This is a genomic window from Shewanella sp. N2AIL (assembly GCF_022690845.1).
Classification (GTDB): domain Bacteria; phylum Pseudomonadota; class Gammaproteobacteria; order Enterobacterales; family Shewanellaceae; genus Shewanella; species Shewanella baltica.
The window spans coordinates 1-95518 of sequence record NZ_JALBYT010000018.1 but is presented as its reverse complement, the minus strand read 5'-3'; the positions used below and the strand labels follow the sequence as shown (position 1 = coordinate 95518).

Sequence of the window (95518 nt, the reverse complement as noted above, 5' to 3'; positions counted from 1 at the left end):
ATGCTTTTCGTCTCCTCTTACTTGTGGTGAATAAGAAGTCTCTTTTAGCATGGGCGTAATTCAGGCTATAGCCTCAAGGAACAATCACCACCGCCAGAGGCGGTGGTTTTGGGATGACAATAAAAATTATCCCGTTCCGCCACGGGTGACAGTGGGGTATCAGATTTTAACGGGCATAGAAAAACTACAAAAATAGCATCTTGCTAGTCGCGACTATTAAAGGAGATAAGCCGATTCGCTATCTCCTTTTTTATTTGTTCCTTATCTATATTTTTAGCATGATTTTTTTAGGGTGGCTTGTATTAGGCATCTTATCCACTTGCTTACCTCCAATCTCTTAATAGCCACTATTTTTAAGCAAACTCCCATGTAAGAAAATAGGCAGTGCGGGGTTAATCTGAGTATTAATTCATTTGCAATTACTCGACCTAGTTAACAGATGAATAACCCTACGTAAGTTTAGCTTTACAGCTAAAAATGAAGAGAAAAACTTATGCATCGCATTAAAATTTATTTCGTTAAATCAATATGATTGATACTTGAAGTTACGCTTTTAGGGAGTAAGATGCGCGCAAATACCTTAAGTGACCTTTTTCGGAACTATCATGTCAGGCATGCCACACTCTCCTATTCATCACGATATCGCTCCAGCGGCGAGTCAGTCTAGTTTACTGTTAATGATTGTCTTTATGGTCGCCTGCGGCCAAATGGCGCAGACGATTTTTGTGCCTGCCCTTCCGCAAATTGCACTCGGGCTCAATGTAGACGCTAGTCAGCTACAAGCAGTGATGGCTTGTTACTTACTCTCCTACGGAATTTTTCAATTTGTATATGGCCCAGTGTCAGACCGCGTTGGCCGTAAAATGCCACTCGTCGTGGGTATCGCAATTTTTATTATAGGTGCAGTGTTTGCGGCTAACGCCACAAGCTTTAACCAACTGATTGTCGCGAGCCTTATTCAAGGACTAGGCACAGCCAGCGCGGGCGCATTGTGCCGAAGTATTCCCCGCGATCATTACTTTGGCGACCGACTGGTGAAATTTAATAGCTATGTATCAATGGCCGTAGTGTTTTTACCTTTACTGGCACCATTTATCGGTAGCGCCAGTGCAGCTTATTTTGGCTGGCAAGCCGTGTACTGGGTGTTAGCAGGATTCGGTGCCGTGGTCTGGCTGTTATTGATATTCGCCTTTAAAGAGTCATTACCTAAGGCGCAGCGGGAACATCAAGCCGTTATCGCATCCTATCGGCATGTCCTGCGCCATAGAGCATTTCGAGCTTACTTGTTTTCTTTGATCGCGACCTTTGCGGGTATTGCGGCGTTTGAAGCCATTGCCGGCGTTCTCTATGGCCAATATCTTGGACTGACGCCCTTCATGGTCAGTTGTTATTTTGTGGCGCCTATTCCAGGCTATTTATTGGGCGCGCTGATTGCAGGTCGACAAAATAAGCCACGAAGAGTTATTTATCAAGGTGTTGCGCTGCTCGGTGCTGGCGCCTTATTCATGTTGATCCCGGGGCTTTTCAATTTAGTCGTCGGTTGGAGTTTACTGGTTGGATCGATTTTATTCTTCAGTGGCGCCGGTATGCTGTTCCCTACCCTGACCTCGGCGGCTTTAGAGCCATTTCCACGTCAAGCAGGAATTGCGGGGGCATTACTGGGAGGATTACAAAATTTTGGTGCCGGACTTGCCGCATTGACTATGTCTTTAGTGCCTATGGGCGGCCAGTTGAGCATAGGTTTATTAAGCGCTGTCATGGTGGTGTTAGTGATTTTGTCTTTGTATTACGCCAGAGATCAAAATGACACTCACCACAATTTGATGCCACAGATTTAATACCCTAAATTTAAGATCCTAGATTTAAAACCATAGATTTAGAACCATAGATTTAATGCCGAAAAATTGAAGTCATAGCATTCTTAGCTTAAGCAACATCTATTGTCGCAATTTAGCAAAAAAGCCCACATTGATGTGGGCTTTTTTAATCGGTAACAAACTGTACTTAAACAGAAATGTTGGCAAATTCGTTGTGTTATAGAACCCAGCGTTACAGAATACGGCGCAGTAAAAAGTCGGCTTTAAGGCGACGAATTCGGGTCATGATCTTCTTCACTGGCGCAGGATAACTCTGCAAGGTATCCACTTGGCTGTAGTGATATAACCGCTGCGTATGCTCAAGAATATGCGTCTGCTCGGCTTCAAACTGGGCTTTCCAGCAGCCAATTTGATCTTGGATCAACAAACCATTCTCAAGATCCAGCGCCCAAGCTCTTGGATTCAGGTTAGAGCCTGTGATCAAATGCTTATTGCCGTCGGCACTGATACCCTTGAGGTGATAACTGTTGATGCCGTGTTTCCACAGGTGGATATTCAGCTGTCCATTATCAATCGCCCACTGTTGGCGTTTAGCAAACTTACGCAATGATTGCTCATACATATAGGGCAAGGCACCTATGGTGGAGAAATCCTGCTCAGGCGGAATATAAAAATCGTTAGCCGTCTTGTCGCCCACAACGATGTCGATGCGTTTGCCATTGCGTAAATGCTTAGCTAAGGCGCGCACTAAAATATACGGCGGATTAAAATAGGGCGTGCAGATAAACAGCGAGTCTTTTGACTCTTCCACCAAGGCGACAACCACTTTATTGAGCAAGTTTTTCTTGCGGCCTAGCCCAAGTAACGGCGTGATGCGATTGCCATCACGGGTTTCCTTAAACTGATATTCAGCGTCAGACAATCTCAGCTTAAAGCTGCGCATGTCCGTCTTAGGCGGCAGTACTTCTTGTTCAGCGTCTTGGGTTAACGAACACACTGCAGGATCAGCAATGATGTTTTTCTGGATCATCGCGCGCATACTGCGGGCTAATTCGGCCGACTCAATCAAGTGATAACGGTCGAAACGGTACTTATCATTTTGTTGTAAATAGATATTATTGAGACTGGCACCGCTATAGATCACCGCATCATCGATAATAAAGCCCTTAAGATGCAGTACGCCCATAAATTCACGGGACTTAACGGGGACACCTAAGATATCGATGGGATGTTCGGCTTCAGCCATCACTCTGCGGTACATCAAATAGTTACCGCTATCGCCTTTATGGCCAATCAAGCCGCGTCTTGCGCGGTGAAAGTCCACTAATACTTTGACATCAAGCGCTGGATTTGCCGCTTTGGCATCCATCAACGCTTGTAATACTTCACGGCCAGCTTCGTCATCTTCTAAATACAGCGCCGCAATATAAATACTGTGCTTGGCGCTCGCGATACGAGCGAGTAATTCTGCCTTGAAACGGCATGGCGTGAGCAACCACGTTAAAGCCTCGGGTTGAACGGCTATTCCACCAAGCTTATCTAGCAAGGCATCCTCCTTTAATCATGCTGACCACCCCGATAGGAAGCACTGGGGTTCAATGATAAAAACATCACAGCAATATGTGTTAACTCTGGATAGGCCTCTGTCACTGCCTGCCTGATCGTTTGTTCTACTTTAAGATGGATATCAGGGTCCTTAGGGAACCAGAGTAACTCAACTTGGACGAAGCGTTGATCAATTTTTCCATTTCGAAAACTGATGCTTGGGATCCAATCTAACGTGAAACTCTCTGCATTACCTTTACATATATCCGCCAATGACTGCAGTAATGTTTGGCTGAACGCTGCAACGACCGCTTGTGGTAAGCCGCGCATACTAATATGTGGCATGGTTTAGTTGTTACCTAAGAACCTAAAATCGTAAGGGGTAGAAATTACCGACTTCACCTCGTCTCGGCAAGACTTTTCTCCCAAAAGCCTCCTTAAACCTCGCGGTTTTGCTGGTAATTTGACCTCACGCGATGTAATCCCGCCGTAGCGCCACTATTTAGCTAAAAATCACATCTTTTAGGCTAGGATTACAACCACATTTAAGGGCTGTTTTTTCGGCACACATATCATGTTAAGGGCAATGTAAAAGTGTGAATATTAACGGTTCTATATTAATCGGACAGTTCCTGAATTAAGTGATGTTTAACGCGACGAGCCCATACCAACCATCGCAGGTTTTACTGAAGATCCGCTAAAATGTCGGCCAAATCACAAAATAATCTTCAAACCTATTTCGTTTACCCCGAACCCAGTGATTTAGCGTAAACTAAAACGCCTATTTGCGATTAAACCAACACGATAAAAGACGAAGACCATGAACAAAAAAATTCTGCTGACGTTAGCGCTGACACTGCTGTTTGCTTGGGGTATTTTCCATTTTAAAGCTCAGTTGGGATTACTGATCCTGCCACTGTTTATCGGACTGGTATTGTTTGTTACCCTACGTTTATATCGCTTGATGGAAAAGGATGACGGCAGCAGTGAGGATTAGCCCCACATTGTATCGAACTTAACCTGCAGGCCCATGATGTTCTTAATAAAAATGGCCAATCGCTAACATGGAAACGTTACTGAAAACCACTCTGTATGCCAGCCTACTCCTAGCGACGAGCCACAATATCGCCCGCGCTGAGCAAATCGACGCTGGAGCGATAGAGACCCAAACCACTTCGCTCAGCCAAGCGGTCAGCAAAATCAGCCCTCGGCACTCGCAAATTGCACTGCTGGCGATGGACATGTCGAGCAATCAAGTGATCTTTAGCCAACAGGCCGAGACGCTGTTTATTCCCGCCAGCACGCAAAAGCTACTCACCGCTGTGAGCGCCATGGCTCAGCTTGGGCCTGATTTTCGTTATGTCACTGAATTATGGACGAACGCACCAATACGCAAGGGCCATATCGCCGGCAGCGCTTATTTACGTTTTAGTGGCGATCCGACGTTCACTCAAGCCGATCTCAAGGCCATTTTTGCCAGTCTCGTGAAACAAGGCATTAATCGCATTGATGGACATCTGTATTTGCTCGGCGATAAACAAGAGCAAATGCAAGCCCCTGGTTGGGTTTGGGATGACTTAGGCATTTGTTTTGCCGCGCCTGTGTCGAGTTACATTATCAATCAGAACTGCGTCTATGGTCAGTTCAACCCCAGCACGGCCAATAAACCATCGCAGGTGAGCCTGCGCACGGGGAGTTATGGGGTAAAAGTCAGCAGCGATGCGGTATTTGATCCCAAGGCGAGTCGTGAATTTTGCCAGCTCGATTTGGTGCGACTAGGCCAAAACAACTATCATCTGCGTGGTTGTTATCCGGGCGGTGAAGCGATTGGACTGGCAATTGCAGTCAGCGATCCGTTCAAATTTGCCCAAGATAACCTCATCTCGCTGCTCAAAGGCGAGATGTCACTGGCGGGTAAAGTTAAGCTCGGCACTAGCTTGCCCAAAAAGGCGAAACTGATTGCCAGCCATAGCTCGGCGCCTCTGCCTGAATTGCTCGATACTATGCTGCTCAAGTCGGATAATTTGATTGCTGATAGCCTGTTTAAACAGCTTGGCAAAAGTTATTTCAATGCCCAAGGTAGCTTTACTAATGGCGCGGCAGCCATGCAGCGGATTTTAACGGAGTTAGGCGTCGATCTGAGTAACGCTAACATTGTCGATGGTTCAGGGCTGTCACGCTATAACTTGCTCAATGCCCAGCAGTTAGCGGCGGTATTGGCACTCATCCATAAGGACAGCCGCTTTAGCCCGTTAATAACCAGTCTGCCGCAAGCAGGAATAAGCGGCACCTTAAGGTATCGCATGGGTTACAACAAGCCGCCGCTGAAACAGCAAATTTTTGCTAAAACAGGCTCGATGCAAGGCGTGTCTAACTTAGCGGGGTTTATCCGTTTGCCTGAGCACAGTGACACCCTGTTTGTGGTGCTTGAGAATGGCATGAGTCCCGAGCTTAAACATCAGCATAAACCATCGTTTAATGCCGAGTTTCTCAAGCAATTGATTTCAGTGCTGCAAGTGCCATCCCCCACCACAGCAGCGCTTAGTACCGCAGCTCACTAGGTCCAAGATTAAATACTGCCAAGTAGAAATAGCATGATATAAAACAAAAAAGCACTGAGTCATCAGTGCTTTTCTCGTTTTTATTTCGTTTTTATTTAAACGAATCCATCACAGCCTTGTTAAAACAACTCTGCAGGCATCGCCATAGTGGTCGCATCACCGGTTCTGACTTGAGCGATATGGTAATCCGCTTTAGGCAGTAACTTATCAAAATAGAACTTAGCTAAATAGGCTTTCTGCTCGGCGAACGCTTTATCTTCATGATCAGCGACTTTATCGACCATAGCCAACCAGTAGAAACCATACAGGGTGTAACCAAAGGCATCTAAGAAGTCGACCGCGCAGGCATTGATAAGCGCAGGTTGAGCGACTTTGTGCTCATTGATCGACTCAGCGACTATGACTAATGCATCTAAACGTGCACATACTGCCGCCACTTTCACCGCATCAACGTGAGTAAATGCACGCATTTGTGCTTTCAAGTCAGCGACAAATTCATTTAATGCAGCAAGATTATCGCCCGTGACTTTACGGCCGAGGAAATCGATGGCTTGAATGCCATTGGTGCCTTCATAAATCTGTGCGATACGGGTGTCACGGACTAATTGCTCAATACCCGTTTCACGAATATAACCATGTCCACCAAAAACTTGCTGCGCCATGATCGTCGCATCAAGACCGCGATCGGTTAAAAAGGCTTTAGCGACCGGCGTTAATAAACCCACATAACGCGCTGCTTTGGCTTTAACTTCATCTTGGGCATATTTGGCCAAATCTAGCTGTTGTCCAGTAAACACAGACAAAGCACGGCCCGCTTCTGTCATCGCTCGAATGGTCAACAACATACGGCGCACATCGCCGTGGACGATAATAGGATCAGATTCACTGCCCGTCGGCGAGCCGCCAGCGGCTACGCCTTGATTACGCTCTTTAGCATAATCGGCTGCCATCTGATACGCCGCCTGAGCACTGCCCAGCCCTTGAATACCAATCGCTAAACGCTCGTAGTTCATCATAGTGAACATGCACACGAGACCGCGATTGGGTTCACCAATCAAGAAACCTTGAGCATTATCAAAGTTCATCACACACGTTGCTGAACCTTTAAGGCCCATCTTGTGCTCGATAGAACCCACAGATACGCCATTCGCATTCGCTAAGCTGCCATCGGTATTTACCGATATTTTAGGCACTAGGAAGAGTGAAATCCCTTTGCTATCCGGTAGCTTGGCAAGCACTAAGTGGATGACGTTTTCAGTTAAATCGTGATCGCCACCCGTGATAAAAATCTTGCTGCCCGTGATGGCATAACTACCATCATCCTGCGGTAAAGCTCGAGTACGAATATTACGCAGATCAGAACCCGCTTGCGGCTCTGTCATATCCATAGCACCCGCCCATTCGCCGGAATATAACTTAGGCAAATAAGCTTGCTTTAAATCTTCACTGCCGTGGGCATTGATACATAAAGCTGCACCCGCAGTTAACGAGCCATAAAGCGTAAACGCATTACAGGCACTGTAAGCCATTTCGTCGACTAAGATCCCCAGCATCTTTGGCATGCCCATGCCACCAAACTCAGGATCGCCACACAAGCCAATCCAACCGCCCTGCGAATACTGTTCATAAACGGCTTTGTAGCCATCAGGAGTAATCACTTGATTATCTTGATGTAACACGCCCTGCTCATCGCCCGTCCGGTTCAGCGGATGGATCAACTCACTGCTGATCTTGGCTGCTTCTTCAAGAATGGCATTGGCCGTGTCGATATCGACCATTTCAGCAATCTCAGGCAATTGTGCCCAAGTGTTTGGGGCATCAAATACCTGTTCCAGTAGGAAACGCATATCCGTTAACGGGGCTTGATAAGGGTTCATTGGTAGACTCTTAAACGTAGGATTAAAACAGTTGTTTTAATTTATACCAGTTCACTGTAGAAAACAATCTCATTACAAATACAGCCGCGAATAATATGGAGGTACGTGAGCAAAGTATAAATTCAACCCATAAAAAAACCCTTAAGCTTGAACTTAAGGGTCTCTATTTTATAAGCTTTACCACAGGATTGTCGCAGCGTTAGCTCACAGGCTTGTGCTTATTACCACATTAAATCATCTGGGATCGCATAATCAGCATAGGGATCATCTTCAACCACCACAGCTTTAGATTCATCCTGTTGCCACAGATAACCACACCACTGCGGCACCAGCAGTTTCACTCGCTCGGCTAACTTATGTGGTACTAAGTAACTCTTATCTTCGTAGCGCACTATGCCTAACTGCCCTTTGAGCAATTCTGCCTGTAGTTTTTCATCTATGTATAAAGAATAGATTTTATTATCAAGGGTATAGTTAAACTTCACTTCGGCATAAGTTGGGATCTTAATCGCAGACTTAGTGAACTCAGTGATTAAACCACGCACCTGCCCACGCTCTGATGCCTCTGCAAAACGTTGCTCATTTAGCGCTTTATCTTTTTCCGCCTGCAGCCGTTTTTGCTCGGCCACTTCTTGCTTAAAAGCACTGGAGCCATCATCAATTCGGGATTTTTTGTCACGGCGTTTTTGGGTCTTAACGTCGCGAACCTTTTGTTTACTGGCAAGCCCTGCTTTGAGTAGCTGCTCTTGTAATGCATTAGCCATGGATCATTACCTACTTAATCTATATAAAATCAAAGTTCTCGATTTTGAATATCAAACATCTAAAACCAAACTACATTTTTGCGGCCAATTCGCCAAGCTCTGTCATCGCAATACTGGCGCCGCCAAGTGACCAACCTCCATCAACTGGCAGCACAACTCCCGTAATATAAGACGCCAATTCGGAGCCTAAGAATAACGCTGCATTGGCGATATCCTGACCTGCGCCGTTGCGTTTTAATGGAACGGATTGGGCAACCTTCTGCTGTAATGCGGCGCTGGGTGCAAGGCGATTAAAGCCTTCAGTGTTTGCTATGGGGCCTGGCATAATCGAATTAATTCTCAGCCCCTCACAGCCCCACTCTAACGCTAAGGTTCGCGTCAGCATATCCACGCCCGCTTTAGCGGCACACACATGTACTTGCATGGGCATAGCAATCGAAGCCTGCGGCGCCGAAATCTGAATAATATTGCCATTGGGGCGACGTAGCAAAGGATAAGCCTGCTTTAGCACTTGAAAACTGCCGAGCAAATCAATGTCCATCACCGACTTAAAACCATTGGCCGAAAGCTTTGCGGCGCTGGCGGGGAAATTCCCCGCCGCGCCGCTGACTAGCACATCGATAAAACCAAACTCAGAAGCGATTTTATCAAAACCGACTTCAAGGGCGCTAAGATCGCGCACATCAAAACTCACACCTAAATGAATACCATCAGGATTGGCCTGCTGCAACTGCAATACCGCGGCATCAACTTTATCTTGGCTGCGACTCGCGACTGCGACATTGGCGCCAGCCTGCGCGAACGCAATTGCAATGGCGAGATTTATCCCACTGGTGCCACCGACAACGACAACATTCTTACCTTGATAGTTAAACATCGTAGCATTAAACATGGGCGTTCTCCGTGAACTGTGAGATATGCACTCAGGGTGTGATTAATTATTTTATGTTGCCATTCAAGATACTATTTCAATTTTTATTAATCATATCAAGGATACCAACGAGCGATTCCAAGCTTTTTTTTTAAACAACGATCAAACCGCGATTGAGACGGCTATTGAAACGTCTATGCCAATGATTGGTGAATCGCTTGCAATGCCGCTAACGGATCGGCGGCTTTGGTGATTGGACGGCCAATCACTAGGTAATCTGAACCCGCTGCAATCGCTTGAGGCGGCGTCATCACCCGGTGTTGATCGCCAGCATCACTACCAACTGGGCGGATCCCCGGCGTCACGAGTTTGAAATCCTGACCTAACAGTGATTTTAACGCTGTTGCTTCTTGGGCTGAACACACCACGCCGTCGAGTCCTGCTTGCTGCGTCAGTTTAGCTAAACGCTGCACATGCTCAAATGCAGGCACATTGATGCCGAGTAATTTAAGATCATCATCACTCATGGAGGTTAATACCGTCACAGCGATTAGCATAGGCGCTTTGTCGCCGTATGGCAGCAAGGCCTTTTTGGCCGCTTCCATCATGGCTAAACCACCACTGGCATGCACGTTCGTCATCCATACACCCAGCTCTGCGGCAGCGGCCACGGCTTTGGCGACAGTATTGGGAATATCGTGAAATTTCAAATCGAGGAACAAATCAAAGCCACGATCATGGATATCTTTCACCAGTTGCGGGCCAAACAGGGTAAACATTTCTTTGCCGACTTTAAGGCGGCACATGTTGGGATCGAGTTTTTCTATCAGTTGTAAAGCGTGGTTTTTGTTATCGTAATCAAGCGCTACGAGGATAGGTTTAGTCGTCATCATCTCTCCAACAGAGTTACACTAACTATAGATATTATCTTATTTACTCGCCGTCTAAGCCTCTGATCCGCTTGATACTGCCCCAGTTTTTACAGGAAGGACAATGCCAGTAAAGTGCATGGGAAGGGAAACCACACTCTTTACAACGGTAGCTTGGACGGAATTTAATTTGTTGCTCAACGAGCTGCTCTAGCATAGTTAAACTTTGCTTGGCTTGCCCTTCCTCTGCTTGACGCAAATGCATTTGCATCAAGTGCTGAAAACCTTTCATGGTCGGATGGCGATATAGGGCATCGAGCACCATGGTCTCTGCCGCTTTAATCTCATCCAGACTTATCATGTGCTGCGCTAAGGCGACAACCACAGAAGCACCCGCGCCATCGGCCATGGCGCCCGCCAGTAACTCTTGGAAGCCTTCTTTGTCTTGTGTGTCGCGATAAACTTGTTTGGCCGTGGGGATTGCATCGGCAAAAAGCTCGATATCGGCTTTTTTCAGTTGCAGCAGCATTTGCTTGCACTGGGCATAATCTTGAATATCGAGGAATTTTTTCGCTAAGGTCAATAACGCTCGGCCGCATTGGGGATCTTGCTTCAGCGCCTGTTGCAGCAGTTTAATCTTCTGTGCATCGTCGCTGGCTTCATCGGCTAACTGGCAATAGAAATGCGCCGTTAACGGCTTTAAGACTTGCTGACGTTTACGACTTAGACGCTTAGTGATATCAATGGCTTTTTGCCACTCTTTAATCACTTGATAGATAGCAATCAGCTGAGTTTCAGATTCTTCGCTGTGATCATCTTGGCTAACCAAGTTGATAAAGATTTCTTCGGCCCTGTCGTAAAAACCCGCGGCCAGATAATCTTTACCCAGCTCCATCATAGCGATGTCGCGCTGCTCATTGGCTAGGTTTGGACGGGCAATTAAATTCTGATGGATACGGATGGAGCGGTCGACCTCGCCTCGCTTACGAAACAGCGAACCGAGTGACAGATGGGTATCTATGGTTTCATCGTCAACATCTAGCATACTGATAAACAAATCAACGGCTTTATCCGATTCGTTCGACAGTAAGAAATTGAGGCCAGTAAAGTAGTCCCGGCTCAATTGTTTACGTTGATTGCTTTGATTCTGCCTTATGCTCCGTCGCCCCATATACCAACCGTAGGCGGCAGCAATGGGAAGCAACAGAAAGAGTATCTCAAGCATATTAGGCGTCTACATCCTGAGGGGCTTTAGCCATCACTTGGTTTAGTTTCTTTCTCGTTGTCGCTAAGCTCAATTTCAAGCGCACGATATAATAGCTTGCAACTAACCAGCTCAAGATGAAACCAGCAAAAAAGACGATCGCTAGCACAACAGGTAAACGATATTCACCCTGTGCGACAAAATAGCTGATGGTCACCACTTGTTCGTTACGCGCGCCAAAAATCAACGCCAGAATAAATAACAGTGCCACTAGCACAGTTGCTACAAATGATTTCACGCTGCACTCCCTAAACGCGTTTCAATTTAATGATTATCCAAGAAATTCACTGAGCTGACCAGCATTGCCTTGCAATAGATACAAAAAAGCCTCCTAACGGAGGCTTTTTACTATGCGGTCAATCACACATTAACGGCGTCAACACGCTCGCGCAGTTCTTTGCCTGGCTTAAAGTGCGGGACGTATTTACCTTCCAAATCGACTGATGAACCAGTCTTTGGATTACGGCCAGTCCGCGGTGCACGATAGTGAAGCGAGAAACTACCAAAGCCACGGATCTCAATACGATCACCGCTTTCTAATGTTGTTGCCATTTGCTCCAACATTTCTTTGATTGCGCCTTCAACCTCTTTCGCCGACAGCTGCGACTGCCTGGTGGCGAGTTTTTCGATAAGTTCAGATTTCGTCATCCTAGCTATCCCCTATTATCAAGCCAAACACAGTCGCCTAATGGGGAGAGAAGTCTCCCCAAACAACAGGCGATTATTTACGAGCTGCTTTAAACGCTTCAGCCATTGCATTGCTAATAACAGCGTCATCTTGTTTGTTCAGAGTCGCCATTACTTCTTTCTCTTCAGCTTCGTCTTTCGCTTTGATTGACAGGCTGATAGAGCGGTTCTTACGGTCAACACCCATGAACTTAGCTTCGATTGCATCACCTACATTATAGACAGTAGATGCATCTTCGATACGCTCACGTGAAATGTCAGCTACACGGATGTAACCTTCAACAGTGTCAGCCAGTTCAACAGTTACACCTTTAGCATCAACAGCAGAAACAGTACCGTTTACGATAGTACCTTTCTTCTTGTCAGCCAAGTATGCGTTGAATGGATCATCTTCAGTTTGCTTAACACCTAAGCTGATGCGCTCACGCTCTGGATCTACAGACAGAACCACTGCATGGATTTCATCGCCTTTCTTGTATTCAGAAACTGCGTCTTCGCCAGTACCGTTCCAAGAAATGTCAGACAGGTGAACTAGACCATCGATACCGCCGTCAAGACCGATAAAGATACCGAAGTCAGTGATTGACTTGATCTTACCAGAAACCTTGTCGCCTTTGTTGTAACGAGTTGCGAAGTCATCCCATGGATTGGTCTTACATTGTTTCAGACCAAGAGAAATACGACGACGCTCTTCATCGATGTCCAGAACCAGAACTTCAACTTCATCACCTAAGTTAACAACTTTAGATGGGTGAATGTTCTTGTTAGTCCAATCCATTTCAGAAACGTGAACCAGACCTTCAACGCCTTCTTCGATTTCTACGAAGCAACCGTAGTCAGTTAGGTTAGTAACGCGACCAGTTAAACGTGTGTTTTCTGGGTAGCGTTTGCTGATTTCTAACCATGGATCTTCGCCAAGTTGTTTCAGACCTAGAGACACACGAGTGCGCTCACGATCGTACTTCAGTACTTTAACGTTGATTTCATCGCCAACATTGACGATTTCTGATGGATGTTTAACACGTTTCCACGCCATATCTGTGATATGTAGCAGACCGTCAACACCACCTAAATCTACGAATGCACCGTAGTCAGTCAGGTTCTTAACGATACCCTTAACTGCTTGACCTTCTTGCAGGTTTTCTAACAGTGCATCACGCTCAGCGCTGCTTTCTGATTCGATAACTGCACGACGAGAAACAACAACGTTGTTACGCTTCTGGTCTAGCTTGATAACTTTGAATTCTAATTCTTTGTACTCTAAGTGAGCGGTGTCGCGAACTGGGCGCACGTCAACTAGAGAACCTGGTAAGAAGGCACGGATACCGTTTAATTCAACAGTGAAACCGCCTTTAACTTTACCATTGATGATACCGATTACAGTTTCAGCATCTTCATAAGCTTTTTCCAGAACGATCCAAGCTTCATGACGTTTCGCTTTTTCGCGAGACAGTTGAGTCTCACCGAAGCCGTCTTCAACAGAGTCAAGAGCTACGTCAACTTCATCACCAACAGCGATTTCTAAAACACCTTGAGCGTTTTTGAATTGTTCAGCTGGGATTGGGCTTTCAGACTTCAGACCCGCGTCAACCAGTACCATACCGTTTTTGATTGATACAACAGTACCACGAACGATAGAACCTGGACGGAATTCCAGAGTTTGAAGGGATTGTTCAAATAGATCAGCAAAAGATTCAGTCATGTTTAGGTTACTTTCTTTATTAAACCACTGTCCGTCCTAGACGTGGAGTCAGTCAAATTATCCGTATCATCCTTAATACGAATACCTATCCGGTGGGCTAACTTAGTTAGTGTCGGATAATTTTTGGTTGATAAAGTTAAGCGCAAGCGCTAACACTTCATCAATACCCTTTCCGCTTGTATCGATAATGAGCGCGTCCTCGGCGGGGACTAAAGGAGCCACCGGACGATTCATATCGCGGTCATCACGTTCGATAATTTCACTTAAAAGGCGCTCGATATTAACATCGAAGCCCTTGTCCTGCAACTGATTATAGCGTCTTTGGGCACGCTCTTCAGCTGAGGCGGTTAAATATAATTTTGCCGGCGCACTTGGGAAAACCACAGTTCCCATGTCGCGACCATCGGCAATTAATCCTGGCGCCGTTTTAAAGGCCCGTTGACGACGTAATAACGCTTCTCTCACCCGTGGAAACGCGGCGACTTTTGAAGCGGCATTTGAGCACTCTTGAGTGCGAATGTCGGTGGTGACGTCTTCACCTTCCAATATCACTTGAACCGGATCGGTATCATTGCCTGTTAAAAACTTCACATCGAGATGTGCCGCTAACAGCGTGATCGATTCTTCATTTTCCAGTTCAACGTTATGATGAATTGCTGCGAGCGCAAGAACTCGGTAAATAGCACCACTATCAAGTAGTTGCCAACCTAGATGCTGAGCCAATAATTGACTAATTGTACCTTTGCCAGCACCACTTGGGCCGTCGATTGTGACTACAGGAGCCCGTTCAGACATACATTCCTCCGCAAAAAATAACCATCATCCGTGAGTTCATCAAGTGAGCCCCCGAAAATGAGCGCGCAGCATTGTACAACAAAAGACAAACAAAATCCGTGGATTTTTTATGAAGATTAGCAGCCGCGCAAATACGGCTGACTATTCTTGACATCGAAAGTTGTAACAATGACGAAGCAGATTGGCTTAGCCTTGCAGACTCGCAAACTGCTTAAAGTAGTCTGGGAATGTTTTAGAAGTGCAATCAGGATCATTGATGGTAATACCGCAATCGGCAAATGCCAGCATAGAAAAACACATGGCCATACGGTGATCATTGTAGGTATCGATTTCTGCGGTATTAATTACCACAGGCGGGGTGATTTTAATGTAATCGTTGCCCTCTTCAACCTCGGCGCCGACTTTACGTAATTCCGTCGCCATGGCCGCTAAGCGGTCGGTCTCTTTAATACGCCAGTTATAGATATTGCGAATAACCGTCGTGCCTTTAGCAAATAAGGCTGCGGTTGCGATGGTCATGGCCGCATCGGGAATGTGGTTCATGTCTAAATCAACGGCCGTTAATTGAGATCCTCGCGCGATAATATAGTCATCGCCCCACTCGATATCTGCGCCCATTTTTTCAAGCACATCGGCAAATTTTACATCGCCTTGAATACTTAAACGGCCCACACCGGTGACTTTGACTTCACCGCCCTTAATCGCCCCTGCGGCGAGGAAATACGATGCCGATGACGCATCACCTTCGACCAGCACTTTACCCGGTGATACATAACGCTGGCCTGCAACAATCTCAAAACGGGCATAGTCATGGTTGATGACAGTTACGCCAAAGTGAGCCATCAGGGCCAGTGTAATATCAATATACGGCTTAGAAACTAACTCGCCTTTGACATGGATATTCACGCTGCCCTTTGCAAGCGGCGCCACCATCAATAGGGCGGTTAAAAATTGGCTTGATAAGTCACCCGCAATCTCAACATCGCCGCCATTAAGACCCGTCGCATTAATCGTCAGCGGCGGGAAACCGTCACTTTTAAGATAAACGACATTGGCACCGAGTTGCCTTAAGGCATCGACTAAGTCGCCAATCGGGCGCTCTTCCATACGCGGTTCGCCCGTGAGGGTAAATTCGCCTTGGCCAAGAGTTAAGGCGGCGCACAAGGGGCGCATTGCTGTGCCCGCATTGCCTAAAAACAATTCCTGCGCAGAATCAGAGGAAATCACGCCGCCTAAGCCATCAAGTTCACACACAGTATTGTTTTGCGATAAACGGTAGTTCACCCCTAACTGCTTGAGGGAGGCCAGCATGTGGCGAATATCATCTGAGTCGAGCAGATTGGTGAGCGTGGTCGTGCCTTGGGCTAAGGTGGCCAATAATAAGGCACGATTTGAAATACTTTTTGAGCCCGGAATATTGATCTCACCGCGGACTTGCACAACAGGTTCAAGACGTAATTGCTTCATGAATAAATCTTCTTTCTCTATAGGGCGTCATCATCACGATCACGCGGACTGAATACGCAAAATGGCAACTTCACGCTACACAGCGTCAAGTTAAGATTACAAATAAAAGGAGATTGGGGCCTTGTTGGTGCTTCGTCGTTATAAAATTACCGATTGTCGCTAAGGATTCAACCGTTTTTTCGAGAAAAATGGCATTTTGGTCAGATTATTTACTGAGTTCAGTGTAAAAATAACAAAAACGCAAAATTTAAGCGGTTAATTTATGATTTAACCGTATTTTTGGCAGGCTTTTTTGCCAAGATAACTGGCGTGTAATCACAGTTTTCACTTTAAATACTTTACCTTTCCGCGCTATTCTAAGCCCCAAACGATAAATAACGCATATCTGATACAAACAATCACGTTTGCACTATAACCAGAAAGGTAGATGGAGCTATGTTTAACTCACTCATCGCAATGCCAGCAGATCCCATCCTTGGCTTGTTGACTCAGTACCGCGAAGACACCCACCCACAAAAAGTTGATTTAGGTGTGGGCGTTTATAAAGACCCTACAGGCGTGACCCCGATCCTTAGCTGCGTGAAAAAAGCCGAGAAATTCCGTCTCGATACCGAAACCACCAAAGTGTATATCGGTCCAACCGGCTCGCCACAATTCAACACTTTAATGACAGAATTAGCCTTTGGTGCAAATCACAGTGCTATTCTCGCCAATCGTATCCGTACCGTTTCTACACCCGGTGGTACTGGCGCACTGCGCGTGGCCGGCGACTTTATCAAACGCTGCAACCCGAATGCGGTGTTATGGGTAAGCGACCCAACTTGGGCTAACCACATCGGTTTGTTCGAAGCGGCTGGCATTACCGTTAAAACCTATCCGTATTATGACTACGATAGCAAATCATTGAAATTTGATGAGATGCTTGCTGCCCTATCGCAGGTGAGTCCTGATGATGTGGTGTTATTCCACGCCTGTTGCCATAACCCGAGCGGAATGGATTTAACTACAGAACAATGGGATAAAGTGGTTGCCCTGACAAAAGAGCAAGGCTTTACCCCACTGATTGACATGGCATACCAAGGCTTTGGTGATGGCGTTGATATTGATGCCTACGGCGTGCGCAAAATGGCGGCAGCGGTCGATAATATGATCCTTTGCAGCTCATGCTCGAAAAACTTCGGTTTGTACCGTGAGCGTATCGGTTCGTGTTCTGTGATTGCCAAAGATGCCAATACCGCCAATGTCGCGCAATCTGTGCTGCTTTATGTGGTTCGCTGCCTCTACTCTATGCCGCCTGCCCACGGCGCCGCGATTGTTGAAACGATTTTAGGATCGGCAGAATTGACCCAAGAATGGCTAGATGAACTGAAAGTAATGCGCGATCGCATTAACGGCAACCGCGCCATTTTAGTGGATAAACTTAAAGCCAATGGCGTAGACCGTGAGTTTAGCTTTATCGCCCGCCAAAAAGGCATGTTCTCCTTCCTCGGGGTGAATCCAGAGCAAGTGGCGCGCCTGCAAAAAGAATTCAGCATTTATATGGTGGGTTCAAGCCGCATCAGTATTGCTGGGATCAGTGAAGATAACGTCGATTACTTAGCCCAATCGATCGCCAAAGTGCTTTAAGCACGACTGAGTTTATCTGCACAGTTCACTCTGCTGTATTGCTACAATTCAGGATGCAGCAGAGTTTATTTACCCCTTACAAGCTTAAAGCTTTGCAATCATGCCACTGCATCAGAGCTAACAAACCTTCCCTTCGGTTCTAAATCCCCAAAACCTTATCAAGCAACGCCAAATCTCACTGTTCAAGCTTTTATTTTCAATGGTAAAAACTACTTTCTCGCGTTTAAAAAAAACAGTCGTTTAATGCAATAAATCGCAAGTTGTGACCTCGGTCGGCGGATTTCCATTTCATCAATCAGGGCTGCGGCTATTTTCACTTTTTAAAGCCAGACCTGCCCAGTAGATTAGTGGTCATCATAGAACTTGTGGATATTCCGCCATGTTATTACAAGATAAATTAGTGCAAATCGTCACCAACCCGCAGCTTTCACCTAAGCAAAAATCCAACTATTTGGCGTTGGAGGCAGAGGCGAGCTTGCCCTACATGCCGATATCGACTGAGGTAAAAGCCGCGATGAATGACGGCATTATCTGCGATATGTTTGAAGGCCATGCGCCTTTTAAACCGCGCTATGTGTTGCCAGATTATGCCCGCTATCTAAAGCAAGGTTCAGAATATTTAGAGCTTTCACCGGCGCAGGATTTAGATGAAGCCATCAATGCCTTAACGATTCTGTATCATCATGTGCCATCGGTGACCAATATCCCCGTGTATTTAGGTCAGCTGGATGAAATATTAATGCCTTTCACCGAAGGAATGGATGCGGAAGTCCTTTATCGTAAACTTAAACTGTTCTGGATCATGCTCGACAGAACCCTGCCTGACGCCTTTATGCACGTAAATATTGGCCCGACAGACAACATTGTTTGTCGCACCCTACTGCGCATTGATGCCGAGTTAAAACAAGTTGCCCCCAATTTGACCTTTATGTACGACCCCGCCGTCACGCCGGATGATTTGTTGCTGCTTGCGACCACCAATATTTGTCACTGCAGTAAGCCGCATATCGCCAATTATCCTCTGCATGCCAGTGCGTTTGATGAGCGCGGCTTTGGGATTGTCAGTTGCTACAATGCCTTGCCGTTAGCGGGCGGCGCCAATACCTTAGTGCGGCTCAATCTTAAAGAAGTTGCTTCAAAGGCAAATTCTATAAACGATTTTTTTGATACTGCATTGCCAAATTACTGCTCACTCACCTTTGAACTTATCGAGGCGCGCTCGGCATTTTTGCATCAAGAATCACACTTTTTTGACAGTTTTTTAGTTAAAGAACAATTGATTGATGAGTCGCGTTTTGCGCCTATGTTTGGCATTTACGGCATGGCGGAAGCGGTGAATATTCTGCAATCATTCACGGCCAGTGGAGAAGTTAAATCAGCTAAACACTCGAAATATGGCCATGAAACGGATGCAAATCAGCTGGGCTATCGTATTTCTGCTGCGCTCGATACCATAGTGAAATCCACACCCGTCGCGCATGGCTACCATGGACGAGCACTGCTGCATTCACAGGGCGGCATCAGTATCGACAAAGACGTTACTCCAGGCGTTCGCATTCCCTATGGTACTGAACCTAATCCCATCGCTCACATTCAAGCCTTAGCGCAACATCATCAGTATTATACGGCGGGGATTAGCGATATTTTGACTATCGATGAAACTGTAAAATCCAATCCACAAGCTATGTTCCAACTGTGTAAAGCGGCGCTTGAGTTAGGTTTTAGGGAATTTACCGCCAATGTCGCCTCTAACGATTTAATGCGCGTGACCGGCTATATGGTAAAACGCTCGGACATTGAAGCATTTAAGCAATGTGGCTCACGCCTCAATACCACAGGCTTAGCCGCAGAAGCTGCGGTTAATACGGGGATATTACAACGCCAAGCAAGAGTCATAGCCCATGAACACTCCCCTTGTGTCTCTGAATAGGCAAGTAATGGTCAGTCAGCTATTGCCCTTTTCCTGCGTTGACGGGCCTGGCAGCAGGCTCGTGTTATTCCTGCAGGGCTGCAACTACCAATGCAAAAACTGTCACAACCCACATACCATAGGCTTTTGCGATGCCTGTGGCGATTGTGTCGCTACCTGCCCTGACAATGCGCTGACATTGATAAACCTCAATAACAAGCCTCGTATTCGCTGGGATAGTGAGCGTTGTAGCCAATGCGATACCTGTCTTGCCGTATGCCCGAAACAAGCGAGCCCTAAGGTCACGCATTACACAGTTGAAGAAATACTAGGGATTCTGCACAGTCAGCGTCACTTTATTAATGGCATTACGGTGAGCGGCGGCGAAGCGAGCCTGCAACTACCGTTTATTATTGAGTTGTTTCAAGGGATTAAGGCCTCTGAATCTTTATCACACTTGAGTTGTATGCTCGATACCAATGGCAGTTTGAGTCTAACTGGTTGGCATAAACTGCTGCCCTTTTTAGATGGCGCTATGGTGGATCTCAAAGCGTGGCAGCAAGATACCCATAGATACATTACTGGTCGCGACAACCATGCCGTGTTCAAATCCATTCAGCTATTGGCGCAGCAGCAAAAACTGTATGAAGTGAGATTACTGCACATTCCGAGCATCACGGATTATGAACAGGAGATAGAAGCGCTGGCGACCTATTTGCTTCAGCTTCAGCTAGGTGCGGATGCACGAGTTAAATTAAACGCCTTTCATCACCATGGTGTTGTCGACGACGCGTTAACGTGGCCAAGCTGCACACAAACCGATATTGAACGCTTGGCCGCAAAGCTTGCAAAGCGAGGCGTTACCAATCTTATCTTGCCCTCTTGCTATATTTAACGACTGCAAAGCAAAATTTGCTCGTAAAGCCAGCGCAGCGCGGGGTCCTTCATACTTTGTCTATGCCAAACGAGACTGTAAGCCACTTTGCCATATTCTATCGGTAAGAACTTGACGGTTAAGCCTTTAGCTTGGCTGGCAATGGATGCCCAGCGGCGCGAGCAGGTGAAAAGCAGTTCACTGTGGTGACACATTAACGCTGCGCTGCCAAAATCAGGGACTGAAATGGGTACAGCACGTTTTTTAGATTGCTGGGCGAGCAAAATATCAAAAAATGGCGTACTCAGATCCGTATCGGTAATGCCAATATGGCGGTAACTTAGGTAATTATCGAAGCTGATCTGCGGCTGTTTAGCCAAGGGATGGGACGAATTCATCAGACAGACCATTTCATCGCTGAACAAGGTTTCCCACACCAGATCGTCTTGAAGAGGATTAGGTTGACTCAGATCATGGGGTAACAGCACAAAATCTAACGAGCCTTTAATAAGACCATCGAAACCGATATTGTCTTTGCTATAAATATCGAGATGGATATGGGGGGCCAAATTGAGAATATGGGCACTTAATTTGGCGGCCAGCAGTTCAAAGGTGCTTTCGCGCATCGCAAGTGAAAAACGCCCCTCAAAATGTGTTGGATTAAACGCATCTTGACTCATGATCTGATTCATATCATTGATCATTTGCTGCACGCTTGGGCCTAATCGTCTTGCCAAAGGTGTGGCAACCAGTGAGTTGCCGTTACGGTAGAACAGTTCATCGTTCAAACTGTCCCTGAGCTGGCTTAAGGTTTTACTGACGGATGAGGGGCTAAGACATAATCGTTCGGCGCTGGCGGTTACGCTCAGAGTATCGAGCATCACATGCAAAGTGATCAAATGCTTCATACTAATGCGCGAAAGCTTGGCCAAATCCATCTGTGACATCCTATTGGTTTATCTTCTATGCACACTCAAACGCGTACTTTTAAGCATGATAAACAATAGCATGCAACCAACCAAACATATTGCTGAGAATATTCCCCAGTAATGCGCGCCAGCTCACAGGCTTGCACACCGCCCTCTCTAATCCCAGCCATCTCTAATCCAAGTTATCTTTAATATAAGGTTCTTCCGAAGTTCATCTTGCTTAACGCCAAACGCCAATAATCGATAAATTACAGCCAACAAAAAAGCGAATGCATTTGAGCATTCGCTTTTGGGATGTCTAACTTTGGATAGCTAACTTGGAATGGCTAGCTGATGATAAACATTCGATAAGCATAACGTTTATCTGCAGGCAGCAAAGCCTAGGCGCTAAACGCCGCAAGCTAGTGAGTGACTAAATAGATAGCTAAGCCTAGCTATGTTTCGCCGCAAACTCGTTCATAAACTTGACCAAGGCAACTATGCCATCGAGCGGCATCGCATTGTAAAGGCTAGCACGCATGCCGCCTACGATACGATGACCTTTGAGGGCCACGAGTCCGGCAATTTGTGCTTGCTTTAAGAACTCACTATCGAGCGCTTCGTTGACTAATTGGAAAGTCACGTTCATTTGTGAGCGATTCGCTGCAACAACACCATTACGGTAGAAAGCATTACCATCAATGCATTGATACAACATCTGCGCTTTTTGTTGATTAATTTTCGCAATACTCGAAATACCGCCAGTCGATTTCAGCCAAGCAAAGACTTCAGCGGCAAGGTACCAAGCAAAGGTTGGTGGCGTGTTGAACATAGAATCATGCTCGACGGCTAGACGATAGTCCATGATGGACGACTGCGGTAAACTCGGCAGTTTTAACATGTCATCGCGTACTATCACTATCGACAGACCCGATGGACCTATGTTCTTTTGCGCACCGGCGTAAATCAAGCCGTAGCGGCTGACATCGATTTCACGGGACATGATTGTTGATGATAAATCGGCAACAATTGGCCATGGTGAGTCTAATTCGTCAAAAATTTCGATACCATCTACTGTCTCATTTGGACAGTAGTGAACATAGCGGTAATCGGCATCGATTTTATGTAAGTCAGGTAGGACAACGGCATTGAGTCCATTGTGTTTTTCAACAATATTCAGACTATCAATTTGTGCTTCACCCGCCAGTTTCTGCGCTTCTACTAACGCGGCAGATGACCATTGGCCACTGACTAAATACAGGGCTTTACCCTGCTCGCCGAGAAAATTATTCACGACAGCAGAGAACTGGCCGCGACCACCGCCGTGCATAAATAGCACATGGTAATTTGCAGGGATCTGCATCAGTTCACGTAAATCGGACTCGGCTTGCTCGGTCAGCGCGATGAACTCTTTACTTCGGTGGCTGATTTCCATCACGGAAACGCCTTGGCCATTCCAATCAAGTAATTCCTGTTGTGCTTTTTTCATTACCGCTGCGGGTAACATTGCAGGTCCAGCACAGAAATTATAAATCGCGCTCACTGACACTCTCCTTAATCCCAACCATGATGTATGTATTGATAAATACGAAACCATTCTAAAACGAACAATGCTACCAACAATCAATGCCATTAAAAAAACGAGCGTCCAATTGGACGCTCGTTAATATGACACTTAATTACTCTTCGTCTTGCTCATCATCAGCAAGCTCGTCTTCATCTTCGTCCAACTCTTCTTCGTCATCCAGCTCTTCATCAAGAGCCTCGTCGGCTAATTCGCCTTCGATAATGACAGGAACAATCGGTAAACCGTTTTCATCCAGCTCGACTTCATCTTCATCACTTTGGATTTCGTCGATACGTTGCAGGCCAACCACTTTCTCGTCGCCCGCGGTGCGGATAATCGTCACACCTTGCGTGTTACGGCCAATGATAGACACGCCGCCCGCTGGTGTACGCACTAAGGTGCCTTTATCACTGATGAGCATCAGTTCGTCGTTAAGACCCACTTGCACTGCGCCAACAACTGCGCCGTTACGTTCGCTCACCTTGATAGAAACCACACCTTTAGTCGCACGGCTCTTCGCTGGGTATTCAGACAGTTGAGTCCGTTTACCGTAACCGTTTTCAGTTACAGTCAGAATCGCGCCATCGCCTTTGGGTACGATTAGCGACACGACTTTTTGACCTTCTTCTAAACGGATACCACGAACGCCTGTTGCAGTACGGCCCATAGGACGTAACGACAGAACTTCTTCACCAGTTTCAGGATCGGTTTTCACTTCGCCGGTTTCAGAATCACGGACTTTCTCACCAAAGCGAACCACTTTACCTTCGTTCGAGAACAACATGATTTCGTCATCACCGTTAGTGATATCGACACCGATCAGTTGGTCACCGTCTTTCAGGTTAACGGCGATAATGCCGTTTGCACGTGGGTTGCTATAAGCTGTTAGTGCGGTTTTCTTCACAGTACCGTGTGAGGTCGCCATGATGATGTACTTGTCAGCCGCGTATTCACGTACTGGCAGAATCGCAGTAATGCGCTCGCCATCGGATAACGGCAGCAAGTTAACAATTGGACGACCGCGTGCCGTACGGCTCGCTAATGGCAATTGATACACTTTGAGCCAGTACATCTTACCAAAGTCAGAGAAGCACAAAATGGTGTCATGGGTATTGGCAACTAACAGTTTTTCAACGAAATCTTCGTCTTTTACTTTAGTTGCCGCTTTACCTTTACCACCACGGCGCTGGGCTTGGTAATCGGTCAATGGTTGATACTTGGCATAACCTAAGTGCGACAGTGTCACCACAACGTCTTCTTCGTTGATCAAGTCTTCAAGACTCATATCGACTTCGTTAGCATTGATCACGGTACGGCGAGCATCACCGTATTCTTCAAGGATTTGAACTAACTCTTCCTTGATGACTTCCATCAAACGCTCAGGACTGCGCAGAATAAACAGCAGACCCGCGATAAATTCGAGCAGCTCTTCGTATTCAGCAATGATCTTATCGTGTTCAAGACCGGTTAAACGGTGTAAACGCAGTTCCAGAATCGCCTGAGCTTGTTGCTCAGTCAGGAAATATTGACCGTCACGGATACCGTATTGTGGCTCTAACCACTCAGGACGCGCGGCGTCATCGCCCGCTTTTTCCAGCATGCCTTGAACGTGGCCTAATTCCCAACCTTGCTCCACCAATTTAACTTTGGCATCTGCAGGCGTTGGCGAGGCTTTGATCAGTGCAATAATCGGGTCGATGTTAGCCAGTGCAACCGCCAGCGCTTCCAAAATATGGGCACGCTCACGAGCTTTACGCAATTCGAATACGGTACGGCGCGTCACGACTTCACGGCGATGCAGAATAAAGCATTCGAGCATTTCTTTCAGGTTAAACAGTTTAGGCTGACCATTGGTCAGGGCCACCATGTTAATCCCGAAAGAACACTGCATTTGCGTTTGAGCATACAAGTTGTTTAATACCACCTCGCCCACTTCGCCGCGCTTAATTTCGATAACGATACGCATACCGTCTTTATCAGACTCGTCGCGTAGACCGCTGATCCCTTCAAGCTTTTTATCTTTAACCAGCTCGGCAATCTTCTCGATTAAACGGGCTTTGTTCACTTGATAAGGGATTTCAGTGACGATAATGCGTTCACGGCCATTATCTTCGGTTTCCACATCCGCCAGTGCACGCATGATCGCGCGGCCACGGCCGGTTTTATAGGCATCAATAATGCCTTTACGGCCATTGATAATTGCCGCAGTTGGGAAATCCGGACCAGGAATGTATTCCATCAACTGTTCAATTGACAGTGAAGGTTCTTCAATCAGTGCCAAACAGCCTTTCACGACTTCCGTTAGGTTGTGTGGTGGGATGTTGGTCGCCATACCAACCGCAATACCCGATGAACCGTTAATTAACAGGTTAGGTACGCGTGTGGGGAGTACAGCTGGAATGAGTTCTGTGCCGTCGTAGTTAGGGACGAAATCCACTGTCTCTTTTTCAAGATCGGCCAGTAATTGGTGCGCTAACTTATCCATACGGATTTCGGTATAACGCATTGCCGCCGCTGAGTCACCGTCGACCGAACCGAAGTTACCTTGGCCGTCTACTAAGGTGTAACGCAGTGAGAATGGCTGGGCCATACGGACGATAGTGTCATAAACAGCAGAGTCACCATGAGGGTGATATTTACCGATGACGTCACCGACCACACGGGCAGATTTTTTGTAAGGCTTGTTCCAATCGTTCTTCAATTCACTCATGGCAAACAGAACGCGGCGATGAACCGGCTTTAAGCCGTCGCGCACGTCTGGTAATGCACGTCCCACGATAACGCTCATGGCGTAATCAAGGTACGAATTCTTTAGTTCGTCTTCGATATTAATTGGCGAAATAGATGATGCCAGATCAGTCATAAACTGCTCGTTCCCCTGAAAAATAGCCGACAACGTATAATCCGTATCATTGCCTAGCCCAAAAACGTGATTTGGCATTCTAACACAGTTATTTAATGTCGCCAGACCTATCCTTATCGAATTGAGAGTCTGGTGGCTTAATAGATGAAAACACTGTCAATTTGGTCGTTTGAGCGATAAACCAGCGTTGAAATTCGTGGCTTAGGATGAGAAAAAATCGTCAAAGGGATGAAGTAAAAGGTCGATACGGAGCACAACAATTAACATAAAAGCAGAAAACTGCTGAAAATTCACTCAACCACAAGGGCTTAGCTCTGTCGAACACTTTGTTTATCAAACATAGTCGTTATAATAGCCGCACAATACAGCTACTTCAGGTAATAGCATGCATCAGAATACCAATGTGGACCCACAGGAAATCGCAAAGTTTGAACGTATGGCCGAAACGTGGTGGGATCTCAACGGTGAATTTAAGCCGCTGCATCTATTAAACCCGCTGCGCTTAAATTATATCGATCAAACTGCTGGCGGCATTTTCGGTAAGAAAGTGCTCGACGTTGGTTGCGGCGGCGGGATTTTATCTGAAAGCATGGCCCGTATCGGTGCCGAGGTTGATGGTCTCGACATGGGTGATGAGCCCTTAGAAGTCGCCCGCCTACATGCCCTCGAAACGGGCGTAAGCATTAATTATGTAAAAAATACCGCCGAGACCCACAGCCAAGATCATCAAGCCTATTACGATGTGGTGACGTGTATGGAAATGCTGGAGCATGTGCCCGATCCACAATCTGTGATCAAGGCTTGCTGTGACATGGTCAAACCCGGTGGCTTTGTGTTTTTCTCCACCATCAACCGCAACATTAAATCCTATGTGCACACGATTCTCGGCGCAGAATATTTGCTGAAGATGCTGCCGGTTGGCACCCATGAGCATAAAAAATTCATTAAGCCTTCGGAATTGATTGAGCTTGTGGACAATACCGACCTTATCTGTACCGATGCATTAGGCATCAGCTACAACCCGCTGACGGGCATTTTTAAATACACGCCTAAAGTTGATGTCAATTACATGATAGCGACGCGTAAGGTTGATTAATATGAGTCTGGCACAGATCCAAGGCGTACTGTTCGATCTCGACGGCACCTTAGCCGATACCGCGCCGGATCTGGTGCAAGCCCTCAATTTAAGTCTTCAGGACGTCGGCATCGCCGCGCAGCCGTTAGCGGCCATGCGCTACGCCGCATCCCACGGCAGTTTTGCCTTAGTCGATGCGGCGATACCCAATGCGGCGGATGATCTTCGTACTCAAGTTCAACAAGGGCTGCTCGCCCACTATCAGCGCATTAATGGCGATCACTGTGCGCTATTCACGGGCATTGCAGCATTACTCGACTGGCTCGAATTAACTCACCTGCCGTTTGGGGTGATCACCAACAAGCCAGCCCGCTTTACCCGTCCCTTATTGCGAAAACTGAATTTACACTTACGTATGCCCGTTATCATTAGTGGCGATTCGACCAAACACCCAAAACCCCACACAGCACCTATGTTGTTAGGGGCTCAGCAACTGAACTGCGCTCCAGAGCACATTTTGTATCTTGGGGATGCCGAGCGGGATTTGTTAGCAGCTAAGGCGGCGGGCATGTTAGGCGGCGTTGCCCTATGGGGTTATCTGGGTGTCAACGACAAGCCATCGCAGTGGCCAGCTCACGCACACTTTGTCAGCCCAACTGAGTTACATCAGGCATTAGTCGAAGCATTTGCCTAGAAAAACTCGCCAATAAAACGGCTAAAAAACTTCACAATGACACTCAAAGATAAACCTTTTGCTAAAGCCACTATGCAGATGCACATAAGTGTGTTTGCCTAATTTTTACCTGCGAATAAAATCAGGCGGCGAAAGGTCGGCGGATAAAAGATCGGCACTTGTGCGCGATCGCGATCTAAAGAAAAGATCGCCTAAAAATCCCCCATGAGTGCGACACACTAACCTGAAATTGAGCTTCAAGGTTAGTCGTTACTAACGCGAAAGCTTATCCTCAACTTATCCACAAGATGTCCCCTGAATTCAGACTTGCAAATAGGGGCAAACCTCACTATCTTGTATCCCAGATAATTTAAAACACCATATCTTGTGTATAGGTAGCAATCAGACACACTAAAAGCTCGCCGCTTAATTGACTCGTTTTCAACCAGTCAGCAGTATTTAAGGGACGGTTATTGATTGTTTTACAAGGATACGTACGGTGAACTTGCTCACCTAAATAGATATAAGAACCAAGGCCTATCTCCAAATGAATAGCACTATGACAGTCACAAAACGCTGTGGCGATCGTGAGAATATCGATCTCGAAAAAATACACCGCGTAATTACTTGGGCAGCCAAGGGATTAAAAAACGTTTCTGTTTCTGAAGTTGAACTTCGCTCGCACCTACAGTTTTTCGATGGCATCCCAACCGAAGCCATCCATGAAACCATTATCAAAGCGGCGGCGGATTTAATTTCTCCAGAATCACCGGACTATCAGTTCCTCGCCGCCCGTTTAGCGGTGTTTCATTTGCGTAAGAAGGCCTTCGGTCAATTCGAGCCGCCAGCACTGTATACTCACGTGACTAAGTTAGTTGAGCTTGGCAAGTATGACATGCACATTCTGCAGGATTACAGCCGCGAAGAACTCGACGTGATGGATACCTATATCGACCATTGGCGCGATATGGACTTCTCTTACGCAGCGGTAAAGCAGCTTGAAGGCAAATATTTAGTTCAAAACCGTGTGACACACGAAATCTACGAGAGCGCGCAGTTCCTCTACATTTTGGTCGCGGCATGTTTGTTTGCCCGTTATCCAAAAGAGACGCGCCTGAAATACGTTAAAGATTTCTATGACGCGGTATCAACTTTTAAACTGTCGCTGCCAACGCCAATTATGGCCGGTGTGCGCACCCCAACGCGTCAGTTTAGCTCTTGCGTACTGATCGAATGTGGTGACAGCTTAGATTCCATCAACGCGACCGCTTCGTCTATCGTGAAATACGTCAGCCAACGTGCGGGTATCGGTATTAACGCCGGTCGTATTCGCGCCTTAGGTAGCCCAATCCGTGGTGGTGAAGCCTTCCACACAGGTTGTTTACCTTTCTATAAGTATTTCCAAACCGCAGTGAAGTCGTGTTCTCAAGGCGGCGTGCGTGGCGGTGCTGCGACCCTGTTCTACCCTATTTGGCACTTAGAAGTCGAATCTCTGCTGGTATTGAAAAATAACCGCGGCGTCGAAGACAACCGTATCCGTCATTTAGACTACGGTGTGCAGCTGAACAAAGTCATGTATCAACGTCTGATCAAAGGCGAAAACATCAGCCTGTTTAGCCCATCTGACGTACCTGGCTTATATGATGCTTTCTTTGAAGATCAAAACGAATTCGAACGTTTATATGTGCAATATGAGCAAGACAGCAGCATTCGTAAGAAAACCATAAAGGCAGTTGAGCTGTTTTCACTGATGATGCAAGAACGCGCTTCAACCGGCCGTATCTACATTCAGAACGTGGATCACTGCAACACCCATAGCCCGTTCGATTCTAAAGTCGCGCCGATCAGACAATCTAACCTGTGTCTTGAAATCGCCCTGCCGACAAAACCATTGAACAACATCGATGATCCTAATGGTGAAATCGCGCTTTGTACGCTGTCAGCACTCAACTTAGGTTCAATCAAAGAATTATCTGATATTGAGCCATTAGCCGACCTCGCGGTACGCGCACTGGATAATCTGCTGGATTATCAAGATTATCCTATCAAGGCAGCACAACTTGCCTCGATGAATCGCCGTACCTTAGGTATAGGCGTAATTAACTTCGCTAACTACTTAGCGAAAAATGGCATGAAGTATTCCGATGGCAGCGCGAACGATCTGACCCACAGAACCTTTGAAGCCATTCAGTTTTATTTACTGAAAGCCTCGATGAACTTAGCCAAAGAGCAAGGTGCGTGTCCGTTATTCCACGAGACCACGTATGCTCAAGGTATTTTGCCAATCGATACTTATAAACGTGACCTAGATAAAATTTGTGCCGAACCATTGCACTTAGACTGGGAATCACTGCGTAGCGATATCAAGCAATATGGCCTGCGTAACTCGACGCTGTCGGCATTAATGCCATCAGAAACCTCGTCGCAAATCTCCAATGCGACCAATGGTATCGAGCCACCACGTGGTCTTATCAGCGTGAAATCGAGCAAAGACGGTCAGCTAAAACAAGTTGTACCAGATTTCGATACGCTGAAAGATAGCTATGAATTGCTATGGAAAATGCCAAGTAATGACGGTTACTTACAGCTAGTGGGTATCATGCAGAAGTTCGTTGACCAAGCGATTTCGGCCAACACTAACTACGATCCTTCTCGTTTTGAAGGCCGTAAAGTACCGATGCAAACCCTGCTGAAAGATTTGCTCAATGCTTACAAGTTAGGTGTGAAAACGCTTTACTACCATAACACTCGCGATGGTGCGTCGGATTCACACGATGACATCACCAATTTAGAGAAAGAAGACGATGGTTGCGCCGGCGGCGCGTGTAAAATCTAGTCTTTAACGTTAACGCGGCTCTTACAAATAAAAAGTATAGGGATCCCGATTGAGTGGATCCCTATCCATTGGAAAATAGCACCATGGCCTACTCTACCTTCTGTCAGACACCCAACGATGCCACCCGTGAACCTATGTTTTTAGGTCAATCGGTCAACGTGGCTCGTTACGATCAACAAAAATATGAAGTGTTCGAAAAACTGATAGAAAAGCAGTTATCTTTCTTTTGGCGACCGGAAGAAGTAGACGTCAGTCGCGATAAGATTGACTACGGTGCATTGCCCGATCATGAAAAACACATCTTTATTTCTAACCTGAAATACCAAACCTTACTCGACTCGATTCAAGGTCGCTCACCCAATGTGGCCTTTTTGCCACTGGTGTCGCTGCCTGAACTAGAGACTTGGATTGAGACTTGGTCTTTCTCTGAGACGATTCACTCGCGCTCATACACCCATATCATTCGCAATATCGTTAACGATCCTTCAGTGATCTTCGACGATATCGTCGTGAACAAAGAAATATTAAGCCGTGCGACCGATATCGCCGCTTACTACGATCACTTGATCCAACTGACTCAAGTGTTCCATTTACTCGGCGCGGGTACCCATGTTATCGATGGCAAAGAAGTCATAGTCAACACCCGCACCCTGAAAAAAGCCTTGTACCTGTGCATGATGTCAGTCAACGCCCTAGAAGCGATTCGTTTCTATGTTAGCTTTGCCTGCTCATTTGCCTTTGCTGAACGTAAGCTAATGGAAGGTAACGCGAAAATTATTCGCTTAATCGCCCGTGATGAAGCCTTACACTTAAACAGCACTCAGCATATTTTAAGCATAATGCAAGGCGGTAAAGACGATCCAGAAATGGGTGAAATTGCCGCAGAATGCCAACAGGAAGCTTTCGATTTATTCTTCAAGGCCGCTGAGCAAGAAAAAGAATGGGCAAAATACCTGTTCAAAGACGGCTCTATGATAGGTTTGAATGAACAGATCCTCTGCCAATACGTTGAGTTTATTACTAACCAACGGATGAAGTCGGTGAACCTGCCACAACCTTATCCTGAAATAACCAATCCATTACCTTGGATGAAAAACTGGTTAGAAAGCGATGCGGTGCAAGTCGCACCACAGGAAGTTGAAGTCTCTTCATACCTTGTCGGCCAAATCGACTCAGCGGTTGATGGTGATGAGTTCCTCGACTTCGATCTATAAGACACTTAAAAGTGACGTTACAAAATGGCATTAAAACAGTGACATCGAAAAAACGGCCACAAAACCTGTTTGCGAAGGCGCCAATCGTGCGCCTTCAAGGTCAGCCTGTATTGCTCTTTACCGAGCAACAAGGCACTTTGCTGCAAGCACTTGAAGCCAAAAAAGTCAAAATCTTCTCAGAATGTCGTAACGGTTTCTGCGGTGCCTGCAAAACACGCGTCATAAGCGGAAAAGTCAGCTACTTAAACGAACCCTTAGCCGAACTCAAACATGATGAATGTTTGCCCTGCTGCTGTGTACCAACCGAAGATTTAGAGCTGGATCTATCACCTGAAGGTGCAGCTGTCGTCACCTATGCAGCCAAAGGGTCACAACACATGGGCCGCAAAGGCCATTCACCAACACAGAACGCTATATCCCACGGTTCAAAGCCGCAAGTCTCGCCAACATTCGTCGAAGTGTGCGAAAAATAACCTCTGAGTCTGATAGGGGCTAATTGAGCCTAGCGGTTTAAATGTCTTTTTTCGCCATCACCCTATGCAGCTCATTGACCTCTGTCAGCGCCGCACTGCCATACCAAGGTAATAATTCCAGCACTAGACTGCCCGCTTGAATTGCAGGATCGGTTTCCGTTAAGGCTTTTGCCTCTTCAACCGTAGTAACGTTAAAGACATAAATACCGCGTAATTCGCCATCGTGTAAAAAGGGCCCCGCCAGCACTAATTTGCCCTCATTGGCAAGGCGAGTGATATTGTCCAAATGCGCCCTTTGCAATTGTTCGGCCTGTGCCTGTGTTCTATCCCGATTAGGGCCCCGCTTTAAAAAAGCCATTACATAGTGCTTCATACCGTATTCATCGGCACCGGCATTTTTAGCACGCTGCTCGTCAAACGGTGGAGTACTGTGGGCCGAAAAACTCACCATTAATCCACATAATAGGCAAGTGATAAGGCTGATGGTGATCTTAGCGTTAAAGACAGTGTTAAGCTGCATAGTGGTTCCCTCTGCGTGGGTTATGGGCGAGTTATGTTGCTTAATTTAAGCATTTAAACCTTAGCGTATTTGCGGCAACTATGTTGAAAAGGCAATAAAAAAGCCTGATTAAGACTCAGGCTTTAGATGCTATATGGGCTTTTGAAAATGACTATAAACGCATCGCCAGTTCGGCGCCTTGGCGAATCGCCCGTTTAGCATCAAGTTCTGCGGCGACATCGACACCGCCAATTAAATGCACTGGCATGCCTGTCGCTCTCATCTCATCCACCAAAGTGCGATTCGATTCTTGGCCAGCGCAGAGGATAACATTATCCACTGGCAATACTTCTGCTTGTTCGCCAACGCGAATATGTAAACCCGCGTCATCAAACTTGTCGTAACTCACGCCTGTTTTCATCTTCACATCATGTTGCTTAAGCACAAGACGGTGGATCCAGCCGGTGGTTTTACCTAAGCCCTTGCCCATCTTCGACGTTTTACGTTGCAGTAAATAGACCTTACGATGATCGGTATTGTCGGATTGAGGTTCTGTTAGGCCGCCCGCATGCTGGTAAGTTTTATCTATGCCCCACTGTTGCAGCCATTTATCTGGGTCCAAGGTGCTAGATTGGCGCTCACATAAGTAATGCGCCATATCAAATCCGATACCGCCAGCACCAATCAAGGCTACTGTATTACCGACAGTCACTTCACCCGAGAGCACTTTTTGATAATCGACCACCCGTGGGTCATCAAAGCCGGGTAAGACTAAATCACGCGGCACAACACCTGACGCTATCACTACTTCATCAAATTTTTCGGTCGCCAATACGCTGGCATCGAGGCGAGTGTTTAATCTCAGCTCCACCTTATGCAGCTTAATTTGATTGATGAAGTAACGGATAGTCTCGTTAAACTCTTCCTTTCCTGGGATTTTACGGGCGAGATTAAACTGTCCACCCACCTCGGATTTCGTTTCAAACAAGACAACATCATGGCCACGCATGGCGGCATAAACAGAAAATGCCATGCCCGCAGGACCTGCGCCCATCACAGCGATACGTTTTTTATTTGCTGTGGGTAAGAAGTTGATTTCAGTCTCATAACAGGCGCGAGGATTCACTAAGCAGGTCGCGCGCTTGAGTGAAAAAGTATGGTCAAGACATGCTTGGTTACAGCCAATACAAGTGTTAATCAGCTCTGGTGTGTTCGCCGCGGCTTTATTGACAAACTCAGGATCGGCGAGAAAAGGCCTTGCCATCGACACCATGTCAGCTTGACCAGAGGCAATGATCTGCTCGCCGATTTCAGGGGTATTAATGCGGTTAGTGGCAATTAAGGGCACAGAGACAGATTGTTTGAGCTTTTCAGTTACCCACGCAAAGGCACCGCGAGGCACACTCGTCGCAATGGTCGGTACGCGCGCTTCATGCCAGCCAATACCGGTATTTAGAATGGACACGCCAGCTTGCTCTAACCACTGGGCGAGCTGCACCACTTCATCCCAAGTTGAGCCGTTATCCACTAGATCGAGCATAGATAAACGGAAGATAATGATGAAGTCTTTACCGACCTTTGCCCGTATCGCGTTAACAATCTCAATTGGGAATTGCGCCCGCTTTTCAAACGCACCGCCCCATTCATCGGTGCGGGTGTTGGTGCGCGCACTGACAAACTGATTGATCAAATAACCTTCTGAGCCCATGACCTCGACGCCATCGTAACCAGCTTTCTTGGCAAGGGCGGCTGAGCTGGCATAATCCTTAATGGTCGAGCGTACTTGGCGACTAGACATAGCAGACGGCGTAAAAGGTGTAATGGGTGATTTAATCTTGCTCGGTGCTTGGGAAAAAGGATGATAACCGTAGCGGCCCGCATGCAAAATTTGCATACAGATCTTACCGCCCGCCCCATGCACAGCCTGCGTGACCACGCGATGCTTACCGACTTGCCAAGGAAAACTCAGCTGACAAGCGTGGGGCGTAAGGCGGCCACGAAGATTAGGGGAAATACCTCCCGTCACAATCAAACCTACACCGCCCAGAGCACGTTCTTTGTAGAACGCTGCCAGTTTCTCAAATCCGCCCTTTTCTTCTTCCAAACCTGTGTGCATTGAGCCCATAAGCACGCGGTTTTTGAGCTGGGTAAATCCCAGATCTAAGGGTTCTAATAAATGGGGAAACGACATTCAAACATCCTTTTAAAACAAGTGATTTAAATCAGCATACCTTGAGTCAAATCTAAGCTCAACCGTTGGATCGAGGCCATCAGTCAAAATCCTTTACAATTGTGTTTAGCCTGTAGCGCCATTTTCAGTTAGCATTGGCAGATTGGACTTATAAAGGAGTGGCAGATGTCCGCTAACCCATCGTTTTTCAAGAGAATATGTTTGTTTATTTGGCACACCCTCAACGGGACGCGTAAACTGATCCTCAATCTGATCTTTTTTGGCATCTTAGCCGCCATCATTATTTCTATTGGCAGCAGCGAAGATATTCAAGTTGAAGATAATTCAGCACTAGTGCTTAATCTGGCTGGCTCGATTGTCGATCAGAAACAACAGGTCGATCCCTTAGAAGCCGCATTCAAGCAAGGCCAAAATGCCAACGCCGATGGGGAAATCCTGCTCTCCGATGTGCTGTATGTGATTGACAATGCCGCGCAAGATCAAAGGATTAGTACCCTAGTACTTGATCTCGCCGATTTGAAACGTGCCGGGATCAGCAAGCTGCAATCTATCGGAGATGCACTTAACCGCTTTAAAGAAAGCGGCAAAAAAGTGGTCGCCATCGGTAATTACTACGAGCAAAATCAATATTTCCTCGCCAGTTTTGCCGACACTATTTACCTCAATCCCCAAGGCGGCGTGTCGCTTGATGGCCTGAGTATGTACAACCAGTACTTCAAATCGGCCTTAGATAAACTCAAAGTTAAAGCGCATATTTTCCGCGTAGGGACCTTTAAATCCGCGGTTGAACCCTACATGCGTGACGATATGTCCGACGCCGCTCGCGAAGCCAGCAGTGCGCTTTTAGCGGATGTATGGCAAAGCTACACCCAGACTGTCGCAGGCAATCGCAATATTGAGCCTAACTCGCTGGTGCCCGATGCAACCACTTATTTGGCCGAGCTCGATAAAGCCAATGGTGACTCTGCGGCGATGGCCATCAACATGAAATGGGTTGATAGCTTAGCGACCACGGAAGATTTTCGTCAAACCATGTTAGAAACCGTGGGCAAGGCCAGCAGCGGTGACAGTTTCAAGCAAGTGAGTTTTTATGATTATTTAACCTTAGTGACGCCATTGCCAAGCTTTGTTGAGCAAGACAGTGTCGGCATTATTGTCGCAAGCGGTACGATTCTGAACGGCACTCAACCTGCGGGCCAAATTGGCGGCGAAAGCACTGCCGAGCTGCTACGTAAGGCACGTTTCGATAAACACGTTAAAGCCTTAGTGCTGCGCGTCGATAGCCCTGGCGGTAGCGCCTTTGCCTCGGAGCAAATTCGTCAAGAATTACTGGCACTTAAAGCAGCGGGCAAACCTGTTGTCGTCAGTATGGGCAGTTTAGCCGCATCGGGTGGTTATTGGATTTCGGCCAGTGCCGACTACATCTTCGCAACGCCTACCACGCTTACGGGCTCAATTGGGATCTTCGGCATGATCACCACCTTCGAAGATTCTCTGGCCAGTATAGGCGTGCATACTGATGGCGTATCGACGTCGGAATGGGCGGGATTGTCTGTGACGCGCACGCTGTCACCGCAAGTTGAAGCGATTATCCAACGTCATATTGAACGTGGCTATTTAGACTTTATCTCGCTGGTCGCCAAAGAACGCAAAATGACCATAGAACAAGTCGATAAGATTGCCCAAGGCCGTGTTTGGAGTGGTAAAAAAGCCCTTGAGCTTGGCTTAGTCGATGAACTAGGTGATTTAGATGAGGCGATAGCTAAAGCCGCTAAACTCGCGGATATGACGCTATTTGACACCCGCGTTATCGAACAAGAGCTGACACCCGAGCAACGCTTTATGCAACAGATGTTTGCCTCAGTATCGAGCTACCTGCCCGCCTCACTGAGCCAATCATCGATGTTAGAGCAAATGCTAGCGCAATTGACCAGCAGCTTGAAAACGTTAACCTCTTTTGATGATCCAAATAACGTCTACATCTACTGCGATACTTGCAACATGATGAACTAAATCTGCCAGCGTCTAGGTTGCTGCTCGCAACTTCAAGATGATGACAAAGACAAAGCCCGGATCTCCGGGCTTTTTTATTGGGTTTATGCCAGTTAAATCGTATAATTCGACCACTTGAAGCTAAGAAAACGACAAGAATGACTAAACGCTCCATTTATGTTGCTTATACAGGCGGCACCATCGGTATGCAAAAGACCGATAACGGCTTCGTCCCTGTGGCGGGATTCCTGACTCAGTGCGTGCAATCTATGCCTGAGTTTTACCATGAAGAAATGCCGACATTCGTGATCCACGAATACTGCCCGCTTATCGACTCTTCCAATATGGCACCGACCGATTGGCAGATGATCGCCGACGATATACAAGCTAATTACGATAAATACGATGGCTTTGTGATACTCCATGGCACTGACACTATGGCGTACACGGCTTCGGCGCTGTCGTTTATGCTGCAAGGCTTGTCAAAACCTGTGATAGTGACAGGTTCGCAAATTCCCCTCGCCCAGCTGCGCTCAGACGGTCAAACCAATTTATTAAACTCACTCTATATTGCGGCCAATTATCCGGTCGCAGAAGTGTGTTTATTCTTCAATAACAAACTCTTTCGGGGCAATCGATCGACAAAGGCCCACGCCGACGGTTTCGATGCTTTTGCTTCGCCTAACTTCCCGCTACTGCTTGAAGCTGGGATCAAAATCAATCTGCGCGCTGGCAAAATCACCGTTGCCAACGATACCCCATTGGAAGTGGCGCATATTAGCCCGCAGCCTGTCGGTGTGGTGACCTTGTATCCAGGGATCTCGACCCAGATTTTTGAGAACATTCTGCAGCAGCCGGTTAAAGCCCTCATACTACTGACATTTGGTGTGGGTAACGCGCCGCAGGATGCTGCCTTACTCAAAACCTTAAGGCAAGCGGATGAACGTGGCATAGTGCTGGTGAATCTTACCCAGTGTTTCCAAGGTAAGGTGAATATGGGCGGCTACGCCACGGGCAATGCACTCGCTAAAGCGGGCGTGATCAGTGGCGCCGATATGACCATAGAAGCGGCCTTGGCAAAACTGCATTATTTACTATCGAAAAATTTGCAGCCAGCGGAGATAAAAGCGGCCATGTTACAAAACTTGGTCGGTGAATTGAGCATAGATTAAAGATAGTGTCTTTTAATCTATTCGTAGTACTCAATCACTAGCAACAAAAAAGCCCATATTTAATGGGCTTTTTTATGTTAACTCAGATTAAACGACGTCAAATGAGTGCATGTGTCGGTGCTTTTACAGAGAGCTTTTTACAGAGGCTATTTGCATTGAAATTAGTTGATACTAAATCAATATTAGCGTCACATAAACAGCTAGTCCTAGATCCACGCCTAACATCTTAGCAAACACAAACCACCTTGAAGTCAGTGAGTAATTTATAAATCCTGCACTTTAAACTCAGCAATCGGCTCACCGCGGAATTGCTTTTTCAGCTCGGCTTTAGACAATTCATTGATTTTACCGTCAGGCGCAATAGTGAAATGCTCAGTTTGCTCAAGCTTACGGGCTTGATACAACATCACGACCTGCAGAGTCGATTCACGCTGAGTCTCACTCAACACAGTACCATCCTCCCACTTACCCAGCTCTGCTGCACTACGAAGCCTTTCATAGACTTCAATGGGCATTTGATCGATCACTTGATTAATATCTGTCATACACTTTTCCGCTTATGTAACACGATTCTGACTCGTGTGATGAGATAACCCACAAAACCAAACACAAAGCATATTCCAGCGATATTCGCCCGCATACCTTCGGCAGGTTCACCACCCCAAAACCAAATCACCACACCAGCAATAAACAAGGTCATAGCTACAAAACTCTGATTCATTAAGCTGCTGGACTTTTGAATATGACTAATGCGCGATAAAGACTCATTGTCACCATTGGTGCTCGCTTGACAATGGGGACATACAGGCGCCTTACTCGACATCCGCTTGCGACACACTGGACATTCAATTAATGCCATATCAGCCTCGCCCTAACGTAATTTATCAACAACGGCGAGCATGGCGATAAGCGATGCTTCACCTAAATAAATACTGCGCTCTGGCGACCAACCCACAAAAGGATCGGCCAAATTGTTATTGTCTTTAAACGGCATTTCGAGGGTATTGGATAAACACTCGAAGGTCTGAGCGACCCAATTAGACGCTACGGTCAGATTCGCTTGACCAGGCTCGTCTTTGTCATAGCCAAACTGAGTTTGGAAATCGGCACTGGCTAAGGTTAATGCTTGACTGAAGTCCACTTGCAGCTGCGCCAGCTTATCATTGTAGGCAGGCACGCCCTCACAACCTGCGAGAAACACATAAGGTAAGCCTTCATCACCATGGACATCATAGAACAAGTCGACACCCGTTTGCTGCATCTTGTTGACGACGTGGTACACCTCAGGGCTCTTTTCTAAACTTGGCGTTTGCCACTCGCGGTTAAGATTGATCCCAATCGCATTGGTGCGCAGATGGCCTCTGACACTGCCATCGGGATTCATGTTCGGCACTATATAGAAATTGGCTTTATCGAGCAGCGCTTTCGCCGTGGGGCAGTCATTATCGAGTAAACGATTAACGAGACCTTCGACTAACCATTCAGCCATGGTTTCACCCGGATGTTGTCTGGCGGTGATCCAAATATTGCGTTTAGAAGGATCGCCATTCCCTACTTTCATCAGGGTAATGTCGCGGCCATCTAAGGTCAGGCCTAAATGCTCTAAATTGACATCTGGGTGTAACTGGGCGCCGCTGAGTAAATCTAAGTGACGCTCATAGCTGTATGGCGCAAAGTAAGCGATTTGAATTGCATCGCAGTCCAGCTCTAAGCTAATGCTCAGTTTACCGTCTTTATATTGAGTCGGAATACGGAACCAATGCTGACGGTCGTAACTGGCTACTGCCTGATAGTTTTCCCATCCCTTGGTATAGGAAGCCGTCCCCGCGTTGATGATATTTAAGGTGTAATGGTTACCCACCTCACCTTCGAATCGAAAATTGAACCATTGATAAAACTCGCCGCCCGCATCGGGACGAATAGCAAGTTGAATATCGTCTTTATTATCAAGATTGACGACTTGGATATTTCCGCCATCAAAGTTGGCACTGATCCGCATAATGATTCCTAATAGGTTGTTAAAGCTAAGGGCAGTTAATGGCACGCGACTGATAGCACACGGCACATTTTATTATATGGCCGATAGGATAAACCAAAACATCCCAAGGGGAAAACGAAAGCCAGTAAAATCAGTCAAGGCAGTTGCAGTCGACCTTTTATTGACCAAGTTTCACGCCAAACATCCGTCAAACTTAGCCGTTAACGAGGTGGTAAACGATGGTGTTAAGCCATAAAACTATAACCTTGGCCTCGCACTGTATTGATTAAGTTACGCGGCAAGCTGATGTTGGCTAATTTACGGCGAGTGTTACTAATGTGCATATCAAGATTGCGGTCAAATCGGCCCAGATCTTTTTGTAATACTGAGCGTTGCAACTCTTGTTTCGTGATGACTTGGCCTTTCCTTTCAAACAGATATTTAAATAATTTAAATTCGGTTTGAGTCAAATCGACATAACGCGTGCCAATGGTGATCCTATAACTCATATCATCAAAGTTAATCACTTTCGCTGCTACAGTCGCTATTTGCGGCGAGTGAGATTGACTGACACAAAGACGCCGCTCTAAGGCACGTAAGCGAACAAATAGCTCTTTGATACTAAATGGTTTACTCAAAAAATCATCGGCCCCCAATTCATAACCTGTGATGCGATCGTCTTCATTATCCCGTGCTGAGATCATCAATACCGGCGTTGAGCATTCCCGCGCTTTTAACAGTTCAAAACCATTCATTTGTGGCATGACTAAATCAAGCACTATGATGTCGGGTGAAAAGCTTTCAATGCATGCCAAACCATCAACACCATTTACTGCACATGCAACTTCATGCCCTTGTGTGCCCAAGGCATCGGCCAACCACACACTAAACAAGGGATCATCATCGACTAAGAGTATTTTACTCATCCTTAAAACCCAAACGAGAATCTATATCATTTATATTACCATGCGAATCGAGATGACTCTAGACCTATTACATTCGTTAAGAAGTGTGATGTTGAAAACTGTGAACAAAATACGAGATGAAGCGAAAATTAAACGAAAATTAGCTATTTAAAAGTGACGAGTTAAATGATGGTTAGCCACTCAAAAATCGGTGTCTAGTTCCATTTCACAATAAAAAAGCGCCCTAAGGCGCTTTTTAAACACTAAGAGTATTAACTTAGCTTAGAACTTAACCGTTACACCACCGTATATAGTACGGCCAATGGTGTCGTACACTTCTGGAACTGTACCACCATCGCTACCGTTAGATACAGTAACTGGTTTTTCATCAGTGAAGTTCTTAACACCTAAACTGACAGTCGTCATATCATTGATGTGATAAGTACCAGAAATGTTGTGGTAAATGATTGAGTCAACATTAGCTACAGCCGTAAAAGCATCAAGATTTGCATCATAGTCAGTGTAGTAATCCTTCATTGAGCCAATATAACGGTTGAAGTACATTACGCTCCAATCACCTTGGCCGGCAGAGATGCTGAAGTTGTTACGAACACGAGCATAAGCACCAAAGTTACCATCGATAGTCCCAGTATATTTTTCACCATCTTGCTCAAATTGAACTAGGTAAGTCATATCATTGTTGATTTTCCAATCTAAACCTAGCAACTCGAAGTTGTAAGCTAAGTTGAAATCAACACCGCTAGTGTCTTGTGAGCCAACATTAGTTAACGCACTTGAAAGATCCGTTAAATCACCATTTGAACCAATGTTAAATGTTTCGCAAGCCGAAGTATCGCCAGCAAAGCAAGCGTCAAGGCCTGTTTGCACATCCATACGTGCAATAGCATCGGTCAACTTGAAGCGCCAGTAGTCTAATGTTACTGACATACCATCAATATAATTTGGTGAGTATACTAATCCTAATGTGTAAGATTCTGATTCTTCGGGTTTTAATTTTTTATCCGAGGTCCGATTCACTAAAATCTGAGGGTCTAACTCATTACCCCATGGATCTGTCAAGTAATCGAATGAACCAGAGTTACCACCGTACAATTCTGCAACGCTTGGTGCACGGAAACCTGTAGCTGCCACACCACGGATCATTAAATCGTCAGTTGCTGTGTATGTTAAACCTATTTTCCAGGTAGTCGCTTTACCGAAGGTTGAATAATCGTCTAAACGTAGGGCAAACTCACCTGTTAATTTTTCAGTAAAAGGTATGCTAATCTCCTGAAAAATAGAGATAACATTGTAGTTCCCATTTGTTGGGTCCTGTTGTGCAGAAGTACTTTCACCAGCAATCACTACTTCGTCTGGCGTGTAGAAACCGCTTTCGCGACGGTATTCTGCACCGATAGCGAAACCTACAGCACCCGCTTTCAGATCGAATAACTCACCATTTAAACCGGCTGATAATGTTTGCTGCTCGTTACCACCTTTAGTATCTTCAACAAAACTAATATCTTTTATGATATCTGCAGTTAATGGGGCCCCAGATAACCAAGCATCTGAGTTAGCATAAATAGAAGCTTCTGTAGCAGCGGCATTAATCGAGTTTACAACTGTAGTCTTAGCTTGGTTTTTGCCATAGGTATAGGTTACATCCCAGTTCATACCAGTATGCACATCTAAACTACCCGCTAATCCGCCAGATAAGCGCCAAGTGTCAGTATCTTGGGAATAAATACGAGGGCCAATATCTGTTGTACGACGACGGTAATTCACTTTACCTCTATCATCGGCCTCAATTCCTCCAGCAAGCATTGCTGAATCTAGCACTAAACATGGTTCAGAAACATCAACTTCACCACAGACATTTAGCATAATATCTGCAGGTTGTGCAGCAAGTTGCTGGCTTGAACGACGATTAGTGTAAATGGCATCTGCAGTTAAAACGACATCGTTACCCAATTCTTGGGTCATATTTGCAAATAAACTACGACGCTCACTAGGAGTTTGATAGAAACTGTCTTTTGTAAAATCATAGCCCTGAGAAAGCGGTTTCCATTCACCATTTTGAAAAGTTTTAACTTGTTGTTTAACATTACCTTTTACATCATATATCGGATTTCCATCCGCATCTAATTTGTTGCCAACAATACCGCCACTCGATACGAACGAACTTGCTCCGGGCTCTGTCCAGTCACGGTCAGATTGGACAACACCGCGACGATCTGCGTAAGCAGCACCAAAGGTATAGTTACCACCATCGGTGTTGAAACCATATAAAGCACTTATATCACCATTTTCACCGTCACCTTTGTCAGTGCCGCTACCGTTCATGTCAAACTGGAAGCCTTCAAAGTCTTTCTTAGTGATAATGTTTACTACACCGGCAATCGCATCTGAACCGTAAACGGCTGATGCGCCATCTTTCAGAATTTCAACACGGGCAATCATAGCCACAGGAATCGAGTTTAAATCGACTGAACTATTGGCACCAGAACCTGAGTTCACCATGCGGCGACCGTTCAGTAACACCAGCGTGCGCTGTGAGCCCATACCACGCAAATCAACCTGTGCAACACCATCTGCACCGTTGTTTGTGGTTGAGCCCACTGCGGCACCAGCCATTGAAGTTTGTACTTGTAGCATTTGGTCAACAGAAGTGAAACCTTCTGCTTTAATCGCAGCAGCATCGATAACGGTTACAGGAGAAGCTGTTTCCATATCTTGGCGCTGAATGCGTGAACCCGTGACTTCAATACGTTCAACTTTTGCTTTTTCTTCCGCAGCAAATGCGCTTGACGTTACAAATGCACCTGAAGTGATAGATGCAACAATAGCTAAGTTAATAGCCGACGCTACTTTGGTTCTTTTGATCATGTATGAATGCTCCCTAGATCTTACTATTATTTTTATGCTTACAGCTTGTACAACTATTGATGTACTAGTGTTGCACTCGATACTGAGGATTCACTTTAACTCCGTCAACACTCAAAATATTAACCAATCAAAAATTGATGTTAATAAATGTGAGTTAACTTGTTTTATTTGATGGTTTTTATTTTCGATAAAACTTAATCGATATAATTTATCAGAAGCTAAGTCTTAATGATGATAATTAATAAGTGATTAACACTGTTAACGAGTTACTTTTATGAAACATGTTCGGCATCAAAAAGTGTGATAAGGATCACATTTAATTATTCAAGCGAGAGCCGCAAACTGGAATGAGATACTGATTAAGCACCACTTAAATTGCATAGTCATGAACATTAGTAACTTATATGCAGCCATAATTATGGAGATAACCTTGCTAAATCAGTGCATAGCAGAAGATACAAACAGTATCAATTGTGCTATTTATGCACACAAAGAAAATCACCTTCGAAATTTCAACAATATTGCTACAAATTATCCCTATACCAAACCCTAGCAAAAGATAACTGTAGTGAGTATTTGTGTTGAGGATTTAGTAACCTAAGGCAAATTATTAAATTAAGTTAATCTCAGAATAAAAATCAATTTTGATAGTGGATAGTTCATATTTCTGCTCAATAAACAAACTAAATAGATACATTTGTTAATTAATTTAGGTTCGCGTCAATTAACTATAAATATACAATTTTCTGTATAAAATCTATTGTAATCGTCTAAATACTGAGCTAAAAAAGACGAGGCGCCCTGGAATGCTGATACAACTTAATGATGAGAAACTCATAGCTATCAAGTTTTAAAAAGTCTTATATTTAACGCCATTTCAAACGCTATTCGATTTGCCAAAATCTCACTCCTATTGTAACCAAAGTTAAATTTCACCCATTAAAAAGCGACCACTTAGGTCGCCTTTCATTATAGGTATTATCAAGCAGATGGCTATTCAGGTTTGATCAACTCAAAATGCTGGTATGCCCGTGCGGTTGCAATGCGGCCGCGGGGCGTGCGTTGGATAAACCCTTGCTGGATCAAGAAAGGTTCTAACACATCTTCAATGGTTTCACGCTCTTCGCCGATGGCTGCGGCTAAGTTGTCTAGTCCTACTGGTCCACCCATAAATTTATCGATAATAGCCAGTAACAATTTGCGATCCATATAATCGAAGCCTTCGCTATCCACATCTAGCAAGTCTAAAGCGTGTTCTGCCACAAACTTGGTGACTGCGCCGTCATGCTTCACCTGCGCGTAATCCCGCACACGGCGCAGCAATCGGTTAGCTATTCGCGGCGTACCGCGGGAACGGCGTGCGATTTCAAATGCGCCTTCGGCATCAATATCCAGCTCCATTACCTGCGCCGAACGCGTGACTATGGTGCTTAAATCTTTGATGTTATAGAACTCAAGCCGCAGCGGGATCCCAAAACGCGCCCGCAGTGGTGAGGTTAATGCCCCTGCCCGTGTTGTCGCGCCCACTAGAGTGAACGGCGGTAAATCAAGCTTGATGGAACGCGCTGCTGGCCCTTCACCTATCATGATATCCAGCTGATAATCTTCCATCGCAGGATACAAAATCTCTTCTACCACAGGGCTTAATCGGTGGATTTCATCGATGAATAGCACATCACCGGATTCAAGATTAGTCAGGAGAGCTGCGAGATCCCCCGCTTTTTCAAGCACCGGCCCCGAGGTAGATTTAATGTTTACCCCCATCTCGTTCGCCACAATCATAGCCAAGGTAGTTTTTCCCAATCCTGGCGGGCCATAGATCAACATATGGTCTAAGGCTTCGTTGCGATTCTTCGCCGCTTGAATAAACACCTTGAGCTGTGCCCGAGTGTCATCTTGGCCCGTGTATTCATCGAGCATTTTAGGGCGCATTGCCCTGTCGATGGATTCATCTTGAGCTTGGATCTGCGGCTGGATGAGTCTGTCTGCCTCAATCATTGTTCTTCCTTCTCGCAGCTTTCATCTTAATTATCATCATGATTCAATTAAAGCATCGACTTAAGGGCAGCTTTGATCAGAGTTTCTGAATCCATGCCCTCTTTATAAGCGGCAGAAACTGATTTACTCGCCTGCGGTGGTTTATAACCCAGCGAAATCAAAGCTGAAATAGCATCTTCTTCGGCACTATTGACTGTCGGCGCAGGAGAGTAATTAGATTGCAGCACAAACTCACGCTCTGAACCTGCTGAGGCTTCCATCAAGCTCTTGAGCTTATCGCGCATTTCTACCAGTAACCGCTCGGCGGTCTTCTTACCCACACCGGGTAATTTCACTAAGGTCACTATGTCATCACGCTCAACACAGCCCACAAACTCTCCGGCAGTCATACCTGATAAAATGGTCAGTGCGAGCTTGGGACCGACACCGTTGGTCTTGATCAGTAAGCGAAATAACGCCCTTTCCTGTTTAGTGATAAAACCATAGAGTAACTGTGCATCTTCACGCACCACAAAGTGGGTGTAGACCATAGTTTCATGGTTAACTTCAGGCAACTCATAAAAGCTGGTGAGCGGCATCTGCAACTCGTAACCCACACCATTAACATCGATCAAAATTTCTGGCGCTTGTTTCTCAACTAACACGCCCCGTAAACGACCTATCATCTGTACCGTCCGTATGTTCTTGCCGTTGCCCGGCCACTCAATGCAATTAAACTCTGGCTGGTGTGATAATGACACACAGCAACACCGAGTGCATCTGCGGCGTCAGCTTGTGGAGCTGCGGGTAGTTTAAGTAGTTGTTGGATCATGTGTTGTACTTGAGCTTTCTGTGCTCGCCCCGTGCCAACGACTGCGCTTTTAATTTGAGTCGCACTGTATTCAGCCACAGGTAAATTGGCGACCGTGGCGGCGACAATGGCCGCGCCGCGTGCTTGACCAAGCTTGAGCGCAGAATCGGCATTTTTTGCCATAAATACTCGCTCAATTGCAAATTCGTCCGGTTGATACTGACGAATAATTTCAGTGATCCCATCAAAAATTTGCTTGAGCCTACCAGGAAGCTCTTCAGACGAAGTACGAATACAGCCACTGCCGAGGTAAATCTGATGCCGTCCCTGACATTGGATCACGCCGTAGCCTGTGATCCGTGAACCTGGGTCAACACCTAAAATAATTGCCATTTAATGCCTTATATGGGATCTGAATGTTCGTCTCAGTTCCTGGATTAGCGAGTGTCCTACGTTAGCGTGTGCGAGCTGAAATTGGTCTAGATTGACGCCCAAATCCAGCTCACAGTCAATCTAACCTAGGCTTGCCATCACGTCATCGGAGATTTCTGCATTATGATACACTTCTTGCACATCGTCATGATCTTCAAGGGTATCAATAAGGCGCATAAATTTTTCGGCTGTGTCTAGATCAAGCTCAGCTTTCGTCGAGGCTATCATCGCGATTTCGGCATTATCTGCCACAAAACTCGCTTTATCGAGCGCATCTTTCACCATATAGAAATCAACGGGATCGGTGAAGACGTCAATCGCGCCATCATCATAGCTGACGATATCTTCCGCACCCGCTTCAAGCGCCGCTTCCATCAATGCATCTTCATCGGTTCCCGGCGCATAGGATAACACCCCACGCTTAGTGAACAGATAAGAAACCGACCCATCCGTGCCTAAGTTACCGCCCGATTTACTAAACGCATTGCGCACACCGCTCACAGTCCGATTACGATTGTCCGTCATGGTTTCGACCATCACAGCGGTGCCGCCTGGGCCATAACCTTCATAGAGAATGGTTTCGAGTTGCTGACCTTCTAATTCACCGGCGCCGCGTTTAATCGCGCGCTCAACCGTATCGCGGGTCATATTGCCACCGAGGGCTTTATCAATGGCGACACGTAATCGTGGATTTGAATCGGGATCTGAGCCGCCTTCACGGGCTGCGACGGTTAATTCGCGAATGAATTTAGTAAAGAGTTTACCTCGTTTAGCATCTTGAGCTGCTTTACGGTGCTTAATGTTGGCCCATTTACTGTGACCTGCCATGGGAAGTCTCCTTAACTGAGGTGTCATCGCATAGCTTATCAAGAGCCGAGGTGTAATGGATTGAATAACGGCTATTTAGGATTGAACAAATAGATATTGATAAGCAAAGAAATGACGGTTCACTAAAACAGACCGAGGCTTGCGCCTCGGTTTTCGGTACGACTAAAAATAACTGATAAGGACTAATGCTAATAGACTAACGCCAATCGACTAATGCCAATCGCCTTTCACAAAACGAGCTACACAACGTCGACTTGAATAAGGTCGATTTGCATAATATCGATTTACAAAAGTCCTCTTACGAAAGATCAGTCTTCAGTTTTAACGGCTTTCTCAACCACGGCAATGCCAAGTTCAGCTAACTGCTGTGGATTAGCAAATCCTGGTGCGTTAGTCAGCGGACAAGCGGCTGTAGTCGTTTTCGGGAACGCCATCACATCGCGGATTGAGCTTGCGCCCGTCATCAGCATGATGATGCGGTCTAAACCAAACGCTAAACCTGCATGTGGCGGAGTACCGTAACGCAGCGCTTCTAACAGGAAGCCGAACTTCTCTTTAGCTTCTTCGTCGGTAATACCCAAAATACGGAATACCGCAGACTGCATTTCTTGGTTGTGGATACGCACTGAACCACCGCCTAATTCGCAGCCGTTTAATACCATATCGTAAGCATCAGAAACACGATTTGCTGGGTTAGCTTCAAGTTCTGCCGCCGTTACGCCGCGCGGTGCGGTGAACGGATGGTGAACAGCGTGGAAATTGCCGTTGATTTTCTCAAACATTGGGAAGTCAACCACCCACAGTGGACGCCATTCGCCTTGTAATAAGTTGAAATCTTCGCCCGCTTTAAGACGCAGTGCGCCCATAGATTCGGCAACCACAGTCGCTTGGTCAGCACCAAACAGAATAATGTCACCGGTTTGCGCGCCAGTGCGGCTGACGATTTCATTGACTATGCTTTCGTTTAAGAATTTCAGCACAGGTGATTGAATGCCTTCTAAGCCAAGGCTTAGGTCATTAATCTTCATCCACGCTAAGCCTTTAGCACCATAGATGCCAACAAACTTCGTATAATCATCTATTTGCTTACGAGACAGTGCAGCGCCGCCTGGAATACGCAGTGCAGCAACACGGCCTTCTTCGTCGTTAGCAGGACCAGAGAATACCGCAAATTCCACTTCTTTGAGTAAATCGGCAATGTCCACCAGCTCTAATGGGTTACGTAAATCTGGCTTATCTGAACCGAAACGACGCATCGCTTCGTTGTAGGTCATGCGCGGGAACTCGCCGAGATCCACATTCAGCATTTCAAGAAACAGACCGCGCATCATCTCTTCGGTTTTCGCCATCACTTGCTCAGAGCTCATAAAAGACGTTTCGATATCGATTTGGGTGAATTCTGGCTGACGGTCGGCACGTAAATCTTCATCACGGAAGCATTTTACGATTTGATAGTAGCGATCAAAGCCTGACATCATCAGCAACTGTTTAAACAGCTGTGGCGATTGTGGCAAGGCAAAGAACTGACCTTTATAAGTACGGCTTGGTACTAAATAATCGCGGGCTCCTTCTGGGGTTGCCTTGGTCAGGATCGGTGTTTCTATGTCTAAGAAACCGTTTGAGTCGAGGAAACGACGCACAGAACTGGTCACTTTAGCGCGGAAAATTAATCGCTGCGCCATTTCTGGGCGACGTAAATCTAAGTAACGATACTTAAGACGTTGCTCTTCGCTGTTGTTCTGGTAGTTATCCATGCTCAATGGCAGTGGATCGGCAGCGTTGATAATAGTCAAGGCTTGGCCTAAGACTTCAATCTCACCCGTCTTCATTTGACCATTGACTTGGCTGTCAGGACGGGCGCGAACTAGGCCTTTAACCTGAACGCAAAATTCGGCGCGCAGCGTGCTGGCGACATTGAACACCTCAGGTAAGTCTGGATCATAGACCACTTGGATCAGACCTTCTCTGTCTCTTAAATCTAAAAAGACAACGCCACCCAAATCACGGCTACGATTAACCCAACCTACCAAGGTAACTTCTTGTCCAACGTGAGACTTATTGACGTCTCCACAATAATGACTGCGCATCTAACTCTATCCTTTATCCGGAAACCGGTGCTTTGGAAATAATCAAAACGAGATAAAAGCGGCATTATAGTAAAATAATGCCGATTACCAAAGTACTTCACACTTAGGCGGTGAAGTATCAAACAGTTTTACGCCCTTGACTAGAGGCGAACGCACTATCTGAGCATGAGCGTTCAAAAAAACATCAAGCTGAGCGATAACAACGCCCGCCGCAACTTTTTGCTTGGTACATTAACTGATCGGCTTTTTTCAATAAGCCTATCGCGGTATCACCATCGCGGGGGTAAATCACCACGCCCATACTGACCGCTATGCTGACACTGACGCCTTGAATAAGCAAAGGGCTCGACAGTGCCTGTAGAATATTATCAGCAACTTGGGTTGCAGCATCGAGATCTTGCACACGATTTAGCAGGATTACAAACTCATCACCGCCAAATCGCGCCACGGTATCTGATCCACGGATAACCTTGGTTAACTTTTGGGCAACTTGTACCAGTAATTCATCGCCAATGGGATGACCATATTGATCATTAATTTGTTTAAACCCATCCAGATCGATAAATAGCAAGGCAAAATGCGCTTGCTCGCGCTGATGGGACAGCAAAGCTTGGGCTAATCTGTCATCGAGCAAGGCGCGGTTAGGTAACTGAGTCAAAGCATCGTGATTCGCCACATGCAGCAAACGTTTTTCAGCGACTAATCGCTGGGTGATCTCACGATTTAAGCGGCGATTCACTAACAACACTGCCACCATCACTAAGCACAAAATAATCACGCCAAATACGATATAACGCAGCCATTGCAGATATTTAGCGCTCTCTGTCGCGACAGAAAATGACACCCAACGCGCATAAATTTGCTGCTGATGCTGAGTATCAATCAAGGCTAAGGCTTTGTTAATCAGTGGCACCAGCGGCGCAAATTGAGGATAAACACCAATATGGCTATGCTGATCGGCAAGATCACTCAGCAGCGACATTTTCAGCGTCGGATAGTGGCTGGTTTTAAGTTCGGAGGCCAATGTCACCACTTTATCGATAAACACATCCGCATTACCATTCGTTACCGCCGCCAATCCCGCCTGCGTATTTGGCACTATCACTAACTTGAGTGAAGGTTCCAGACTCATCAATTGGGCCACCAAATGATAGCCCTCGACCACAGCTACCCTTTGTCCTGCGAGCTGGGCAATATTGAATACCGAGACTTGCTCCAATTGCGACACTAATGCCCACGGCGATGGCCAATATGCCTCACTAAACGCTAAACGCTGCTGGCGCTCCGCAGTTTGGGCGACACTGCCGGCTAAACTTACCTCACCCTTTTGCAGTGCGTCGATTAACGAATGCCAATCATCAAAGGCAACGGGCGTGAGCTTAAGTTTGAGCTGTTCCTTGAGTAATTTGACGATATCGCTATTGATCCCCGCAAACTCGCCCTGCTCATTCATAAACTCCATCGGCGGCCACTGCTTTAAATAGCCCACTTTAAGCTCGCCTACACTTTCCACATAGGCTTGTTCTGCAGGGCTTAGGCTGACATGCCGCTCAGCTTGGGTAAAAACATGATCTTTGGGATTGAGCATCCATTTATTTTCAATATCAGCAAACTCTTGATTGCTAATATTGTTAAAGCCATTGGCGATCCGCTGCGTCAGACCAGGATCATCACTGCGAGTCAGCACATAAATGTTGGTGCTAAATTCGAGATCGGGGTACTGGCTAAAGTCAGACCAGCCTTTATTGAGCAGTAAATAATGGGATGTCCATGCACCCGAAGCCACAAAGCCAACAATCTCGCCCGATCTTGCGCCCGCGACCATGGCATCCATATTGTCGTAATAGCGCAGTGCCACATGGGGTAAGGCTTTACGTAATTCAACGAGATAAGGCGCCGTCGGCACCACACCAATACGTTTACCTTTTAAGCTGTCTAAATCGGTCAACTGCTGCTGAAAGAGAAACAAGCGGCTCTTAACTGTATATAAGTGCCAAGCCCGATTAAGCCCCGTTTTGACATCATCACTCTCTGGATAACCAATGTGCGCATCGGCAAGACCTCGGCGCACGTCATCCACACTGGAGTTCATATCGCCAGAAATAAAATCAATGGCGATACCGGTTTTCTCGGACCACAGTTGCCACATGTCCACATACAAGCCATGGGGTAAACCATCGACCCCTAAGTCCACAAAAGGCTCGACGCCCAGCTGCATAGAAATAACAATCCCAGCTTGTTGACGTTGATAACCAAGCCATCGTCGCTCCGTTTGCTGGATAAAGTGTACATCGAGCGCGGTGAAACCTTTATTGATCCTATCGACCAAATCAAGATTGCCTTTTTTGACCGCAGGAACAAATTGCATCGCCTTAATTTGGATACGCGCCGTATTGGGATAATTCGCGGCAATCTCTTGGGATGAAGCGGGATCTTTCAAATAACCTTCTAAGCCCGCAAACACCATAATCTCGCCAGCGGCGACCCCAGCGAGTAATTTCTCACGACTTTCGTAACGTTTAAACACAAGCTGAGGTTCGATACGGTGCAATTCCGCTTCGTGAGACGAAGCCGATACCACACCAATTTGAAAGGGGATCAGTTCTTTAATGGACTTTTTACCCTGCAGGGATTTATGCAAATACAAAAAAGTCCCCACATCGGCGATGGGCTCAGCAAAGTCGAACTCTTGCTCACGCTCAGGGGTTTTCCCCATGCCGATATGCACTTGCGCCTTACCTTGCCGCAGTTGGTCAAGGGACTCGTGCCAGTGGCGCGCCACAAAAATCACTTGGGTATGGCTTTGTTTCGCCCATTCTTTCCATAAATCGACCAGTAGTCCGGTCGGTTCACCATTGTTGTCGACATATTGATAGGGAAAACTATCTTCACCCATAACGAGGATTAATGGCTCATCGGGCAATGGGCTTGCCTGCCCTGTTATGCTCAAAAAACAGCTGCACAAGATCACAATTAAGTGGATCACAAACTTCAAGTTGAGCCCTTAGTACTTGATGTACATGTAACGATTTTGTTATCTATGGCGTATTAGACAAAAATTTATCGCAAATTACCAGTATGAGACTTGCTGCTAATCGATCGGATTCGTTAAAATGCCGGGTTGAATTCCCATGAAAAATCTCAGATGAACGTTTCTCAAGACACTATCTACGCTCAAGCGAGCGAGCATATTAGCGATTTCCAGTTTGATAACCGTGTAGCAGGCGTGTTCAGTGACATGATCCGCCGCTCCGTGCCCGGATATACGCAAATTATCAATACCATAGGCGATTTTGCAGATCGTTTCGTCATGCCAAATACTCAAATTTACGATTTGGGTTGCTCACTCGGCGCCGCGACCTTAAGTATTCGTCGCCAAATCCAAGGCCGTCAATGCCGCATTATCGCCGTTGATAACAGCGAATCTATGGTTGCACGCTGCCAAGAGAACCTGAATGCCTATGTCAGTGATACAGACGTCGATCTGGTTTGCGGTGATATTCGCGATATCGATATTCAAAATGCCTCACTGGTGGTACTCAATTTTACCTTGCAGTTTTTACCGCCAGAAGACAGAGAAACCCTGATAGCCAAAATTTATCAGGGCCTAAACCCCGGTGGGATTTTAGTGCTGTCGGAAAAAATTCGCTTCGAAGATGCCCCGATCCAAACCCTATTGGAAGAGCAACATTTAGACTTTAAACGCGCCAATGGCTACAGCGAACTCGAGATCAGCCAAAAACGCAGTGCGCTGGAAAATGTCATGAAGCCTGACACTTTAACCACGCATCAACAACGCCTAACCAGCCAAGGCTTCAGTCACTTTAGTCTCTGGTTCCAATGCTTTAATTTTGCTTCTATGGTGGCCATCAAGTGATCAGCTTTAGCTCGTTTTACCAACAAATCGCCGATTCAAATCTACAACACTGGCTCGAAACCCTGCCGAGCATTTTAGGCAAGTGGCAACGGGATCATAAACACGGCAACTTGCCAAAGTGGGAAAAAGTGCTCAACAAGCTGCACTATCCTGCACCCGACCAAGTGGACTTTATCGATAGCGTGACCGTCGGTAGCGGCGAGCAACTTAGCCCTGGCGAAAAAGAGAAACTTGAGAACCTACTGCGTCTGTTTATGCCATGGCGTAAAGGCCCATTCCACATTCATGGCATCCATATCGATACCGAATGGCGCAGTGACTGGAAATGGGATCGCGTGAAGCAGCATATTTCACCGCTGAAAAACCGCACTGTGCTCGATGTTGGTTGCGGCAGTGGTTATCACATGTGGCGCATGTTGGGCTCAGGTGCCAAACGTGTCGTCGGTATCGACCCTTCGCCGTTGTTTTTATGTCAATTTGAGGCGGTAAAACGGTTAGCGGGCACACATCACCCAGTGCACCTTTTGCCTCTTGGCATTGAAGAGTTGCCACCGCTCGATGCATTCGACACCGTTTTCTCCATGGGCGTTTTGTATCACAGACGTTCGCCTATCGATCACTTGTTACAACTGCGTGAACAGTTGCGCACCGGTGGTGAGCTAGTGTTAGAAACATTAGTGATAGATGGCGACGAAAACGCCGTACTCGTGCCTCAAGATAGATATGGCAAAATGAATAATGTATGGTTCATTCCGTCCGTTGCCGCGCTGATGCTCTGGTTAAAGAAGTGTGATTTCACCGACATACGTTGTGTCGATACCGATGTCACAGCCCTTGCAGAGCAACGCCGTACCGATTGGATGCCTAACGAGTCACTGGTTGAGTACTTGGATCCTAACGACATCACCAAAACGGTTGAAGGTTATCCTGCGCCCAAACGCGCCACGATTATCGCGGTGAAGAACCAGCCTAATCAGGATTTAATCAGTTGATCTAATATAAGATTTACCGCTAACAGGAAGCACTATGCTTAAGCAACTGCTCGCTATTGTCATTGCCACCACACTTGGGGGATGTGCAATGACAGAACCGACCACCCATGCCACAGTTCCCGTAGATGCAGCCACATTCAATACCCGTTTAGCCCAGCAACAAGACTCGCTGATTGAGGTCATCAATCAGCGATGCCAACCTCAAGATACGGCGCCACTCGTGCAACTGCACGAGCAAGTGCAGCGACTACAACAGCAAGTCGCGAGTCTAGAAACACCCAAAGCTAAAACCGTTGCCGTGCCCAAACAATGCGCCCGCACGCCCTTAGGTGACAAGTTTATCTTAGGTGAAGTCGAAAGCGTGTTTGTGGATGAACTCAACACGTATTTTGCCACCCGAATCGATACGGGCGCTGAGTCTTCCTCTCTCGATGCGCGCAATATCACCCTGTTTGAGCGCGATGGTATTCAATGGGTACGGTTTGAGGTATTCACTCAGGGGGCAAACACTCCGCCACAACAGTTTGAGGCCAAAGTCGTGCGCTTTGTCCGCATTAAACAAGATGCGAGCGAGAAAGAAGATCGCCGCCCTGTGATCCACGCGCATCTTAAAATTGGTCAATATGCTGCAGAAACCGATCTCAACCTCACCGACCGCAGCCACCTCGATTATCCGTTACTACTTGGACGCAAGTTTATGAAAGACATTGCCGTAGTCGATGTCAGTCAACGTTATGTCCATGGCAAAGTAACACACCAAGTAACCTCGGCGCAGTGAGCACGCTTTGAACTAAATGGCCGAACTCAAGAGGCGTAAGAACCAACAGCGATGAATGTCAAAGCTAAGCGTCAGGCGTTGACTTTGTATCAGCTTTGGTATCAGTCACACCGCTCACAACGACAACTTAAAATTATCAATTTTCAATAACTTATTTCGACAACTTAACACGCAAAAAAATAGCTCAGCCAACGCAGGCGTAGTGACTATCACACTAGTGACTATCACACTCGTAACAATCACATCTGTTTTTTAATAGACAATCCCGCGTTGGCATAACACTGAATAGACGTAGCACTAAGTTACCAAACACTAAGTTGATCCAATACTAAGTTGTCCTAACAAGAAGGATCCATAATGCACTCACGCAACCCTTTCTATATCTTGGTGGCAGTGCTCTTTATTGTCGGCATCGGCGCCAGCATTTACCGCGGCGTCGAGCATAACGTGCCCTTTTTGCCCGGTAAGCAAGTTCAAAGCTGGGCCGTGGAAGCCAAAGTCAGTTTTCAAGGTACGGGTGAGCCTGCAGAAGTGTCTTTCTCTTTACCGCAAGATCCTGCCTACCAAGTGCTGGTCGAAAATGCCAGTTCACCGGGTTACGGTTTAACCATCAATCATAATGACAACGATCGCCGCGCGGTTTGGTCGATACGCCAAGCCCTAGGCACACAGGATTTATATTACAAAGTGACACTGGTGCCGACAGGGCATACCGAAATATCAGCGACTCAAACACCCGCAGCGCCCGAAGCCTATTTATGGCCCGCGACTGAACAAGCCGCCGCAGAGCAAGTGATTGCAGATGTCTGGACTCGCAGCGCTAGCAACCTCTCCTTCGCCCAACAATTGATGGCATCGATAACCGAGCATAAACGCAGCCAGAATGTAGAGCTATTGCTCGCAAGCCAAACGCCGACCCAACTGTTTTTACACATGCTACACACTAAGGGCATTCCTGCTCACAAGGTCAGCGGTTTGTATTTAGAAGATCAACGCCGTCGACAGCCCTTATCGCCCTTTGTTGAAGTCTTTCACGACGGTCAATGGATACTGTTTGATTTAGTCAAAGGCAAACAAGGTCGCCCCCAAAACCTACTGCTGTGGGAGCGTGCAGGCCACTCAGTGCTCGATGTCATGGGCGGCGTTAACTCGCAGGTGAACTTCGCTATGCTGCAGGACACCCGTTCCGCCCTTGCGACGTCCATCGACATGATGATGAACAATAATGCGCTCGATTTCTCCCTCTACCAATTACCCCTTGAGGAGCAAAGCCTTTTTAAAGGGATCTTGCTGATCCCCATTGGTGTGCTGATGGTGGTATTTTTGCGGGTGATGATTGGCATTAAAACCTCAGGGACTTTTATGCCAGTATTAATCGCACTGGCCTTTATTCAAACCAGCTTACTCACCGGATTAATTGGTTTTTTGCTTATCGTTTCCTGCGGACTCGTCATCCGTTCCTACCTATCCCATTTAAATCTACTGCTAATCTCACGGATATCGGCAGTGATCATCGTGGTGATTGGGATCATCGGCGTATTCACACTGCTTTCCTACAAGTTTGGTTTGAGTGAAGGCTTAACCATTACTTTCTTCCCGATGATTATTCTAGCGTGGACCATAGAACGTATGTCGATTCTGTGGGAAGAAGAAGGTCCGAGGGAGGTCATGCTCCAAGGTGGCGGCAGTTTGATGGTGGCCACCTTGGCCTACCTCGCCATGAACGCAAGCTGGGTACAGCATTGGGTGTTTAACTTTCTCGGGATTCACTTAGTGATCTTGGCCTTAGTATTACTTATGGGGCAATACACAGGTTATCGCCTGCTCGAGCTCAAACGTTTTAAATCATTGGCGGGTGCATAAACGTGGGGTTCGCATGGCCGTGGGAGCTACGCAAAAATGGCGTGCTTAATATGAACCAACGTAATATCGATTACATTGGCCGTTACAATCCGCGTAAATTTTATAAACGCGTCGATGATAAGTTGATCACTAAACAACTGGCACTAGCAAATGATATTGCGGTTCCTGATCTGATTGCGGTTGTGTGCGAACAACACGAGATAGCGCATATCCCTGAACGTATCTCAAGCCGAAGTGGATTTGTCATCAAACCCGCCAAAGGCTCGGGCGGCAAAGGCATTATTGTGATCACTAAGGTCGATAATGGGCGCTACTTTAAACCCAGTGGCCACGAGATCAGCCTCTCTGAACTTAACCGCCATGTCTCCAATATTCTCAGTGGGTTATTTTCGCTCGGCGGTAAACCCGATGTTGCCATTATCGAAGGCCTAATCGAATTCGATCCTGTGTTTGAAGGCTATAGCCATGAAGGAGTACCCGATATACGCTTGATTGTTTTTAAGGGATTTCCCGTGATGGGCATGCTGCGTTTATCGACTGCGGCATCCGACGGTAAAGCCAACTTACATCAAGGCGCTGTGGGTGTAGGCGTTGACATTGCCTCGGGAAAAGGGTTACATGCAGTGCAATTTGATAGACAAATTGAGTTTCATCCCGATACAGGTAAAAAACTCACCGACATCATAGTGCCCCATTGGGAAAGCTTGCTCCATACAGCTTCCAGCGCCTATGAAATGTGTGAAATGGGTTATCTCGGCACTGACATGGTGTTAGACCAAAGCAAAGGCCCTTTACTACTTGAACTCAATGCGCGCCCGGGACTGGCGATTCAGATTGCAAATGGAAAAGGTATTTTGCCTCGTCTTAAGCATGTTGAAGCCATGTCGTCTCATTCCATGACAGTTGCAGAACGTGTTGCCTATGTTAAAACCCACTTTACTGGTTAGCCTGCTTGGCTTAAGCCTTTATGCTACGAATGCCGCCTATGCGGCGCCAAGTCCTGTTCCCCTCTTGGTTGAGCAATGTCTGCGTTTACCAAACATTGAGCTCGCGTCAGCCTTCGCCAACGCGCGCTTAACGACGGCGCAATTAACCTTGGCCCAGCGCGCGCTTATTTTTGAGCAACAGACGATTGGGCTTAATAATATCAACGACAGGCTCAACTATTATCGTGGGTTTAACTTACCGAGTGAAGAACGCGAAGGTTTACTGCAATGCCAGTTACACCTCGCCGATACCCTGTCGCAACTTCTCAACCAAGCAGAATTAAGCCAACTGGCTTACGCCTTAGCCCAAGGTAATGCTGAACAAATACTGTTGAGCCAACAGCTTAAACACTTGCTACAACAGCATTGGAGCGCCGAGGAAAAAGCGAAACTGCATACGGCGCAGGCCAGCATAGGCCAAGGGTTAGGCAGCCAACAATTTAGTCTTGCCTTCAATGACAACCAATGCCAACCCGAAGCGACTCAGCAGCAACATCATCTGCATAAAGAAGAGGATAAAAGTGACGAGCCGAAGCGCAGTAGTGCAAAGCAAAGCGATTTTTCGGGCACTATCGTCAGCTACTTACTGACACAGGAAAACGCCGTATGTCGCCAAAATGTATGGCAGGCTTACCAAGCCAGAGCGAGTGAAACCAATCAAACGGCATTACAGCGAATTGCAGAGCAGCGCCAACAAGCCGCCACTGCCGCAGGCTTTACCGATTACAGCGCATTAGCGCTTAGTTCGCAGCAGTTATCATCCCCTGAGTTGGTCAAAGCCTTTCTTGATAGCCAAACCCAAGATTTGCAAGTGGCTCCCTGGGATATTGGACGTACACTGTCACAACAAGCATCAGCCAAAGGCCCCACATGGCAGACCTCAGACGTCTTGAGTCGCAGCTTTAGTTATCTGCAAGTGTTTGGTTTGCAGTTTGAGACCATAGCAACCGCCAACGCCGAGAAAACACCAACCGATCCTAATCGGCCGCATATCGTCAGGGTCTACCACCAGCAAAGATTGTTGGGTGAAATCTATGTGGCGTACAACCATAATCCACAGCAAAGTAGTCAACAGCAGACATTGCGCCAAAGTGTACTCGGCCAGCAATTTGGACAACAGGCGTTGGATCTTAAGCCGCAGTTGAGTAACTACAAAGACATTGAACAGTTAACCGAATCCATCGCAGAAGCAGTGACTTCCCTTGCTAAAGCGAGCCATTTCTACCTCAACAATGCCATGGGGCAGAGTCAGGATAGCCATTTTGTGGCGAGTCTCTGGTTAGCTGAAGTGCTGCGCCATCAACTCTTTCCGCAATTTGAGCAAAGCTATTTACAAGAGCGTGAAACACTGGCTAAAGCTTATTCGAAACAGCTCAAAGTCTTTCGCGCTAAGGTTGCAGTCAACTTTTATCAAGATGTAAATTCACAAGTCTATCCGGATCTCGGTGCAGAGTTTAGTGCTAGCTTCGGCCAAAATTGGCCGCAAACCAAGGATTATCCCTACAGCTTCAATGCTATCGCCAACGAAGGGCCGCTCTACTACCAATCGCTCTGGCAAGTATCGTTAGCCCAGCTGATTGATCAAGCAACATTAGGCTGCCAAGACAAACTTCAATTATTCAATTTGTTAGTCGTCAATGAAGACGCTTTAAACGTAAGTGAACAATTGAATGCCATCATTGGTGCGCCCGTTGATAGCGCTTCGCTGATCCAAAGGATCTCCAATAGCGCCGCTTCGGAGCATACTGGTAATTCTGACAATCAAGCTTTCAACGCCACAGGTTCTTGTGCATTTTAAGAGTCAATGCATAAGCTGTGTTTGTGACTCGCTCGGGCGCAAACACAGTTAATCGTCATGATTCGCCTCTCTATCCCCTCAATAACTTAGCGCGAGATAGCTAGCTGTATGTCGTGAGAATGACTGACTCTATGTTATTTAATTGAAAAAGTCGTAAGAAGTGGCCACTATAAGCCTCAATCTATCGTTTTATTGAGATTATAATGACTCGAGCTAAATCTACCTTAGAACAATGGCGTATTTTGCAAGCGGTGGTCGATTTTGGCGGCTATGCCCAAGCGGCCGAAAAACTCAACAAGAGTCAATCGTCACTCAACCATGCGGTTGCCAAATTACAGCATCAATTAGGTATTGAACTACTCGAAGTCAAAGGCCGTAAAGCCTATCTCACCCAGCAAGGCGAAGTACTACTGCGCCGCTCACGGCATGTCACCCAAGCCGTCAACGAGTTAGAACAACTTGCGAGTAATCTCGAACAAGGGTGGGAGCCGACACTCACGATTGCCCGTGAAATTATCTATCCGATGGAAAGCTTAGTGTGTGCCCTCAATGCATTTCTGCCCCACAGCCGTGGCACTCGCATCATCATGCTGGACTCAGTGATCACCGGCACCCAAGAGCTCATTCTTCAGAGCAAAGTTGATATTGCTATCTGTGCAGGGGTGCCGCCCAAAGGGTATTTATCCGAACCTTTATGTGAACAAGAACTCTACCTCGTCTGTCATCCAAGTCACCCACTCGCTGACTTAGGTTCGATTGAAGACGATAAGCTACTGGCACAGTATTTACAGTTAGTGATCAAAGATACCGGCGTGCAATCCAATATCGACATCGGCTGGCTCAAAGCTGAGCAGCGCTGGACAGTTTCTAACTTCCACGAGGCAAAAGTCATTTTAAACCAAGGTATTGGTTTCTGTTGGATCCCGTCTTTTTTAGTCCAAGAGGAATTGGCTTCGGGCAATTTAGTGCGTTTACATCTTGATGGTAGTCAAAAACGCCGCATCATGTTGAGCCTAGTGATCCCTAATAGAGATCAACAAGGACCAGCATCCAAACTGCTTGCCTCTTTGATTTTAAAACAGCATGGAATTGAACCGACAAATAACAATTAATAGCAAGATAACCAAACGAGTTCTCAATTCGAGTGAGCAAGACGCTAAGAGCCTAGTGCTGACGCGGGCTTAGTGCTTAGTGCTTAGTGCTTAGTGCTTAGTGCGAAAGAATAAATGCAGAGAGGTTGCGTCAAAAAAGAGAATGAACAGCAGAATGGGCATAGTTACAGCCTAATCTTACACACTAAAGTCAACATAGCGCGCTGGTTGCTGACCCAAGTATTGCGACTGAATAAATCCTGCTCCTTGCGATGTATTATCTTCAACACTTGACTCACGCTGCAGTGACGCACTGCGATTCTCACTCGCACTGATGCTTGAGGACGGCTCGTTTACCTCGTTGATATCTTTTGCTGCCAGAGTTGGCAGAACAGTAGTGGATTGCGCATTATTAGGCAGCTCGTTTACAGGGGCTAGATTAGAGGGCTGAATATTGACTTGCGGCGTTACGTCAGCACGGACTGAAGGTCCAATACTGGCTTGTGCAACAGCGGCATAATAACGACTTGCGGTACTATCGGGTCTTGGAATAAAACGGGTCGCTAAATCAGCAGCAGTTGATGCTTCTCCAAATGCTAAGGTTGCAGTCGGTGGCTCAATGGTTTCCACTGTCGTTGGCGTATTGACTGAGCCGCTGGTACTCGATGTATTAGACGGAGTTTCCGAACTAATACCAGAACTTGTGTCAGTCGTCGCAGCTGTTTTGGCCGTCTGCGCTTCAACCCTTTGAATGAGCTTATCGACTGCATCTGATACTGGTGTTGAGACGGCATTTTGGGGCTGAGAGATATTCCCTGACTCATCGACGTTCCCCGTTACTACGGGTGTGTGTTCTTGCAACGGCGGTAGCGCTTTAATCTGCGCATCGGCGCCCACTAAGGTTTGGGTTGTTTGCAAGTCTACAATCTGTTGTTGCCGCTCTTCAGCAAGCTTCACCTTTGCTTCATTCATTTTTTGCAAAGCTTCAGCGGCAACGCGAATATCCGCAGATGAAGGATCAACCGGAGCCATTGCCGCCGCGTACACTTGCTTCATTTTGTTTATTGTTGCGAGTGGATCGCCTCCGACAGCAGAAACATCGATCTGCACTTCACCATCGGTGGCATAACGTTGGCCATCGGCGCCCTTCTCATACTTAAAACTCGGACTCTGAGCGTATTGCCCGCCGACGGTAGCATGAGCATGTTCATGGGCTTTAACCTCAGAATCTCTGGCCTTAAGTGAATCAACCTGTTGTTGCTGTTGCGCCTGCGCTTTTTCTTGGGCTTGCTTCACTTGCTCCTGAGCTTGCTGTGCCTGTGATTGCGCCTGTGATTGTTGCTGCTTTGCTTGTTCCACTGCTGCAGCTTGCTGTTTCTGCGACGCTTCTTCCTGTGCTTGCTTTTCAAGCTGATTATCATTTTTAGCAAAGACATCGGCTAAGGCTTGCTGACGATCATCGGGGTTAGACGCTATAGCAGGATCTTCTACCTGACTAACTTGAGCCTTAGCGTCACCGAAAACCTGGGTAAATTGTTCCAACACTGTCGGTTGAGCAACTTCATTGCGAGCGGATTGATCTGCTGCTTGTGCAGAGTTTGACTGCTCAACAGTTCCCGCAATCGCTGCTGAACTATTACTACTACTTATATTTCCAGAATTTCCAGAATTTCCAGAACTGTTATTTACAGAGCTATTATCTAAAGACGTAGAGGAGTCAACTACCGCTGCGCCAGTAAAAACAGTTTGTGGCCCAAACACTGCGGCTAAATCAGGCGTTATTGGAGAAACACTGCCCGTACTTGATGGATTAAAAGCGGGAAGATCTGTGCTACTCGTGCCAATTGAAGAACTCGGAGGCGTAAAAATATTAGCGGGAATACTGCTCGTGACACTAAGACTCGGACTTGTTGTAGATAAGGCGTTTGCGCCAAGGCTACTTCCTATAGTACTCGTGATTGATGAAAATGCCGAAGTCGACACAGGTGCTGCAATTTGTCCCCCACGCACACCAGAAATGGATCTTGGCCCCGTTAATAAGCTAAAACTGGCATCGGCATGTAAACTCGCCCGATCTTTTAACCCATTGACTTGAGGAAGATTGACCTGAGGAAGAGTAACCTGCGGCCTTGATTCAGCAAAAGGATTGGCCTTTAGTGCTTGGCTTGCGCCGTTAACCGCTGGTAGTAAAGGCGTAGCAGCGACTGAAAACGGCGCTTTTACAGCATCAATACCAGCGACATTTGAACTTATGGATGCCGCCGTATTTGTCCCGTTGAATAAAGGCGTTGTTGATATAGCTGCAGGCGTTGCAGAAAATATTTGAGCGCTCGATTGCAATGAACTAGCAGCCAAAGAACTCGCATTAAAAGACACATTTGGTGATGAGTGCAGAGATTGGGAAACGTGAGTTGCTAATGAAGCAATAGGCGCGGCTTGAACCGGAGCGGTTGAGGTTCCAGTAAAATGTGGTTCATAGGCACCACTCGCTTCAAATTTTGCGGAGCCTGCAGTGTGAGCGCTGGCTCCTTGATAAGTGCTATTAGCTTGAGTCTGGCTTAGATTCGAGCTTAGCGTCTTATCATGTGCCGAAAATGAAGAGGATGGCGCTCCAACCTTAGGTGATAGCGCCACAACCGACATAATATTTACACCTTAATATTAATGATCGAACCTATCGTTTCTGAATCAGTTTCAATCACTTCTGTTGAGGCTTCACCTTGTCTTAATGACTCATTTGCTGCCAGTAATGCCGAGGTTTTATCGGGCTGGGCAACATCTCTGGCAGGCTCAGCCGGAGTTGCACTTTGCGTCTGTGTAGGTTTAGCCACATCTATCGTTGCTTGAGTGAGCCCAGATTGAGCACTTTGCAAGCCTTGCAGACCGGATGAATAAGCAGATTGGATTTGCATAACGGTATTCCTGCACGCTGTGATTAATGGGTTAATTATTGACCAGTAACGTGCAAAAGTACAGATTTTATCTGCATTCTCAGCATTTATTTACGGCCAGATTTATCCTGTGATCCAATTAGCTTCCCAATCCTTAAATACGGGATTAAAACCCTGCCGTTGCATCTGTTCGATAACTTGCTCGACACTGCGATCATCGCTTATCTCAAATTGATCGAGTTGACTGTCAGGCGCTTGATAGCCGCCCGGTTGTGTCGAACTGCCCGCACTGATTTGAGTAATCCCAAGTGGTAAAAGATTATCCCTCAGCTCAGGGCTTTCCCTTGTCGACATGCTGATGTCAAGCTGTTGATTAAAAATTCTAAATGCGCAAATCATTTGCACTAAACCTAGATCCGATAGCATGACTTTTGGGGTGATCCCGCCAGTACAAGGCCTTAACCTTGGTAGCGAAATACTAAAGCGGGTACGCCAATAGCGTCGTTCTAAATAGTCGAGATGATATCCCATCATTAACGCATCTAAACGCCAATCATCCAGCCCCAGTAATACCCCAAGACCAATTTTATCGACGCCCGCCGCCGCAACTCTGTCCGGTGTTGCTAAACGATAGGCAAAATCCATTTTTTTACCTCGAGAATGATGACGAGCATAAGTCTCGGGCTGATAGGTCTCTTGATAAATCATCACAGCATCTAAACCTAGTGCGACTAACTGGCAATAATGGTCCTCACTCATGGGCTGGACCTCCATCGCCAAATGGCTAAATTGCTGCTTTACCAGCGGCAACATTTGCTTGAAATAATCGATACCAACCTTAGTTTCATGCTCACCCGACACCAGTAAAATAGAATCGAAGCCCCTATCTTTGATAATGGCCATTTCGGCCATCAACTCCAGCTCATTCAAGGTCTTGCGTTTGAGTTTGTTACTCATGCTAAAGCCACAGTAATCACACTCATTAGCGCACAGATTCGAGACGTATAGCGGTAAATACATGCCCAGATTCGCGCCAAATCGCTGCCGCGTAAGCGCAGCAGAGTGCTGCGCCATGGTTTCGATATAAGGTTCCGCCGCAGGTGATAACAAGGCCAGTAAGCTACGTAAATCCCCTGCTGGACTCACTAACGCCCGCTCGACATCTTGGGCTGTGCAAGAATACAAATCGAGTAACAGTTTATCCCGTGGGATCTTGGCAAATTCCGCTACAAAACTCATTGGTTTAAAAATCCTGTTAGAGGACTAGTATGTACCGCGCCCGTTTGTACTCGGCCAAGCCCAGCTTCAAAGGCCCGTCTGCCGCATTGCACCGCCTCTTTAAAGCACTCGGCCATCACTATCGGCGACGCGCTGCTAGCGATGGCGGTGTTGACGAGCACCGCATCGGCGCCCAGCTCCATTGCCCGCGCAGCCTGCGAAGGTGCGCCAATGCCGGCATCGATCACCACAGGCACCCGCGCCTGCTCTATGATGATTTTTAAAAAGCTTTCAGTGACTAAACCTTGATTACTGCCAATCGGACTCGCCAGTGGCATAACCGCGGCGCAGCCCACTTCTTCTAAACGACGGCACAGCACAGGATCGGCATGCACGTAGGGCAATACGATAAAGCCTTTCTCACAGAGAATTCTGGCCGCCTCTAAGGTTTCTATAGCATCGGGCATTAGGTACTTAGGATCCGGGTGGATTTCGAGCTTAATCCAATGAGTTCCCAGCATTTCACGGGCAAGCTCAGCCGCAAACACCGCTTCCTTGGCGTTTCTCGCCCCCGAAGTGTTAGGCAATAGCCGTACACCCGCTTGACGTAACGGCGTGAGTAAATCATCAAGCCCCATTTTAAAATCAATTCTTTTCATCGCAACTGTCACTAACTGCGATTTTGAAGCCGTTATCGCCTCAAGCATCACTTGGCTATTGCTGAATTTTCCCGTTCCGGTAAATAACCGTGATTCAAACTCCACATCGGCAATCGTTAACATACTAACCTCCCGCTACAGCTGAAAAAAGTTCTAATTTATCTTCATGTTGGCAGAGAATCGATTGCCAGCGGTTGCGCGGAACCACCTCTGCATTCAACACGATAGCGACCGAATCGAGGGTAATATTTTGCGCGAGGATCACCGCCGCGAGTGAAGTCGGTTCCGTTAATGGCTGCGGGACATTATTTATGTGAATTAAAATCATATCAAACCTTCATGCTCTATAGTTTGCTGGGCTTATCGGATGATGAGCGTACCTCTTTTGGACCACACACATCACAATGGGGATCCCGCGTTAATATCGCCGCTGTCCATGAAAGTGATTTAGCGTCGAAGCGCCAAAAACGCCCCAACAAGACATTTTTCGATTCATCGCAACCGCTATCCACATTCAACAAGAGCTGCATGGCCACCAAAGATTGCATTGACGCCATGACGCCTACGCTCGGCCCGAGTACGCCTTGGGTACTGCAGCTCTGCGACACTCTCGTCTGTGCGGGGAAAATACAGTGATAACAACCACCAGAGGGGAACAGCATTTGGTCGACCGCGAACAATTGGCCGCTAAATGCCGCGATTGATGCGCTGACTAAAGGTAAAGCCGCTTCGATACAGCGGCGATTAATGGCTTGGCGAGTCGCGAAGTTATCTGTGCAGTCAAGCACAAGTACTCTTTTACCTTGTTGTTTTAATTGTAAAACCTCAGCGAAGTGATGAGCTGATGTCTCAGCACTAAATGCTGTTTCATGGGCAGTAACAGTGCACTGCGGCGCTAAGCCTTTGAGCTTTTGCTTGGCAACTCGCGCCTTATTGAGTCCAATATCGGCATCGTTGAATAACAATTGTCTTGGCAGATTCGATACTTCAACCTTATCCATATCGATTAAGGTCAAGTTGCCAATGCCTGCACAGGCCAGATATTGCGCCGCCAATTGCCCTAAACCGCCAAGACCGATAATAACAACGCTGGCGTCGACCAATTGCAATTGCCCAGCCTCACCGACTTCAGGCAATAAGACTTGCCGAGAATAACGCATGAAATCGGCATCACTGAGTGTATGGCCGCAGTGTTCATTGTCGCTGTGTATATGACCGCAAAGAACCTCTGCGTGACCAAGCGGTGGTTTTTTACTCATGCTTAGCACCCAACTCATGCTTTACAGCCAGTTCTTCAGACAAGCTACATTGCTCCCAAGCTTGGCTCAGCTCTGCAAACGCGGCTAACGGATCCTTAGCTTTCGTTATTGCGCGCACCACAGCAATATTGCCAACCCCTGTGGCTTTCACCTTTGCCAGATTTGCTAAGTCAATACCGCCAATGGCGACCAAGGGATAATGATCTTGGAGTAACGCCACATAGTGTTTAAGTTTTGCGAGCCCTTGGGGCGCCGAAGGCATTTGCTTCGTTGTGGTTGGGAATATATGCCCAAGCGCTATGTAGGATGGCGAGTATTGGTGCGCCAATAACAGCTCGAAATAACTGTGGCTGGATATACCAAGCGCGAGCCCCGCGGCTTGAATGGCCGCTAAGTCGGTAACGGCGAGATCTTCTTGGCCTAAATGTACCCCAAAGGCATGGTATTTTATCGCTAACTGCCAGTGATCATTGATAAAAATCTGCGCATTAAAATGCTTACCTAAGGCAATGGCCGTTTGAATTTGTGCTTCTAATTCGGAGCCAATTAACTCAGGTTCGCCTGACTTAGATTTGCCTGACTCACATCTACCTAGCGCAGACTTGCCTAAATCAGATTCGGCTAACTCTGCAGTAGTTAATTCGCTGATGCCGGTTTTTATCCGTAACTGCACAGTTTTAACGCCTGCCGCTAATAAACTTTCCAGCATGGTTAAGTCACTCACCACAGGGTAAACACCAAGATCGGCATCGAGCACTTTAAAACCGTGGGATAAAATATTTTGAGGTGGCGTCGAGGCTATTCTTACCTGAGCGGTTGCCTGATCTGTTGCGGATAAAACTGTTGCAACTAAATCATTACCAACATCAAGGTGTTGGTTGAGTTGATAACTAATAAAATTGCCATCACACAGATTTATCTTGGCATATCGGGACAAGTTATTAGGCCAACCCGTACGGGCCAACGGTCCTGGACCTTGCCCTAAACCAATCGCCGCGCTTAAGCCTTGACTCACATAGGCTTTGGCAACAACCACCGCATCTTGCAATACAAAACCTTGCGCTAACACGGCGGCAATGGCCGATGACAAAGTGCAGCCGCTACCATGATTATGACGGGTATTAACCCGCTGGCTGGCTAACCAGAAACGCCCATTTTGATGCAGTTTAGAGCTCGCGCGCACTTGACGACAAACCAGATAATCCTCGGCAAGCTCAAGATCCCAGCCATTACTCTTGTAAGCGATATCATGAGCGTTAGTCTGAGTTTGAGCATGAGTATCATCAAGAATGTCAGTGCAACCAAAGCTCACATCGCCCCCTTTGGCGAGCACACTGCAATCAAGGCTCTGGGATAAAGCCAGTGCCGCGGCAGCGAATTGCGCTTTCGTTGAAACATCACTGTGAGTTAACCGCCCAAGTTCAAGCACATTGGGCGTGATAAGTTCGATTAAACCTTTGAAAGGCTTAAAATCTAAGGCTGATTTGGCCGCACTTTTTATATCCTGACAGTTATCGACTGCTAATGCATCGCCACAACTGGCGACCATCACAGGATCGACAATCACAGGCACAGATGGATAGTGGATTTTAAAACTCGCGATCCAATCTGCCAGCAATGCCACTTGAGTTTGATCTGCCAGTAAGCCGATTTTAATTGCTTTGGGTGGCAAGTCGGAAAGTAAAGTCGTCAGCTGAGCCATTAACATCGCCGCTGATACGGGCTCGACTAAAGTGACCGCCACTGAGCTTTGCGCCGTCACTGTGGTGACCACACTGCAACCGTGACAGCCCAAATCTTGAATTGTCGCCATGTCCGCCTGAATACCGGCACCGCCGCCACTGTCTGAACCGGCTATGGTCCAAACAAACGCGGGACGCTCAGTATTCATGGGTGCATTATCCCCATGAATACCCAACATAATTAGGCTTCCTCAGCTTCGGCGACAAGCTTGTCTTTCGCGTGATAAATCGCGGCGCCCGAAGCAGCAAATTGTGCCGATTTTAGCGCCATTGCCGCTTCCAACTCCTGCGGCGTCTTGACTGTGACTTGCATGGCTTGGGCTGCCGCTTCAACTTGATCCGCCTTCGCTTGTGCCGCCTCTAAGCCAGCGGCATAGGCGCGCACATCTTGGGTGATTTTCATCGAACAAAATTTAGGGCCGCACATAGAGCAAAAATGCGCGACTTTAGCAGATTCCTGCGGTAAAGATTCATCGTGATAAGCACGTGCGGTTTCAGGATCGAGTCCTAAGTTATATTGATCTTCCCAGCGGAATTCGAACCGCGCCTTTGCCAGCGCATTATCACGAATTTGCGCACTCGGATGACCTTTCGCCACATCGGCGGCGTGGGCGGCAATCTTATAAGCAATCAAACCTTGCTTAACATCTTGTTTATTCGGTAATCCTAAGTGTTCTTTTGGCGTGACATAACACAACATAGCGCAGCCGTACCAAGCAATCATGGCCGCGCCTATGCCGGAGGTGAAATGATCATACCCAGGTGCGATATCGGTGATTTGCGGGCCAAGCGTGTAAAACGGCGCCTCATCGCAGTGAGCTAACTGCTTGTCCATGTTCTCTTTAATGAGCTGCATCGGGATATGTCCCGGCCCTTCGATAATGGTTTGTACGTCGTATTCCCACGCGATTTTGACTAGCTCACCTAAGGTTTCAAGCTCTGCAAACTGGGCAGCATCATTAGCGTCGGCAATCGAGCCTGGACGCATACCATCACCTAAAGACAGGGATACATCGTAGGCAACGCAAAGCTCACAGATCTCACGGAAATGGCTGTAGAGGAAGTTTTCCTTGTGGTGACTCAGGCACCATTTGGCCATGATTGAACCGCCGCGGGAAACGATCCCAGTAACGCGTTTAGCCGTCATCGGCACGTAACGAAGCAGCACACCAGCATGAATAGTAAAGTAATCAACACCTTGCTCAGCTTGTTCAATCAAGGTATCGCGGAACACTTCCCAGGTTAAATCCTCTGCCACGCCGTTCACTTTCTCCAGCGCTTGATAAATCGGCACTGTGCCGATGGGCACTGGCGAGTTGCGGATGATCCACTCGCGGGTCTCGTGGATATAACGCCCCGTGGATAAATCCATTACCGTATCTGCGCCCCAACGGGTTGACCAGACGAGCTTTTCCACTTCTTCCTCGATGGAAGAGGTCACCGCAGAATTACCAATATTGGCGTTCACTTTCACCAGAAAGTTACGCCCTATGATCATAGGTTCGGCTTCTGGATGGTTAATATTCAGCGGAATAATCGCGCGGCCACGGGCAACTTCGGCGCGGACAAATTCGGCGGTAATCGGTTCGCCGACTAAGGCACCAAAGGCTTCGCCCTTGGCTTTACGATTGAGGATTTCATCCTGTACTTCGGCAAGTGCCATGTTCTCACGAATCGCCACATATTCCATTTCGGGCGTGATAATCCCTTGACGGGCATAGTGTAATTGGCTAACTCGTTTGCCCTGCAGCGCTCTGCGTGGGCGGACAATGGCACTCGAACCCGCCTCAAAACGCAGATGGTCTAAACCGTCGTCGGCGAGTCTTTGTTGGGTAAAATCTGAGGTCGCGCAGGGTAATTGCTCTGTATCATTGCGGGCTAGGATCCAGTTTTGTCTTAATTTACCAAGACCTAGACGCACATTGATGTCGGCCTCAGGATCGGAATAAGGTCCGGCGCAATCGTACACTCGGATTGGCGGATTTTTCTCCATGATAGGCGCATCATCTGTTCCGCCCACCAGCGTGTCAGTCTGCAGAATGTGTCGCATGCCAACGCGAATATCGGCACTTGAACCTTCGAGATAAATCTTTTGTGAATTAGGATGTTGCAGTGGCGCTAACGTATCGATAAAGGCTTGGGCCTGCGCGCGGGTTTCGCGGCGACTCGGCGCCTTAGGCACGATCGATTTATTAGGCACTGTCGATTTATTAGGGATTGTCGATTCTGGCGCTGTGATTTCTATCGCATTGGCAGCTACAGCTGGGTTTTGGTTTGAACTGGACATAAGCAATCTCACGTTAAAAAATGGAGTTGCTTGTCTGGAGAATTGAGTTGTTGATAGCTGGACATGGCAATCAATTTTTGTGGCCAACACTGGCTTCAAAAATTGAGTTACCCTGCTCAATAACAATTAAATCTAAACATTAAGGCTTAAAACACTGCTGAGTAAACAGGTGTTAAAGCCGTCTATTTTTGCGATTTAATGTGTGTTATTACGCTTGTTTCCTTCGCAGGTTTTAACCTGATCAGGTTCAACGGATCCCGAATAAACGGTCTCAGCCAAGAGGCACTCCGACAAGATGAGTGCGCAGTATAGACAGAAGCGGCAGCAACAAACAAGGAAAAAAGTAATTAAAAACCTTAACTACCAATCCAAAATAAAGATTCATAATTTGTTGTTTTTAATTAAGTAAATTAAATTAAACTAGCAAAGTTGTGATTATCGTGAAAATAGATCATAAAAGAAAGTCACTATTTATGGGGTTTGAGCATCATTTTGTTTAATCGAGATTGAATGGCATCATCAATAGCTTGATTGATTTTTTTGCCACTGCAGTTAATGGGAAAACCTAAATTTTCGGCGTTAGGATTAATTTGTGTCCCCAGACGGACGACGCGATAACAAGTATCCCCTTTACGCACAATACGATTTGGGTCTAAGGGTAAATCTAGACTCGTTGTGCCACCGAAATCATCGGCGTTAGGGACAAATAACACTTCCATCTCAGGGCTCATTTCACTCATATTCGATTTCCGGGTGAATTTATCGGCCTGTTCAATGACGAGATCATCGAGCGCTTGCTCGCGCTGACGTTCAAAATATTGCTGGGTGAATAAACTCATGCTTGAGCTTGTCGCTATTGTGCTCTCACCTTCTGCTGCGGACGAACTCTTAGCGCCAAGCTGCGGCTTTATTTCTGTGGTATCAAGCGTATTAGTTGGTTTTTTTGCCGTCACTTCCGCGGACTGTACTTCACTTTGGGCACTTGATTGAGATTGGCTCGATTGAGTGATGTCCGGTTTAACCGTATCTGGCTTCACTTTTTCCGACTCTACTTTTTCAGGCACGACCTTTTCAAATATTGGCATAGGCTTAACTTGAGTTGCAGGCGTGGGAACAATTGTAGGCGTAACAGAACTTGTCATCTCAGTCTTATCCTCGGCCTTGATCTCTGTTTCTAGCGCAGCGCTTTCAGCCTTCTCTACCGCGGGAGCATAAATAAAGTAAGCTTTAAGCGCCGTTACTTTAGGGCCCCGGCTTTCTGTTTCCGTTAATCCAAAGGGATTTAACTGTGGGCGCCACAAAATGCAGATAAGTAAAAATAAACACGCATGCACTAAGAGCACAAAACAAAGCAGACTTAATCCTTTGAAATACGGCTGACGAGTACGTAACCCCAATCCTTGAGCACGGGTTTGTATTATCCTAGACAGTTCAGGTTTGGATTCAGACTCAGCAACCAATTTATCTTGATGTTGATCTTGATGTTCAGCATGGATTTCTTGCAGTACTAAATCTTGGGCTTTAACTTGAGCTATGCCTTTGATGTCATCCTTAGAGGCTGAATGGTCTGCACCGCGATTGAACGCTGACGGCTCGGCATCAGTGGTAAAAACAGGCGTTTGAGCAGTATCCAGATCACCGAGGTGATGATCAAATGCAATAAAAGTCTCGCCTTCTGGCGATGTGACCGAAAAAAGCAAAGCACTATCAGTATCATCTCCAATCGCTATTGCTGTAGGAGATACTGTCAATAAAGGCGCGGCTTTGGGTTGACGTTGAAAAGGCAAAATCCATCCTTAGGTTTTGTGTAGTCTCAATTGATTTCGATGATGCTTAACGTGGAACAATTGCACTCAAATCCAATATCGAGTTGCTGAATATTGAAAGAGAATTATCCAATGATTGCATTTACTTGCGAGTGCTCAACGCAGATTAGAGGAGGCAAACAGGGTAAAGTTCAACGCGAATGCAACACGTTACAAGCGCAGTGCTTACGCTAATGCTTAGTAAGACACTTGTCAGTCGAGACAAATAAGGCTGGGAATTGAGCTCACTATCGCGCTAAATTGAAAGGAAATGGCTTGTTCACTCTTACGTCTTAAAGCGGATAACATCATCAATGCGATACGCTGACGGGAATACAAGACGGCGTTAAAAATCTAAAGGGCGAAAACAATAGAAGCCAGCTACACATTTAAGCTTACAGTTGTACGCTTAAATATGGTGATTTATTTTCCTAACTGATAGACTCAGTCATTATCGTTTGCGAGTGTGTATCTACCATGTCGAGTCAAAGTATTATCGAACAACAAAACCCAGCTAAAATACCTGCTAATTCTGGGCCGTATAGTATTAAAGAAGAGATCGCTAATAGCGTATCCCATGGCTTAGGCGTCATCGCAGGCATAGTGGCATTGGTACTGATGTTACTCAAAGGGCAAGATCATCTAACGCCAATTCAACTAACAGGCGTTGCCATTTATGGTGCGAGCATCATAGTGCTTTTTCTATGCTCGACCTTATACCACAGCGTTAGCCATTCAGGCTGGAAACATAAACTTAAGATCGCCGATCACTGCGCAATTTACTGCTTGATTGCAGGAACTTACACACCTTTGATGCTGATAAGCCTACAGGGGACGCAATCGATAGTGATTTTAACAGCGATTTGGTCGCTTGCGATTGGTGGGATCCTATTTAAGACGCTATTTATTCACAAATTCAAAAAGTTAAGCTTAGTCTTGTATCTCGCCATGGGTTGGCTATGTGTCACTGTGATGGGCGATTTAACGGCGGCCATGTCGGAGTTAGGTTTTAATCTATTGATCTTAGGCGGGTTATTTTACACTTTAGGTGTTGTGTTCTACGTCGGGAAACGCATTCCATTTAACCATGCCATTTGGCATTTGTTTGTGCTTGGCGGTGCCATGAGTCACTTTCTGTGTATTTATCTGACTGTTATTTAAATGGCTATGATTTACCTGATGGTGATTTAACCGGCTCTAATTTAAATGACTATGACTTACCTGATGGTGATTTAACCGGCTTTAATTTAAATGACTATGACTTACCTGATGGTGATTTAATTGGCTCTGATTTAACTGACGGTGATGTATCTGTGGGTCAAAGCTGAAAGTCGTTAATTATCTATTCAAGCACTTCCTCAAACGTTCTCTCGAACATCGCAATCAAGTACGGCTATTCAATTCAGTAAATAGCGACGCTAATAGCGTCGCTTGTTCTGCTCTGCCACACTGGCGCCAAAGCGCAATAATGCATTCTGCGGTGCACAAGCCTCCTTCTTGCTGATTACGCCGCAATATAAAAACGGATTCAGGCATAAGTGGTGGCAAACTGACTCGTGCAGCCGTTTTCAGATAGGGGCTCTGGCGCAGCATCTTACGTGCCTCCTGCCAGGTCGCATCTAAAATCACCACTTGACTCGGCATTCGCTGTTCTGCTATCACTGTAGATTGCGCAGGCGCTAACAACATTTGTGCGTTCGAGAGTGCTGGCTCAGCTAAATCCGTATCTAAGGCATTATGATCAATGGGCACAGCGGGCTCAGTATCACTTGCAGGAAACAACAATTTAGCCTGCTGCGATGCCAGCATTACCACTAAATCGTTATCAGGTGTAGTTCTCGACCAGACGATGCTTTTCACCTCTTCAGGGAATGCGGCTAACGCGAGTTGGCCAGTATTTGTTTTGCGGGTTAACTCGCGTTCGTGGGTCAATAAAATAATCTGCATTGCCTTCCTTGCTGCGGCAAAAGAGTGAGAAATAGCCTTAAACGTCCACTGAGTCAGGTACTGGCTCGAAGCACATCCACTTAAAAGATCAGGTTAAAATAACCGTGTTCAATTGCCAACAAATCATAAAAATCAATTTTGTCGTGAAATAAAATCATAGATTAACACTTTGATTTAAAATATAAAACTTATAAACATTCCAATACTATCTGTTTTAGCAGAAAAGTTTCACGCTCTATTGATTGGCCTTTATGGGGATGATTACGCTGAATATCTTCGTTATGAGCGATAGCTTGATGAATATTAAGCCATTCAGGCCGCATGCCATTTTTTATCTCATGGGCTTCTAATCGAGTCTCACCTAAACCACGCTCGCCCAGTGAGGTGTCGATACGGCACACGTAACAGAATGACTCCATGTGCACTACGTTCGCCCCTTCACGATACCAAGGCCGAAACTCTTCGTAACGACCAAAGGGGGCTAACACTTGAATGTCTAGGGCGCCGGTTTCTTCCTGTAGCTCGCGGATCAGTCCATCCTCGAGGCTCTCGCCGTCGTCAATCCCGCCGCCGGGTAAGCTGTAATCGCGATATTTTTGGGTATACAGCAGCAAAATGTCTTCACCCGATAACACTATCGCGCGGGCAGCTCTGCGATAAAAAACGCGTGCCGTCTGTAGGTTAACCGCTGGATCTTGGGTGGTTCTCAATAAACGCATAGTCTTAGCCATTTGCCGAAAAGGAGTCGCAGCATAAACGAAAATGTGCCAAATGCAGATCAAAAACTGTAGCAGAGGCAATAATCACACTCAGTCCCGTTCGAGTGATTAATAGGTTTTAGCGATTAGACTCTTGATTATTAACGGGTTAAACTAAAATCGTTTTACACATGATGTTAAGATCGCGATGCATCATCTCTTTCGCCTGATTCTCATCTTTAGTGCTCACGTAATGCCTAAACGGCAAAAATGCTCAAGAGCATTCAAACTCACTAAGCTCACTCAAGAGCTGGGCCAATTGCTGCTGATAAGCATCAATAATCTCTGGTGTTTGCTTATGCGTGGGCATGCGTTGGTAATGACCAATCACCTGCGACAGATAACGCTGCGCTCGCGGCAAACTTGCTTCATCTAGCATCTGCCACATTAACGAACCCGTAGCACTGATAGGCCGACCATTTGGAGCCGCGATTGTACTGACATGGAGGATTTCGTAGAAACGTTGATTCTCTTCCAATAAGTGTTCCGACTTCAGCCCTAACCCTAAGGCAGTGAGTGATTGCCTGACATAATAATTATGATGCACGGGACACAAAATAAATTCGAGGTGCCGCTGTGGGTGCTTGGCTAGAATTGCCTTCACTAAGTCCACCAGCAGTTCACCGCCCACACCAGCGATGATAATCAACTGTTTATCTTTGTCACTGGTTTGCGCGAGCGGTAAAGCCGCAACATCAAGGCAATGCACTTGCCACTGAGTATGACGACTTAAATTTGGGTCCATGTCTAGGTTTAAGTGTGGGTCTGAGTGGAGGTCTAAGTGTGGATTAAGGCCTGATATCTCTGCGGGAAAGAAACGCTGCAACCGCAGTTCAAGCGCCTGCATCAGCGAAGGCACACAATCGACAAAGTGCACTTGGTGGGCAGCGCTTCTTTTTAACAACAGCATACCGAGCAAACCATGATCGCAGCAGCAATCCCAAATATGATCATAATGACCACTGATCATGCTGTTTATCTGTTGTAAACGTTGGCTAATTTTCACGATTTGACCTTACTGCTGCGGCTCAAAATGCTGTAAATCCCACTGTAAATCCCACGCTGAATTGCATTTTTAAGCAAAAATAAAGCGCGCATTTTACCCGAGTCAAACGCAAACCACATCTTTTGTTCGTGCCCTCGCAGTGCTTCTCGTCACTTCTGTTACGTCACGCCTTAATGTGGTGAATACGTATGCAGGCCGTTGCGGTTAAAAAGCCATCGCCACTAGTATGCTGTGAGTCACATTCATTATAAAAACAAGGATCAAGGAATGTTCATCAAGACCAACCCTATTCAGTTTACTCGCAGCGACTTAACTGCCCGTCACGTAACAGACAGCCACTTAACAAACAGCCACACTCGCCAGAGTTCATCACGCCAAAAGCGATCGCAAGCGCTATTGTGCCCTACACTTATCGCTCTTGCGGTTACGAGTCTCTTTAGTGCCAACGTATTTGCCAAAACCGTTACCGTCAGCTCACCCAACCAACAAATTCAAATCAGCTTGAGTGACGATACAGGCCGCCCCGAATATAAAATCGATTTTCACGGCAAGACAGTCATAGAACCGAGCCGCTTAGGCTTAGTTTTTCAATCCCTTGGCGAACTTGGTCAAGGATTGCAGATTAACAGCAGCGAGAAAAAAAGTGCAGATGACAAGTGGCAACAACCTTGGGGCGAGCAGGAATGGATCCGCGATCAGCACAATCAACTGACCGCAGTATTAAGCAACGGCAAGGTGCAACTCGAAGTCGAGTTTAAAGCCTTTGACGATGGTATTGGCTTTCGCTATCACTTAGCCCAGCAAGCCTCCTTTCCCGCTAATTCGCCGATCTTAATCACAGACGAGTTAACCGAGTTCAATGTCGGTCAAGCCGATAAAGCCACAGCATGGTGGATCCCTGCCCGTGGCTGGAATCGCTACGAATATTTGTATCGCACCACAGCGCTGAAAGAAGTCGATAGAGTCCACACGCCCTTCACCTTTAAACTCGCGAACGGTACGCACTTAAGTATTCACGAGGCCGCCTTGGTGGACTTTGCCGCCATGACCTTAGATCAGCAGCGCGATGGCAAGCTTAAGGCCGAGCTCACGCCTTGGTCCGATGGCATTCGCGTCAAAACTCAAGTGGGCTTTTATACGCCGTGGCGCACCATTCAAATTGCCGACAACGCGACTGGGCTGCTCAATTCGCACCTTATCCTTAACCTCAATGAGCCCAATAAACTCGGCGATGTTGCTTGGGTAAAACCGGGGAAATACGTCGGTATTTGGTGGGGAATGCACTTAAATGAAAATACTTGGGGTTCGGGCCCAACCCACGGCGCCACCACCAGCGAAACCGAACGCTACATGGATTTCGCCGCTAAATATCAGTTTGATGGTGTATTGGTAGAAGGTTGGAATGAAGGTTGGGACGGCGACTGGTTCCATAATGGCGATCAATTTAGCTTTACTAAGGCCTATGCCGATTTCGATCTGCCCGCCATCACAGCCTACGGGGCGAAAAAAGGGGTGCGTTTAATCGGCCACCACGAGACAGCAGGCTCAGTCACCCATTATCGCGATCAAATGGCTGATGCCTTTGCCCTGTATGAGCAGCACGGTGTGACCCAAGTCAAGACGGGCTATGTCGCTGATGGTGGCCAAATCAAGCGTATCGATGACAAAGGCATTACCCGTCACGAGTGGCACGACGGCCAGTTTATGGTGGGTGAGTATCTGCACAGCGTCACAGAAGCTGCGAAACACCATATCAGCATCAATAGTCACGAGCCAATCAAAGACACGGGTCTGCGCCGAACCTATCCTAACTGGATCGCCCGCGAAGGTGCCCGCGGCCAAGAGTACAATGCCTGGGGTAGCCCACCAAATAGCCCTGAACATACGGCCATGCTACCGTTCACCCGTATGCTCGCTGGCCCAATGGACTTTACACCGGGGATTTTTGACTTAGCACCTAAGGGGTTGGATGCGCAAAACCGTGTGCAAACCACCTTGACCAAACAGCTCGCCTTGTACGTTGTGCTCTATAGCCCAATCCAAATGGCAGCGGATTTACCACGCAATTATGAAAAGCACTTAGATGCCTTCCAATTTATCCGCGATGTGCCCACAGATTGGTATCAGAGTGTCGCGCTTGCCGGTGAAGTCGGCGACTATGTGGTCTTTGCCCGCCAAGCGAAGGATCAAGGTGATTGGTACTTAGGTGCACTCACGGATGAAACCGCGCGCAAGGTCACGGTCAAACTGGATTTCCTCGATCCCAAGAAACGTTATCAAGCGCAGATTTACCGCGATGGCGCAAACGCCGATTGGAAAACCAATCCCTATGATTATGTGATTGAGACTAAAGAAGTGAATGCTAAAGATAGCCTAAACCTCGCACTCGCCAGCAGTGGCGGCACGGCAATACGCTTTAAAGCACTTTAGATTTCATCGTGTTCAGTTCAGCGCATTAACTTAAATGCTTAAGCGAGTGTAAAAATACAGAGTAAAAAACAGAAAGCACCAAGGATGTACCTTGTCCTTGGTGACTTTTTATTGCCAGATAGCACAGGTTTATCCAAATAGAAAACATAAAAGTTAACCATAGTCGAGGCGCCTTAGTTATGTTGGCCTAAATTCAGTTCGTGCTCATTGGCCGACAAATCGGTATAAATCGAATAAACAGGCTGTAAATGCCCTCGCAAACACCACAGACTAACCACTTCAACCTAAGGCGAATGCGTACAACCAACACAGGTGCAAAAATGCCTCAGTTAGATTAATCTGACCTTCCTTTACTTGTTTATGGTGCTTATCTTGCGGTACACGGCCGACTTATTAGAAATGCGCAGCTTTAAGCGTTTTGAGACCGAACTCGCACACTTAGGCTTTACGCATTTTCACCCCTTAGCGCCACTTCGCCCTTGGGTGCAGCGCTACTTTCATTTGCGCGTAGCGACCGATTTACCGCAGAACATTGAGCAGACATTTTATCCGGACGGCGGCACTAGCCTGCATTTCTATTTCCCAACGCCAGCGCTAACTCAAACGCTCAGCGGCGAAGAACCCCAAGTGTTGTTTCACTGTGGTCAGAGCCGACATTCCCACGCCTTTTTGCCAGGAATCGAGCTGATGACAGTTCGCTTTCACCCCGGAGGCGCGTTTCATTTACTCGGCATTGAACTGCAAGATATTCTGTCTGCCGCATCAGTGACGACTATTGATGCGACGCAATTGCAGCTAACTGGATTGGAGCAACTGTTATCACAACTGGCGCAAACCAATCAGCCAGCCCAACGCATCGCCCTACTTGAGCATTGGCTATTGCAACTCAACCAGCAGCAATTTGGTGCAATGTTATCTCGACATAAAAGCGCTATGGTTGGCTTAGTGCAGGCGAATTTGCCAAAGCTTATTCAAACCCAAGCCAGTTTAGAGGATTTCTATAAGCAACTGCCCTTAAGTCGCCGCCAGTTTGAACGAAGATTTAAACAAGAAACCGGATTGTCACCCGCGCAGTTACTGCAATTAAACCGAGTCAAAATCGCCCGAAACTTACTCAGCCAATCACCTAACCTCAGCCTAGTGCAGGTCGCATTCGATTGCGGATTTTACGATCAAGCCCATCTACATCAACACTTTGTTAGGGTGACACAGCAAACACCAGGACAATACAAAAAGCGTAAAATGTCGCAAATCTCCAATCCCAGGTCGCGCTAACCGCTTAGATTGAAGCCTCAGCTTATAGGAGGCTTTTATGTCAGAACGTATACCACGCCAGCAAATTTATCAGCTACAACCCGCACTCGCCAACGCACTGTTAAGCTTAGACAAAGCAGCCGGCGACTCCCACTTTTCGCCATTACTGGTGCATTTAGTCAAGCTTAGAGCATCGCAACTCAATGGCTGCGCGTTTTGTCAGCGAATGCACGCAGAAGAAGCCAGAAGCGACGGTGAAGAACAGCTGCGTTTAGATTTACTTGCCGCTTGGCAGGAGGTCGATGGACTCTTTAATGAACGGGAACGTGCAGCGCTGCTCTGGACAGAAATCTTAACCCAAGTTGCCACTGCGCCCGTGCATGACAGTCAGTATGCGGCGCTTGCAGAGCATTATTCCGAGAAAGAAATTGTCGACCTCACCAGCTTAATCATTGCCATTAATGGCTGGAACCGCGTCGCAATTGCCTTCCACCTGCAACCCATCTAGCGGCACATAAATGGACAAATAAACAGGGCACCACATCGGGTGCCCTGTTTGTTGGTATCACTATACCGTTCATATCGCTATGTCGTTAACTTAAGGTCAGCGCGACAATTTTAAGTGGATGATTGTCATCGAACGAAGGGAAATCTTCATGGGGATCGAGCCAAGTGTGCGCTGTGACTGTGCGGCCTTGTTTTTCAACGCAGCGTACTAAACTGTCAAACCATGCTTGGCGCTCAACTTTCGCCACATTGTTGCAGCAAACGATAGTGCCGCCGACTTTGGTCGCCATTAATGCGGGCTTAAATAAACCTTGATAATCATTGATCAAATCAACAATACCGAAAGCACTCTTGGCATAACGCGGCGGATCGAGGAACACGAGATCAAACTGGGTTTGCGGCAATTTTGGGAAGCTCGGTAATTTTTGATTACGGCGCCCTCCCACACTTAAACCAGCCAATTGGCGCAATGCCGGAAACGCATCACTCTGCACAAACTCACACACATTGGACACCTGATTTAACGCCGCATTCGCCTTGCCCGTGGCTAAAGCAAAGGAAGAAAAATCGACGTTCATCACCCGGGTCGCGCCGCCGATGGCTGCCGCTGTACCAATGCCGCAAGTGTAGGAAAACAAATTCAGCACGGTTTTATCTTGGCTGTTTGCCCGTACATATTCACGACCAATGCGCATATCGAGGAATAACAGCGGATCTTGTCCTTCGTGACGCAGTTTAGTGCTGAACTTGATGCCATTTTCCTGCATGACTCGCTCAGAACTCGCGATCTCTGTCAGTGCCGGTGATAACGCGTTCAATACGCGGGAATTGCCTAATGAGCGGTCGTTATACACAATCGGCAAATCGGCCTGTTGCAGCAAAACGGCGCTAACATCGGCTAACTCTTCATCGGTTAAGGTCTGATGAAAACTCTGCACTAGCCAAGCATCGCCGTAACGGTCGACATTCAAGCCACTCACGCCTTCTACTGTGCCATGGAACACCCGAAAACAATCGGTTTGATCCTGTTCTGCTTGTTGTAAAAAATCATGGCGTTTCGCCAGAGCCGTCGATAACAGCGTTTGAATAGACATAAAAAGCGGGACTCGCGCAGCGGAAACCTGCGTAAGGTTTCAAAAAGGAAAACGGCATAATAGCAAACTAGGTCGCAGAATATCGGATAAATTCACCAAAAGAGCGCTAAATTGCAGGCTTTAGCCCGTTCCAACGAGGGTCCGACTCCCTTAGCATAGATCTCTCGATATCACTGTTGGATATAAGGTCAGATACCGCTCATGCTGATCATTTGGATAATCATTAGCTTGAACTGTAGCGCTCGCGTTTAGCTAGCGTCAGTGCACTCTTAACCTAAGCCGTTTTCTGAGTGCCCTTTCATTCTTAGTGCATCTCAAACTCACTTCACCCGTTTGTGATTTAGTTCACTGAGCCCTTGATGTATAAGGCTAAAGCAGGCAGATGGATTTTCTAACGGCAGCAGATGTCCATATCGCTTATCTTCTAAAAATACTGTATCCGGCGTGAGCTGTTGCCAGCGCTGCCAGGTCGCTTCAGAAAAGAACACTGACGGTTTCCCTCGGATGGCGACGCAGGGAAGCTTTATCTGCTTCAATATCGATAGTACATTCGGCGGTTGAGTGTAATTATGCGCTTCCCATCGTTTAGGAAACTTCAGGGTGAATTGGCCATCATTGTTTTGATGAATCCCGAATTGGGCTAAGGCGATAAAAGCCTCATCATCAAAGCGTTTGTATAGCTTACTCATTTTGCAATATTCGATATATTGCTCCCGGGTTTCCCACACATCGCGCTTCTTTAAGGTGTTTTTTGCGGGCGCGGTCAGATTCATTAACGATTTAGACATTAACTTAACAAACCAAGCGATCGGGCGCGATACCATTGCAGGTTCAATTAGTATCAGTGCTTTAAACAAATCAGGTCTTTTATTGGCGGCAAGAATGGTGCTGGATGCTCCCATTGAATGGCCAATTCCGATAATCGGCGCACTGCAATGCCGCTCAATATGCAAGATCAAATCATCGGCATAAAGCTGCCAATCTCGGCGCTTAGGCGGCATACCTGCATCAGGCCAAGTCGGTCTTAACTCAAGTGCATTAAGACTGAACGCTCGCTTCAACTTGACCAATAAGGGCGCATAAACGCCTAATGGAAAACCATTGGCGTGGTAGAAATGGGCGGGGTCGCCAATATCTGAAAAGGTTTTAAAAACCTGAGCCTGTTGTAATTCAGTCCAAATTTGATCCATCAAATCCCACTTATCGAGTCCCACTGTTATAGTTCAACGGATTCAATCGTACCAATCTAAATCGCTAGGCACCTTACGCTCAAGCTACGAAATCTAACCTGCCGATATTAGCCTCCACGACGGCCTAAAAGGTTATTAAATCACTTCAATTAACTGCTCTAATCCGGGCGCGGTTTTAGTCGGCACAAACTCTATTACCTCAAACTCGGCAACATCGGCAATGCAGAACGGATCTTGCTGCAAAATGGCCTCTAGCGCCGCGCGACTCTCAGCCTTAGCAAGGATGACACCGCCGGTACGTGGCACTTTGCGACCCGAGGCGACAAAAGTCCCTGCGGCATAATACTGCTCAAGGTAGGCAATGTGCGCGGCTAAATGTAACTCCACTTCGGCAATAGGCTTTTTATAGGTGAGCGAAACAACAAACATAGGTATCCTCTTATTCACAAGTTTGGGGCATAGGGTTCCCCCAGCTGACTATATAGTGCGGTCCTAAAGTGTCAAATGAACTTAGCTTCCTGCAAAGTTAAAAATAGCCAACAGCAGGTTGCACCCCTGTTTACCAGAAGTTATCAACCCATGATGAATACGTATGTAAGCAGTTGTGCACAAATCCACGCCGAGGCTACTATAAATCCGCTAGTTTCACCCTCTGCTTGTGGGGTTTGAAATCTGTGAGGTCGTTTCTGATAGGGTTATATACAAGGATTGCTATCAGGCTTAAGTTCTTTCTGCTGACTGGCTTTGAGCCACTCTTTTGGACTGACCGCTTTTAACTAAGGCTGAGGTCCAATTTAGAAATGAATTTATTGGCGAATATACTTCTGAGGGAGAGGTATATTCGCCATTTTTTCACAGAGCAGACTCATTCATAGCATGCGCGAAACCATAGCGAACAAGCTTTGAATCTAACTATCAGTTGTTTCGGGGACTTGCTGGCTTTTACAGGAAGCCTTTAACACAAGCCTCTTAGCAGTGATGAATAGCGATCCACATAAAAGCAAAGTACAGTGCCAATCCATTGCTCGGCAAACAATTAAAACAATAAGCACTCAAGGCAGAAATACTGCCGGCAACAGAAAGGAAGTTCAATGTCTTCGAATCATCAACAGGCTAATCAAAAAGATAGCCATCAAGCTGTCACGCCTCAGACGCAGCATTCATTCAAGCAACAACCTGAGCTGAATTTCTGGCAAATTTTTAATATGTGCTTCGGTTTTTTAGGCATTCAATTTGGTTTTGCCCTGCAAAATGCTAACGTCAGCCGCATTTTCCAAACCTTAGGTGCATCTATCGATGAAATCCCCATTCTGTGGATTGCCGCGCCACTAACGGGTTTATTGGTTCAACCTATTATTGGTTATTTGAGTGATAAAACCTGGGGACGCCTTGGCCGTCGCCGCCCTTATTTTTTGATTGGCGCGATTTTTACCACTCTCGCCATTTTTATCATGCCGCACTCGCCTACTCTGTGGATTGCCGCGGGCATGTTATGGATTATGGATGCCTCGATCAACATCGCCATGGAGCCGTTTCGCGCTTTCGTCGGTGACAATTTACCGAAAAGCCAGCGTACCCAAGGCTATGCCATGCAAAGCTTTTTCATCGGTATTGGCGCTGTGGTCGCTTCGGCCTTACCCTATATTTTGACTCACTTTTTTGCTGTCGCGAATACTGCACCAGCGGGTGAAATTGCCGACTCAGTGCGTTATGCCTTCTATTTCGGTGGCGCAGTGTTATTGCTCGCGGTTACTTGGACTGTCGTATCGACAAGAGAATATTCCCCCGAAGAGTTAGCCGCCTTTAACGCAAAACAAGTCGATGCTGAGGATGAAACCTTAGCTCGCACTCGTACCCGTAAGGATTATCAATTTGCGTCCTTCGTGTGGATGGGTCTCGGCGCCCTGCTCACCTTCGCTATTTGGGCGCAGGATTTAGATAAGCAACTGTATATCTTAAGCTTAGGGATTTTTGCCTTTGGCCCATTGCAACTGTATTGCGCGCTGCGTTTGGGCAATTCACAACCCGCTGAACGCAATAAGCTCGGCATGGTATTTAGCGTGGTCGATGACTTATTCCATATGCCCAAAGCCATGCATCAACTGGCGATAGTGCAGTTTTTCTCTTGGTTTGCGTTGTTTGCCATGTGGATTTACACCACAGCAGCCGTGACGTCTTACCATTTTGGCAGTAGCGATGTGTTGTCCCAAGCCTACAACGACGGCGCAGATTGGGTCGGCGTGCTGTTCGCCTCCTACAATGGTTTTGCCGCCATTGCCGCGATCTTTATTCCTATGCTGGCTAAGCGTATCGGTATCAAACTGACGCACACAGTCAATATGTTCTGTGGCGGTATAGGCTTGATTAGCTTCTTCTTTATTAAAGACCCAAGCCTGTTATGGCTGCCTATGATAGGTGTCGGTATCGCGTGGGCGTCAATATTATCTGTGCCCTACGCCATGTTGTCGGGCATGTTACCCCCGCAAAAAATGGGCGTTTATATGGGGATTTTTAACTTCTTCATCGTGATCCCGCAGCTTCTTGCCGCCAGTGTGCTGGGTTTAGTGCTCAATGGTCTGTTCGATGGTCAACCTATTTATGCGTTGATCACAGGTGGCGTCTTGATGATGTGCGCTGGTATTGCAGTACTTTTTGTTGAGCAAGAGATTGTGGATCAAAATGACCAAAGCGCCGCCGTAAATAGCAAAACCAACTTAACCACAAAAGCCGCAGACAAAGTTAACTGACAGTTCACTAAGTGCTGTGGCGCTGAATAAGATGGCACTCAATTAAGTGCCATCTCCTTAAGTGAGGCTCTTTTAGATGCCAAGCCGTTAGATAACAGGCTGTTAGATGCTAGGTCTTTAGATAAGAGGCAGTTAGTCGGCATACATCCAGGTACGTTACGCAAGGTGAACTTGGCCTGTTGGCGATTCACCGCAGCATGAAGCTTTTATATCAATTCAATCACTATAAAAATATAACCATTATTTGGGGAGAACGAGATGGAATCGAGTCCTACGCCGCAGCAGGATCTGCACACCAACCAAACCAGTCACGCGCAAACGTTAACAAGGCGTAGCCGCCTAGCGCTTGCCGCAAGTCTATTAGGGACAATAGGATTCACAGCCTGTTCACCCACATCGAATTTAGCAACCGCGAGCATGAGTAGCAATGCCGCATCAAATGTGCAGCAGGTTGCGCCCGGCGCACCGGGTAAAGCGCCGACTTGGGCATTTTCGGGTAAAACCGGTATTGGAACGTCTTACGAGCCTTACACCCAAGGTCAATACCAAGATGCCAAGCAAAATCCCATTAGCCGCGTTTGGTTCTCCCTCGCCCAAGGTATTTTAACCGAAACCATGTATGGTCTTATTCACAATGCGCAGCTCAAAGAACTGCAATTTGTGATCACGGGCAATGGCTTTGTCGATACCGAAAAAGATAACACCATCAGCAGCATAGAATATTTAGATACCGATGCTAATGGTCGCCCACAATCCCTTGCCTATAAAATTATCAATAAAGATATTGAAGGTAAGTATCAGATTGAAAAGCATATCTTTACCGATCCTGACCGCGACACCCTAATGATGCGCGTCACCTTTACCGCCTTTGAAGACGGCATTACGCCGCATTTGTATGTCAATCCGCATATCGATAACGCGGGCGCCAATGATATCGGCCGCATCGACACTAATACAGACAATCATACCAACACACATGCTGGCAATCAGGCGCTGGTGGCCTATACCGCCGCCAAAGACAGCAGCGTGATGACGGTCAAATCCGAGCTGAATTTTGTGCAGGCAACGACAGGCTTTGTCGGTGTCTCCGATGGTCTAGCCGATTTGGCCGATAACGGCAAACTCGATACACCCTATCAAACGACCAGTACGCAAGATAAATCGACCGTTGGCAATATAGCTTTTACTGCGAGTTACCCTACGCTCATCAAAGCCAAACCCGTCACTTTTAATCTCGCCATCGGTTTTGGTAAAGATGAAGCACAGAGTTTAGCCAATGCCGATGCCACTTTGGCCGCAGGTTATGATGCTGTGCTGAGCGCCTACAAAGGCGATGCCACCCATGTCGGCTGGCACGATTACTTAAGCTCGCTGCCCGCCATCGCAAACATGGCCAACAACACCACAGATAGCGGTAAGCTACTGTATACCAGTGCTATGGTCTTGAAAGCGCAGGAAGATAAAACCTATGCGGGCGCACTTATCGCCTCGTTATCCAATCCTTGGGGCGATACGGTTTCAGCAGCCGTGCCGAGCACGGGCTATAAAGCGGTATGGCCGCGCGACTTTTACCAATGTGCCATGGCATTCCTCGCCATGGGTGACACGCAAACACCCAAGGTGGCCTTCGAATACCTGAAAAAAGTGCAAGTGACCGAAAAGACGCCCGGCTTTACGGGTACGCCGGGTTGGTTCCTGCAAAAGACCCATGTGGATGGCCAAATTGAATGGGTTGGCGTGCAGCTCGATCAAACCGCCATGCCTATCATGCTCGGCTGGAAACTCTGGCAAGCGGGTGTGCTCACCCCTGATGAGATCAGTCACTGGTATCAAGAGATGCTCAAAGGTGCTGCAGACTTCTTGATCAGTGGCGGTGAGGTCAATCTGGATTGGAATCACACTCAAATCGCCCCGCCAAAAACCCAGCAAGAGCGTTGGGAAGAACAAGCGGGTTACTCACCCTCGACCACGGCCGCAGTGATCGCAGGTCTTGTTGCCGCGAGTGAAATAGCCAAAGAAGCCAAGGATCCCGACTCCAGCAGCCGTTATCTTGCAGCCGCCAAAGACTTAAGTAATAGTTTAGAAAAACACTTAGTCACCACCCAAGGACTACTAAAAAACAGCGCAGGCGTCAGCGCGCCTTACTATTTACGTTTAAGCCCGAATGGCGAGCCAAACACCGCCGATACACTGGCGGCGAATAACGGTAAGCAAGGTTTAGATCAGCGTCAGATCCTCGATGGCGGATTTTTAGAACTAGTACGTTATGGCGTGCGCGGTGCAACTGATAAGCTGATCAATCAAAGCCTTCAATTGATTGATAACACTGAACTTGACTCTAATTTGCGCCTTAAATATGAGTTTACCGCTAAAGATGGCAGCAAAATCCCAGGCTTTAGACGTTATGGCAACGATGGCTACGGTGAGGATACGGTTTCTGGCAAGAACTATGCGGAATCGGGCAGCAACAGCGCCGATCAACGTGGCCGCGTCTGGCCCTTCTTCACCGGTGAGCGCGGTCATTTTGAATTAGCACTCGCCCAAGAAAAAGGCGAGCTAACAGGCAATAACTCGCAGCAAACCAAGCAGCAGTTGATCAACACCTATGTGCAAGGCATGGAAACGTTTGCGAATGCGGGCATGATGTTACCCGAGCAAGCGTGGGACGGTGTCGGCGATGCCACCCGCTACCATTACAAACTCGGACAAGGCACTAACTCGGCCACGCCGCTCGCTTGGACCCATGCCGAATACATCAAACTGGTGCGCTCAATGACTGACGGCCAAGTCTGGGATCACTACCCTATAGTCCCAACGGCATTGAAATAATGAGTTGAAATAGCCAATTAAAATTGCGTATTAGCTTAACGATACTTTGATAGATTACAGGCTAGAACAGCATCCTAGATGTTGTTCTAGCTTTTTTACAGACGATGTTATTGTGCCTGATTTAGCGCCTGCTTTTCATCAGCTTATGCTGCGGATAATCTTGCGGCGTGCAACCAAATTGCATTTTAAAAGCCGCACTGAAACTGCTGACGCTCAGATAACCTAGACTATGTGCCACCCTAGTCGTGCTCTCTCCTTGGCTTAAGCTTTCAAGCGAGTTTAATAGACGAAACCTTTGCCGCCATTGTCGATAAGTGAGCCCAGTTTCAGCTTTGAATAGTCGCTCAATCGTTCGCACACTCGCGCCGCCCATTTCGGCTAACTCGGTCAGGGTGTAATTCACTGTTGGGTGCCGGATCAACTTTTGGATCAAGCGGCTGAGTCTTGGATCTGAGCCTGCGGGTAAATGAGCATCTAGGCTGTCCAGAGTTTCGAGCTCATCAATGGCAACCAAACCCAGCCGATGCAGTTGTCCACTGCCTAAAAGGTGTGAACTCTCACAGAGTTTGAGCACCAGTTCGCGCATCAGCGCTGTCATAGTCACCATCACCACTTGCGTATCCTGTGGCCTAACATCATAGCTAGGATCAATATAGATATTACGAGTGTGGGCGTGGGTTTCGCTGTTCACTTGATGGGGCAAATTACAGGGGATCCACACCGCATGGGTTGAAGGTACCACCCAGACGGCATTTTCACTGCGGACACGTAACAAGCCTTTGACGGCCCAAAGTAGCTGCCCCCGCGGATGTGAATGAGGCTCAATGCCCGCTTCCGCCGCCATATTGCGAGTATGGGTCAGCACAGGTCGATTAGCATCTGTGATAAACGCCACGTCACTGGGCGTTAATAATGTCGCCTTAGGAACAGCTTTTGACATATTACCCTCTTAAAACGCCAAACTAAGTCAGCTATCTTAGTTGGCATCTTTTACGTATTCAACCCAATAGGTCGGTAAACATGAAACGTTTTATTGGCGTTAAACCGCTAGCATTTTTCAGTGCACTGTTGATCGCTACTTTACTTGCACTTTTTCCGCTGAGTCAGCATCCCGCGGTGTTTTCCTATAGCGCTGGCCTAGTATTAGTGACCTTAATGTTTTGGAGCACAGGTTTTTTCCCGCCCTTTATGGCGGGATTAATATTTTTTGCCCTTGCGACTATTTTCAAACTCATTGAGCCGAGTGTACTTTTTTCAGGATTCGGCTCGACTGCGGTGTGGTTAATCATTTCAGGGTTTGTGATTGGCAGTGCCATCACTCAGTCTGGTTTAAGTCGCAGAATGGCCAGTTTGATTGCCCCCATACTGACCTCAAGTTATCCACGCTTGATTGCGGGTTTGGTCTTTAGTGCCGTGCTGCTTGGCTTTGTGATGCCCTCATCCGTTGGCCGTGCGGTGGTCATGGTGCCAATTGGTATGGCGTTAGCTGAGCAAGTCGGTTTTGCTCGTGGTAGTCATGGGCGGATAGGCATTGCGACCGCCTTGGCACTGGCGTGTAACATGCCCAGTTTTGCCGTGTTGCCCGCGAATATTCCCAATATGATATTGGCGGGTTCCAGCGAGAATCTATTCAATATCCATTTTGGTTATACCGAGTATCTCTTACTGCATTTTCCAATCCTTGGTTTGCTCAAATCGATATTGATTGTGGCGCTAGTCGTCTTCCTATTTCCTGCAAAAATAGATGAAAATCGACCTGAAAGCGTTATTGAAACAGAAGCTTATAATCTTGGTATGCAAAAGAAAGTCACAGTATTACTTGCGATCACTTTACTGTTTTGGGTGACAGACTCACTGCACGGGGTCAATCCGGCGTGGGTTGGACTGACCACCGCTATCTTGTTATTGCTCCCCAAATGGGGAGTGCTTGAGCCTAAGAGTTTTAATAGTTCGGTGGATTTTGCGACCGTCATTTTTGTCGCGGCGGCCTTAGGTCTGGGAGCATTGGTCAATCAATCTGGACTTGGCACTGCGCTAGGTCAATTGTTCAGTGAATGGCTACCATTGCAGCAAGGGGCATCGTTCCTGAATTTCATGTCGTTATCGCTGATGGGGACGCTGACGGGATTAGTGGCAACGGTTCCAGGTGTGCCGACAGTGTTGTCCCCCATGGCGGCAGATTTTGCCAATGCAACTGGCTTCTCCACCCCTGCAGTATTAATGACGCAGGTGATCGGTTTCTCAACCGTGATTTTTCCTTATCAGGTTGCCCCGTTGATTTTGGCGATGCAATTATCCCAAGAGCCCTTAAGCAAACTACTTAACATCACCTTACCGCTGGCGGCAATCACTCTAATTGCACTTATCCCACTGGATTATCTGTGGTGGCTATGGCTCGGTTGGATTAACTAAATTGCGTTAGCTAAAGCGGGTTAACTAAATTAAATTGACGAAACACTCACCCTTGGCGGTATTGACGCCGCCAAGGGTGCTTTAGAGCAGCCATCATCAATTATCCAGCACTCAACACTCATCACTCTACAGCGCATACAATCAGCACACAGCTTAAAACAAGTGCATCTTTGCGCTTGGATCGATAACACAACTGTCCCCACATAAATTATTTCGATAAGTTTCATTGTTAGACTATACTGTTCATACGTACAGTATATTGTGATTTATTATGATGATCCTAGGCCGCTTCGCCAAACATACCCAATATCGGCTCTCGCTATTTAGCTCCTTGATTGCCGCAGGATTTCCGTCACCTGCCCAAGACTATGTAGAACAAACATTAGATCTCAATGAGTTATGCATCAAGCACCCCGCCGCCACGTTTTTTGTCAAAGTCCAAGGGGATTCGATGATCGAAGCGGGGATTTTCTCCGGTGATATTTTGGTGGTGGATCGCTCATTACAGCCGGCCCACGGAGATACCGTTGTCGCAGCAGTCAACGGCGAGTTTACTGTAAAGCAATTGCAACTGCGCCCTGTGGTGCAATTACTGCCACGTAATGCCTTATTCTCCCCGATTGCCATCAATGATGAGTCTGAGTTAAACATCTTTGGGGTGGTGACCAACGTGGTGAAAAAGCTCAAATGACGCCCTCATTATTCGCCCTCGTCGATTGCAATAATTTACCTACACAGGTGGTATCAGCAATAAATCTGGAAAGGTTTGTGTGATAAGGCTTACTAGCCTTTTCCAGAAAAATAGTAATTTTTAGCTATTTTTCCTAAAACTTGAGTTTTGATGTTATCAGTTTCCAGAAAATTAGTCACTTCTTTAAGGCGTGCTTTCAATGGAAGGAGTGCAGATGTCTTTCAGCATCAAACTGCCCCAAAGCTTGCTAGCATTTATTTAGTGAATCGAAAATTGACGAACTATTTGCCCTAACAGTTCTTATCGATGAACCTTATTTTTAGTGAGTCTTCATGAATAAGCGGAACTGGATGGGTATACAGTCATATTTAAATTTAGATGTTTTTGAGTGTTTTTACACTCATTAGTTTGCGCGTTTATCCAGCCTAAAATTAACAAAACTCTTTAAAATCATTTATATATACTTTTCCAAAATTAGTTAATAGGTTTGGAAAACGCGCATGCGCGTTTTTCCAGATGGTGTATTTGATAGAAAGCTGATAAGTTCTTTGCATACAGGTAGTTAACTGTGCGCGTTTTAACTGGTCCAACGAGGTAAACGCGCATGCGCACTAATAAAATGTTAGCTTCCCTAGCGTAAAACTGTGCTACAGGGAGTAATCATCATTAAGGAGGAACAAATCTATGGTTGCTGTTTACTTTGTGATCGCTGCATTTCTATATTGGCCTTTTAGAAAGTGGGTTGCTACTGCTGAGGCGCCAGCCATATCAGCCTTGCTGTGGCCATTAATGGTTGTATTTTTTCTTGGGGTATTGATTATCTCCCCATTTATCAAAAACAAAGACTAGGGGTATAGGAATGTTCTCAAAATCAGTTTTTCCGTTTCTTGGGGTTGTAATTGGCGGAGTAACAGGAGGTATTTGGGGAGCTATTGCCGGCTTTTTTATTGCGGCAATTCTTCATGGAATCATTCGTGGCATGTTTATGCGTGCTGCTCTACACGAAAATAAAACGGATTTAGACGCTCTTGTAAGTAAGGCAGAAAATGACCCAGAAATTGCTGCCAAAATTCACCAATTAGCCGCTTTAAAAAGAATGGAGAATGTCCATAACTTATATAAATCAGGTCAAGCTATGACGTCTTTACCGGCCGATGAACAGCAAGCTTACGTTATCATGCTTGATTTCATGCAGAAAACCTCAACCGAAAGTGGGGAGGTAGATCAGTTTAACGAGTTCTTAAATATGGTGAAAACAATCCACTTTAAAGGCAACTCTATTCTAGGGTCTTACTTGAGGCAAGTAAGTTAAGAATGTGTGAAATAGCGAAAATAGTAAATGCGCTTGCCCCTTTACTGGCTGCAATAGCGGCAGTGGCTGCAGCAATTGCAGCATTTAAAGCTAATGAGATATCTGGCGCACTTAAAAGGTTACAGAAAAATACCATACTGAATCAGAGAGAAATTCAATTACTAAACCGAGCGCTAGAGTTACTGAAAATATACGAAGTTTGGTGCACTGATAATGGCGCTGGGAATAATGTGAATTTTCATGACAGCAAGGAGTCAAACTACGACACGAGGGATGACGCATGGAGCCAAATTCCAAGAGACGTTAAGTATGTACTTATCCAGCTTTCGTCGCATAGTGAGCGGTTGGAGCAATTGCTTTCTGAGTGGGAGCTGGGCTTTATCGAAAAAACAGCGGACACATACATAATCAAAGACGAAAAGGTAAAAGAGAAGATAAAGTCATTACGAGAAATTGTCGCTGGTGGTTTGTGAAGCTAATCGGGTAGCCGGAGGTATCTAGCCTCCAGCCCCCACACCACCCTGCATGCGGCTCCGCACAGGGCGGTTCATTTAGAACGCCTAACTCACTTTCTGGTTAGGATAATGAACTGCAATCCATCCATCTCTCAGTGAACATAAACCTGCTTTCTTAAGATAGTCATTATTCAGCGCTTGCTGTATCCCGGGTGTTTTAGAGCTACGCCAAGGGCCTTTACTTGTAATACCACAAGCAACAGCTGCTTGGATCCTAACTCCACGTTTAAGTAAGTTTTGTACCTTAGTCCGTGGTTTTCGCCACTGACGCCAGTAGCACATACGAACACGACGACGGATCCAATGGTCTAAATCGACACATCCTTGGTAGGCATTGGCTATGCCAAAGTAGTTGATCCAACCTTGCATGTATTGACGCATTTTAAACAGCTGATAACTCATACTCACGCCCAAATTTCGGTTCGTTAGTCGCCTCATCTTTTGTTTGAAAATGTGCAATGTTTTAGCATGCCACTGGATCTTCCCGCGGTTAAATGTAAACCCTAGGAACTTGCTTTGACCTACCTTAACCACTTGGCTTTTCCGTTCATTAACAACCAGTTTTAGCTTAGTGGCAAGGTAGCGAGTAATGCTCTTTAGTACCCGTTCCCCCGCGCGAATAGACCTTACCAAAATGATAAAGTCGTCCGCGTAGCAGGCGAATTTATGCCCTCGGCTTTCCAGCTCTTTATCCAGACTATCCAGCATAATGTTAGAGAGTAATGGCGAGAGTGGGCCGCCTTGAGGCACGCCTTCGAAGCTTGCTTCAAATTGGTCGTTGATCATCACGCCAGCACGCAGGTATTTACCAATAAGCGCCAGCAGACGCTTATCCTGTACCTTAATCCTCAATTGAGTCATCAACAGGTCGTGATTTACTCGATCAAAGAACTTGGATAGATCAACATCGACGGCAAATTTGCGTTTCTGTTTGATGATATCCCTTACTTGCAGTACCGCTTGTTTGGCATTCCTGTTCGGTCTAAAGCCGAAGCTATTAGCCGAGAAGAAAGGGTCAAACAACGGCGTGAGAATTTGAGCAATGGCTTGCTGTATCACACGGTCAATGACGTTAGGGATCCCTAGTTTGCGTTTACCGCCATCGGGTTTGTCGATCTCTACGCGTCTGACTGCTGAGGGTTGATACTCACCTAGCTCAAGTTGAGTTTTACACTGTTGCCAGCCGCCTTGTTGCATCCAGAGCGGGAAGGCTTCGATGGTCATGCCATCGATGCCTGCCGCGCCTTTATTGGCTTTAACTTGACGCCACGCTCGGTGTAAATTCTCAGGTTCGAGTAGTTGTTGAAATAAATCGCTGTTGAAGGCCGGTTGCAGATCAATACGCTGCTGATAGTAATCGTCTGGCGACGTAGTGGGTATCGACAAGTTTGACAAGACTCCTCCTTCTTCTAAATGTTCAGGCCTTCACCATATCCCAACCATTACGATGGGCGTTGAGCTACTATGCCGTCTGCTGACTTCTGCTTAATCACATACCGAGTTACCCCGTCATGCGCTATCGGTTTTCATCTGGTTCGCTCTTTTCAGTCGATGAGATTGAAAAGCCAAGGCACTTAATAGACCA

The 95518-nt window shown here is 46.7% G+C and carries 75 protein-coding genes, 1 pseudogene and 1 riboswitch; of the genes and pseudogenes, 31 read left to right on the top strand and 45 right to left on the bottom strand.

Annotated elements, in window-relative coordinates; genetic code table 11:
• Positions 1-605 precede the first annotated feature (605 nt).
• Entirely contained in the window at positions 606-1838 is a 1233-nt protein-coding gene (gene emrD, locus MO387_RS12290; RefSeq protein WP_107947614.1) for a multidrug efflux MFS transporter EmrD, read from the top strand.
• A gap of 211 nt (positions 1839-2049) precedes the next feature.
• Here the strand turns inward: emrD and pssA are convergent, their stop codons facing one another.
• Together pssA and MO387_RS12280 are read right to left on the bottom strand one after the other, a co-directional pair.
• Entirely contained in the window at positions 2050-3363 is a 1314-nt protein-coding gene (gene pssA, locus MO387_RS12285) for a CDP-diacylglycerol--serine O-phosphatidyltransferase (RefSeq protein ID WP_107947616.1), read from the bottom strand.
• An 11-nt stretch (positions 3364-3374) separates the two neighbouring features.
• On the bottom strand, positions 3375-3707 hold the full coding sequence (locus tag MO387_RS12280; protein ID WP_006081709.1) for a DUF1904 domain-containing protein: 333 nt from the start codon (positions 3705-3707) through the stop codon (positions 3375-3377).
• A 475-nt stretch (positions 3708-4182) separates the two neighbouring features.
• Between MO387_RS12280 and MO387_RS12275 the strand changes: the two genes are divergently transcribed.
• A complete protein-coding gene (locus MO387_RS12275) occupies positions 4183-4359 on the top strand; it encodes a hypothetical protein (RefSeq protein ID WP_006086754.1) in 177 nt (58 codons plus the stop codon).
• Positions 4360-4426: 67 nt separating this feature from the next.
• The gene (gene dacB / locus MO387_RS12270; protein WP_107947618.1) at positions 4427-5923 is read left to right on the top strand and encodes a D-alanyl-D-alanine carboxypeptidase/D-alanyl-D-alanine-endopeptidase; all 1497 of its coding nucleotides are present in this window, start codon (positions 4427-4429) and stop codon (positions 5921-5923) included.
• A 119-nt stretch (positions 5924-6042) separates the two neighbouring features.
• Here the strand turns inward: dacB and MO387_RS12265 are convergent, their stop codons facing one another.
• The 10 genes and pseudogenes from MO387_RS12265 to aroA all read right to left on the bottom strand — a co-directional run bounded on the left by MO387_RS12265 (position 6043) and on the right by aroA (position 16219).
• The gene (locus tag MO387_RS12265; RefSeq protein ID WP_107947620.1) at positions 6043-7800 is read right to left on the bottom strand and encodes an acyl-CoA dehydrogenase family protein; all 1758 of its coding nucleotides are present in this window, start codon (positions 7798-7800) and stop codon (positions 6043-6045) included.
• A gap of 221 nt (positions 7801-8021) precedes the next feature.
• Positions 8022-8564, bottom strand: a complete 543-nt coding sequence (locus tag MO387_RS12260) for a DUF2058 domain-containing protein (protein ID WP_107947622.1) — start codon at positions 8562-8564, stop codon at positions 8022-8024.
• A gap of 70 nt (positions 8565-8634) precedes the next feature.
• Positions 8635-9456 carry an SDR family oxidoreductase gene (locus MO387_RS12255; protein ID WP_107947624.1) on the bottom strand — a complete coding sequence of 274 codons (822 nt, stop codon included), beginning with the start codon at positions 9454-9456 and terminating at the stop codon, positions 8635-8637.
• Positions 9457-9629: 173 nt separating this feature from the next.
• Entirely contained in the window at positions 9630-10325 is a 696-nt protein-coding gene (pyrF, locus tag MO387_RS12250) for an orotidine-5'-phosphate decarboxylase (protein ID WP_011846776.1), read from the bottom strand.
• A 43-nt stretch (positions 10326-10368) separates the two neighbouring features.
• Positions 10369-11529, bottom strand: a complete 1161-nt coding sequence (gene lapB, locus MO387_RS12245) for a lipopolysaccharide assembly protein LapB (RefSeq protein ID WP_006081716.1) — start codon at positions 11527-11529, stop codon at positions 10369-10371.
• Position 11530: 1 nt separating this feature from the next.
• Complete coding sequence (locus MO387_RS12240) at positions 11531-11806, bottom strand: lipopolysaccharide assembly protein LapA domain-containing protein (RefSeq protein ID WP_006081717.1); 276 nt, start codon at positions 11804-11806, stop codon at positions 11531-11533.
• Positions 11807-11928: 122 nt separating this feature from the next.
• Positions 11929-12216, bottom strand: coding sequence for an integration host factor subunit beta (ihfB, locus tag MO387_RS12235; protein WP_006081718.1), 288 nt, complete (start codon positions 12214-12216; stop codon positions 11929-11931).
• Between the two features lie 73 nt (positions 12217-12289).
• Positions 12290-13960 (bottom strand): annotated as a pseudogene (gene rpsA, locus MO387_RS12230) (30S ribosomal protein S1); the annotation flags it as partial.
• Positions 13961-14059: 99 nt separating this feature from the next.
• Positions 14060-14752, bottom strand: coding sequence for a (d)CMP kinase (cmk, locus tag MO387_RS12225; protein ID WP_006081720.1), 693 nt, complete (start codon positions 14750-14752; stop codon positions 14060-14062).
• Positions 14753-14938: 186 nt separating this feature from the next.
• Positions 14939-16219, bottom strand: a complete 1281-nt coding sequence (gene aroA, locus MO387_RS12220) for a 3-phosphoshikimate 1-carboxyvinyltransferase (protein WP_107947627.1) — start codon at positions 16217-16219, stop codon at positions 14939-14941.
• A 435-nt stretch (positions 16220-16654) separates the two neighbouring features.
• Between aroA and MO387_RS12215 the strand changes: the two genes are divergently transcribed.
• From MO387_RS12215 to MO387_RS12205, 3 genes are all read left to right on the top strand, one after another.
• The gene (locus MO387_RS12215) at positions 16655-17845 is read left to right on the top strand and encodes an amino acid aminotransferase (protein ID WP_107947629.1); all 1191 of its coding nucleotides are present in this window, start codon (positions 16655-16657) and stop codon (positions 17843-17845) included.
• A gap of 379 nt (positions 17846-18224) precedes the next feature.
• Positions 18225-19775: a YjjI family glycine radical enzyme gene (locus MO387_RS12210; RefSeq protein ID WP_107947632.1), complete on the top strand. Its 1551-nt coding sequence runs from the start codon at positions 18225-18227 to the stop codon at positions 19773-19775.
• Complete coding sequence (locus MO387_RS12205) at positions 19747-20649, top strand: YjjW family glycine radical enzyme activase (RefSeq protein WP_199908724.1); 903 nt, start codon at positions 19747-19749, stop codon at positions 20647-20649. Before MO387_RS12210 ends, MO387_RS12205 begins: the two co-directional genes overlap by 29 nt.
• Here MO387_RS12205 and MO387_RS12200 read toward each other — a convergent pair.
• From MO387_RS12200 to gyrA, 3 genes are all read right to left on the bottom strand, one after another.
• Positions 20646-21566 carry a LysR family transcriptional regulator gene (locus MO387_RS12200; RefSeq protein ID WP_107947643.1) on the bottom strand — a complete coding sequence of 307 codons (921 nt, stop codon included), beginning with the start codon at positions 21564-21566 and terminating at the stop codon, positions 20646-20648. The two genes, MO387_RS12205 and MO387_RS12200, sit on opposite strands and share 4 nt — an antisense overlap.
• A 421-nt stretch (positions 21567-21987) precedes the next feature.
• Positions 21988-23079, bottom strand: a complete 1092-nt coding sequence (serC, locus tag MO387_RS12195; protein WP_107947645.1) for a 3-phosphoserine/phosphohydroxythreonine transaminase — start codon at positions 23077-23079, stop codon at positions 21988-21990.
• A 136-nt stretch (positions 23080-23215) separates the two neighbouring features.
• Positions 23216-25966 (bottom strand): DNA gyrase subunit A, encoded by a 2751-nt coding sequence (gene gyrA / locus MO387_RS12190; protein ID WP_012197215.1) that lies wholly within the window; start codon positions 25964-25966, stop codon positions 23216-23218.
• Between the two features lie 385 nt (positions 25967-26351).
• On the opposite strand from gyrA, the gene ubiG reads away from it, so the two are divergent.
• The 5 genes from ubiG (at position 26352) to yfaE (ending at position 32237) form a co-directional block, all read left to right on the top strand.
• Positions 26352-27062, top strand: coding sequence for a bifunctional 2-polyprenyl-6-hydroxyphenol methylase/3-demethylubiquinol 3-O-methyltransferase UbiG (gene ubiG / locus MO387_RS12185; RefSeq protein ID WP_006086768.1), 711 nt, complete (start codon positions 26352-26354; stop codon positions 27060-27062).
• A gap of 1 nt (position 27063) precedes the next feature.
• A complete protein-coding gene (locus MO387_RS12180; protein WP_107947647.1) occupies positions 27064-27735 on the top strand; it encodes an HAD-IA family hydrolase in 672 nt (223 codons plus the stop codon).
• Positions 27736-28261: 526 nt separating this feature from the next.
• Entirely contained in the window at positions 28262-30550 is a 2289-nt protein-coding gene (gene nrdA, locus MO387_RS12175) for a class 1a ribonucleoside-diphosphate reductase subunit alpha (protein ID WP_107947649.1), read from the top strand.
• Between the two features lie 83 nt (positions 30551-30633).
• Positions 30634-31764 (top strand): class Ia ribonucleoside-diphosphate reductase subunit beta, encoded by a 1131-nt coding sequence (nrdB, locus tag MO387_RS12170; protein WP_006081731.1) that lies wholly within the window; start codon positions 30634-30636, stop codon positions 31762-31764.
• Between the two features lie 38 nt (positions 31765-31802).
• A complete protein-coding gene (gene yfaE, locus MO387_RS12165) occupies positions 31803-32237 on the top strand; it encodes a class I ribonucleotide reductase maintenance protein YfaE (protein WP_107950219.1) in 435 nt (144 codons plus the stop codon).
• Positions 32238-32274: 37 nt separating this feature from the next.
• Here yfaE and MO387_RS12160 read toward each other — a convergent pair whose 3' ends face one another.
• Both MO387_RS12160 and MO387_RS12155 read right to left on the bottom strand, forming a co-directional pair.
• Entirely contained in the window at positions 32275-32757 is a 483-nt protein-coding gene (locus MO387_RS12160; RefSeq protein WP_107947652.1) for a YciI family protein, read from the bottom strand.
• A 151-nt stretch (positions 32758-32908) separates the two neighbouring features.
• On the bottom strand, positions 32909-34927 hold the full coding sequence (locus MO387_RS12155) for an NADPH-dependent 2,4-dienoyl-CoA reductase (protein WP_107947654.1): 2019 nt from the start codon (positions 34925-34927) through the stop codon (positions 32909-32911).
• Positions 34928-35092: 165 nt separating this feature from the next.
• Here MO387_RS12155 and sppA point away from each other — a divergent pair, with 165 nt between their 5' ends.
• Together sppA and ansA are read left to right on the top strand one after the other, a co-directional pair.
• On the top strand, positions 35093-36940 hold the full coding sequence (gene sppA / locus MO387_RS12150) for a signal peptide peptidase SppA (RefSeq protein ID WP_107947656.1): 1848 nt from the start codon (positions 35093-35095) through the stop codon (positions 36938-36940).
• Positions 36941-37077: 137 nt separating this feature from the next.
• Entirely contained in the window at positions 37078-38091 is a 1014-nt protein-coding gene (gene ansA / locus MO387_RS12145; protein ID WP_006086774.1) for an asparaginase, read from the top strand.
• Between the two features lie 263 nt (positions 38092-38354).
• Here ansA and MO387_RS12140 read toward each other — a convergent pair whose 3' ends face one another.
• The 11 genes from MO387_RS12140 to MO387_RS12090 all read right to left on the bottom strand — a co-directional run bounded on the left by MO387_RS12140 (position 38355) and on the right by MO387_RS12090 (position 52990).
• Complete coding sequence (locus MO387_RS12140; protein WP_107947658.1) at positions 38355-38636, bottom strand: DUF1315 family protein; 282 nt, start codon at positions 38634-38636, stop codon at positions 38355-38357.
• The gene (locus MO387_RS12135; protein ID WP_011846761.1) at positions 38633-38950 is read right to left on the bottom strand and encodes a hypothetical protein; all 318 of its coding nucleotides are present in this window, start codon (positions 38948-38950) and stop codon (positions 38633-38635) included. The genes MO387_RS12140 and MO387_RS12135 overlap by 4 nt, the downstream gene beginning before the upstream one ends.
• A gap of 12 nt (positions 38951-38962) precedes the next feature.
• Entirely contained in the window at positions 38963-40090 is a 1128-nt protein-coding gene (locus MO387_RS12130; RefSeq protein ID WP_107947660.1) for a M14-type cytosolic carboxypeptidase, read from the bottom strand.
• Between the two features lie 224 nt (positions 40091-40314).
• Positions 40315-40995, bottom strand: coding sequence for a response regulator transcription factor (locus MO387_RS12125; protein ID WP_006086777.1), 681 nt, complete (start codon positions 40993-40995; stop codon positions 40315-40317).
• 261 nt (positions 40996-41256) lie between these two features.
• Positions 41257-43860, bottom strand: a complete 2604-nt coding sequence (locus MO387_RS12120; RefSeq protein WP_107947665.1) for a TonB-dependent receptor — start codon at positions 43858-43860, stop codon at positions 41257-41259.
• Positions 43861-44853: 993 nt separating this feature from the next.
• The gene (gene ruvB, locus MO387_RS12115; protein ID WP_006081741.1) at positions 44854-45858 is read right to left on the bottom strand and encodes a Holliday junction branch migration DNA helicase RuvB; all 1005 of its coding nucleotides are present in this window, start codon (positions 45856-45858) and stop codon (positions 44854-44856) included.
• Positions 45859-45905: 47 nt separating this feature from the next.
• On the bottom strand, positions 45906-46523 hold the full coding sequence (gene ruvA, locus MO387_RS12110; protein WP_006081742.1) for a Holliday junction branch migration protein RuvA: 618 nt from the start codon (positions 46521-46523) through the stop codon (positions 45906-45908).
• The gene (gene ruvC / locus MO387_RS12105) at positions 46520-47041 is read right to left on the bottom strand and encodes a crossover junction endodeoxyribonuclease RuvC (protein ID WP_006081743.1); all 522 of its coding nucleotides are present in this window, start codon (positions 47039-47041) and stop codon (positions 46520-46522) included. The genes ruvA and ruvC overlap by 4 nt, the downstream gene beginning before the upstream one ends.
• Before the next feature lie 120 nt (positions 47042-47161).
• Complete coding sequence (locus tag MO387_RS12100) at positions 47162-47908, bottom strand: YebC/PmpR family DNA-binding transcriptional regulator (protein WP_006081744.1); 747 nt, start codon at positions 47906-47908, stop codon at positions 47162-47164.
• Between the two features lie 308 nt (positions 47909-48216).
• On the bottom strand, positions 48217-49995 hold the full coding sequence (gene aspS, locus MO387_RS12095) for an aspartate--tRNA ligase (RefSeq protein WP_012089298.1): 1779 nt from the start codon (positions 49993-49995) through the stop codon (positions 48217-48219).
• A 184-nt stretch (positions 49996-50179) separates the two neighbouring features.
• Entirely contained in the window at positions 50180-52990 is a 2811-nt protein-coding gene (locus MO387_RS12090; RefSeq protein ID WP_107947667.1) for a transporter substrate-binding domain-containing protein, read from the bottom strand.
• Positions 52991-53140: 150 nt separating this feature from the next.
• On the opposite strand from MO387_RS12090, the gene cmoA reads away from it, so the two are divergent.
• From cmoA to MO387_RS12055, 7 genes are all read left to right on the top strand, one after another.
• On the top strand, positions 53141-53872 hold the full coding sequence (gene cmoA, locus MO387_RS12085) for a carboxy-S-adenosyl-L-methionine synthase CmoA (protein ID WP_006081747.1): 732 nt from the start codon (positions 53141-53143) through the stop codon (positions 53870-53872).
• Positions 53869-54864 (top strand): tRNA 5-methoxyuridine(34)/uridine 5-oxyacetic acid(34) synthase CmoB, encoded by a 996-nt coding sequence (cmoB, locus tag MO387_RS12080; RefSeq protein ID WP_107947670.1) that lies wholly within the window; start codon positions 53869-53871, stop codon positions 54862-54864. Before cmoA ends, cmoB begins: the two co-directional genes overlap by 4 nt.
• Before the next feature lie 34 nt (positions 54865-54898).
• On the top strand, positions 54899-55642 hold the full coding sequence (locus tag MO387_RS12075; protein ID WP_107947672.1) for an ATP-dependent zinc protease: 744 nt from the start codon (positions 54899-54901) through the stop codon (positions 55640-55642).
• Positions 55643-55999: 357 nt separating this feature from the next.
• Positions 56000-57505: an inactive transglutaminase family protein gene (locus MO387_RS12070; RefSeq protein ID WP_107947674.1), complete on the top strand. Its 1506-nt coding sequence runs from the start codon at positions 56000-56002 to the stop codon at positions 57503-57505.
• A 2-nt stretch (positions 57506-57507) separates the two neighbouring features.
• On the top strand, positions 57508-58452 hold the full coding sequence (locus tag MO387_RS12065; RefSeq protein WP_107947677.1) for an alpha-L-glutamate ligase-like protein: 945 nt from the start codon (positions 57508-57510) through the stop codon (positions 58450-58452).
• Positions 58427-60289, top strand: coding sequence for a M3 family metallopeptidase (locus MO387_RS12060; protein WP_107947679.1), 1863 nt, complete (start codon positions 58427-58429; stop codon positions 60287-60289). Before MO387_RS12065 ends, MO387_RS12060 begins: the two co-directional genes overlap by 26 nt.
• Before the next feature lie 203 nt (positions 60290-60492).
• Complete coding sequence (locus MO387_RS12055) at positions 60493-61401, top strand: LysR family transcriptional regulator (RefSeq protein ID WP_006081753.1); 909 nt, start codon at positions 60493-60495, stop codon at positions 61399-61401.
• Between the two features lie 177 nt (positions 61402-61578).
• Here the strand turns inward: MO387_RS12055 and MO387_RS12050 are convergent, their stop codons facing one another.
• The 9 genes from MO387_RS12050 to MO387_RS12010 all read right to left on the bottom strand — a co-directional run bounded on the left by MO387_RS12050 (position 61579) and on the right by MO387_RS12010 (position 73223).
• The gene (locus MO387_RS12050; RefSeq protein ID WP_107947681.1) at positions 61579-64023 is read right to left on the bottom strand and encodes a putative metalloprotease CJM1_0395 family protein; all 2445 of its coding nucleotides are present in this window, start codon (positions 64021-64023) and stop codon (positions 61579-61581) included.
• A 5-nt stretch (positions 64024-64028) separates the two neighbouring features.
• The gene (locus MO387_RS12045; RefSeq protein ID WP_006081755.1) at positions 64029-64292 is read right to left on the bottom strand and encodes a hypothetical protein; all 264 of its coding nucleotides are present in this window, start codon (positions 64290-64292) and stop codon (positions 64029-64031) included.
• Between the two features lie 102 nt (positions 64293-64394).
• Positions 64395-65510, bottom strand: a complete 1116-nt coding sequence (gene thiH, locus MO387_RS12040; RefSeq protein ID WP_107947684.1) for a 2-iminoacetate synthase ThiH — start codon at positions 65508-65510, stop codon at positions 64395-64397.
• Positions 65507-66271, bottom strand: coding sequence for a thiazole synthase (locus MO387_RS12035; RefSeq protein WP_012089303.1), 765 nt, complete (start codon positions 66269-66271; stop codon positions 65507-65509). The genes thiH and MO387_RS12035 overlap by 4 nt, the downstream gene beginning before the upstream one ends.
• A gap of 1 nt (position 66272) precedes the next feature.
• A complete protein-coding gene (gene thiS, locus MO387_RS12030; RefSeq protein WP_012587571.1) occupies positions 66273-66476 on the bottom strand; it encodes a sulfur carrier protein ThiS in 204 nt (67 codons plus the stop codon).
• Between the two features lie 16 nt (positions 66477-66492).
• Positions 66493-67407 carry a HesA/MoeB/ThiF family protein gene (locus MO387_RS12025; RefSeq protein WP_107947686.1) on the bottom strand — a complete coding sequence of 305 codons (915 nt, stop codon included), beginning with the start codon at positions 67405-67407 and terminating at the stop codon, positions 66493-66495.
• On the bottom strand, positions 67400-69328 hold the full coding sequence (locus MO387_RS12020) for a bifunctional hydroxymethylpyrimidine kinase/phosphomethylpyrimidine kinase (RefSeq protein WP_242326312.1): 1929 nt from the start codon (positions 69326-69328) through the stop codon (positions 67400-67402). The genes MO387_RS12025 and MO387_RS12020 overlap by 8 nt, the downstream gene beginning before the upstream one ends.
• 2 nt (positions 69329-69330) lie before the next feature.
• A complete protein-coding gene (thiC, locus tag MO387_RS12015; RefSeq protein ID WP_234420946.1) occupies positions 69331-71436 on the bottom strand; it encodes a phosphomethylpyrimidine synthase ThiC in 2106 nt (701 codons plus the stop codon).
• A gap of 201 nt (positions 71437-71637) precedes the next feature.
• Positions 71638-71736, bottom strand: a riboswitch (TPP riboswitch).
• Between the two features lie 167 nt (positions 71737-71903).
• Entirely contained in the window at positions 71904-73223 is a 1320-nt protein-coding gene (locus MO387_RS12010) for a hypothetical protein (RefSeq protein ID WP_107947691.1), read from the bottom strand.
• A gap of 495 nt (positions 73224-73718) precedes the next feature.
• Here MO387_RS12010 and MO387_RS12005 point away from each other — a divergent pair, with 495 nt between their 5' ends.
• Together MO387_RS12005 and MO387_RS12000 are read left to right on the top strand one after the other, a co-directional pair.
• Entirely contained in the window at positions 73719-74402 is a 684-nt protein-coding gene (locus MO387_RS12005; RefSeq protein WP_107947693.1) for a hemolysin III family protein, read from the top strand.
• Complete coding sequence (locus tag MO387_RS12000; protein ID WP_159075003.1) at positions 74378-74569, top strand: pentapeptide repeat-containing protein; 192 nt, start codon at positions 74378-74380, stop codon at positions 74567-74569. Before MO387_RS12005 ends, MO387_RS12000 begins: the two co-directional genes overlap by 25 nt.
• 55 nt (positions 74570-74624) lie before the next feature.
• On the opposite strand, the gene MO387_RS11995 is transcribed toward MO387_RS12000, so the two are convergent.
• The 3 genes from MO387_RS11995 to MO387_RS11985 all read right to left on the bottom strand — a co-directional run bounded on the left by MO387_RS11995 (position 74625) and on the right by MO387_RS11985 (position 76952).
• Positions 74625-75188, bottom strand: a complete 564-nt coding sequence (locus MO387_RS11995) for a tRNA-uridine aminocarboxypropyltransferase (protein WP_107947697.1) — start codon at positions 75186-75188, stop codon at positions 74625-74627.
• 188 nt (positions 75189-75376) lie between these two features.
• A complete protein-coding gene (locus tag MO387_RS11990; protein WP_012089309.1) occupies positions 75377-75907 on the bottom strand; it encodes an NUDIX domain-containing protein in 531 nt (176 codons plus the stop codon).
• A 253-nt stretch (positions 75908-76160) separates the two neighbouring features.
• Positions 76161-76952 carry a tRNA (adenine(22)-N(1))-methyltransferase TrmK gene (locus MO387_RS11985; protein ID WP_107947699.1) on the bottom strand — a complete coding sequence of 264 codons (792 nt, stop codon included), beginning with the start codon at positions 76950-76952 and terminating at the stop codon, positions 76161-76163.
• Positions 76953-77219: 267 nt separating this feature from the next.
• Here MO387_RS11985 and MO387_RS11980 point away from each other — a divergent pair, with 267 nt between their 5' ends.
• From MO387_RS11980 to MO387_RS11970, 3 genes are all read left to right on the top strand, one after another.
• Entirely contained in the window at positions 77220-79382 is a 2163-nt protein-coding gene (locus tag MO387_RS11980) for a glycoside hydrolase family 97 protein (protein ID WP_107947701.1), read from the top strand.
• Positions 79383-79742: 360 nt separating this feature from the next.
• Entirely contained in the window at positions 79743-80657 is a 915-nt protein-coding gene (locus tag MO387_RS11975) for a helix-turn-helix domain-containing protein (protein WP_107947703.1), read from the top strand.
• A 37-nt stretch (positions 80658-80694) separates the two neighbouring features.
• Positions 80695-81144, top strand: a complete 450-nt coding sequence (locus MO387_RS11970) for a carboxymuconolactone decarboxylase family protein (RefSeq protein ID WP_107947705.1) — start codon at positions 80695-80697, stop codon at positions 81142-81144.
• Between the two features lie 85 nt (positions 81145-81229).
• On the opposite strand, the gene MO387_RS11965 is transcribed toward MO387_RS11970, so the two are convergent.
• The 3 genes from MO387_RS11965 to MO387_RS11955 form a co-directional block, all read right to left on the bottom strand.
• Positions 81230-82237 carry a class I SAM-dependent methyltransferase gene (locus tag MO387_RS11965; protein WP_012587559.1) on the bottom strand — a complete coding sequence of 336 codons (1008 nt, stop codon included), beginning with the start codon at positions 82235-82237 and terminating at the stop codon, positions 81230-81232.
• A gap of 320 nt (positions 82238-82557) precedes the next feature.
• Positions 82558-83427 carry an alpha/beta hydrolase gene (locus MO387_RS11960; protein WP_242326311.1) on the bottom strand — a complete coding sequence of 290 codons (870 nt, stop codon included), beginning with the start codon at positions 83425-83427 and terminating at the stop codon, positions 82558-82560.
• A 135-nt stretch (positions 83428-83562) separates the two neighbouring features.
• Positions 83563-83856, bottom strand: a complete 294-nt coding sequence (locus MO387_RS11955) for a YciI family protein (protein ID WP_012587557.1) — start codon at positions 83854-83856, stop codon at positions 83563-83565.
• A gap of 662 nt (positions 83857-84518) precedes the next feature.
• Between MO387_RS11955 and MO387_RS11950 the strand changes: the two genes are divergently transcribed.
• Complete coding sequence (locus MO387_RS11950) at positions 84519-86174, top strand: MFS transporter (RefSeq protein ID WP_006086806.1); 1656 nt, start codon at positions 84519-84521, stop codon at positions 86172-86174.
• Positions 86175-86432: 258 nt separating this feature from the next.
• The gene (locus MO387_RS11945) at positions 86433-89003 is read left to right on the top strand and encodes a glycoside hydrolase family 15 protein (RefSeq protein WP_242326310.1); all 2571 of its coding nucleotides are present in this window, start codon (positions 86433-86435) and stop codon (positions 89001-89003) included.
• A gap of 121 nt (positions 89004-89124) precedes the next feature.
• Here MO387_RS11945 and MO387_RS11940 read toward each other — a convergent pair whose 3' ends face one another.
• Positions 89125-89943, bottom strand: coding sequence for a helix-turn-helix transcriptional regulator (locus MO387_RS11940; protein WP_242326309.1), 819 nt, complete (start codon positions 89941-89943; stop codon positions 89125-89127).
• A gap of 80 nt (positions 89944-90023) precedes the next feature.
• Between MO387_RS11940 and MO387_RS11935 the strand changes: the two genes are divergently transcribed.
• The 4 genes from MO387_RS11935 to MO387_RS11920 all read left to right on the top strand — a co-directional run bounded on the left by MO387_RS11935 (position 90024) and on the right by MO387_RS11920 (position 93891).
• On the top strand, positions 90024-91415 hold the full coding sequence (locus tag MO387_RS11935) for an SLC13 family permease (protein WP_242326308.1): 1392 nt from the start codon (positions 90024-90026) through the stop codon (positions 91413-91415).
• A 274-nt stretch (positions 91416-91689) separates the two neighbouring features.
• Positions 91690-92106, top strand: a complete 417-nt coding sequence (gene umuD, locus MO387_RS11930) for a translesion error-prone DNA polymerase V autoproteolytic subunit (RefSeq protein WP_227257138.1) — start codon at positions 91690-91692, stop codon at positions 92104-92106.
• Between the two features lie 859 nt (positions 92107-92965).
• Entirely contained in the window at positions 92966-93418 is a 453-nt protein-coding gene (locus tag MO387_RS11925; protein WP_242326307.1) for a hypothetical protein, read from the top strand.
• Positions 93419-93420: 2 nt separating this feature from the next.
• Complete coding sequence (locus MO387_RS11920; RefSeq protein ID WP_242326306.1) at positions 93421-93891, top strand: hypothetical protein; 471 nt, start codon at positions 93421-93423, stop codon at positions 93889-93891.
• 87 nt (positions 93892-93978) lie between these two features.
• Here MO387_RS11920 and ltrA read toward each other — a convergent pair whose 3' ends face one another.
• Positions 93979-95328 carry a group II intron reverse transcriptase/maturase gene (ltrA, locus tag MO387_RS11915; protein WP_242326305.1) on the bottom strand — a complete coding sequence of 450 codons (1350 nt, stop codon included), beginning with the start codon at positions 95326-95328 and terminating at the stop codon, positions 93979-93981.
• Positions 95329-95518: the final 190 nt, after the last annotated feature.

What these genes read in the sequence shown, in the direction of transcription:
- MO387_RS11970 (WP_107947705.1), top strand. Translation starts at nt 80,695, where the DNA reads ATGTCAGAACGTATACCACGCCAGCAAATTTATCAGCTACAACCCGCA.
- thiH (WP_107947684.1), bottom strand. Translation starts at nt 65,510, where the DNA reads ATGAGTTTTGTAGCGGAATTTGCCAAGATCCCACGGGATAAACTGTTA.
- MO387_RS12255 (WP_107947624.1), bottom strand. Translation starts at nt 9,456, where the DNA reads ATGTTTAATGCTACGATGTTTAACTATCAAGGTAAGAATGTTGTCGTT.
- MO387_RS11955 (WP_012587557.1), bottom strand. Translation starts at nt 83,856, where the DNA reads ATGTTTGTTGTTTCGCTCACCTATAAAAAGCCTATTGCCGAAGTGGAG.
- MO387_RS12035 (WP_012089303.1), bottom strand. Translation starts at nt 66,271, where the DNA reads ATGTTAACGATTGCCGATGTGGAGTTTGAATCACGGTTATTTACCGGA.
- thiC (WP_234420946.1), bottom strand. Translation starts at nt 71,436, where the DNA reads ATGTCCAGTTCAAACCAAAACCCAGCTGTAGCTGCCAATGCGATAGAA.
- MO387_RS12135 (WP_011846761.1), bottom strand. Translation starts at nt 38,950, where the DNA reads ATGGCATTAATTGAATGTCCAGTGTGTCGCAAGCGGATGTCGAGTAAG.
- MO387_RS11975 (WP_107947703.1), top strand. Translation starts at nt 79,743, where the DNA reads ATGGTGCTTATCTTGCGGTACACGGCCGACTTATTAGAAATGCGCAGC.
- lapB (WP_006081716.1), bottom strand. Translation starts at nt 11,529, where the DNA reads ATGCTTGAGATACTCTTTCTGTTGCTTCCCATTGCTGCCGCCTACGGT.
- cmoA (WP_006081747.1), top strand. Translation starts at nt 53,141, where the DNA reads ATGAACGTTTCTCAAGACACTATCTACGCTCAAGCGAGCGAGCATATT.
- gyrA (WP_012197215.1), bottom strand. Translation starts at nt 25,966, where the DNA reads ATGACTGATCTGGCATCATCTATTTCGCCAATTAATATCGAAGACGAA.
- MO387_RS12005 (WP_107947693.1), top strand. Translation starts at nt 73,719, where the DNA reads ATGTCGAGTCAAAGTATTATCGAACAACAAAACCCAGCTAAAATACCT.
- MO387_RS12265 (WP_107947620.1), bottom strand. Translation starts at nt 7,800, where the DNA reads ATGAACCCTTATCAAGCCCCGTTAACGGATATGCGTTTCCTACTGGAA.
- cmk (WP_006081720.1), bottom strand. Translation starts at nt 14,752, where the DNA reads ATGTCTGAACGGGCTCCTGTAGTCACAATCGACGGCCCAAGTGGTGCT.
- MO387_RS12100 (WP_006081744.1), bottom strand. Translation starts at nt 47,908, where the DNA reads ATGGCAGGTCACAGTAAATGGGCCAACATTAAGCACCGTAAAGCAGCT.
- MO387_RS11995 (WP_107947697.1), bottom strand. Translation starts at nt 75,188, where the DNA reads ATGCAGATTATTTTATTGACCCACGAACGCGAGTTAACCCGCAAAACA.
- ansA (WP_006086774.1), top strand. Translation starts at nt 37,078, where the DNA reads ATGACTAAACGCTCCATTTATGTTGCTTATACAGGCGGCACCATCGGT.
- MO387_RS12055 (WP_006081753.1), top strand. Translation starts at nt 60,493, where the DNA reads ATGACTCGAGCTAAATCTACCTTAGAACAATGGCGTATTTTGCAAGCG.
- dacB (WP_107947618.1), top strand. Translation starts at nt 4,427, where the DNA reads ATGGAAACGTTACTGAAAACCACTCTGTATGCCAGCCTACTCCTAGCG.
- MO387_RS12075 (WP_107947672.1), top strand. Translation starts at nt 54,899, where the DNA reads ATGCTTAAGCAACTGCTCGCTATTGTCATTGCCACCACACTTGGGGGA.
- MO387_RS12275 (WP_006086754.1), top strand. Translation starts at nt 4,183, where the DNA reads ATGAACAAAAAAATTCTGCTGACGTTAGCGCTGACACTGCTGTTTGCT.
- MO387_RS12280 (WP_006081709.1), bottom strand. Translation starts at nt 3,707, where the DNA reads ATGCCACATATTAGTATGCGCGGCTTACCACAAGCGGTCGTTGCAGCG.
- ihfB (WP_006081718.1), bottom strand. Translation starts at nt 12,216, where the DNA reads ATGACGAAATCTGAACTTATCGAAAAACTCGCCACCAGGCAGTCGCAG.
- aspS (WP_012089298.1), bottom strand. Translation starts at nt 49,995, where the DNA reads ATGCGCAGTCATTATTGTGGAGACGTCAATAAGTCTCACGTTGGACAA.
- pyrF (WP_011846776.1), bottom strand. Translation starts at nt 10,325, where the DNA reads ATGACGACTAAACCTATCCTCGTAGCGCTTGATTACGATAACAAAAAC.
- MO387_RS12120 (WP_107947665.1), bottom strand. Translation starts at nt 43,860, where the DNA reads ATGATCAAAAGAACCAAAGTAGCGTCGGCTATTAACTTAGCTATTGTT.
- MO387_RS12200 (WP_107947643.1), bottom strand. Translation starts at nt 21,566, where the DNA reads ATGGATTTGGCCAAGCTTTCGCGCATTAGTATGAAGCATTTGATCACT.
- MO387_RS11920 (WP_242326306.1), top strand. Translation starts at nt 93,421, where the DNA reads ATGTGTGAAATAGCGAAAATAGTAAATGCGCTTGCCCCTTTACTGGCT.
- MO387_RS12070 (WP_107947674.1), top strand. Translation starts at nt 56,000, where the DNA reads ATGCACTCACGCAACCCTTTCTATATCTTGGTGGCAGTGCTCTTTATT.
- aroA (WP_107947627.1), bottom strand. Translation starts at nt 16,219, where the DNA reads ATGAAGCAATTACGTCTTGAACCTGTTGTGCAAGTCCGCGGTGAGATC.
- umuD (WP_227257138.1), top strand. Translation starts at nt 91,690, where the DNA reads ATGATCCTAGGCCGCTTCGCCAAACATACCCAATATCGGCTCTCGCTA.
- MO387_RS11940 (WP_242326309.1), bottom strand. Translation starts at nt 89,943, where the DNA reads ATGTCAAAAGCTGTTCCTAAGGCGACATTATTAACGCCCAGTGACGTG.
- MO387_RS11990 (WP_012089309.1), bottom strand. Translation starts at nt 75,907, where the DNA reads ATGCGTTTATTGAGAACCACCCAAGATCCAGCGGTTAACCTACAGACG.
- MO387_RS12125 (WP_006086777.1), bottom strand. Translation starts at nt 40,995, where the DNA reads ATGAGTAAAATACTCTTAGTCGATGATGATCCCTTGTTTAGTGTGTGG.
- sppA (WP_107947656.1), top strand. Translation starts at nt 35,093, where the DNA reads ATGTCCGCTAACCCATCGTTTTTCAAGAGAATATGTTTGTTTATTTGG.
- MO387_RS12045 (WP_006081755.1), bottom strand. Translation starts at nt 64,292, where the DNA reads ATGCAAATCCAATCTGCTTATTCATCCGGTCTGCAAGGCTTGCAAAGT.
- MO387_RS11960 (WP_242326311.1), bottom strand. Translation starts at nt 83,427, where the DNA reads ATGGATCAAATTTGGACTGAATTACAACAGGCTCAGGTTTTTAAAACC.
- MO387_RS12025 (WP_107947686.1), bottom strand. Translation starts at nt 67,407, where the DNA reads ATGAGTAAAAAACCACCGCTTGGTCACGCAGAGGTTCTTTGCGGTCAT.
- MO387_RS12050 (WP_107947681.1), bottom strand. Translation starts at nt 64,023, where the DNA reads ATGTCGGTTGTGGCGCTATCACCTAAGGTTGGAGCGCCATCCTCTTCA.
- MO387_RS12205 (WP_199908724.1), top strand. Translation starts at nt 19,747, where the DNA reads ATGAACACTCCCCTTGTGTCTCTGAATAGGCAAGTAATGGTCAGTCAG.
- MO387_RS12180 (WP_107947647.1), top strand. Translation starts at nt 27,064, where the DNA reads ATGAGTCTGGCACAGATCCAAGGCGTACTGTTCGATCTCGACGGCACC.
- MO387_RS12215 (WP_107947629.1), top strand. Translation starts at nt 16,655, where the DNA reads ATGTTTAACTCACTCATCGCAATGCCAGCAGATCCCATCCTTGGCTTG.
- MO387_RS11980 (WP_107947701.1), top strand. Translation starts at nt 77,220, where the DNA reads ATGTTCATCAAGACCAACCCTATTCAGTTTACTCGCAGCGACTTAACT.
- MO387_RS12060 (WP_107947679.1), top strand. Translation starts at nt 58,427, where the DNA reads ATGTTAAAACCCACTTTACTGGTTAGCCTGCTTGGCTTAAGCCTTTAT.
- nrdA (WP_107947649.1), top strand. Translation starts at nt 28,262, where the DNA reads ATGAATAGCACTATGACAGTCACAAAACGCTGTGGCGATCGTGAGAAT.
- MO387_RS11925 (WP_242326307.1), top strand. Translation starts at nt 92,966, where the DNA reads ATGTTCTCAAAATCAGTTTTTCCGTTTCTTGGGGTTGTAATTGGCGGA.
- MO387_RS12160 (WP_107947652.1), bottom strand. Translation starts at nt 32,757, where the DNA reads ATGCAGCTTAACACTGTCTTTAACGCTAAGATCACCATCAGCCTTATC.
- MO387_RS11965 (WP_012587559.1), bottom strand. Translation starts at nt 82,237, where the DNA reads ATGTCTATTCAAACGCTGTTATCGACGGCTCTGGCGAAACGCCATGAT.
- MO387_RS12155 (WP_107947654.1), bottom strand. Translation starts at nt 34,927, where the DNA reads ATGTCGTTTCCCCATTTATTAGAACCCTTAGATCTGGGATTTACCCAG.
- thiS (WP_012587571.1), bottom strand. Translation starts at nt 66,476, where the DNA reads ATGATTTTAATTCACATAAATAATGTCCCGCAGCCATTAACGGAACCG.
- emrD (WP_107947614.1), top strand. Translation starts at nt 606, where the DNA reads ATGTCAGGCATGCCACACTCTCCTATTCATCACGATATCGCTCCAGCG.
- ruvA (WP_006081742.1), bottom strand. Translation starts at nt 46,523, where the DNA reads ATGATAGGTCGTTTACGGGGCGTGTTAGTTGAGAAACAAGCGCCAGAA.
- MO387_RS12210 (WP_107947632.1), top strand. Translation starts at nt 18,225, where the DNA reads ATGTTATTACAAGATAAATTAGTGCAAATCGTCACCAACCCGCAGCTT.
- MO387_RS12130 (WP_107947660.1), bottom strand. Translation starts at nt 40,090, where the DNA reads ATGCGGATCAGTGCCAACTTTGATGGCGGAAATATCCAAGTCGTCAAT.
- nrdB (WP_006081731.1), top strand. Translation starts at nt 30,634, where the DNA reads ATGGCCTACTCTACCTTCTGTCAGACACCCAACGATGCCACCCGTGAA.
- MO387_RS11935 (WP_242326308.1), top strand. Translation starts at nt 90,024, where the DNA reads ATGAAACGTTTTATTGGCGTTAAACCGCTAGCATTTTTCAGTGCACTG.
- MO387_RS12020 (WP_242326312.1), bottom strand. Translation starts at nt 69,328, where the DNA reads ATGTTGGGTATTCATGGGGATAATGCACCCATGAATACTGAGCGTCCC.
- ruvC (WP_006081743.1), bottom strand. Translation starts at nt 47,041, where the DNA reads ATGGCAATTATTTTAGGTGTTGACCCAGGTTCACGGATCACAGGCTAC.
- MO387_RS11950 (WP_006086806.1), top strand. Translation starts at nt 84,519, where the DNA reads ATGTCTTCGAATCATCAACAGGCTAATCAAAAAGATAGCCATCAAGCT.
- ruvB (WP_006081741.1), bottom strand. Translation starts at nt 45,858, where the DNA reads ATGATTGAGGCAGACAGACTCATCCAGCCGCAGATCCAAGCTCAAGAT.
- MO387_RS12140 (WP_107947658.1), bottom strand. Translation starts at nt 38,636, where the DNA reads ATGACAGATATTAATCAAGTGATCGATCAAATGCCCATTGAAGTCTAT.
- MO387_RS12260 (WP_107947622.1), bottom strand. Translation starts at nt 8,564, where the DNA reads ATGGCTAATGCATTACAAGAGCAGCTACTCAAAGCAGGGCTTGCCAGT.
- ubiG (WP_006086768.1), top strand. Translation starts at nt 26,352, where the DNA reads ATGCATCAGAATACCAATGTGGACCCACAGGAAATCGCAAAGTTTGAA.
- MO387_RS11945 (WP_242326310.1), top strand. Translation starts at nt 86,433, where the DNA reads ATGGAATCGAGTCCTACGCCGCAGCAGGATCTGCACACCAACCAAACC.